This window comes from Caulobacter sp., assembly GCF_017744445.1.
In the GTDB taxonomy this organism is placed as follows: Bacteria; Pseudomonadota; Alphaproteobacteria; order Caulobacterales; family Caulobacteraceae; genus Caulobacter.
In genome coordinates this window covers 55,266-156,187 of record NZ_JAGIBH010000013.1, presented here as the reverse complement: position 1 = coordinate 156,187, position 100,922 = coordinate 55,266, and the positions used below count along the sequence as shown (strand labels likewise).

The window sequence follows — 100,922 nt, the reverse complement described above, 5'->3', positions numbered from 1 at the left end:
CCGCCCGTGGCCTGAGGGCCCGAGATCGTCAGGTCCACGGTCACGCCAGCCGTCGCGTTGGCATAGTAGGCGGTGTCGACGCCCCCGGCGCCGTCCAAGACATCATCGCCCGCGGTGCTGACCAGGGTGTCGTTGAAGGCCGTACCCGTCAGATTCGCCATATCGTGACCCCGAGCTTGGATCGCGGCGCAGGCTCAGAAAGTCACTAACGCCACCTAAAATTGAGCCCAGCTGTGCCCTAGAATTCGAGGCTTCGTCAATCACGCTGACGCAGGAACGCAAAAAGGGCGACGGCCTGCGCCGTCGCCCTTCATTCGAAGCCCGAAAGTTCGGCGCCCTAGCGCGCGAACTTCTGGAACTTGATGCGCTTGGGGATGAGGCTGTCGGCGCCCAGGCGGCGCTTCTTGTCCTCTTCGTACATTTCGAAGTTGCCCTCGAACCATTCGACGTGGCTGTCGCCTTCGAAGGCCAGGATGTGGGTCGCCAGACGGTCCAGGAACCAGCGATCGTGGCTGATGACCACGGCGCAGCCGGCGAACTCTTCCAGCGCCTCTTCCAGGGCCTGCAGGGTTTCGATGTCCAGGTCGTTGGTCGGTTCGTCGAGCAGGATCAGGTTGCCGCCGGTGGCCAGGGTCTTGGCCAGGTGGACGCGGTTGCGCTCACCGCCCGACAGCAGGCCGACCTTCTTCTGCTGGTCGCCGCCCTTGAAGTTGAACGAGCCGACGTAGGCGCGGCTGTTGATCTCGCGCTTGCCGACGATCATCACGTCGGTGCCGCCGCTGATCTCTTCCCAGATGGTCTTGTTCGGGTCGAGGGCGTCGCGCGACTGGTCGACGTACGACAGCTTGACGGTCTCGCCGACCTTGACCGTGCCCTGGTCGGGGGTCTCGCGGCCGGTGATCAGCTTGAACAGGGTCGACTTGCCGGCGCCGTTCGGGCCGATGACGCCGACGATGCCGTTCGGCGGCAGGCGGAACGACAGGTCCTTGAACAGCACCTTGTCGCCGTACTCCTTCTCCAGGCCGTTGACCTCGAGCACCAGGTTGCCCAGGCGCGGGCCGGGCGGGATCTGGATGTGGGCCTGGGTCTGCGCGGCGCGGGCGTTCTCCTGCGCGGCGACCATTTCCTCGTACGAGGCCAGACGGGCCTTCGACTTGGACTGACGGGCCTTGGGCGAGCTGCGGACCCATTCCAGTTCGCGGGTGAGCGCGCGCTGGCGGGCTTCGGATTCCGACTGCTCCTGGACGACGCGCTTCTGCTTCTGCTCCAGCCAGCCGGAGTAGTTGCCCTCGTAGGGCACGCCCTTGCCGCGGTCGAGTTCCAGGGTCCACTTGGTGACCTGATCCAGGAAGTAACGATCGTGGGTCACCAGGATGACGCAGCCCGGGAACTCTTCCAGGTGATGCTGCAGCCAGGCCACCGACTCGGCGTCCAAGTGGTTGGTCGGTTCGTCGAGCAGCAGCATGTCGGGCTTGCTGAGCAGCAGGCGGGCCAGCGCGATGCGGCGCTTTTCACCGCCCGACAGGGTCTCGATGTTGCTGTCGTTGGGCGGGCAGCGCAGGGCGTCGATGGCCATCTCGACCTTGGAATCGATGTCCCACAGGTCCTTGGCGTCGATGACCTCCTGCAGCTTGGTCATCTCTTCCATCAGCTCGTCGGTGTATTCCTCACCCAGCTGAGCCGCCAGCGCGTTGTAGCGGTCGAAGATCTTCTTGTCCTCGCAGTCGGCGATGACGTTGCCCCAGACGTCCAGGGTCGGGTCCAGCTGCGGCTCCTGCGGGAGGTAACCGCGCTTGATGCCGTCGGCGGCCTTGGCCTCGCCCGAGAATTCCTTGTCCAGGCCGGCCATGACCTTCAGCAGGGTCGACTTACCCGAGCCGTTGACGCCGACCACGCCGATCTTGGCGTCGGAATAGAACGACAGCCAGATGTTCTCGAAGACCTTCTTGCCGCCGGGATAGGCCTTGGTCAGGCCCTGCATCTGGAAAATGTATTGCTGCGCCATGAGGGCTCGCGTGCTCGCTGGACGAGGGTTTCGGGGATTGGCCGCTGAAATAGCGGTCCGGGCCGCTTCGCGCAATCTCGGCGGGGCCGGATCGACCTTTCCACGACAGCGCTACCGTCATGGTTTAGTCGCGCAACCGTCGGACAGCCGACACGCTTCCGTCGCCGCGCCGTCGTGGACCGCTGTTAGCCGAGCACCCCAGGTCGACGCCTCTTTCGCGTCGGCAAGGGGAAAAAGAACCTATGAAAAGCCACCTGATGCTGGGCGCCGCCATCAGCGCCCTCGTGTTCGCCGGCCACGCCTTCGCCGCCGAAACCGCCGCCGACGCCACGCCGGCCGCCGCCGCGCCGGCCGACAACACCCCCGCCGAGAACACCGATGTCGACGCCGTCATCATCATCGGCCAGGGCCAGAGCCGCCAGGTCCAGACGCTGAAGGACGACGCCATCGGCCTGGAAGCCGCCGGCACCAGCGCCCTGAAGGCCGTCGACAAGCTGCCGGGCGTCACCTTCCAGTCGGCCGACGCCTTCGGCGCCTACGAGTGGTCGGCCCGCATCTCGATCCGGGGCTTCAACCAGAACCAGCTGGGCTTCACCCTGGACGGCGTGCCGCTGGGCGACATGACCTATGGCAACCACAACGGCCTGCACATCAGCCGCGCCACCGCCACCGAGAACATGGGCCGCGTCGAGCTGGCCCAGGGCGCGGGCGCGCTCGGCACCGCCTCGACCTCGAACCTGGGCGGCACGCTGCAGTTCTTCTCGCGCGATCCGCAGGAGACGATGGGCGGCGAGATCGACGTCACGGGCGGCTCGGACAGCATGCACCGCGTGTTCGGCCGTTTCGAAACCGGCGCCATCGCGCAGCTGGGCGGCGTGCGCGGCTACCTGTCGGTCGCCGACCAGAAGGCCGACAAGTGGAAGGGCGGCGGCGAACAAAAGCAGCGCCAGTACGACCTGAAGGTCGTGATGCCCCTGGGCGAGCGCGGCGACCTGACCGGCTTCTACCACCGCTCGGAACGCCGTGAGCAGGACTACCAGGACCTGTCGTTCGACATGATCCGCCGCCTCGGCCGCAACTGGGACAACACCCAGCCGAACTGGGCCCTGGCCATCGCCGCCGCCCGCGCCTACCAGACCGGGACCGCCCTGCCCGCCCCGTTCGCCACCGTCGACGACGCCTACTACGCCGGCGCCGGCATCCGTGACGACGACCTGTTCGGCGCCAAGCTGAACCTGGACCTCACCGACCACGTCAAGCTGGACGTCACCGCCTACGAGCACAAGAACAAGGGCCAGGGCCTGTGGTACACGCCGTATACGGCCACGCCTGGCTTCGGCACGGCCGGCTCTGACGCCGCCCCGCTGTCGATCCGCACCACCGAGTACGACATCGACCGCGGCGGCATCACCGGCGGCCTGACGTTCGACATCGGCGCCCACCGCATCGGCGTCGGCGGCTGGCACGAGATCAACCACTTCAACCAGGCCCGCAGCTTCTACGGCGAGACGATCTCCAAGCCCTCGCGCGACGCGCTGGACTTCCAGGAGAACCCGTTCTTCACCCAGTGGCAGTACCGCTTCGAGACCAAGACCACCGTCGCCCACCTGGAAGACGAATGGTCGATCACCGACGCCTTCAAGATCAACTTCGGCTTCAAGTCGATGAAGGTGACCAACGCCGTGACCACCGTCGTCGGCAACCCGCTGTCGGGCCAGATCGAGAGCAAGGACAACTTCCTGCCGCAGGCCGGTTTCGTCTGGAAGGCCACGCCTGACTTCGAAATATTCGGCGGCTACACCGAGAACATGGGCGCCTATGTCTCGGCGGCCACCTCGGGTCCGTTCAGCTCGCTGGACCAGAAGAACGTCGACTACGTCGCCACCAAGCTGAAGCCGGAAAGCTCCAAGACCTTCGAAGGCGGCGCCCGCTATCGCACCGACCGCTTCCAGGGCGTGGCCGCCGTCTATCACGTGGCCTTCGACAACCGCATCCTGGCGGTGCAGCAGGGTTCGTCGATCCAGGGCAACGCCCCGGTGCTGTCGAACGTCGGCTCGGTCGAGACCAAGGGCGTCGAGCTGGCTGGTACGTACCGCATCACCGACGCCTGGAGCCTGTACGGCGCCTACACCTACAACGACTCCAAGTACGACAACGACGTCGTCTCGCTGGACGGCAAGGTCCAGGCCCGCACCAAGGGCAAGACCGTGGTCAACACGCCTAAGAACATCTTCAAGGGCGAGCTGGCCTTCGACCAGGCCGGCTTCTTCGGCAAGCTGGGCGTGGCCTATACCGACAAGCGCTACTACACCTACGAGAACATCGGCGGTGAGGTCCCCTCGACCACCGTGGCCGACCTGACGCTGGGCTATCGCTTCGCGGAAGACAGCTGGGGCAAGGGCTTCGAGATCCAGGCCAACGTCACCAACCTGACCGACAAGGACTACATCTCGACCATCGGCTCGGGCGGTTTCGTCAACAGCGACCCGAAGGGCGAAGCGATGACCGTGCTGCCGGCTCCGCCGCGTCAGTTCTACGTGTCGATCAAGAAGACGTTCTAAGGTCCGTTAGAACCGAAACGACGAAGGCCGGGAGGAAAACCTCCCGGCCTTTTTCATGTCCAGCGCTCAGCCCCTAAGCCGCCTGCGCCACCACCTTCAGCTTCGGCTTCCGGCGCTTGGGCACGCCCGTCGGGTTGCCCCAGAAGGTCACCACCGCCAGCGTGCCCAGCAGGGTTAGCGCCAAGCCCGAGACCGTCATCACCAGGCGGTACGGCAGCCCGCCGACCTTGGCCGCATGCAGCGGGAAATCCAGGTTGGCGATGCGCGAGCCCAGCGGCATCGCCTGGGCGTCGCGGCTGGCGACCATCTTGCCGGTGGCCGGATCGAACCAGGCCATGCTGCGGCCGTTGGGCAGCCACTCGGCCTGCTGGCGCAGGCGAATGCCGATCAGCCCGCCCGCCTTGGCCGGCAGACCGATGGTCCGCACCTCGGCGCCGGGGAAACGCGCCTGGGCCTGGGCGACCACCTTGGTCCAGTCCAGGTCCTTGGCCAGCTTGCCGCCCTTGATCTTGGGCGGAGCCGAGGCCTTTTCCATCACCGCCGGCGGCGAGAACGGCGCGCGCAGGGCTTGCGAGAACCACTTGAGATTCATCGCCGCCCCCGTGGTCAGCGACAGGATCAGCAGCGGCGCGATCAGCACACCGAGATCCCGGTGATGATGGACGATCGCCGCCCGCTTCATCATCCGGGGCCACAGGCGCAGGTGGAACATCCGCCGCGTCGGCCACCACAGGATCAGGCCGGTGATCACGAAACCCAGGCCCGCCAGGCCGGCGACGCCGCCGACGATCTCGCCCGCGTCACCGTTGAACAGGTGGTGGTGGAAGTCGAACAGCCACACCTCGGGCCGGGCCCAGTTGGAGGTCCACGCCTGGACGATGTTCCCGTCCTGGTCGGCGAAAGCCGCCTGCTGTTCCTTCTTGTAGGACAGCTTGTGCAGGCCCATGCGCTCGGTCGCCAGGACGATCGAGCGCGGCCGGTCCTTGGCGGCGAAGACCCTGGTCGCCATCGCCCCCAGGGTCGCCGCATCCTGCCTCTGGGCGTCGGCGGCGTGGGGCACGGTGGCGCGCAGAAAAGCGTCCTCGTGCACCAGCAGCGCGCCGGACAGGCCCATCAGCGCCAGCAGCAATCCGATCAGACCGCCGGTCCAGCGGTGCAGCAGGCGCAGGGTCTTCATCAGAAGCGGGCTTCCCAGCCGAGGGTCACGGTGCGGCCGCGACCGGCGTAGATCTTGTCCTTGGTCGGCAGGCTCGTGTCCGAATAGTAGGTCAGGTACTGCTTGTCGAAGAGGTTCTGGACGCCCAGCGACACCGCCCCGACGGGCAGCTCGTAGCGCACGAAGGCGTCGGCGACCGTGTAGCCCTCGAAGTCGTCCTTCACGAGCGCGGTCTGCATGTTGCGCGAGATGAACTTCTGCACCTGGGCGCGGAAGCCCCACTTGCCGGTCTGGTAATCGGCGGCCAGGTTCAGGCGGTCGGGCGAGATGTTCGCGCCGTCCAGATAGGTGTCCAGCGTGCCGTCGGCGTTGGTGTCGGTCTTGCCGCGCAGGCGTGCATAACCGGTTGAGACCTCCAGGCCCGGGACCGGGGTCCTGGCCTTGACGTTCACTTCCAGGCCCTCGATGGCGACCGGCTGGCGCTGGACGTCGAAGATGCCGCCGGCGTTCTTGACCAGCAGCTGGCCCAGCTTCGACTTGGACCAGAAATAGGCGACGCTGGCGTCGAACGGGCCGCGCTTGTACTCGGCGCCCAGCTCGCGGTTGTTCGACACGATCGGCTCGACGGCCAGGTAGGTGTCGACATCGACATTGGCCACGTTGATGGCGCGCAGGATGCGGCCGACGTCCGGTACGGTGTAGCCCTCGGCATAGCTGCCGTAGAAGCGGATGCCGTGGGCCGGTTCGAACACCACGCCGCCATTGGCCAGGGTCGCCTTGAAGTCGGGGTTGCCGCCGCCGACCTTGCGCGAGCCGTAGAAGGCAAGGGTGGTGAAGTCGTCGACCTTCAGCTGGACGTTCTCGAAGCGGACGCCGCCGGCCAGGCGCAGCTTGCCGTCGAACAGGGCGTAGTTGCCTTGCACGAACGGCGCGACGCTTTCGAACTTGGTCGGCGGCACCCAGGCGCGGCCGGTGGCGACCAGCAGCTGGGCAGTCGTGTCGGTCAGGGCGTCGACGCCGACGGTGGCCGTCAGGTCCTTGATGCCCGGCACGGTGCGCTCGTAGTTCACGCGCGCGCCCAGCTTGCGCGAGCGGTTCGAGGACTGGTCGAACAGCGTGCCGTTCGGGGCGATGCTGACGTCCTGGAAGGTGGCGTTCTTGTCGCCGCCGAAGGTGTCGCGCGAGCGGTTGAAGAACAGCTGGGCGGTGAAGTTGCCGCCATAGAGGTCGCTGGTCAGCTGGGCCGAGACGGTCTCGACGCGGTTGGCGGCCGGGATGCCGGGCACGACGCCGCGCATCGACGTGGTCGGCAGACGCGCGGCGCGATTGCCGTCGGTCGGCGCGACCGCCGTGCCGGTGACGGTCACATAGTCGCCGTCGCCCTTCAGCTCGAAGCGGTTGGCGACCAGGTCCAGGCGGGTGTTCTCGGCGATCTGCCAGCCGAAGCGGCCGAACACCGACAGGGTCTTGGAGTCCTGGACGTCGCCCTGGGTGTTGTCCATGCCGATGCGGCGGCCATGGGCGTCGTAGAAGGCGCCGCGCGCGTCATAGGCGACGCCGACGGTGGCGTCGAAGTCCCCCTCCCGCCAGCCGACCAGGCCGGCCAGCTTGCCGCCGACCGCGTCGCCCAACTTGTGGGCCAGGGTGGTCTGGGCCAGCACCTTGCCCGAGGCGCCGTCGCGCAGCGGCGGGCCGACCGTCACCTGGTTCACCACGCCGCCGGTGGCGCCGATCCCCTGCAGGGCGTTGGAGCCGTAGATCAGCTCGACGCGATCGATGAAGAACGGGTCGATCGTGTAGCCGTCGCGCGAGCCGTCGCGGATCGGGGTCGACTGCGGGATGCCGTTGATCGCGTACAGCGGCGAGCGGCCGCGCAGGCTCTCGCCCGAACCCGACAGCTTCTGGCGCGTGGGCGAGAACGACGGCGACAGGGTCGAAATGGCGTCGACGATCGAGCCGCCGATGGCGACCTGCTGGCCCAGGGTCTCGTTGTTGATCACGTCCACCGTCAGCGGCAGGGCGCTGGCCGGCAGGCTGGTGCGGGCGGCGGTGATCACCACCTGGTCGACGTCGGTCCCGCCCGATTGCGCGTGAGCGGCGGTGGCGCAGGCCAGGGTCAGCAGGGAGACGGCGGCGAGACGGGCGGCTTGAGACGACATGGGCGGATCCGGACAACGAAGGTCCGGCGGCGCGTATAACTTTTGCGATTGATTTGCAATATCGGACGTCGAAATGGCGACGCTTCGTTTCCATGACCTCTCGGGTCATGTCGCGCTGGCACGGCCTGCGCTACCCCAGTTCACAGACGTAACTCGGGGAGAGAACCATGACCTTTGGACGCCGAACCTTCCTCGCCGGCGCGGGCGCCCTGGCCGCTTCCACCGCCCTCGCCTCACCGACCAAGCCGCGCCGCATCATCGACGTGCACATGCACGCCTATCCGGCTGCGACGGTCTTCGACGACCCGATCGTCAATCCGATCACCGGCAAGAAGAGCCCGATCCGCACCGGCGCCGACCACATGGAGGCGTGCATCGCCGAGATGAAGCGCCGCAACGTGGTCATGGGCGTGGTCAGCGGCGGCGACGGCGACCGGCTGAAGGCGGCTGCCGACTGGCATGACCGCGACCCGGCCCGCTTCATCGCCGGCGCCGGCGTGCGCGGCTCGGACGATACGCCGCTGCCGCCGCTGGACGTCCTGCGCAAGGCCTTCGCCGACGGCAGCATCAAGGTGCTGGGCGAGGTCACCTCGCAATATGCCGGCCTGCCGCTGGGCGATCCCAAGTACGAGCCCTACCTGGCGCTGGCCGAAGAGTTCGACATTCCCGTGGCCCTGCACACCGGCTCGATGCCCGGCGGAACCACCTTCGACGCCTGCTGCCGCACGGCCCGCGCCCGACTGGGCAATCCGGAATATGTCGAGGAGGCGCTGAACCGGCATCCCAAGCTGCGTCTGAACCTGATGCACGGCGGCTGGCCCTATCTGGAGCAGACCATCGCCATCCTGATGCTGTATCCGAACGTCAATCTGGACACCGGCGCCCTGGCCTGGCTGCTGCCGCGTCCGGCCTTCCACGGCATCCTGCGCCAGCTGGTCGAGGCGGGGCACGGCAAGCGGATCATGTTCGGCTCGGACCACATGTTCTGGCCCGACGCCATTGGCCTGTCGATCGACGCGGTCGAGAGCGCAACCTTCCTCACCGAGGATCAGAAGCAGGACATCTTCTTCAACAACGCAGCCAGGTTCTACAGACTCCCGATCGCGTAATTTCGCCCCGTGCCACCGCTGACACGCAAAAGAAAAGCCCGGCCAAAACGACCGGGCTGAAAGTTTATAGGGAGGAAACGCCCAGGAAGGGCAGAGGCGCTCGGCGCCTCACGGGATCCTGATAGCGCTACCATCTGTGTGGATGCAAGCGATTCCTGCATTGGCGCGGCGACCTGCCGCACTTTGATCGCTCGCGACGCTTTACGAGGCGGCTGAGAGGTCATACCAATGTTACCGCTACCGACACCAAGTCGGAGCGGGAGAAAACGCCGATGAAGATGCTCGTGCGGCCTGCGTTGATCGCCGCTGGTCTGGCCTTTGTTCTGGCCCTGCCCGCCTCTGCCGAGACCCAGCGCTGGGTCGGCAGTTGGGCCAGCGCCCAGATGGCGCCGGACGCCAAGAACAGCCTCGCGCCCGAGGACTACCCCAACGCCACCCTGCGCCAGGTGGTCCGCCTGTCGATCGGCGGCGACAAGATCCGCGTGCGGCTGTCAAACGCCTTCGGGACCCAGCCCCTGACCATCAAGGCCGCGCGCGTGGCGGTCTCGGCCGCCCTGAACAGCGCCCGCATCGACCCGGCCACCGACCGCGCCCTGACCTTCTCGGGCCGGACCGAGGTGACCATCCCCGCCGGCGCCGACTACTGGTCCGATCCGGTGGCGCTGAAGGTCACGCCGCTGACCAGCCTGGCCATCAGCCTGCACTATCCGGCCGCCCCCAGCGTCCAGACCGGCCACCCCGGCTCGCGGGCGACCTCGTACATCCTAGCCGGCGACCACACGGCCGACGCCGACCTGCCGGGCGCCAAGACCGCCGACCGCTGGTTCCAGATCTCCAGCGTCGACGTCGTGTCGCAGAAGGCCGGCGCGATCGTCGCGTTCGGCGACAGCATCACCGACGGCTACGGCGTTCAGCCCAACACCAACCTGCGCTGGACCGACGGCCTGCTGGAGCGCCTCAAGGGTAAGAACCTGGGCATTCTCAATCTCGGCATCGGCGGCAACCGCGTGCTGCTGGATGGCCTGGGCCCCAACGCCCTGGCGCGGTTCGAGCGCGATGTCCTCAGCCAAGCGGGCGTCACCCACGTGATCCTGCTGGAAGGCGTCAACGACCTGGGGACCCTGACCCGCGAGGCGCCCGCCACGCCCGAGGCCCACAAGGCCCTGGTCGAGCAGGTCATCGCCGCCTATCGCCAGATGATCGAGCGCGCCCACGCCCGGGGGATCAAGGTGATCGGCGCGACCATCCTGCCCTATTCCGGCTCGGCCTATTACCACCCCGGCCCCGAAAGCGAGGCCGACCGTCAGGCGATCAACGCTTTCATCCGCGGGCCGGGAAACTTCGACGGCGTCATCGACTGGGACAAGGCCCTGCGCGATCCGGCCCGACCGACCTACCTGCTAAAGGCCTATGACAATGACGGCCTTCACCCCAATCTGGACGGCTACAAGGCCATGGCGGACGCGATTCCGCTGAGCCTGTTCGAGACGGCCAAGACCAAGAAATAATCCGATCTCCCCGGCGAAAGCCGGGGCCCAGATCCATCCGGGGAGTCAGACGTGTTCGCGCCCAAGACCTCAGCCAAATCCGCCCACGCTCCTGGCTCGACCTGGATCCCGGCTTTCGCCGGGAAAATCGGCGTTGGGTTGACCCTCGCCCTGGTCGCCACCACGGCTCACGCCGCCGACAAGCCCGTCATCGCCTTCACCTGGGACGACCTGCCCGCCCACGCGGCCATGCCGCCAGGCGCAACCCGCACCCAGATCGCCACCGACCTGCTGAAGGCATCGGCCGAGGCCAAGGCGCCGGCGTTCGGCTTCATCAACGGCGTCCAGACCGAGCGCGAGCCCGGCTCCGACGCGGCCCTGAAGCTGTGGCGCGAGGCCGGGCAGCCGCTGGGCAACCACGGCTGGTCGCACCAGAACCTGGCCAGCCTGACGCCCGAACAGTTCGCGGACGAGGCCGCCAAGAACGAGCCGATGCTCAAGGATCTGATGGCCGGCCAGGACTGGCGCTGGCTGCGCTTCCCGTTCCTGTCGGAAGGCGACACGCCCGAAAAGCGCCTGGCTGTCCGCGCCTGGCTGGCGGCCAACCAGTACAAGATCGCCAGCGTCACCATGAGCTTTAGCGACTGGGCCTTCAGCGATCCCTATGCCCGCTGCGTCGCCAAGAACGACCAGGCCGCCATCGCGCAACTCGAGAAGATCTATCTGGAAGGCGCGGCGGCCGTCGCCGATCGCTCGCGGGCCATGGCCAAGACCCTGTACGGCCAGGACATTCCCTACGTCCTGCTGATGCACGGCGGCGCCTTCGAGGCCCGCATGGCCACGCGCCTGTTCAAGCTCTATCAGGATAAGGGCTACGGCTTCACCACACTGGAAAAGGCCGAGAGCCACCCGTTCTACAAGACCGATGTCGATCCCAGCCTGCCGCCTCAGCCGACGACGCTGGAGGACGCCTTGAAGGCCAAGGGCCTGCCGGTTCCGGCCGATCCGATGGACCTGGCGACGGTGCAGGGGATGTGTCGCTAAGCCCGTTGCAGCGCTGAAACACATTCCCTGCTGACAACGGCGACGCTCCCGCATAGCGTCCCGCGCCATGAAAAGCCCCTCGCTCACGGCGCTCGCGGCCGTCCTCGCCCTGTCCACCCCGGCTATGGCGGAAAAACTGACCCCGGAACGGGTTTTCGCCGATCCCAGCCTGTCGGGTCCGACGGCCAAGGGCGTGGCCCTGTCGCCGGACGGCAAGCGCGTCACCTATCTGAAGGCCAAGCCCGAAGCGGCCAACGTCCAGGACCTGTGGGCCGCCGACGTGAAGGGCGGCGAGCCCTATCGCCTGATCGACAGCGCCGCCCTGTCCTCGGGCGCCAAGGAGCTGTCGGAAGCCGAGAAGGCCCGCCGCGAACGCGCCCGCGTCTCGGCCCGCGGCATCGTCGAATACAGCTGGGACAAACAGGGCCGCTTCATTCTCGTCCCGTTGGACGGCGACCTCTATCTGGACAGCGTCGCCGACGGCAAGGTCACCCGCCTGACGGAAACGCCGGGCGATGAGGTCGACGCCAAGGTCTCGCCCAAGGGCGGCTACGTCTCGTACGTTCGCGACCAGAACCTCTACATCAAGCCGCTCAACGGCGGGGCCGAAACGGCCCTGACCACCGAAGGCAAGGACACCCTGTCATTCGGCGTCGCCGAGTTCGTGGTGCAGGAAGAGCTGGACCGCTTCACCGGCTACTGGTGGAGCCCGGACGAGAGCCGCATCGTTTACACTCGCGTCGACGAGAGCACCGTCGACGTCGTGCCGCGCGCCGACATCGGTCCGGGCGGGGCCACCGTGGTCGAGCAGCGCTATCCGCGCGCCGGCCGTCCCAACGCCGTGGTCGAGCTCTTCGTCCGCGACCTCGCCTCGGGCCAGGTGCGCAAGCTGGATTTGGGCGCCAATAAGGACATCTACCTGGCCCGCGTCGACTGGTCGGCCGACGGCAAGACCGTCTACGCCCAGCGCCTGTCGCGCGACCAGAAGACCATCGACCTGATCGCCTTCGACGCCGCCACCGGCGCGGCCAAGACGCTCGTCACCGACACCGACGCCCACTGGGTCGAGGCCCGCGACGACTTCTACCCCTTGAAGGACGGCAGCTTCCTGTGGTCGTCGGAGAAGGACGGCAACACCCACCTCTATCGTTACGCCGCCGACGGCAAGCAGATCGCCCAGATCACCAAGGGCGACTGGCCGGTGGCCGGGCTGGAAGGCGTCGACGAAGCCCGCCAGGTGGCGATCTTCGCCGCCTCGATCGACACGCCGCTGGAGCGCCGCCTGTACGAGGTGTCCTACGCCAAGCCGGGCAAGCCCAAGGCCTTGACCTCGGCCGGCGGCTGGTGGTCGGCCAAGGTGGCCGCCAGCGGCGGCGCCTTCGCCGGCACCTACGAGGATCCCAAGACCCCGCCGCAAACCGCGCTCTACGACAACACCGGCAAGCGCGTGCGCTGGATCGAGGAAAACAAGCTGGCCGAGGGTCACCCCTACTGGCCCTACGCCTCGACCCTGCCGGTTCCGGAATACGGCTCGCTGAAGGCCGCCGACGGCGAGACCCTGTATTACGAGATCCTCAAGCCGCAGAACTTCGACGCCAGCAAGAAGTACCCGGCCCTGCTGGCGGTCTATGGCGGTCCACACGCCCAGCAGGTCAAGCGCACCTGGCAGAGCGTGTCCGAGCGCACCTATCTGGAAGCCGGCTATGTCGTCTTCCGCATCGACAACCGCGGCAGCGGCAGCCGCTCGGCCAAGTTCATGCGCGCCCTGGATCGCAACCTGGGCACGGTCGAGGTCGAGGACCAGCTGCTGGGGGCCAAGTTCCTGGCCGGCCTGCCTTATGTCGACGCCGACAAGATGGGCGTGATGGGGTGGTCGTACGGCGGCTTCATGACCCTGATGCTGCTGACCGCCGACAACACTCCGTTAAAGGCTGGCGCGGCGGGCGCCCCGCCGACCGAATGGGGCCTGTACGACACGGCCTACACCGAGCGCTACATGGGCAAGCCGGACGAGAACAAGGCCGGCTACGCCTATTCGGACGTCAACACCCGCATCGGCAAGCTGGCGCCCGGCAGCCTGCTGCTGCTGCACGGCATGGCCGACGACAACGTCATCTTCGAGAACAGCACCCGGCTGATGTCGGCCCTGCAGGCCAAGGCCATCCCGTTCGAGATGGCGCTCTACCCCGGCGAGCGTCACAGCGCGCCGCGCAGCAAGACCAAGGGCCTCAGCGTGCTGAAGAAGCACCTGGAGTTCTTCGATCGCAAACTGAAGGGCCAGTAGGCCTTTGCGCGCCGTCCGCGTCGTTCAGGACGCGGACGGCCTGCGACACCCTGCCCGCCCCCATTGACCTTATGTCGCAGGGTGCTCGGGCCGGGTACAGCTTATGGTTATCGGCGCTGGTTCAGGAAAAACGCGCCATGACCAAGACCACCGAAGCCGCCGTCGAATGGCTGATCGAGACTGTCAAGGTCGCGCTCGAGGAAGGGCGCGCCACCGAGACCGAGCTCGAAGAGTGGCTGCTGGCCGCCATCCTGCTGGAAGAAATGGCCATCGAAGAACAGCACGACGACCAGGAAGCCCGCACGTTCGGCGCCTGGTTCGCGACGGCTAGCGGGACGATCCACTAGGCGTCTCAGGTTCCCTCTCTCATAGAGGGAGGGAGGAACCCGCCGCCAAAGGCGGTGGGAGGGTGAGAGGTTTCACCGCTAGCCGGAAGACCCAAAGCCTCCCGCGACAGGGCAGCGGCCCCATTTGCTTCCATCAGAATTCCATCCTGAGAGACTGTAACCTCTCACCCTCCCACGCTGCGCGTGGGCCCCTCCCTCTCTCTATGAGAGAGGGCCCGCGAAGGTCGCTTGACTTCCGTAGCGAAAGAAAACGAACTTTCGCTACCATGACCCGCTACACCGAACTCGTCGCCGCCATCGCCGCCACCGACACCGGCTTTTCGGCCCATGTCTCCGACGACTGGAAGCAGGGCCGCACCACCTATGGCGGCCTCAGCGCGGCGCTGTGCGTCGAGGCCGCTCGGCGGGCGTTCCCCGAGGCGCCGCCGCTGCGCTCGGCCCAGTTCGCCTTCGTTGGTCCGGCGGCCGGCGAGCTGTCGATGCAGGTGCGGACGCTACGCCAGGGCAAGTCGACCCTGTTCGCCAGCGTCGACCTGATCGGCGAGCAGGGCGTGGCCACTCACGGGACCCTGACCTTCGGCGCGGGCCGCGAGTCGCACATTCCGGCCTATGCCGACGTCCCCTGCCCCGCCGTCGCGCCGCCGGACGCATGCGAGCCGTTCCACAAGGGCGACACCAGCCAGGCGCCCAGCTTCATCCGCCAGTTCGACTTCCGCGTCGCCGGCGGCGGACGGCCGGGCACCGGCGAGCCGCCGGAATATCTGCTGTGGATCCGTCACCGCGACGCGGCGGCGACCTCGCTGTCGGCCCTGATCGCCCTGGGCGACGCCCCGCCGCCGCCAGCCATGACGCTGTTCCAGAAGTTCGGCCCGATCTCGACCATGACCTGGGCCTTGGACATCGTGGGTCTGCCGGGGGAAGACGACGACGGCTGGCGCCTGCTGCGCAGCGAGTCCGAAACCATCGCCGAGGGGTATTCGACCCAGGAGATGCACCTGTGGGACAGCCGTGGCCGTCCGCTGATCCTGGCGCGGCAGAACGTGGCGATCTTCGTCTAGGCGCGCACGAACATGCTCGCCACCTCTTGGCGAGTGCGGAATTTTGCCCTCATCCTCCCTGCCGTTCGGCCGCCCCCAGAGTCGCGGCCGCGTTCGGGGAAACGCTTATGACCAAGATCGCCTGCCTGGCTGGCGCGGCCGCTATTGCACTGCTCGCCGCCGGGGCTGCTCATGCCCAAAGTTCGGAAGAGGCCACCAAGGCCTATCTGGCGGTCATCAAGGACAAGAACCCCGTCCTGAACGCGGTCATCGCCACCAATCCCAACGCCCTGGCCGACGCCAAGGCCCTGGACGCCGAGCGCAAGGCCGGCAAGCTCCGCTCCCCGCTGCACGGCGTGCCGATCCTCTTGAAAGATAATGTCGAAAGCGCCGATCCCCTGGCCACCACCGCCGGCTCGCTGGCGCTGAAAGACAATGTCACCGGCCGCGACGCGCCCATCGCCAAGCGCCTGCGCGACGCCGGCCTGGTCATGCTGGGCAAGGCCAACCTGTCGGAATGGGCCAATATCCGCTCGTCCAAGTCGATCAGCGGCTGGAGCGCGGTGGGCGGCACGGTGCGCAACCCCTACGTCCTGGACCGCAGCGCCTGCGGCTCGTCCAGCGGCTCGGGTTCGGCGGTGGCGGCGGGCCTGGCGCCCCTGGCCATCGGCACCGAGACCGACGGCTCGATCACCTGCCCCGCGGCGATCAACGGCCTGGTGGGCCTGAAACCGACCGTCGGCCTGGTCTCGCGCACCCACATCGTGCCGATCAGCCACAGCCAGGACACCGCCGGCCCGATGACCACCACGGTCGAGGACGCCGCCAAGGTGCTGACCGTCATCGCCGGCAGCGATCCCGCCGATCCCGCGACCAAGGAGGCCGACGCCCGCAAGACCGACTACGCCGCCGGCCTGTCCAAGGACACGCTGAAAGGCGTCAAGCTGGCCGTGGCGCGGTTCTACACCGGCTATTCGCCCAAGCTGGACGTGGTGTTCGAGAGGGCCCTGAAGGAGCTGCAGGCCCAGGGCGCGATCCTGGTCGACGTGAAGGACTTCGACGAGGGCCCGATCGGCAAGGCCGAGGGCACGGTGCTCTATACCGAGCTGAAGGCCGACATGGCCGCCTACCTGGCCTCGACCGACCCGAAGAAGGTGCCTAGCCGCACGCTGGCCGACCTGATCGCCTTTAACAAGGCCACGCCCAAGGAGTTCGAGTGGTTCGGCCAGGAGAGCTTCGAACGGGCCGAGAAGACCAAGGGCCTGACCGATCCCGACTACCTGAAGGCCCTGGCCGATTCCAAGCGGCTGGCGGGTCCGGAAGGGATCGACAAGATCCTGAAGGACACCGGCGCGGTCGCCATCGTCGCGCCGACCACCGGCCCGGCCTGGACCATCGATCCGCTGAACGGAGACAACTATGGCGGCTCGTCGACCACCCTGCCCGCCGTAGCCGGCTATCCGCACCTGACCGTGCCGATGGGCGACGTCACCGGCCTGCCGGTGGGCCTGTCCTTCATTGGTCCGGCCTGGAGCGAGAAGCTGCTGCTGAACCTGGGCTACGCCTATGAGCAGGCCACGCACCACCGCAAGCCGCCGAAGTTCCTGAAGACAATCGCGCCGTAGACGGTTTTCAACTCCCCACCCAAACACCGCCTTCCTCGCCCTTGTGGCGAGGACCCATGGTGGAGCCAGGTGCGGCGGTCTCCAGAGTGCTCCGCAGGCGTGAAGGATCGCCTGGTGCAAGGCGGCGGAACCATGGGCCCTGGGCACAAGGCCCAGGGAGGCGGATTTTGAGGGGGTGACAACCCTTCTCTTCTTGCCCAGCTTTCGTCATATTACGCTTGTAATTGACGAAGCATAACAGGTTAGGGAGATCGACCATGATCCGTCGCAGTCTTCGCTTCACCGGCGTCAGTATCCTGTCCCTGGCCATGGTCGGCGCGACGCCGGTCTCGGCTCTGCCCGCACCCGGCGACGGGGTGGTCACGCCGCAGGCCTGCGCGGCCCTGGGCTTCGCCGCCGCCCAGCCGCGTGAAGACGCCAGGGTTCCCAAATACGCCCCCAGTCGCGCGCTGACTCAGTTCGAGATGAGGGCCCAGGGCGCGCCACCTCCGCCGGCCCCGCCGCCTCCCCCGCCGCCGCTGCCGATCCCGCCAGTGCAGTCGAACTACGCCGCCGCGCCCGCCATCATCAGCGCCTCGCCGCATGTGCCTACGACGATGGACACCGAGCGCTACCCCGGCGCGGCCGCCAATCCGGTCAAGCGCGTCGCCGAGGAGCCGGTCTCGACCTTCTCGATCGATGTCGACACGGCCGCCTACGCCAACACCCGTCGCTTCCTGAACGACGGCAGCGCCCCGCCGCGCGACGCCATCCGGGTCGAGGAGCTGGTGAACTATTTCGACTACGGCTACGCCCGCCCGGCCAGCGCCGAGACGCCCTTCCGGGCCACCGTGGCCGTCGCGCCCTCACCGTGGTCGAAGGAGCGCCAGATCCTGCATATCGGCCTGCAAGGCTATGAGACGCCGCGCACCGACGCCCCGCCGCTGAACCTGGTGTTCCTGGTCGACACCTCCGGCTCCATGTGGGACCCCGACCGCCTGCCCCTGGCCCAGAAGGCGCTGAACGTGCTGATCGACCAGCTGCGACCGCAAGACCGGGTCTCGATGGTCGCCTATGCCGGCTCGGCCGGCGCGGTGCTGTCGCCCACCGACGGCCGCTCCAAGCTGAAGATGCGCTGCGCCCTGGGCGCGCTGCAGGCGGGCGGCTCCACGGCCGGCGGCCAGGGGCTGGAACTGGCCTACGCCCTGGCCAAGCAGAACTTCGCCAAGGGCTCGGTCAACCGGGTGATCCTGGTCACCGACGGCGACTTCAATGTCGGCATTTCCGACCCGACGCGGCTGAAGGACTTCGTCGCCGACCAGCGCAAGAGCGGCGTCTACCTGTCGGTCTACGGCTTTGGCCGGGGCAACTACAACGACACGATGATGCAGGCCCTGGCCCAGAACGGTAACGGCGTGGCGGCCTATGTCGACACCCTGAACGAGGCCCGCAAGCTGCTGCGCGACGACTTCCAGGCCAGCCTCTTCCCCATCGCCGACGACGTGAAGATCCAGGTCGAGTTCAATCCCGCCCGCGTCGCCGAATACCGCCTGATCGGCTACGAGACGCGCCTGCTGAACCGCGAGGACTTCAACAACGACCAGGTCGACGCCGGCGAGGTCGGCTCGGGGGCGTCGGTAACGGCGCTGTACGAGATCACCCCGGTCGGCGCTCGGCCGTCGTCGGATCCGCTGCGGTATGGCGAGCAGACGCCGGCGCCGGTCGCCAGCGGCGAACTGGCCTTCCTGAAGGTGCGTTACAAGCCGCCGGGCGGCACGGTGTCGAAGCTGATCGAGCGTCCGATCGGCAAGGCGGACAGCTATGCCAGCCTCTCGGCCGCGCCGGAGTCCACGCGGTTCGCGGTGGCGGTCGCCGCTTACGGCCAAAAGCTGCGCGGCGATCCGTGGGTGGCTGACGGCTTCGACTGGCCGGCCGTCACGGCGTTGGCCCGAGGCGCGCGCGGTGAAGACCCCGACGGCCTGCGGGCGGAGTTCGTGCAGCTGACCAAGGCGGCGCGGGACGTGAAGGCGCGATGATTCCTCATGCACTGCCCCCGCCAAGTGAACCCAACTTCGCTTTCCTAGGCCTTGTGCCTAGGACCCATGGGTCGGCTTGGTGGGGACGTTCCAGAGAGGCTCCGTCAGCGCAGGCGATCACCCGGCCGGCCCAAGGATCCCGGAACGATGGGTCCTAGGCACAAGGCCTAGGAAGGCAAACTGAGGAAAGCGGGTATCCGGCCTACGGAATCCGCGGCCGGATCGTGTCGATCGGCGGCGGGGGCGGCGTCACCTTGTTGGGGTTCGGCGCCGAGGGCGGCGGTGGGCCGATCGGGCCGTGATACGGCGGATAGGGCTGGGCGCAGGCCGCCAGGGCGACGGCGGCCAGGCTCAGGACCAGCAGCGGCCTCAGCATCGCGGATCGCGGCCAGGCGCACCACCGCCCAGGCCCAGACCCGAACGGAAGCAGCGGTTCTCGTAGCGCGGATCCCAGATCTCGGTGCGGCCGTCGCTGCGGGTGAACTGATAGCGCTCGCCACGATCGTCGCGACCCGACAGGCTGACCTGGCCCGGACGGTCCGAGGTGACGCTGTAGGACTCGCGGGTGATGCCATCGACCGCGCAGGACGAGACCAGGCCTGGACGGCTGAGATCGCCGGTCAGGCCCGCGGCCGAGCCGGTCTGGGCGTTGTAGGCCGCCACGTCCGTGCTACCGCCACGCCCGCCGCCGACGAACACCTGGGTGCCCGTGGTGCTGTCATAGGTCATGATGTCCGGCGCCTGGCCGGTGATCGGCGCGCCGCAGATGTCGCGGCGCTTGGGGCCGCCCTGCCCCGGCTGAGCCGAGGCGTGGGCCGCGACCAGGGTCGAGGCGAGGATGACGGCGGCGGTCAGGCCGCGAACCAGCTTGCTCATTTGGGGGCTCCCCCTTTCTGCAGCGTCTCGTACGGGCGCGGACCGCCGGCGAGGCCAGCCGCGGCGGCGTCGTCAGCCAGTTCCGGCGGCGGGTTGGATGCTGCCATCGGCGGCGCGGCGCCGATCGAGTCGGCGGGCCAATAGGTGTCGTAGTCCAGGCGGGCGCGGTCTCGCTGGGTGCGATAGAGCTCCGGCGCCTCGAACCACGGACGGCAGGTCAGCTCGCCATCGAAGAAGCCACTGACCAGGGCCTTGCAGCCTTCCGGACGGGCATAGATGCGGTTGTCGACAGCGCGGATCTGGCCGCCGGCGTCGGCATAGATGCCCGAGCGCATGACGCCGACGATCTTGTTGTGGCTGGCATAGGCGACGCCCGAGGCGACGTAGAGGCCGACATCGACCGCTTCCAGCTCGCCGTCATTGAGGCGCAGGTTGGCGTTCTCGACCGTCACGGCCCAGTCGCTGTCGCGGACCACGGGACGCAGCAGGGTCGTCTCGTCGCCGCCGCCGATATAGACGCCGCGCGAGAAGCCATCGACGTACAGGCTGTCGATGGTCACCAGCTGCTGGCGGTTCATGCCGCTGAGCACGAAGCCGGCCGAGTTGCGAGTGCGCGACGAGCCGGTCCAGTCGCCCAGGCGGACGATGCGGATGTCGCGCAGACGGCTGTCGCCCGCGGTCTCGAAGGCGCCGCCGATGGCGGTGGCGGCGATCTCGACGTTCGAGGCCATGATCGTGCCGGTGGCCTTGACCACCGCCGAGCGGGTGCGGCCGATGAACACGGCGTTGGACAGCTCGATCCGGCTGTCGCCGATGTCGAAGGCCGAGGCGTCGCCGTCATAGCGGACCGTGACATCCTTCAGGGCGATCTCGGTGGCGCGGCCGACGATGCACGAGGCCAAACCGCCGCGACGCGACTCGATGCCCAGGCCTTCCAGCACCACGAACTGCACGCCCGGCGCGATCTTGATGCAGGGCTGGTCGGCCGGGGCCACCAGGATCGGACGGCCCGGACCCGGCGTATAGTTGCGCACCACGATCGTCACCGACTGGGTGATGTTCAGCGACTCGACGCAGGCCCCGCCCTGGCTGGACGTCAGGGTGATGGTGTCGCCGTCATAGAGGCGCGCCAGCGTGTCCGACACCTGGCCCGGATAGGCGTAGTCGCAGTTGATCTCGCGCGAGACGTAACCGCCGCCGCCAGGACCATCGCCGCCGCCGTTGCTGATCGCACAGCGACCGCTGCGCGTGCGGTAGTACCCGCGCGGGCAAGGCTTGGGCTTGGCGTAGCGGACCTTGCAGCCGTGCGAGAGGTTCGGCTGGATCAGCAGGCCGAAGCACGGGCGGATCTGCTGGTCGATCTTGGCGTCGGGCGAGGCGAAGGCGGCCTCGGGGGCGGCGGCCGCCACGCCCAGGATCAGGGCGGCCCAAAGCGCCATCAGGCGGCTGAGGCGCAGCATCTAGAAGTCCCTTTCGCTGTACGGGCGACCACGATCGGCCGCGGGCCGGGGTGGACGCGAAACCTGGGCCAGCAGCTGTTGCAGGCGGTAGGCCGACGGCTTGAAGCCCGAGAGAGCCCCGTCCAGCTGGTAAACCACCGCCTTGGCGCGGTCCTGGTCGGCCACGCCCTGCAGGCCCAGGGAGAAGAAGGTCGACATGGCGTACTTGGCCTCGGCCGACCCCTGGCGCTCGGCTTCCGAGTACCAGTGATAGGCGCGAGCGTAGTCGCGCGGCACGCCCACGCCTTCGGAGTACATCACCGCCAAGACGAGCTGAGCCTTGGACGAGCCGTTGACCGCCGCGTACTGTATGGCCCGCACCTTCTCGATCGCGGCCAGGCGACCGGTGGCGGGACGGCCCAGCATGCTCTGCAGGGTCTGGGCGTCGTTCACGGTCAGCAGCTTCTCGTCCAGCATCGGCGCCGGGATGACCCGCAGATAGGTCAGGGCCTCGGCCACGTGAACGAAGGGCAGTTCGTTGATCCGGCTGAGGGCGGCCTCGCGGGCCTCGCCCGACAGGTCCGACTCGTCGGAATGCGGCACGCCCGAGTCGGGCGATTCCGGCGGATAGAACTCGTAGGTCGGGATCCAGCGCTTGGCCTTGGTCTCGACGAACGAGCCGTAGGACGCGCGCTGCGGCGAGGACCGCTCGAAGTCCTTCAGCATCACATAGGCCGACACGTCGCCGGTCTGCACCGCCAGGTAGTTGTAGAGATAGGCGTCGACGTCGTTGCGGCGGAACAGGTCCAGGGCCGCCGGCGCGCCGGGCTGGCTGGGCTTGCCGTAGGCCTCGATGGCCTGGAGGTTGTCCGAAGGCTCGCCATACGGGCCGAAATAGCCGTCGTGGATGCGCGCCAGGGTGCGGAAGCCGTCCGCGCCCTGCGCCGACAGCACGTAGATCACCCGGTTGCGGACCTTCTCGCGCTCTTCGGTCGACATGCGCGACAGCAGGCGGTCGAGCGCGCCATAGGCGCTGCGGCGCTCGAAGGCGCGGCAGTCGTCGAAGCGCGAGACGGCGCGTGATTCCTTGCCGCGACGCTCATAGGCCGCGATCGGCGCGTAGCCGCCCGAGTTGGACAGGGCCATGGCGTACCAGACGGCCGCCTCGACCGGGTCCTCCAGATTCTTGTCGACCGCGCGCTGGCCTTCGTAGCGACGCGCCAGCTCCAGCTGCGCGAAGAAGTCGCCGCGGAAGCCGCCCTGGCGCAGGGCGCGGATCTCTTGCTGCTGCTGATTGAACTGGCCCGAAACGCCTTGCGCCGCCTGCGGGCGCGGGCACGCGCTGGCGCGCTTGTGGAACCAGAAGCTCGGGCCTGTGTCGCAACCAACGAGGGGAATCACCACCGCCGCCACGATCGCGCCCACGGGGGCGCGACGCAGCCAGACGGAACGACTGGCGTAAGCACGCCCAGCCGCTTCGCGGAGCATCGCAAGGCGCGCAAAAGCGTCGCCGGCCTGCCGCATGAATCCCCCTTCAGCCCAGCCCGTTAACCATAAAACAACGATCTCTCATGTGCCCCGGAACGGGCACTGTCAAGGTCAGCTCAACCCAACCGGGGATGAAGTCATTGTCACGACAGTCGAGGTTCGCTCGACAGGCGAATTTCCGGAATTTCCCGTCATTTCGCAGACGTCGGAACATCTTGAGAGATGCGTCGAGAAGCCGACAGCTACACCAGGCAGCCGCCGGCTCGATCATAGCGGAGCTAGACGAAGATTCGACGAAATCAGGCCGACTAGCGACCGGTCGGCATGTCCTTGAACGGCACGTCCTTATCGACCCGCACATCGCCCGGCAGGCCCAGGACCCGCTCGGCGATGATGTTCTTGAGGATTTCGTCCGTGCCGCCGGCGATGCGCAGGCCCGGGGCCCACATCAGGCTCTGCTGGAACGCCGCCTCGGCGGGCGCCGTCTCGGGATCGGAGAGGATGCCGTACTGGTCCTCCATCTCGACAGCGGTGTTGGCCAGGTCCTGCAGCTGGTTGGCCGAGATGATCTTGCCGATCGAGCTCTCGGGTCCTGGCGTCTGCCCCCGCGACAGGGCGGTCATGGTGCGGAAGCGGGTGAACTTCAGCCCCTCGGACTGGACGTACCAGTCGGCCAGCTTCTCGCGGAACGCTTGGTCCTTCAGCGCCGGCCCCGTCGCGCCGCTGAGCTCACGCGCCAGCTTCATGATCTCGCGATAGTTCGGACCGGCCGAGCCACCCACGGCCAGGCGCTCGTTCATCAGGGTTACGAGGGCGACCTGCCACCCCTGCCCCACTTCACCCAGGCGCTGGCTGTCCTTGACCCGCAGGTCGGTGAAATAGACCTCGTTGAACTCGCGACCGCCCGACATCTGGTGGATCGGCCGGCACTCGACGGCGGCGTCGCGCATGTCGATCCAGAACATGGTGAGCCCTTTGTGCTTGGGCACATCGGGATCGGTCCGGGTCAGCAGGATGCCGTAGTCGCAATAGTGAGCGCCGGTGGTCCAGACCTTCTGGCCGTTGATCACCCACTCATCGCCGTCCTTCACGGCGCGCGTCCGCAAGGCCGCGACGTCCGAGCCGCCGGCCGGTTCGGAGAACAGCTGGCACCAGATCTCCTCGCCCTTCACGGCGGGCGAGACGAAGCGCTTCTTGGTGTCGCCGTCGGCGAAGGCCATGACCGTGGGCACGCACATGCCCAGCCCAATCGTGAAGTAGCCGTAGCCCAGACCCGCCTTGCCCTCTTCCTGGCCGAAGATCACCGACTGGATCGGCGTGCCGCCGCCCCCGCCGATGGCCGCGGGCCAGGTAATGCAGGCATAGCCGGCGGCGGCCTTGGTCGCCTGCCAGTCCTTGGCGGCGGCCATGTGCTCGGGCGTGTTGGGTTTGAGCTCACCGAACTTGGCGCGGTGCGCGGCGGCGTTTTCGGCGAGCCAGGCGCGGGCCTTTTCGCGGTAGGCGGCTTCTTCGGGGGAGTCGTTGAAATCCATCTCTGGTCTCCTTCCTTCTCCCCTTGCGGGAGAAGGTGTCGCCAACGGCGACGGATGAGGGGTTGAAAGGCCGGTCCGGAAAGGTCTGCGAGACCCCTCACCCGGCCCTTCGGGCCACACTCTCCCGCATGGGGAGAGGGAAACTAGGCCGCGTTCTTTCTCTCAAGCTCTCCGACCAGCCGCTCCTTCCAGACCTTGGGCGCGCCGGCGACCAGGCTGAGCTGCCGCGAACGGCGGTAGTAGAGATGGCAGTCGACGTCCCAGGTGAAGCCCATGCCGCCGTGCACCTGGATGCTTTCCTTGCTGGCGAACCAGAAGGCCTCCGAGGCCGCGATCCGCGCCGCCGAGGCCGCGATCGGCAGCTCGGGCGCGTCGTCGTTCAGCGCCCAGGCGCCGTAATAGGCATTGGAACGGGCGACCTCGTTCTTGACGTACATGTCGGCCAGCTTGTGCTTGATCGCCTGATAGCCGGCGATGACGCGACCGAACGCGTAGCGGCCCAGGGCGTATTCCTTGGCCATCTCCAGGCAGCGATCGGCGCCGCCCAGCTGTTCGAAGGCCAGCAGCACGGCCGCGCGATCCAGGATGGCCTGGACGATGTCGAAACCGGCGCCGGCCTCACCCACCCGCTCGGCGACCGCGCCGTCGAAGGTGAGCTTGGCCACGCCCCGCGTGGGATCCAGGCTCTTGAGCGTTTCGCGCTTCACGCCGGCCTGCTTCAGGTCGACCAGGAACAGCCCCGGCCGGCCGCCGTCGCTGGCCAGCACCAGGGCCACGTCGGCGACGTCGCCGTCCGTGACCGGGATCTTGGTCCCGGTGAGCTTGCCGCCCTCAACCCGGCTTTGCAGCGTGTTGGGGCCGACCACGCCCGGACCTTCCGAGGTCGCCAGGGCCCCGATCAGCTCGCCGGCGGCGATGCGCGGCAGGATCGCGGCCTTCTGGCCGTCGGTCCCGAAGGCCATGACGCCCTCGGCCAGGAAATAGACGGTGGAGGCGAACGGGATCGGCGCGACGGCCCGGCCCAACTCCTCGGCGATGGCGCACAGCTCGACGCGGCCCAGGCCCAGACCGCCATGCTCCTCGGGGATCGACGCCCCCAACCAGCCCTGCTCGGCCACGCCTTTCCAGAGCTTGTCGTCGAACGAGCGGTCGGCGTTGTCCAAGACGCCCCGCACGACGGCCACGTCGCAGTGGGCGGCGAGGAACTTGCGCGCCTCGTCCTTCAGGAACTTCTGGTCGTCGGAATAGTCGAAATCCACGGGCGTTCTCCCTGGATCAGGCTCTGGCGGCCGATCTCGGAGCTCACACTGAACGACGTTCACGCGAAGGGAAAGATTGACCCGGCGTCAAGAATTTCAGGTTCTTATGCTGGCCTTTAGCAAGCGTTCGGACGTTATCTCACGGCATGGCCAAGACCGTCTTCCAGAAGAACCAGAGGGTATGGGTCGAGAGCGTCGGCTGCTGGGCGACGGTCGACAAGATCGTGCCCATCTGGGCCAAGGGCTTCGACGAGCCGGTGCGGGTCACCTATGACGTCGGCCTGAACCGCGAATTCCAGGCCCACGAGCTGAAGGCCGAGGACAAGGTCGACCCGCAGGAAGGCGGCCAGACTTCGAACTGGCGCGTGCTGCGAGCCCGCAACAAGTGGCAGCAGGAGGGCGACTGCGCCCATCACCCCTACCCTGGCACCTATCCGGTGGTGGTCACCGACGCCCAGGACTGGGGCGGCTGGCGCACGCCGGGGGCCGAGTACGACCGCGACCCGCACAAGATGGAATACCAGGCCCGCCTGATCGCCAGCGCGCCGCGCCTGCACGCCATCGCCCGCGAGCTTCTGACCCTGGTCTCGGACAATCCCGAGGACGCCCCGCCGGCCCTGACCGGCCTGGCCCAGAAGATCGTGGCGATCGAGCGCTACCTGCAGGAAGCGCCAGCGGCCGGTCCCGCGGTCGACTAGAACCGTCGTCCGAAACCCACCGACGCCACCAGCGGGTCCAGCTTGACCTTGGACTTCAGCGCGCCGCCGTTGATGCTGGCGTCGGTGTCGAACCACACCTTCTTGACGTCGATGTTGAGGTTGTAGGCGGCATTGATCGGGATGTCGGCGCCAGCCTGCAGGGCGTAGCCAAAGCCGTTGTCCAGATCGACGGAGAAGCCGTTCTTGTCCCTGCCGCTATAAAACAGCATGTAGTTCAGCCCCGCCCCGACATAGGGGCTGAAGCGCGCGCCCGGCAGCGGGTGGTATTGCAGCGAGACGACCGGCGGCAGGACCCAGGTCTTGTGAACCGCGACGTCGGTCCCCGCCCCGACGGCCTTCACCGTGTGCTGGGTGGTCCCGGCGATCACCTCTACGGCCAGCTTGTCCGTCAGAAAGTAGCTGAGGCCGATGGTCGGTTTGATATCGTCCTTGACGTCGGCCTTCAGGCCCGTGGCCGCGCCGGCGGCGGTGACGATCGGGTCGCCGGCGTTCGGCGCGACGTCGGTGAGGCGCACGTTCAGGACGATGTCGCCCTTGGCCTTCGGCGTGATCTGCTGCGCCAGGGCGGGCGTCGCGCCCATACCGGCCACAACGGTCAGGGCCAGGAAAAGCTTGGTGGTCATCGGTATCCCCTTTCGACCTTTGCTGTCGAAAAGGGGTGTGCGCCTGTGCTCGGGCCCGCTCGTTGACCCGGCTCAAAAGACCACAATAATTTTGTGGCTACTGCGTCGCTACGTCCGGCTTGGCCTTGAAGTTCCCCTTCTTCCAGGCCTGCCAAAGCACCACCACCGCCGTCAGGGTGCCGACCACCATGGCCGGCAGCGAGGCCTCGGGACCGAAGGCGCCGCCGCTCAGGAACTCGGGCGCGCCGGGCTTGGGCTTGCTGACCAGCCAGCTCTCGATCACCGGGATGCCCGAGACCGAAGCGCCCCAGACCCAGCCTTGCGTGAAGTTCCAGGCCGCGTGGACGCCGATCGACATCCACAGGCGTCCGGTCAGCAGGTAGAAACCGGCCAGCATCAGGCCCGCCTCGATGGCGATGGCCGCCGCCGCGACTGGGCTGGCATTGGGATTGGCCAGGTGCAGCGCCCCGAACAGCGCCGCCTGCAGCACCAGGGCCGGCCAGATCCCGAACGCCCGCATCAGCAGGCGCAGGACGATGGCCCGCATCAGCAGTTCCTCCATCACCCCGGACTCGACCGCCATGGCGATCGTGCCCCAGGCCGAGGCCGGGCGCGGACCGCTGATCTCGTAGACGCCCAGCGCGTAAAGCCCGGCCACCGCCGCGCTCAGCATGGCGGCGCCGACCACGAGGCCGATGACCAGCTCGGCCGGCGCCTCGCGCAGGTTCAGCTCCTGCGGCCATCGCCCCTCGGCCAGCCAGACGACGACGCCGTAGAGCCCCATGCCCGCCACGCAGATCGCCGTGACCTCCAGCACTTCCAAGAGATGGCCGCCGTTCTTGAACAGCGGATTGCCGACGGCCTGCGCGCCCGCATAGACGAGGCTGAAGACGATGAAAAGCAGCACCATCCAGGCGCTCGCCCGCAGCCAGCGCAGCGGCCCAGGATGCAGGAACCGTCTGCGCCCCACTTCCAGCCCCAGCCCTGTTTCAAGCTCCGACATGCGCTGGCTCCCCCGCTGCTTCGGGCCGCAACCAGTCAATAATTCGACCTTGGCCGCAAGGTCCTCTCGCGAAGGTCGTCCCAGGGGACTAAGTAGGACGTATGCGCACCGACACGCCCCAGCCCGTCCGCCTGGCGGACTACCGCCCGTTCCCGTTCGCCATCGAGACCACCCGCCTGATCTTCGACCTGCACCCGTCGCAGACGCGAGTGAAGGCCGAGCTGGCCGTGCGTCGCAGCGGCGCGAAAGGCGAGCCCCTGGTGCTGGACGGCGAGCGTCTGAAGCTGCTGTCGATCGCCATCGACGGCCAGGCCCTGAGCGCCAACCAGTACACGACCGATCCCGAGCGGTTGACGATCCACGAGGTCCCCGACCAGTTCGTGCTGACCACCGAGGTCGAGATCGATCCGTCGGCCAACAAGGCGCTGATGGGTCTCTACATGTCGGGCGGCCGTTTCTGCACCCAGTGCGAGGCCGAGGGCTTCCGCACCATCACCTACTTCCCCGACCGCCCCGACGTGCTGAGCCGCTACAGCGTGCGCATCGAGGCCGACCGCAAGTTCACGCACCTGCTGAGCAACGGCAACCTGATCGACAGCGGCCCCGTGGGCGAGCGGTTCTACGCCGAGTGGGAGGACCCCTTCCCCAAGCCCTGCTACCTGTTCGCCCTGGTGGCCGGCCACCTGGACGTGCTGATCGACAAGTTCGTCACCGTGAGCGGCCGCGAGGTGACCCTGAAGGTCTTCGTCGACCCGGGCCAGGCCTCGCGCGCGGCCTATGCGCTGGACAGCCTGAAGCGGGCCATGAAGTGGGACGAGCAGGTGTTCGGCCGCGAATACGACCTCGATCTCTTCATGATCGTGGCCGTGCGCGACTTCAATTTCGGGGCCATGGAGAACAAGGGGCTGAACATCTTCAACAGCTCCCTGCTGCTGGCCGATCCGCAGACCGCCACCGACATGGACTACGAGCGCATCGAGGCGGTCGTGGCGCACGAGTACTTCCACAACTGGACCGGCAACCGCATCACCTGCCGTGACTGGTTCCAGCTGTGCCTGAAGGAAGGCTTCACGGTCTTCCGCGACCAGAGCTTCAGCGCCGACATGCGCGGCGCGGCAGTGCAGCGGATCAAGGACGTGCGCGCGCTGCGCGCCCGCCAGTTCGCCGAGGACGCCGGTCCCCTGGCCCATCCGGTGCGGCCGTCCAGCTATCTGAAGATCGACAACTTCTACACCGCGACGATCTACGAGAAGGGCTCGGAGATCATCCGGATGCTGAAGACCATCCTGGGCGCGGCGGCGTTCCGGAAGGGCAGCGACCTCTATTTCCAGCGCCACGACGGCCAGGCGACCACGGTCGAGGCCTTCATCGCCTGCTTCGCCGAAGCCTCGGGTCGCGACCTGTCGGACTTCTTCGGCTGGTACGAGCAGGCCGGCACGCCGTCGGTCACCATCGACACCGCCTATGACGCGGCCGCCAAGGCCCTGACCCTGACGATCGCCCAGTCCACCGCCCCGACGCCGGGCCAGCCGACCAAGAAACCGCTGCCGATCCCGATCGCCATCGGCCTGCTGTCGGCCGACGGCGCCGTGCTGCGCGACACCGAGGTCGTGCTGCTGGACAAGGCGACCATGACCGTCCGCTGGGACGGCGTGGACAGCACGCCCGTCCTGTCGGCGCTGCGCGGCTTCTCGGCCCCGGTGAACCTGTCGACCGACGCGCGGCCCTCCGACCGCTACGTGCTGTTCGGCGCCGATCCCGACCTCTTCAATCGTTGGGAAGCCGGCCAGACCCTGGCCCGCGACCTGATCCTGGCCCGCGCCGCCGGGACGCCCGACGAGGTCGGCGAGGAGCGCTACGCCGAGGCCCTGGGCCAGGCGCTGGTCGATGACGCCGCCGAGCCGGCCTTCAAGGCGCTGCTGCTGGCCCTGCCGTCCGAACCCGACCTGGCGCTGATGTCCGAGCCCGCCGATCCGGCCGCCCTGCACGAGGCCCGCAACCATCTGCGCGCGCGCATCGCCGTCCATCTGGGCGACCTGCTGCGCCGCCTGCATGGCGAGATGCAGAGCCAGGGCGAGTTCTCCGACAGCGCCCAGGCCGCCGGCCGCCGCGCCCTTCGCAACGCCTGCGCTGAAGCCTTGGCCGCCGATCCGCACGACGACAACCTGATGCGCCTGGTCGGCCACTTCGAGGCCGCCCGCAACATGACCGACATGATCGGCGGCCTGTATCCGCTGGTCGCCAGCGGCGGCGTGGCGCGCGACAAGGCCCTGGCCAGCTTCCACTACGCCTGGAACACCGAGCCGCTGGTGCTGGACAAGTGGTTCTCGGTGCAGGGCCGCGACCCGAATGCCGACGCCCTGGAGCGCATCGTCGGCCTGACCCAGCATCCGGACTTCGAGCCGACCAACCCCAACCGCCTGCGGGCCCTGGTCTCGACCTTCGCCAACTTCAACCCGGCGCGGTTCCACGATCCCAGCGGCGCGGGATACCGGTTCCTGGCCGACCAGGTCCTGGCAGTCGATGGCTTCAACCCGATGACCGCCGCGCGCCTCGTCGAGCCCCTGGGCGGCTGGCGTCGCTACGGTCCGGAGCTGGGCAAGCTGATGCGCGAGCAGCTGGAGCGGATCGCGGCCCATCCGGACCTGTCCAAGAACGTGCTGGAGCTGGCGACCAAGGCCTTGGCCTGAAACAGCTTTTCACGAGTCGCAGCCTCCAGGGTTGCGACCAATGGGCTCACAAGCACGGAATCCGCCTTTCCGGCGGTGACGCGGTCACGGCGCGTACGGTAGATTCACCATCTTGGCGAAGTGACTCGCCGCGTGAATCCAGGAGCCGGGCGGTTTGGACAGGGGCATGGCGAGACACGGAGGCCCGGCGGCTGCCGGACCAGCCGCGCCCGTGGCCGTGCGCGCCAAATCCGTCCAGGCGCCCTCCCAGGCCTTTGTACGCGTGGCCATCCTGGCCGCCCTGCTGCTGCTGGCCGTCTACACCGCCTTCGGCGTCAAGCGTCTGCAGAACGAGGCCTCGGCCCAGCCGGGCGGCGCGCCCCTCTCCGCGAAAGCGGGCCTGATCGCCGGCCGCGTCGAGGCCAACCTGGCCGCCCAGCGTGCGGGTCTGTCGGCCGCCTCCGACCTGCTCAAGCGCGATCCGGGCGCGACCATGGACGCCGCCGAGACCGCCCTGCGCGCCGCCGGCGGCGAGGCCGCGGCCGTCGCCGTCGTGTCGCCCACCGGCGTGGTCGCCGTCTCGGGCCGCGACGACGGCGCCGACTGGAAGTCCGCCGCCCAGGCCGCCGCCGCCTCCGGCCGCACCACCTGGACCGGTTCGGTCGGCGACACCGGCCGCCTCTATGTCGCCACCGCCACCACCCTGGACAAGACCCGCGCCTTCGTGATCGCCAGCGGCGACGCCGCGCGCCTGATCGAGGATCCCGCCAAGGGCGACAGCGGCGCCCTGGCCCTGCCCGGCGGCAAGCTGATCGCCGCCCGCGGCCAAGGCGCCCAGGGCGCGACCACCCTGCGCGAGGCCTTCGCCCTGTCGGTCGAGGACCTGGGCGATGGTCCGGCGGCCATGCGCGGCCAGGCCGTCGACGGCGCGGCCCTGGACCTGGCCGTCCGCCCGGTCGCCGAAGGCGCCCTGCTGGTCCTGGCCGCCTCGCCCACCCGCTCGGTCGCCAACCTGGACCGCCAGGTCATGGAAGGCGCCTTTACCCTGCTGGCGCCCCTGACCGTCGGCATCGCCCTGGCCCTGCTGCTGATGATCCAGAGCCGCCGGGCCGAGCGCGCCCACCGCGAATTCATCGACAGCGAGCAGCGCTTCCGCCTCGCCGTTGAGGCTGCCCGCTGCGGCATCTGGGAATGGGACCTGAACGCCGACCAGGTGTTCCTGTCCGATGTCACCGGCGCGATGTTCGGCTGGGGCGGCGGCGGCGTCGTCTCGGGCCAGGACTTGCTGGAGCGCATCTCGATCGACCACCGCGAGCGCGTGCGCCAGGCGCTGGCGAATGCCGCCATGTACGGGGCCTTCGACGTCTCGTTCCGCGTGCCGGCCGCCGAACAGGGCGGCCGCTCGCTGTGGATCGATGCGCGCGGCCAAGGCTTCGGCAAGCCCGGCGCCGACGGCTATGTCCGCATCATCGGCGTGGCCCTGGACGTCACAGAGGAGCGCATCGCCCAGGCCCGCGCCCAGGCCGCCGAGAACCGCCTGCGTGACGCCATCGAAAGCGTGTCGGAAGCCTTCGTCCTGTGGGACCGCCAGGGCCGGCTGCTGATGTGCAACCGCAACTACCGCAGCGTCTTCTCGCTGGAGCCCAAGATCCTGAAACCGGGCGCCGCCCGCGCCGAGGTCAATCGCTTCGCCGCCCTGGCCATCAAGCAGGACCACCCCGCGCCGGACGGCGCCAAGGGCGTGCGCGAGGCCGAGCTGATGGACGGCCGCTGGATCCAGATCAGCGAGCGCCGCACGGCCGAAGGCGGCCTCGTCATGACCGCCGCCGACATCACGGCTATCAAGACCCAGGAAGAAGCCCGCCGCCTCAACGAAGAGCAGCTGCAGAACGCCATCACCGGCCTGGAGCGCTCTCAGGAGCAGCTGGCCGAGCTGGCCCGCAAGTACGAGACCGAGAAGGTCAAGGCCGAGAGCGCAAACAAGGCCAAGAGCGAGTTCCTGGCCAACATGTCTCACGAGCTGCGCACGCCGCTGAACGCCATCAACGGCTTCTCCGAGATCATGATGAACGAGATGTTCGGCGAGCTCGGCGACAAGCGCTACAAGGGCTACAGCCAGGACATCCACTCGTCGGGCCAGCACCTTCTGGCGCTGATCAACGACATCCTCGACATGTCCAAGATCGAGGCCGGCAAGATGAACCTCAAGTTCGAGCCGATGCACCTGGAGGACGTGGCCGAGGACGCCGTCCGCCTGATCCGCAACCGCGCCGAGGCCGCCGGCCTGAAGCTCAATATCGAGTTCCCGCACCTGCCCGAGATCGAGGCCGACTACCGCGCGGTCAAGCAGGTGCTGCTGAACCTGCTGTCGAACGCCATCAAGTTCACGCCCCGCGCCGGCAGCGTCACCGTCCGCGCCGAGGTGCGCCGCGATCCGTTCGGCGACATGGTCAAGGTATCGGTCACCGACACCGGCATCGGCATCGCCAAGGAAGACCTGGCGCGCCTGGCCAAGCCGTTCGAGCAGGTCGAGAGCCAGTTCTCCAAGACCACGCAAGGCACCGGCCTGGGCCTGGCCCTGACCAAGTCGCTGATCACCATGCACGACGGCGTGCTGGAGATGCACAGCCAGCCCGGCGAGGGCACCACGGTCAGCTTCACGCTGCCGGTGCGGCAGAGCGATCACAAGGCCACGCGCGACTTCGTGGCGGCGTAGTCCAACAAGGTTTCGATGACCCTCGCCGTGTGGGTCATGGCCAGGAAGCGGCCGGCGTCCGCGACGCGTTCGAACCGGCTGTCGGGCAGCACTCTGCGCCAATAGCGATCGACATGGTCGGGGTCGTGCAGAGTGTCGTGCGCGCCGATGAACACGGACCATCGCACAAGGCCCGGCATCGGATCGGGCGGGCTCTCCCGAGCGATCGCCACCTGCTCGTTGACATAGCCCGCGATGCGACCCGTCGCGAACATGCGCACCGAACGCCAATAGTCCTCGGCGATGCGCGGATCCGCCATCGCGGCCTCGTCCGGCGGGCTGCCGTGCATCGATTGCCGGACCATGCCCAGCAGCCGCTCGCGCGTCAGGCTGCCGGCCAGCATGCGGGCGAATGCGCCGATCAGTTCGGGCCTACGCCAATAGGCCTCCTTGAACGCGCCCAGCGGGCCGCGTCTGAGGCTATCCGCGCCTGAAATCGGATCGGGGTTCACCAGCACCACGCGCCCGACTCGCTCCGGGGCCCGGCGCGCCAACGCCAGGACGGCCTGGGCCCCGCCCCGCGCGACGATGTCGATCGCGGGCAGCCGCAACGCATCCAGCAAGGCGATCAGGTCCCGCGCCGAGGCGTCGAACGGATCATGCTCTCCCGCGCGCAGACCCGGTACGGGATCGGTCATGCCAAACCCCGGCCGGTCGACGGCGATAGGTCGAAAGCCGCCCCGCTGCAGGGCCTCGACCAATCCCGACGGTGCGAGACGGCTGGTCATGCTGGAGTGCACGATCAGAACCGGGCGACCGCCGACCGGGCCGTAGTCGCTCCAGGCGATGCGCGTGCCGTCGGCGCGGGGCAACAGCCGCAGCGGCTCGACCCGAGGATCGGCGAAGCCCAGCTGTCCCCGGGTCGCGCCCAGCAAGGCGCCCAGCGCGCTCAAGGTCGACACGGTCCGCGCCAGTTCGCTGGCGGAGCTGACCCGCAAGGTGGCGAAGACCTGCTCCATCTCCTTACGCACCACCGCCACCGAAAGGCCAAGCGCCCGCGCCGCCTCCTCGCGAGACGCGCCGCCCGCCACGACCAGCGCGATGCTGGCCTGTTTTCGACTCAGCCCCCAGACATCGACCAGCAGTGGCGCATGGTCGGCCTCCGACGGCATCGCGCCGAAGGCCAGGCCCGACAGCAGCCCGACCAGCTCCGACACACGGCGCGTCCCGGTGCGACGATAGATCTCTGAAAGCGTCTCGCGCCCGGTGACGTGCGAGATGGCCAACATCTCCGACGCGCCCTTGATCGATCCGGCGCGAATGACCGCCTGGACGATGCGGGTCTGGGACGCCGTGAGGCCGAAGGCGGCGCAGGCCTGCTCGATCGGCCCGGCCCGCGCCGACAGGGTGGTCAGGACGACGACCTTGCCAGTCGGCGCTTCCTGGGCGAGCTCGGGCGGCAAGCGCCAGGCCGGAAAGGCCTCCCCCGCCGGCGCGTAGACGAAGATCACCGACTCCGGCCCGCCGCCGCTCTCGACCGCGACCGGGGCCACGACCGGCTTGCCCGAATGCAGCGCGCGGGCGACCAGGCCAGGATCGATGTAGCGCTCCCCCAGTTCCTCGGCGAACAGCCGAGACGCGGCGCGGACGCGACCCTTCGCGTCCAGCACGGCCGCGGCGATGCTCTGAGGGTTGAACAGCGGCGAAAAGCCGGCCTGGGCGGCCTCGGGTTCGATCAGGGCGTCCAGCGCATCCGGCGCATCGCGGGTCGCCGCCAGCACCGCGTCGGCGTCCTCCATCACCGCGCGCAGAAAGGTCGGCAGGCGCGGCTCATCGGTCAAATCGGCTTCCGTCACGCGGTGACTTTGAGGCGCGGCGAGCGACGCGTCCAGAGTTCAGGCTGGACACCCTACAAACGGCGATGCCCGCCGCCTGTGACCCGGATTAGGTGGCCAGGCCTTTTTGCGAGTCGCGACGGAGTACGATCCATGGCCGCCAAGTTTCAGACCCTGGACGTCACCCTCGCCCTGCGAACCGGCTTCACCAGCGCCTCGGCCCACGAGATCGCGGTCGCCGACTTCAACGGTGACGGCAAGCTGGACATCGCCCTGTCCTACTTCCTGTATCCGCTGGAAGACCGCGCGGTTCCGATCCGGGTCCTGACCGGCGACGGCGCCGGTAACTTCACCGACGCGACCACCGCGCTCTTCGCCGGCGCGCCGCCGGCCACCGTGCATGGCCGCCAGATCGTCGTGGCCGACTTCAACAAGGACGGCCGGGCCGACGCCTTCTTCGCCGATCACGGCTATGACGCCGCCCCCTTCCCCGGCGCCCGCAACGCGCTGTTCCTGTCGTCGGGCGCCACGGGCGTGGTCAACGCGACCTCGCGCCTGCCGACCCTGACCGACTTCAGCCACTCGGCTACAGCGGGTGACATCGATGGCGACGGCGACATCGACCTCTATGTCGGCAACTATAATGGCGGGACCGAAGAGGCGTCGTATTTCCTGATCAATGATGGCGCGGCCAACTTCACCCTGAACCGCGCGGGCCTGCCGGCCGACATCGTGGCGGGGCAGTATAACTCGCCCACCAGCCTGCTGTTCGACGCAGACGGCGACGGCGACCTTGATCTGCTGCTGACGCCCAACGAGACCCAGATCCAGAACGCCCGCCTGCTGAAGAACGACGGCAAGGGCAATTTCTCGGCCCTGTCCTCATTCGCCATGCCCAAGAACGGCGCCAGTGAGAGCGTGATCGACGCCAAGGCCGCCGACATCAATGGCGACGGCAAGCTGGACCTGGTGATGACCACGGTCGTGGACCTGTTCAAGCCAGGCACGACCCAGATCTGGATCAACGACGGCCAGGGCGGCTTCACGGACGAGACCGCCAGGCGCCTGCCGGTCCAGACGACCGAGGACTGGTATACCCGCACCCAGCTCGCGGACATCAACGGCGACGGCTATGTCGACCTGCTGGCCTCCAACAGCCACAAGCAGGCGGTGTTCCTGAACGATGGCGCAGGCCGCTTCGTGCAACTGCCCGAAGGCTGGCTGAACATCTCGCAGTACGACCGCCTGCAAGCCGCCGACGTCAACGGCGACGGCCGCATGGACATGATCGCCTGGCGCGGCATGTGGGACAATGCCGAGCATCTCACCATCCACCTGGCGACCGAGGACAGCGCCGCGGCCACGGGCGGCGCGAACGCCGACGCCCTGGTCGGCTACGCCCAGAACGACACCCTGAACGGTCAGGCCGGCGCGGATGTGATCTTCGGCGGCGGGGGCGCCGACACGCTGAGCGGCGGCGATGGCGCGGACATCCTGGTCGGCGGCGCGGGCGCCGACACTCTCGACGGCGGAGCCGGCCAGGACCAGGCCCGCTACGGCGGCGCGGCAGCCGACTACACGATCAGCGTCGGCGCTTCGGGCTGGGTGGTCACCGACAACCGCGCTGATCCGAAGGACGGCGTCGACACGCTGAAGAATGTCGAGAGCCTGGTCTTCGCGGACAAGACGGTAAGCTTGGGCGACGCCACGGTGGGTCTGGCGGTCGCCTCGCTGCTGCGGGTCAGCGCAGCGGCGGGCGCCGGCGGAGTTCTGACGGCCGATCTTTCGGCCAAGATCGCCGCCGGCGCCCTGACCTCGTCCGCCGCCATCGCCGAGGTCGTCAAGGCCGCCGACCAGACAACCTCGGTGGCGACGCTGAGCTATCTGTTCTTCACCGGCAAGATTCCAGGCCAGCCGGGCTACGACTACCTGATCTCGCCCACCGGCCCGAACGCCAACAATCTCAACAGCGCCTACTACCAGCTGTTCAATCTCGAGAACCGCTACATCAACTTCGCGGTCAATCTGGGCAAGGTGGGCGAAGGCGCCGCCAAGTTCACGGCCGACTACGGCGCGCTGTCGCTGTTCGAAGCCACCCGGAAGGCCTATGCGGCGATCTTCGGCGGCACGCCCAACGACGCCAAGGTCCATGCCCTGATCGACACCCGCGTCGACTACTTCGCCAGCTACGGCGGCGATGGCGCAAGCGGGATCGGCACGAAGGCGGCCATGGTCGGCTGGCTGCTGGCCGAGGCCGAGAAGGCCGATGTCGGCGTCATGGCCCGCAGCAACGCCGTATGGCTTACCGACCTTGCCGACGGAACCGCGCCGTTTGCCATCGATATCCTTGATCCCGCCAAGGGCTACTACAAGGCCGATTTCATCTTCGGAGCAGGCTGAGGCAATTCTAAATTTTTAGAAATATTACTTGCGTTTCATAGACTTAATTCGACGTCATGAAGCACTCGTAACGAGTATTAGGCCGACGACCAGACTACACCCTCTTTCAACGGATCGCCGCCGCGGGCGACCACAATGAAGACTAGAGGGACATTAGTCATGAGCAAGATCGTCAACCGTATCGCCGCCGTCGCCGCCCTGGCCCTGGCCGCCACTCCGATCATCGGCCTGACCGCCGCCCACGCCGCCGAACCGGCCCAGCCGGTCGCTCGCATCCTGGTTGGCGATCTGACCCTGTCGAACCCGGCCGACGCCCGCGAGTTCGAGCGCCGCGCCACCGTGGCCGGGGCCCGCGTCTGCGCCGGCAAGGGTCTGCGCGGCCTGACGGCTCGAGGCTGCCGCATGGACTTCGCCATCGACGTGAAGGACGCCATGACCGAGCAGCAGCTCGCCGACCTGAAGGCCGCCCAGCGCGCCGGCGCCCACACCACCTTCGCTTTGAACTGAGCTAGCCCCGACGCATCCACGCCGCGACCGCCCAGGCATGGGCGTCGTGGCGGAGGGCCACCACCGCGTCGCGCGGGTCCAGCCAAACCAGCTGGTGGTCGTCCTCGATCTTCAGGCCCGGCGCCTCGCCGGTGACCTTCACGACATAGATCCCGCCGTAATTGCGCACGGGTTCGCCGTCGGACTTCAGGAAATGCTGCGACACCGTCTCGATCAGGGACCCGGCCTGGACGACCAGGCCGGTCTCCTCGCCGAACTCGCGGGCGACGGCTTCCTGTTCGGATTCATCGCCATCCACCGCCCCGCCAGGCAGGTCGAAGTACGGCGCCTTGCCGGGCTTGGTGACCTGGGCCAGGGCGATCTGCCCCAGCCCGTTCTCGGCCACCCCGAAGGCGGCGCGGCGATCGCGATAGGTCAGCCCTTCCCCGGGCGTCCCGAAAGCCAGCATTCCCAAAATCAGTCCTTGCCGTAGAGGTCGAACCACGGATCGGCCTTGCCCGACGCGACGTCGGCAACGCTGATCTCGGGGCGGTAGCCGATCTTGCCATTGGCGCTTTCGCGCCAGGCGTCAGTCACCAGGTCGCGCAGAGCCGTGGCGCCGGCCGCGATGCGGGTGCGCACGAAGCTCTTGGCGCGGTCGTCGGTGGCGACCATGCCGCCGGCCTTTTCCAGCTGGTACAGCGGCTCGGTCTGTTTCCAGGTCTCGGTCAGGTAACCGACGACGCGGGTCTCGATCGAGCACTCGCAGGCCTTGTAGGCCGGCACCAGCGCCTTGACCGAAGCCTCGTCGCCCACAGCGGCGGCCAGCGGGCCTTCGAACGAACCGTGCGTCTGGCGCGAGTTGGTGTAGCCGTTGGGGTTCGGATAATCGCCCCAGCCATTGTAGTGCACCGACAGGTGCAGCGGCTGGCTGCCGTCGCCGACATAGTGGGCCCAAACGCCCAGGTCGCGCAGCAGCAGCGCCTCGCGGCGCTTCAGGTCGGCCTTGTAGTAGAGCAGCCGGGTCTTGTTCTTCTCGATCTTCACGGCGGCCGTCAGGATGCGCCAGTAGGTGAAGTCCTTCACCAGCTGCTGGTAGCCGTCGATGATCGCGTACGGCAGATAGCCGGCGTTCCAGCTGTTCACGCCGGCGGCCTGCAGGGCCTTTTCATAGTCGGCGCGCGTAGGCGGCAGGGTGGCCACGGTGAAGGCCGGGCCGCCGTACATCTTTCCCTGGTCGTCGATGTCCAGGAAGTGGGCGCTGTCGCGGTCGGTGTCGTGGATCTTGCCCGAGCCCTTCCAGCGGTCCGGCTCACGGGCATATTCGCCGATCGCGGCGACGGCGTCCGGCGTGCGCAGGAAGGCCGGCACGTCCGTGGGGAAGCTCTTGGCGCCGACGACGCCCACCACGCGGTGACCCGAAGCGCCCCAGGCAAAGGCCGAGGCGGCCGGCGCGGACAGGGCGGCGGCGAGGGTCAGGACTTTCAGGCTGGTCGAGAGGCGCAAAGAGAGAGCTCCGAAGGATCAGATAATGCCGAGCGCGGTCTCCATCCGCCCCACCCAGGCCTTCACGGCCGGATACTGCGAAAGGTCGAACCCGCCCTCGTGCGCCACGCGGGTGTAAGCCACCAGGGCGATGTCCGCCAGGGTGAGACGCTCGCCGACCAGAAAGGGCGTTTGTTTCAGCTGTGTTTCCAGGCGCGCCAGGGCCGCCTCGCCCCTTTCAATCAGCTTGGTCTCGAGGCTGTCACGCGCCTTGCCCAGATAGGCGACCTGGAAGCGCACCACCGCCACATAGGGCTCGTGGCTGTACTGCTCCCAGAACAGCCACTCGAACATCCTGGCGCGCTCATACGCGTCGGCCGGGATCAGCACCGAGCCCTCGGCCAGATGCAGCATGATGGCGTTGGACTGCGCCAGCGGCCGGCCGTCTTCCAGGATCACCATCGGGACCTGGCCGGCGGGGTTCAGGCTCATGAATTCCGCCGTCCGCGTCTCGGCCTTCAGCACGCTGGTCTCGATCCAGTCGAACGGCAGATGCAGGCGCTCGGCCGTCCACTTCACCTTCAGGCAATTGCCGGAAATCGAGTCGCCGTAGATGCGCAACGTCATGCCGGTTCCTCCTGTGAAGCTCTTCAAACGGAAAAAAGTGAGTCTTTACAGCGCAGTTTCAAGCCTCTGAATCCTTGCCGCTTTTTCGCGCATTGAGCGAGCTTGGCCGCGGGTGCGACGCCTGCCGGGGTTGTCACGGGTCCGTGATCGGGCTACCCAGACGCCGCCCGACAGATACGCCGATAAGAGGACCCCCTCGATGCGACGCAAGCTCGCCGGAATTTTGGCCACCGCGGTCATCTCCGCACTCGCCATTCCCGCCTTCGCAAATGCCGCTGAATCCACGCCTGCGACGGACGTGCGTTCCGACCCGCTGGGTGACCTCATCAGCACCGCCCTGGGCGGCGGCCTGCCGGGCTCGGTCGAGTTCAAGATGCGGGCGACGATGTATCACGCGGGCGCCAAGGGCATCCGCGCGTTCGACTCGCTGGGCTGCAAGGTCGCGGCCATGCGCACCGTCGCGGTCGATCCCAAGGTGATCCCGCGCCGCACCGTGATCTTCATCAAGGAAACCGTTGGTCTGGCTATGCCGGACGGCAGCAAGCACGATGGCTACTGGTACGCCTCCGATATCGGCGGCGCGGTGAAGGGCCTCAAGCTCGACCTGTTCAGCGGCTTCGGCGCCGCCTCGATGAAGGCCCTGGGCGGCGTGGACCTGTCCAGCCTGTCGGTCAGCAAGGTCGGCGAGTTCAAGGGCTGCCCGCCGCAGTAAACGCCCCTTATCCGCTCATCCCCGCGAAAGCGGGGACCCAGGCTGACGTTGGGCTTGTGGCGCGGACTGGAAATCCTCTTCAAACTCGGCTTGGATCCCCGCTTTCGCGGGGATGGTCGGTTTTGGGGGGCGTATGTATAAATTCTCGATGGCCTTGGTGTCGGCAGCTGTTCTTGCCGCAGCCGTCCCCGCCCACGCTGACGACCTGCCCCGCCTGAAGGCCCGCGCGGCCGCCGTCTCGATCACCCGCGACGACTGGGGCATCGCCCACATCCACGGCAAGACCGACGCCGACGCGGTGTTCGGCATGGCCTACGCCCAGGCCGAGGACGACTTCAACCGGGTCGAGACCAACTTCATGACCTCGCTGGGCCGCACGGCCGAGGCGGAGGGCGAGAAGGCGATCTGGGCCGACCTGCGCCAGAAGCTGTTCATCGATCCGGCCGTGCTGAAGGCCGACTACGCCAAGAGCCCGGCCTGGCTGAAGGCGCTGATGAACGGCTGGGCCGACGGGCTGAACTTCTACCTGGCTGCGCATCCGGACGTGAAGCCGCGCGTCATCAGCAAGTTCGAGCCCTGGATGGCGCTCAGCTTCTCGGAAGGCAGCATCGGCGGCGACATCGAGCGCGTGGCCCTGACCCAGCTGGAGGCCTTCTACGGTAAGCGGCAACTGGCCATGACCGCCGACGAGAAGGGCCTGCTGTTCAAGGAGCCCAAGGGCTCGAACGGCATGGCCATCGCGCCGAAGCTGACGCTGGAGGGCCACGCCCTGCTTCTGATCAACCCGCACACCAGCTTCTTCTTCCGGTCCGAGATGCAGGTCTCGTCCGACCAAGGCCTGAACGCCTATGGCGCGACGACCTGGGGCCAGTTCTTCATCTATCAGGGCTTCAACGCCAAGGCCGGCTGGATGCACACCTCCAGCGGCGTCGACGTGGTCGACGAGTTCGCCGAGACCATCGTCGAGAAGGACGGCCAGCGCTTCTACAAGTACGACAAAGAGCTGCGCCCGCTGAAGAGCGAGGTCATCGCCGTCCCCTATCGCGCCGCCGACGGATCGATGGCCGAGCGCAAGTTCACCGTCTTCAAGACCCACCACGGCCCGATCGTCCGCGAGGCCGACGGCAAGTGGATCAGCATCGCCCTGATGAACAAGCCGGTCGCGGCGCTGGAGCAGTCGTTCCTGCGCACCAAGGCGACCGATCTCGCCAGCTTCATGAAGGTGGCGCAGCTGAAGGCCAATTCGTCGAACAACACCCTGTTCGCCGACAGCAAGGGCGAGATCGCCTATCTGCACCCGCAGTTCATTCCGGTGCGCGACGACCGCTTCGACTACACCAAACCCGTCGACGGTTCGGATCCCGCCACCGACTGGAAGGGCCTGCACGCCCTGAAGGACGCGCCGCACGTGGTGAACCCGCCCAACGGCTGGACCTTCAACACCAACAACTGGCCTTACACCGCAGCCGGCCCCTACAGCCCCAAGAAGGCCGACTATCCGAAGTACATGGACACCTTCGGCGAGAACCCGCGCGGCATCCATGCCGACCTGGTGCTGAAGGATGCCAAGAACCTCACGCTCGGAGGCCTGATCGACAAGGCCTACGACCCGTACCTGACCGCCTTCGCCCGCTTGGTTCCGACGCTGGTCGCGGCTTATGACGCCGCGCCCGATCCCAAACTGGCCGAGCAGGTCGCGGCCCTGAAGGCCTGGGACTGCAAGTGGTCGGCCCGCTCGACCGAGACCTCGCTGGCGGTGTTCTGGGGCGAAGCCATGTGGGCCAAGGCCGCTCCGGCCGCCAAGGCGCAAGGGCTCAACACCTACGACTACATGGCCGACAAGCTGACGGGGCCTGAGAAGCTGGCGGCCCTGACCGAGGCGTCGGATCGCCTGACCGCCGACTTCGGCTCGTGGAAGACTCCGTGGGGCGACATCAACCGCTTCCAGCGCAACGACGCCGCCATCGTCCAGACCTTCGATGACGCCAAGCCCAGCATCCCGGTGGCCTTCACCTCGGCCCAGTGGGGCTCGCTGGCCTCGTTCGGGGCCAAGCGCTGGCCGGGAACCAAGAAGTACTACGGCACCCTGGGCAACAGCTTCGTGGCGGTCGTGCAGTTCGGCGACAAGGTCCGCGCCCGCGCCGTCTCGGCCGGCGGTGAAAGCGGCGATCCCGCCTCCCCGCATTTCAACGACCAGGCGCTGCGGTACTCGCTGGGGAATCTGCGGGACGTGTACTTCTATCCCGAGGACCTGAAGGCCCACGCGGTGAAGACGTACAAGCCGGGCCAATAGGCGGGGTTAGATATCCCCGCCCACGTTCGAGACCGCGCCCGGGGCGCGGGCGACATGGATGCCGCACTCGGTCTTTTCCTGGCCTTGCCAGCGACCCGAGCGACCGTCTTCCGACGGCTTGGTGCAGGGCCAGCAGCCGATCGAGGCATAACCCTGCTCCACCAGCGGGTGGGACGGCAGGTCGTGCTCGGCGACATAGGCGTCCAGCTCGGCCTTCGACCAGTTGGCCAGCGGATTGAACTTCAGCTTGCCCTCGGCCTCCTCGACCACGGGCAGGCTCAGGCGGTCGCCGCCGTGGAAGCGCTTGCGGCCGGTGATCCAGGCGTCGAAGCCGCCCAGGGCGCGGTCCAGCGGCAGCACCTTGCGGATGTGGCAGCAGCCGTCGACGCTGGTGCGCCACAGGTCCGAGTTGGGGTCCTGGGTCGCCAGGTCCGTAAAGGCCGGACGCAGGTCGCGCACGTCGGTCAGGCCGAACTTGGCGGCCAGGTTCTTGCGGTAGTCCAGGGTCTGGCCAAACAGCATGCCAGTGTCGAGGAACAGCACCGGAATGGTCGGCGACACCTGCGAGACCAGGTGCAGCAGCACGGCGGACTCGGCCCCGAAGGACGAGACCAGGGTCAGCCGGTCGCCGAAATGGGCATAGGCCGCCTTGAGGACGGTCAGGGGATGGGCGTCGCGCAGCTCGGCGCCCAGCCGGGCCGCGAGGCCTGCCGCGGTCCCGCCGATCTGGTCGTACGCCATCAGGAGGCCCTTTCCTCGAACGCGACGGTCCGGTCATCCGCGGCGCGCTGATAGACGTGGCGGAAACGGCTGGCGGCCTTGGTCCAGGCCTCGGGCGTCGCGCCATCGTTCGGCTCGAAGGCGTCGAAGCCGCAGCGGACCATGAAGCCGGCCTGCTCCTGCAGCACGTCGCCGACGGCGCGGATCTGGCCCTCGTACTTGAAGCGCTCGCGCAGTAGGCGGGCCGAGGTGTAGGCGCGGCCGTCGCGGTACTTCGGGAAGGCCAGGGCCACCACCGCGATGCGCGGCAGGTCGTAGGCCAGCACCTCGACCTCCTGGTCGGACTCGATGCGCACGCCGACGCGGCGGCTGTTGGACGACAGCAGGGCGTCGCCCTCGGCCTCGAAGCGGGCCAGGGACAGGATCACGTCGCCCGAGTCCGGGATGGCGTCCTCATCGGTGACGTTGACGAAGGCGTCCTCGGCCCAGCGGGCCTCGCCGTTAGCCAGCTCAATCAGCTTGGGCATAGACAGCCTCCTTGAAGGGCTCGAGGCCGACGCGGCGATAGGTGTCGAGGAAGCGCTCGCCGTCGGTGCGGACGGTGAGATAGGCGCCGACCAGCTGGTCGACAGCGGTCGCGACCTTGTCCGCCGGCAGCGCCGGGCCCAGGATCTTGCCGATCGAGGCGTCTTCCGCGCCCGAGCCGCCCAGCGACAGCTGGTAGAATTCCTCGCCCTTCTTATCGACGCCCAGCACGCCGATGTGGGCGACGTGGTGGTGACCGCAGGCGTTGATGCAGCCGCTGATCTTGATCTTCAGCTCACCCACATTCTCGGCGCGATCCAGGTCGGCGAACTGGCGGGCGATGTCCTGGGCGATCGGGATCGCGCGGGCGTTCGCAAGAGCGCAATAGTCCAGGCCCGGGCAGGCGATGATGTCGCTGATCAGGTCGATATTGGCCGTGGCCAGACCCTTGGCCTGCAGCGCCGCGAACACGGTCGGCAGGTCGTCCAGCTTGATGTGCGGCAAGACCAGGTTCTGGGCGTGGGTCACCCGAACGTCGTTGAAGCCATAACGCTCGGCCAGGTCTGCGACGACGTTCAGTTGCTCGGTCGTGGCGTCGCCCGGCGTCTGCTCCTGGGCCTTCAGCGAGATCTCGACGATCGCATAGCCCGGCTGCTTGTGGGCGCGGACGTTGTTGCGCACGAAGCGGGCGAAGGCGCTGTCCTTGGCCTTGGCCATTTCGAACGCTTCCGAACGGGCCGGCAGGGTCTCGAACGGGGTCTGGGCGAACGAGGCGCGGATGCGGGCCAGCTCGGCGGCGGGCAGGTCGGCGCGCTCGGCGTCGATCTTTTCCCACTCTTCCTGTACCTGCTTGGCGAACTCCTCGGCGCCCAGGGCGGCGACCAGGATCTTGATGCGGGCCTTGTAGATGTTGTCGCGGCGGCCGTGGCGATTGTAGACGCGCAGGATCGCTTCCAGGTAGCTCAGCAGCCGGTCGGTCGGCAGGAACTCCTTGATGGTCGGGCCGACATAGGGCGTACGCCCCTGCCCGCCGCCGACGATCACTTCGAAGCCCAGCTGGCCGTCACGGCCCTGGCGCATCAGCAGGCCAATGTCGTGCACCTTAGCCGCCGTGCGGTCCTTGGCCGAGGCGGTGATGGCGATCTTGAACTTGCGCGGCAGGAACGAGAATTCCGGGTGCAGGGTCGACCACTGGCGGATCACTTCCGACCACACGCGCGGATCGTCGACCTCTTCCGACGTCGCGCCGGCATACGGATCCGACGTGGTGTTGCGGATGCAGTTGCCGCTGGTCTGGATGGCGTGCAGGTCCACTTCCGCCAGCTTGTCCAGGATGTCGGGCGCATCCTTCAGCTTGATCCAGTTGAACTGGATGTTCTGGCGCGTTGTGAAGTGGCCATAGCCCTTGTCGTAGTCGCGGGCGATCTCGGCCAGGCGGCGCACCTGGGCCGGGTTCAGCGAACCGTACGGCACCGCCACCCGCAGCATGTAGGCGTGCAATTGCAGATAAAGGCCGTTCATCAGGCGCAGCGGCTTGAACTGGTCCTCGGTCAGCTCGCCGGCCAGACGGCGGGCGACCTGGCCGCGAAACTCGTTCGAGCGGTCCTGCAGGAACTCTTTGTCGATGATGTCGTACTGGTACATCGCTCTACTTCCTGCGGATCAGGTCGACGCGGCCGGTCGAGCGCGCCGCGCCCGAGGCGTGACGCAGGGCCTCGACGACGTCGCCGCCCTCGGCCTGCTTGCCATGCGTGAGTTCGTTGGTGGGGCCCAGCGCGCGGATGCGCTCGCGGTAGCTGACCGGCGCCCAGTGGCCTTCCGACGGGGTCAGGTCGATCGGATAGACGTCGACGACGACGGTCGACTGGCCCTTGCCCGTGGCGACGGCGGCTTCCAGCTCGGCCTCGGCGGCTTCGTCGAACAGCTGTGCGTCCCCGAAGCGCTCGACCCACTGGCCGGCCTTCCAGAACACGACGTCACCGTCGAGCAGGCGGTTGGCGACGATAGCTTTCATGAACGCGAGCTCCGCTCGAACAGGGCGGTTTGGGAAATCGGGTCGATCACCGGCACGGTGTCGGCCATGGCCATCGACTCGCCGACCATCAACAGCGCGGGGCCCTTAACGCCCTGCGCGGCTTCGGCCAAGCCCGACAGCGTGGTGAGGATGCGGCGCTCGTCGGCGCGGCTGGCGTTCTCGACGACCAGGGCCGGGGTCGAGCCCGCGCGGCCGGCAGCGGTCAGGCGCTCGGCGATCAGGCCGGCGGTCGAGACGCCCATATAGACGACGACGGTCTGGTTCGGACGGGCCAGCGAGACCCAGTCCAGGTCCGGCTCGCCATGCGCGGCGTGGCCGGTGACGAAGGTAACCGCTTGGGCCGCGCCGCGATGGGTCAGCGGCGCGCCGGCGCCGGCGCTGGCGGCTAGGGCGGCGGTGACGCCGGGCACCACGTGGCACTCGACGCCGGCTTCGCGGCAGGCGGCCAGCTCTTCGCCGCCACGGCCGAACAGGAACGGATCGCCGCCCTTCAGGCGCACCACGTTCAGGCCGTCCAGAGCCAGGGCCACGATCAGCTGGTTGATGTCGTCCTGTGGCAGGGTGTGGCGCGACTTGCGCTTGGCCACGTTGATGCGGCGGGCGCGGCTGGGCGCCAGATCCAGGATCTCGTCGGAGACCAGACCGTCATGCACCACCACGTCGGCGGCGCGCAGGGCGTTGAAGGCGCGGAAGGTCAGGAGGTCCGGATCGCCAGGACCGGCGCCCACGAGCCACACGGCGCCGAGCGCACGATTGGCCCGCGTCCCGCCAACAACGACGAGACCGGGCTTGCTGCTGCGACGGACCGGCTGGCGGGCCATGGGCTTTAAGAACCTCTATCAGGCCGCTTGGAATAAAACGGTAGAACGCAACGCGGGGTCGTCCCTATGAGACGACCCCGCAAGCGCCCGCCGACGAAAAGGGCCTATCCGTCAGCGAACGCTTGCAAAGTCGTCGCGAAGGGCTCAATTCGCAAACAAGGACTTCTGCCGGGGCGTTCAGTAAAACTCATGGAAAGACCCAACGAGCGCCGCCGCCTGCCGCCGCTGAACGCGCTGCGCGCTTTCGAGGCCGCCGCCCGCCACCTGAACTTCAGCCGCGCCGCCGACGAGCTGTCGGTGACGCCCGGCGCCGTCAGCCAGCAGATCCAGAATCTGGAGGACTATGTCGGCGCGGCCCTGTTCAAGCGCACGCCCAAGGGCCTGCTGCTGACCGACGCCGCCCAGACCGCCCTGCCCGCCCTGCGCGAGGCCTTCGACCGCCTGGCCGAGGCCGCCTCCCTGCTGACCGCCGCCGTCGACGGTCGCCGCCTGACCCTAACCGCCGCCCCCTCGTTCGCCGCCAAGTGGCTGGTGCCGCGCCTGGGCAAGTTCGAGCAGGCCCATCCGCAGGTCGATGTCTGGCTGTCGGCCGGCATGGAGGTCGTGGACTTCGCCACGGGCGAGGTCGACATGGCCATCCGCTACGGCTCGGGCCGGTATCCGGGCTTGGAGGTCATCCGGCTGATGCACGAGACCGTCGTGCCGGTCGCCAGCCCCGAGCTGCTGGAAGCCAACGCCCTGGAGCGCCCCGAGGACCTGGCCCACCATATCCTGCTGCACGACGGCTCGCCCGACGCCGACGACAGCTGCCCCGACTGGGCGATGTGGCTGGCCGCGCGCGGCATCAAGGGCGTCGACGGCGCGCGCGGCCCGCGCTTCAACCAGTCCAGCCTGGTCATCGAGGCCGCCGCCAACGGCCGCGGCATCGCGCTGGCCAAGCGCACCCTGGCCCAGGCAGACCTCGATTCCGGCCGCCTGGTGATCCCGTTCGAGGCCTCGACGGCGGTCGACTTCGCCTATTACGTCGTCCACCCCAAGGCCAAGGGGCGCCTGCCCCAGGTGAAGGCCTTCGTGACCTGGCTGCGCACAGAGGCCGAGGCGCACGAAGCCGCCCTGCTGACAATGGACAACGGGTCCGGGATTTAAGCTCCTACGGCTCTGGTTTCTGTCGCCGGAACCGGCTTAAAGGAGCCCATGAAAATCACGACTCTCACAGTCGACGAGCACCTCGCTCCCGCCGACTGCCAGACCATGGCCGATGTGCGCCAGGGCGTGGACGCCCTGGACCGGGCCCTGGTCCAGCTCCTGACCGAGCGTCAGGGCTTCATGGACGCCGCCGCCCGCATCAAGGCCGACCGCTCCAAGGTGTTCGACCGCGCGCGGATCGAGGACGTGGTGGAGAAGGTCAAAGCCTCCGCCCGCGCGTCCGGCCTGTCGGAAGCCATCGCCGAGCCGGTGTGGCGCACGCTGATCGACCGCTGCATCGCCTACGAATACGACAGCTGGGACAAGACCAAGGGCTAGAAGCCCTTCCCTCTCCCCTTGCGGGAGAGGGTGACCCGAAGGGTCGGGTGAGGGGTCGCGCCGCCCTATCGGACAAGCCTTTCAACCCCTCATCCGTCAGCTACGCTGACACCTTCTCCCGCAAGGGGAGAAGGAAACCGGCCTAGTTCCCGTCGATCATCCGACCCAGGCCGCCCAGGATCGAGCCTTCGCCCTGGTTGCCGCCCTGGTGCTGCGCGGCCTGCAACATGCGGCCGGCCAGGCGCGAGAACGGCAGCGACTGGATCCAGACCTTCCCCGGACCGCGCAGGCGGGCGAAGAACATCCCCTCGCCGCCGAACAGCACGTTCTTGACGCCGCCGGCCATGACCAGGTCGAAGTCGACGCCCGGCGTGTAGGCCGCCAGGCACCCCGTATCGATGTGCAGCTCCTCGCCCGGGGCCAGCTCGCGCTCGACCAGGGCGCCGCCCATCTGCACGAACACCCAGCCGTCGCCTTCCAGGCGCTGCATGATGAAACCCTCGCCGCCAAACAGGCCGGTCATCATCCGCTTCTGGAAGTGGATGCCGATCGACACCCCGCGGGCGGCGGCCAGGAAGCTGTCCTTCTGGCAGATCAGCGTCCCGCCCAGCTGGCCCAGGTTCAGCGGCAGGATCGAACCCGGCGTCGGCGAGGCGAAGGCCACGCGCGCCTTGCCCTGACCCTGGTGGGTGAAGACGGTGGTGAACAGGCTCTCGCCGGTAACCAGGCGCTTGCCGGCGCCCAGCAGCTTGCCCATGAAGCCGCCGCCCTGATCGGCCGAGCCGTCGCCGAACACGGTGGTCATCTGGACGCTGGCGTCCTTCCACACGAAGGCGCCGGCCTCGGCGACAGCGCTCTCGCCCGGATCCAGCTCGATCTCGACGAACTGCAGGTCATCGCCCTTGATCTCGAAGTCGATGTCGTCTGCGACGCTGGCGCTGCGGGTGTGGCTCCAGGGACTGTTGGGCATGGGGGAAGAACTCCTCGTGTCTAGAACACCGTTCTTAGCGAGCCCGCGCGACACCCGCCAATTACGCTTCCTTTAAATGCGCGCTCCCGTGCGCGGGCGCTTTGGGCGGCGGTCATGCCAGCCGAGCAATCTGGTCATACCATTGGTCGGACAAATGACCTTGTCTGACCACCCAGCTTGAGCACACCCGAAATGCGCACGGACGACCAAGTTTTTCCTGGGTTTCTCGCTTATCAAGTTATTTTACCACTGGATGCGCTTCCATCGCGCGGTCGGTACCCGCATCCTGAGGTTTGGCCTGACCAAGTGGTCGCCCCATTCTCACAAGTGGCATTACCAATTCTTGACAACGTCACGAACTGGTCGGATAAGTCTCCTCAAGGGCGCCATCTCAGTGCGCCGGGGGAGGCACTCTCATGATCCATGCACGCAATTCCTTTGCTCTTCGCGCGGCCCTGCTGGCCTCGTGCGCGGCCCTGGCCGTGGGTTCGGCCGCGCAGGCGCGCCAGGCCGCACCCGCTTCGAACGCGCAGCAGCCGGAAACGGAAACCGTCGACGCCGTTGTGGTAACCGGTTTCCGCCAAGCCTACGCCAACGCCATCGCGACCAAGCGCGAGACCCTGGAAATCTCGGACGGCATCTCGTCGGACGGCCTGGGCCGCTTCCCGGACCTGAACGTCGGTGAAGCCATCCAGCGGATCCCGGGCGTCCAGATCAACCGCGAAGCCGGCAGCCGTAACGCCACGATCAGCCTGCGCGGCCTGCCGGGCAGCTTTGCCCGCACTACGCTGAACGGCGGCGCGTTCGCCGACCCGATCCTGAACGGCTCGACCCCGCTGGGCGCGTTCAACTCCGACATTTTCACGGCCATCAACGTCATCAAGTCGCCGTCCGCTTCGAACCTGGCCGGCGGCCTGTCGGGCAATGTCGACCTGCGCATCAACCCGGCCCTGGCCCGCAAGGACGGCGGCTTCGCCAAGCTGTCCTACGAGTACAATGACCTGGGCAACCTGGGCAGCCCGCTGGCCTCGCTGGGCTACAACAAGCACCTGACCGACGACTTCGCGGTGTTCGGCGTCGTGGCGTGGAAGGACGAGAAGTTCCGCCGCGACTCGATCACCGTGAACTCGTGGGGCAACCGCATCGGCGGCATCCAGCTGGGCAACCAGGCCGCGGTCACGAGCACCACGGGCGGCGTGACCACCTATATCCCGGGCGCCAACCCGGCCTACGACGCCATGCAGGCCGCCCTGCCCGACAGCTACAAGGCGCTGTTCGCGCCCGGCCAGGCCCCCGTCTACTATCCCAGCCAGACCCGTCAGCTGGTGAAGTTCAACCGCGGCTCGACCCTGTCGGCGGCGACCGGCTTCGAATGGCGCATCAACGAAGAATGGAAGTTCGGCGCCAACGGCTTCATCACCAAGCGCAAGCTGGATGAGGCCACCAACAACCTGCTCTATATCGACGCCGGTCCGGGCAACAACACGTTCACCGGCCTGACCGCCACCTCGGCCGTCGCCAAGCTCAGCAACCTGGGCACGCCCTATATCGTCCAGACGCCGAACGGTCCGCGCGCCTACATCAACAGCTTCAAGGCCGAGAACATCAACACGTTCGACTCGGTCCGCTCCGAGCCGGCCGAGAACCAGACCTGGGCCATCAACCCCACCGTCGAGTTCAAGAACGACACCTGGAAGGCCAACGCCAACCTGACGGTCTCGCGCGCCAAGGCCTATGCCAACCAGATCGAGTTCGACGTCGTCCAGAACCCCTATCGCAACCTGGGTCCGGCCGGTCTGAACGGCATCGTGGCCACGGTTTACACGGGCGGCGCCAACCTCGGCGACTACACCGCGACCCTGGTTACCCCGCACACCACCCACCTGCCGACCGGCGGCTTCCTGATCCCGGCGACGAACACCGCCCCGACCCAGGCCGGCGCCGTGATGCCCGGCCAGGCCGCCACCGTCGCGGCCGACCGCTTCGGCGTCACCGGCACCAATGGCCAGGCCGACAACGTGCTGGACTCGTTCCAGCTCGACTTCGAGCGCTCGCTGGACGGCTTCGTGAACGCGTTCCAGTTCGGCGGCCGCGCCGAGCACAACAAGTTCACCTCGATCGGCTCGCGTAACACCGCCCTGGGCGCCCAGACCCAGAACATCACGCCGGACATGGCCTACCAGCTGTCGTACGCTAACGACTTCTTTGGGGGTAAGGCTGGCGGCGCGACCAGCAACTGGATGAACGTCGACGTCGATCGCGTGCTGAAGGCGATCACGCCGGTCAACACCAACCTGCGCACGACGCTGAACCCGAACGGCCTTCCCGACCAGTTCCTGCTGGGCGCGCCCGGCGTGTTCCTGACCCCGTACGGCGTGGTGAACAACTACACGGACGGCAACTACTGGAACAACAACTTCAGCAACCAGAACGACGTCTTCTCGGCCTATATCGCGGCCAAGTTCAAGGGCGACCTGTTCAATATCCCGGTCCGCGGCACCGTCGGTACGCGCTACGAATATACCGAGCAGAAGATCGTCGCGCTGAACTGTAAGAACTGCACCACGGCGCTGTCGAACCAGGCCGGCGCGATCAACCACTCGCTGTCGACCACCACGACCAAGAACAACTTCGACTACTGGCTGCCGTCGGCGATCATCATGGCCGATCTGCGCGACGACCTGGTCTTCCGCGCCGCCGCCTACCGCACCTACGTCCGCCCGCAACCGCGCGACAACGTGCCGACCACCTTCGTGCAGGTGCCGGTCGACGTGAACCCGCCGGTCGACCCGGTCTACACGGTCACCCTGGGCGCTACGGACATCAAGCCGTACACCTCGGACTCCTACGACATGTCGCTGGAGTGGTATAACCGTCCCGGCGGCCTGATCTCGCTGGCGGCCTACCGCAAGGAAGTGAAGGGCTATATCGGCCCGATCACCGACCAGTCGATCCTGTGCCCGGCCAACGGCAAGATCCCCGGCATCGACGTCGACCTGGGCACCCTGCGCATCGACAACTCGGCCGGCACCCCGCGCTGCGTCAGCTCGAACAAGTTCGTCGGCGCCGCCGGCGCGACGGCTCCGCTGGTCGAAGCCCGCGTCAATGTCAGCGGCAAGACCAACCAGTCGCCGATGACCGTCACCGGCGTCGAGTTCAACATCCAGCAGAACCTGGATTTCCTGCCGGGCTTCTGGAAGAACTTCGGCGGCGCGTTCAACTACTCGTATACGAAGATCGACGGCACCGACACGGCGGGCAACAAGATCACCCTGCCCAGCGTGTCGAAGAACAACATCAACGTCATCGGCTACTACGAAGCCAAGTGGGGCGGCGTCCGCCTGGTCTACAACTGGCGTGACAAGTACGACCTGGCCGCCGGCAACTCGTTCGTCGGCGACGCCCGCACCGTCAAGGCCCGCAGCCAGCTGGACGCCTCGGCCTCGTTCAACGTCACCGAAGACCTGTCGGTCTCGGTCGACGCGTTCAACCTGACCGACGCCCAGCGCGCCGAGTACGAGAACGACCCGACCCTGCCGCGCTTCATCGACTACGACGGCCGCACCTATCAGGTGACCATCCGCGCGAAGTTCTAAACCTCGCTACAGACTCACTCCTCCTGCGGGGGCCGAAGTTCGCTTCGGCCCCTTTTTCTTTTTTCGGTGGGCGCCAATCGCTCCCCCCACACGTTCGTCATTCCCGCCCTTGTGGCGGGAACCCCTGGTTCAGCCGCACGTGAGACAGATGCTGATCAACAGCGCTGCCACCTGCTCCGCACCTGCGGCGGACAGAGGGGTTCCCGCCACAAGGGCGGGAATGACGCTGGGGAGTGGTTGCGGCTGAGATCGCCCCCCTCAGCCCTTCAGCGACCGCAGGGCCTGCTCGTGGACGTAGGCGGCGATATCGAGCAGCGCGGCGTCCAGGGCCGTCTTGACCGCTTCCAGGCTCTCCTGGCCCGCCTCGCAGCGTTCGCAGACCTCGCCAAGCTGAGCAGCCCCTACCCCGCGCGCGGCGCCCTTCACCGTGTGGACCGCATCCCGCCAGCCAGGGTGGGTGGAATCCAGCATTGGGGTCCACAGCGCGGCCTGTTCGCGGAACAGCGCCAACACCTCTTCGACCACCCCGGAATCCCCTGCCGCGAACCCTTCCAGGTAAGCGAAATCAACGGCTCCGCTAATATCTCGTCTGGCCATGAAAAAAGCGCTTGCGCTCCCAAAATCATTGCGTATGTTCCGCGCCTCGCCGCCGGGGCTCGCAAGTGCTTCGGACCGTCGAATGGGTGTATAGCTCAGTTGGTAGAGCAGCTGACTCTTAATCAGCGGGTCGTAGGTTCGAATCCTACTACACCCACCATTCTCTCGAAAATTCAGTGATCTAGAAGAATTCCCCTTCGGGGAACCACCGCCTTTTCGTGCGGTCGATACGGGTCGCGAGTCCTCCGCCCAAGGTCGATTATGGCGACTTTCCGACGCCCAAGCGGAGCCATATCGCGGCGAGATCATTTCAGCTCTGAAAACCGGCGCACACGTTAGGCCTCTACGGATTCCAGACCGTCAGCTTTCTTGACGGTCTCCCTGAGGCGGCCCGTTGCGCCGCCCGCTCATGCCGCGCTGGTCGCGGCCGGCTCGAAGGCTGACGATGACTGACCTGCACGCCCCCCGTACGCCTCCGCGTCGTCGGACGTTGATCCTCGGCGGCCTGATCGCCGTGCTCGCCCTGGTCGGGGTCATCTGGCTGGCCTGGACCCTGCTGCACAGCGACAAGGGCGAAGGCGGCGGTCCGGGCGGCCCTGGCGGCGGCTTCGGCGGCGGCGGCGGTCGGCGCGGTCCGGCCAGCACCGTGGCGGTGGCCACGGCCAGCGCGACCGACCTGCCGATCATCATTGAGGCCCTGGGCACGGTGAAACCGGCTGCCACGGTCACCGTGCGTCCGCAGGTGGGCGGCACGATCACCCAGGTGATGTTCCGCGAAGGCCAGACGGTCTCGCGCGGTCAGGCGCTGGTCCAGATCGATCCCCGCCCCTACCAGATGGCGCTGCTGCAGGCGCAGGGGAACCAGACCCGCGACGAGGCCCAGCTGGCCGCCGCGCGCCTGACCCTGACCCGCTACCAGACCCTGCTGGCCCAGGACTCGATCGCCCGCCAGGAGGTCGATAACCAGGCCGCCACGGTCAAGCAGCTGGAAGGCACCGTGATGGCCGACCGCGCCGCCGTGGGCACGGCCCGCCTGAACCTCGGCTTCGCCCGCATCACCGCGCCGGTGAGCGGCCGCCTGGGCCTGCGCGTCGTGGATGTCGGCAACTATATCGGCGCGGGCGACGCCACGGGCGTCGCGGTGATCACCACGGTCTCGCCGATCGATGTCGAGTTCACCGTCCCGCAGGACGACGTGCCGCGCATCGCCGCCCGTCAGGGTCGCGCCAATGTGCCCGTCACGGCGCTGGACCGCACCCGTACCCAGACCCTGGACCGCGGGACCTTCTCGACCCTGGACAATCTGGTCGACACCGGTACCGGCACCGTGAAGGCCAAGGCCCGCTTCCCCAACAGCGGCGGCACGCTGTTCCCCAGCCAGTTCGTCAATGTCCGCATGGAGCTGGACACCATCAAGGGCGCGATCGTCGTGCCCGCTACGGCGGTGCGCCAGGGCAGCGACGGGTCGTTCGTGTGGCTGCTGAACGCCGACCGCACCGTGACCAAGACCCCGGTGAAGACCGGCCAGGCCACCGGTGTCCAGGTGCAGATCACGCAAGGCCTCAAGGCCGGCGACAAGGTCATCACCGAGGGCGGCGACCGCCTGCGCGACGGTGGCAAGGTCCAGTTGCCGGGCGCCCGTCCGCAAGGCCAGGGCAAGGGCGAAGGCCAGCGCGGCGAACGGCGCAAGCGTGAAGGCGGCCAGGGCCAAGGCGGCGAAGGTCGTCGTCAGCGTCCGGAATAAACCAGGCGATGAACCCCTCGCGTCCCTTCATCCAGCGGCCGGTCGCCACGGCCCTGTTCATGGCGGCCATCGTCCTGGCCGGCCTGGTCGGCTTCCGGCTGCTGCCGCTGTCGGCCCTGCCCCAGGTCGATTACCCCACCATCCAGGTCCAGACCCTGTATCCCGGGGCCAGCCCCGAGGTGATGAGCCAGACGGTCACCGCCCCGCTGGAACGCCAGTTGGGCGAGATGTCGGGCCTTGCCCGGATGAGCTCGGTCAGCACGGCTGGCGCATCGGTCATCACCCTGCAGTTCAACCTCGGTGAGACCCTCGACGTCGCCGAGCAGGAGGTGCAGGCCGCCATCAACGCCAGCGGCTCGCTGCTGCCCGCCGACCTGCCGGCCCCGCCGGTCTACGCCAAGGTCAATCCGGCCGATGCGCCGGTGCTGACCCTGGCCATCACCTCGGACACCCTGCCGCTGACCGAGGTGCAGAACCTCGTGAACACCCGCCTGGCCCAGAAGATCAGCCAGGTCTCGGGCGTGGGCCTCGTCAGCCTGTCGGGCGGCCAGCGCCCCGCCATGCGCATCCAGGCCGACACGCAAGCCATGGCCAGCTACGGCCTGACCCTGTCGGACGTGCAGACCGCCATCAGCGCCAGCAACGCCAACAGCGCCAAGGGTAGCTTCGACGGCCCCACGCGCAGCTACACGATCAACGCCAACGACCAGCTGCTGTCCGTCGACGACTACAAGAACCTGATCGTCAGCTACAAGGACGGCGCGCCGATCCGTCTGAGCGACATCGCCCAGGTCGTCGAGAGCGCCGAGAACACCCGCCTGGGCGCCTGGGCCGGCAAGACCCCGGCCATCATCGTCAACGTCCAGCGCCAGCCCGGCGCCAACGTCATCAAGACCGTCGACGCCATCAAGGCCAAGCTGCCCGAACTGCAAGCCGGGCTGCCCGCCACCCTGGACGTCCAGGTTCTGGCCGACCGCACCACCGGCATCCGCGCCTCGGTGCACCATGTCGAGATGGAGCTGCTGCTGGCCGTGGCTCTGGTGGTGCTGGTGATCTTCTTCTTCCTGCACAGCCTGCGCGCGACGGTCATCGCCAGCCTGGCCGTGCCGATCTCGCTGATCGGCTCGTGCGGGGTGATGTACCTGCTGGGTTTCTCGCTGAACAACCTCAGCCTGATGGCCCTGACCATCGCCACCGGCTTCGTCGTCGACGACGCCATCGTGATGATCGAGAACATCACCCGCCACCTCGAGAAGGGGGAAAAGCCGATGGCGGCGGCGCTGAAGGGCGCGCGCGAGATCGGCTTCACGATCATCTCGCTGACCATCTCGCTGATCGCGGTGCTGATTCCGCTGCTGTTCATGGGCGACGTCGTCGGCCGCCTGTTCCGCGAGTTCGCCATCAGCCTGGCCATCACCATCCTGATCTCGGCGGTCGTGTCGCTGACCCTCACCCCCATGCTGTCGGCCCGCTGGCTGAAGCCGCACGAGGGCGAGGACGCCAAGGGCATCAGCAAGAAGGCCCAAGACCTCTTCGAGAAGGTCGAGGTTCGCTACGAGAAGGCCCTGGTTTGGGTGCTGCAGCGCCAGACCGCGACCCTGGTCGTCGCCGTGCTGACCCTGGTGCTGACCGGCCTGCTCTACATGGTCATCCCCAAGGGCCTGTTCCCCACCCAGGACACCGGTCAGCTGCAAGCCCGCACCGAGATGGCCCAGTCGGTCAGCTACGACCGCATGGCGGCTCTGCAGCAGCAGGCGGCCGAGGCGATCATGGATGATCCGGCGGTCGAGAACGTCGCCTCGTTCATCGGCGTCGACGGCGCCAACAACGCCATGCTCCACACCGGCCAGATGCAGATCAACCTCAAGCCCGATCGCTCGGGCTCGCAGGAGAAGATCATGCAGCGGCTACGCCAGCGCGTGGCCGAGGTGCCGGGCGTGACCCTCTACCTGCAGCCGACCCAGGACCTGACCATCGACGCCGAGACGGGTCCAACCCAGTACCGCCTGTCACTGGAAGGCGCCGACACCGCCACGATCAAGGAATGGGCCGGCAAGCTGACCGCCGAACTGGCGCACGTGAAGGCCGTCCGTAACGTCTATAGCGACGCCTCGGCCACGGGCCAGGCGGCCTATGTCGACATCGACCGCGACACCGCCGCGCGCCTTTCCATTACGGCGTCGGATGTCGACGATGCGTTGTACAGCGCCTTCGGCCAGCGGATCGTCTCGACCATCTTCACCGAGACCAACCAGTACCGCGTGATCCTGGAAGCCAAGCCTGGCGTCCTCACCGACCCAACCACCCTGGGCAATCTGAACCTCAAGACCGGCGGCGGCGCCCCCGCTCCGCTGGCGGCGTTCTCGACGATCAAGACGCAAGCCTCGCCGCTGCAGGTCACCCACGTCGCCCAGTTCCCGGCCACCACGATCGGCTTCGACACCGCGCCGAGCGTCTCGCTGGGCCATGCGGTCGACGAGATCCGCAAGGCCATGAAGCGGATCGACATGCCGGTCGCCGTCACCCACACCTTCCTGGGCGCGGCGGGGGCCTATCAAAACTCCCTGTCCAACCAGCTGTGGCTGATCCTGGCGGCCGTGGTCTGCGTCTACATCGTGCTGGGCGTGCTCTATGAGAGCTACATCCACCCGCTGACCATCCTGTCGACCCTGCCCTCGGCCGGCGTCGGCGCGCTGCTGGCCCTGTGGATCACCGGCAACGACCTGGGCGTCATCGGGATCATCGGCATCATCCTGCTGATCGGCATCGTCAAGAAGAACGCGATCATGATGATCGACTTCGCCATCGACGCTGAGCGTGAGGAAGGCAAGAGCCCGCACGACGCCATCTTCCAGGCCGCCGTGCTGCGTTTCCGCCCGATCCTGATGACCACCCTGGCGGCCCTGTTCGCGGCCGTGCCGCTGATGCTGGGCTTCGGCGAAGGCGCCGAGCTGCGCCGCCCGCTGGGCATCGCCATCTTCGGCGGCCTGCTGCTCAGCCAGCTGCTGACGATCTTCACGACCCCGGTCGTCTACTTGGCCTTCGATCGCCTGGCCCCCACGGCCAAGCGCGAACGTCGCGATGACGGCCCGCACCCCGACCGCATCGACCCCGAGCCGATCCCGGGAGCGCCCTCGTGAACCTGTCCGGGCCCTTCATCCGGCGGCCGGTCGCCACCATCCTGCTGACCATCGGCGTGGCGCTGGCAGGCATCTTCGCCTTCTTCGTGCTGCCGGTCTCGCCCCTGCCGCAGGTGGATTTCCCGACCGTCTCGGTGTCGGCCAATCTGTCGGGGGCCAGCCCGCAGACCATGGCCTCCAGCGTCGCCACGCCGCTGGAGCGCCGGCTGGGCACGATCTCGGGCGTCAACGAAATGACCTCGCAGAGCTCCACCGGCTCGACGCGGATCACCTTGCAGTTCGACCTCAACCGCAAGATCGACGGCGCCGCGCGCGAGGTGCAGGCCGCGATCAACGCCGCCCGCGCCGACCTGCCGGCCACGCTGCGCAGCAACCCGACCTATCGCAAGGCCAACCCGTCCGACGCGCCGGTGATCATCCTGGCCCTGACCTCGGACAGCAAGACGCCCGGCCAGATCTATGACGCCGTCTCCAATGTCGTGGCCCAGCGCCTGGCCCAGGTGACCGGCGTCGGCGATGTCGAGATCGGCGGTGGCTCGCTGCCGGCCGTGCGCATCTCGGCCAACCCTTTCCTGCTGAACCAGTACGGCGTGGCCATGGAGGACGTCCGCGCAGCGATCCAATCGGCCAACGCCAACCGCCCCAAGGGCGCGCTGGAGGGCAACGGCCAGCGCTACCAAATCTACACCACCGGCGCGGGCCGCAAGGCCGCCGACTATGCCGGCCTGGTCGTCGCCTGGCGCGGCGGCGCCCCGATCCGCCTGTCCGACGTGGCCGAGGTCAAGGACAGCGTCGCCGACACCCGCACGCTGGGCCTGTTCAACGGCAAGCCGGCCATCATCGTCCTGATCACCGCCCAGCCCGGCGCCAACATCATCCAGACGGTCGACAGCGTCCGCGCCGCCCTGCCCGAGCTGCGCGCCCAGCTGCCCAGCGACATCACCGTCGATGTCGCCAGCGACCGCACCAACTCGATCCGCGCCTCGCTGCACGAGATCGAGGTCACACTGCTGATCTCGATCGTCCTGGTCATCGTGGTGGTCAGCGTCTTCCTCCGCAGCGCGCGGGCGACCTTCATCCCGGCGGCGGCGACCATCGTCTCGCTGCTGGGAACGTTCGGGGTGATGTACCTGCTGGGCTTCTCGCTCAACAACCTGTCCCTGATGGCCATCACGGTGGCGACCGGCTTCGTGGTCGACGACGCTATCGTGGTGCTGGAGAACACCGCCCGCCACATCGAGAAGGGCATGGACCGCTTCGCCGCCGCCCTGCTCGGCGCGCGCGAGGTGGGCTTCACCGTGCTGTCGATCAGCATCTCGCTGGTCGCCGTCTTCATCCCGCTACTGTTCATGGGCGGCCAGGTCGGGCGCCTCTTCCGCGAGTTCGCCGTCACCCTGTCGGCGGCGGTGCTGATCTCGCTGGTCATCTCGCTGACCACCACGCCGATGATGTGCGCCTACCTGCTGCGGCCCGAGAAGAAAGAGAAAGAAGGCCGCCTCGCCCGCTTCTTCGAGGCGGCGTTCAACCGTGTGCACAAGATGTACGAGCACTCCCTCGATTGGGCCCTGGCCGCCAAACCGCTGGTCATCGTGATCCTGGTCGCCGTCATCGCCATGACCGCCTGGCTCTATATCGCCGTGCCCAAGGGTTTCTTCCCGCAGCAGGACAGCGGCCAGCTGAACGCCGGCATCCGCGCCGACCAGTCCGTCTCGTCCCAGGCCATGCAGAAGAAGCTGCGCCAGGTGGTCGGCATCATTCACAAGGACCCCGCCGTCGACACGGTGGTCGGCTTCACCGGCGGCGGCCGGGCGGGCGGCGGCTTCCTGTTCGTGAACCTGAAACCGATCGGCGAGCGCAAGGAGAAGGGCTCCGAAGTCATCGCCCGCCTGCGGCCGCAGCTGCAGAAGGTGACCGGCCTCAACGTCTTCCTGAACCCGGTGCAGGACCTGCGCATGGGCGGCCGGCAGAGCAACTCGACCTACCAGTACACCCTGACCAGCGACTCGAGCGCTGCGCTGAAGGAGTGGGCCGGCAAGCTGGCCGAGGCGATGAAGGCGCATGACGACGTGCTGACCGACGTCGATTCCGACCAGCAGGAGAACGGCGTCGAGACCCTGGTGACCATCGACCGCGACAGCGCCTCGCGCCTGGGGATCACGCCACGCGCCGTCGACAACGCGCTGTACAACGCCTTCGGCCAGCGCCAGGTCGCGACCATCTATGAGGACGTCAACCAGTATGCCGTGATCCTGGAGTGGCAGCAGAAGTTCGCTCAGGGCCCCGAAGCGCTGAACGACGTCCACGTGCCGACCCGGCCCTCGGGAACGGCGACGGCGACCGGTCCCAGCGTCAATCCGGCCCTGCGCGACCAGTCCACGGGCTCGGCCCTGAACACCGCCGCCACCGCCATGACGCCGCTGGCGGCCATCGCCAGCGTCTCGCAGAACGCCACCCCGACCTCGGTCAACCACCAGAACGGCGAGCTGGCCACGACGGTCTCGTTCAACCTGGCCGAGGGCAAGACCCTGGCCGACGCCCAAGCCGCCGTCTCCGCCGCCGAGGCCGAGATCGGCATGCCGACCACCGTGCGCGGCAGCTTCCAGGGCCAGGCCCGCCAGGCCAACGACCAGATGAAGCAGCAGCCGCTGCTGATCCTGGCGGCGATCATCGCGATCTACATCGTGCTGGGCATTCTCTACGAGAGCTACGTCCACCCGATCACGGTGCTCAGCACCCTGCCCGCCGCCGGCGTCGGGGCCGTCATTGCCCTGCTGATCTTCAAGATGGAGTTCTCGATCATCGCCTTGATCGGCGTCTTCCTGCTCTTGGGCATCGTCAAGAAGAACGCCATCCTGATCATCGACTTCGCCCTTGACGCCCAGCGCAGCCGGGGCCTGACTGCGCAAGAGGCCGCTCGCGAGGCCAGCCTGCTGCGCTTCCGGCCCATCCTGATGACCACCCTGGCCGCCGCCCTAGGCGCCCTGCCCCTGGCCATCGGCTTTGGCGAAGGCGCCGAGCTGCGGCGTCCGCTAGGCGTGGCCATCATCGGCGGCCTGATCGCCAGCCAGCTCCTGACCCTGATCACCACCCCCGTGGTCTATGTCTATCTCGACCGTCTGCGCGGCAAGGCGCGCGACAAGGACGAGCGGCATCTGACCCACCACGCGCCGGAACCCGCATGATGCATCGTCTTTCACACCTCATCGGCGCCGTCTCGCTGCTCGCCCTTGGCGCCTGCTCGCTGACGCCGGCCTACGAGACCCCCACCCTGAAGTCCGCCCCGCCGGCCCAGTTCAAGGCCATGGAGGGCTGGAAGACCGCCACGCCGGCCGATCACCTGGATCGCGGCGACTGGTGGACCCTGCTGGGCGATCCGCAGCTCAATGCGTTGGCCGAGCGGGTGAAGGTGGACAACCAGACCATCGCCGCCGCCGAGGCCGCCTATCGCCAGGCCCGCGCACTTGTCCGCGAGCAGCGGGCCGGCCTGTTCCCGTCCATCGACCTGTCCGGCTCGGCCACCAAGTCGGGTGGCGGCGGCACGCGCAGCACGCCGGGCGCCGGCGGCAGCACCAACGCCGGCGACACCCAGCGCTATCAGGTCGGTATCGGCGCCAGCTGGGAGCCCGACGTCTGGGGCCGCATCCGCGCCGGCATCAGCGGCGCCAAGGCGTCGGCGGAAGCCAGTGAGGCCGACCTCGCCGCCGCCCGCCTCTCGGCCCAGGGCGAGCTGGCCACCAGCTATCTGGGCCTGCGCCGCGCCGACGCCGAGATCGCCATGGTCCAGGCCACGGTCGAGGGCTATCAGCGCGCCCTGCAGATCACCACCAACCGCTACAACGCCGCCATCGCGCCCAAATCCGACGTGCTGCAGGCCCAGAGCCAGCTCGCCAGCGCCCAGTCGACCCTGGAGGGCCTGATCCAGGACCGGACGGCCTTCGAGAACGCCATCGCCGTCCTGGTCGGCGAGCCGGCAAGCAGCTTCCGCCTGGGGGCCGACGCCAGCTGGAAGCCGGTCGTGCCAGAGATCCCGGTCGGCGTGCCCTCCACCCTGCTGGAGCGCCGCCCCGACGTCGCCGCCGCCGAGCGCCGCGTCGCCGCCGCCAATGCCGATATTGGCGTAGCCCGCGCCGCCTTCTTCCCGACCTTCAACCTCAGCGCCGATGGTCGCTCGACGGCCAGCAAGCTGGGCGACCTGTTCGCCACCTCAGCCAACACCTGGTCGCTGGGCCTGACGGCGGCCCAGACCCTGTTCGACGCCGGCGCGCGACGCGCCCAGGTGGCCCAGAGCCGCGCCGCCTATGACCAGATGGCCGCCAACTACCGCCAGACGGCGCTGCAGGCCTTCGAGGACGTCGAGAACCAGCTGACCGCCGCCCGCACCCTGGAACGGCAGTACGCCCTGCAACTGACCGCCTCCCAGGCCGCCGATCAGACCGAGCAGATGCTGCTGAACCAGTACAAGGCCGGCCAGGTCGCCTACACCGACGTGGTCGCGGCCCAGGCCTCGGCCCTGGCGGCGCGGCGCACCCTGGTGACGACAGCGGTGTCGCGCCAGACGACGGCTGTGGCGCTGGTCCAGGCCCTGGGCGGCGGCTGGCGCTGAAAACTTGTTGAGGCTCCGCCCGCGCGACTCTAACACTTGTTTGAGCGCACGATCGGAGCCTGAGCATGACCACCGCCTATCTCTGCGACGGGATCCGCACGCCGTTCGGCCGCTATGGCGGCGCGTTGTCCAAGGTGCGGGCCGACGACCTGGCGGCCATCCCCCTGAAGGCGCTGGCAGCGCGCAACCCCGGCCTCGACCTCTCGGCCATCGACGAGGTGGTCATGGGCTGCGCCAACCAGGCCGGCGAGGATAATCGCAATGTCGCGCGGATGGCGCTGCTGTTGGCGGGCTATCCCGTCAGCGTGCCGGGCGTAACGGTCAACCGCCTGTGCGCCTCGGGCCTCGAAGCCGTCGGCTACGCCGCCCGCGCCATCGCCTCGGGCCACAACGACCTCGTCATCGCCGGCGGCGTCGAGAGCATGAGCCGCGCGCCCTTCGTGATGGGCAAGGCCGACAGCGCCTTTTCGCGCAACGCCGAGATCTTCGACACCACCATCGGCTGGCGGTTTATCAACCCGGCCATGCGCAAGGCCCACGGCGTCGACTCCATGCCCGAGACCGCCGAGAACGTCGCCGCCGACTACGGCGTCAGTCGCGAGGACCAGGACGCCTTCGCCCTGCGCAGCCAGCAGCGGGCGGCGGCCGCTCAGGCCAACGGCTTCCTGGCCGCCGAGATCACGCCCGTCGAGATCCCCGGCAAGGCAGGCCCGACCCTCGTCGATCGCGACGAGCACCCGCGCGAGACCACCATCGAAGCGCTGACCAAGCTGAAGCCCGTCGTCCGCGAAGGCGGCACGGTGACGGCCGGCAACGCCTCGGGGGTCAATGACGGCGCTGTGGCCCTGATCGTCGCCTCCGAGGACGCGGTGAAGCGTCATGGCCTCATGCCGCGCGCCCGCATCACCGGCTATGCCACCGCCGGCGTCGCGCCGCGTGTCATGGGCATTGGCCCGGTACCGGCGGTGCAAAAGCTGCTCGCCAAGACCGGCCTCGCCGTCAGCGATTTCGACACCGTCGAACTGAACGAGGCCTTCGCCGCCCAAGGCCTCGCCGTCCTGCGCCAGCTGGGCCTGCCCGACGACAGCGCCCCCGTGAACCCGAACGGCGGGGCCATCGCACTCGGTCACCCGCTCGGCGCGTCCGGCGCGCGACTGGTGCTGACCGCCCTGCGCCAGCTGGAAGCCACTGGCGGCAAACGGGGTCTCGCAACGCTTTGCATCGGCGTCGGCCAGGGCGCCGCCCTCGCCTTTGAGCGCGTCTAGTGGCGGACGCCGAACTGATCGAGGCCCTGCGCCAGACGGTCCGCGCGCTGTGCCGTAACTTCCCGCCCGCCTACTGGCGCGCGCTGGATCGTGAGAAGGCCTATCCGACCGAGTTCGTGGCCGCTATGACCAAGGCCGGCCTGCTGGGCGTGCTGATCCCGGAGGAATACGGCGGCGGCGGCCTGGGCCTGACCGCGGCGGCGGCGATCTTGGAGGAAGTCCACGCCAGCGGCGGCAACGCCGCGGCCCTGCACGCCCAGATGTACACCATGGGCACGGTCCTGCGGCACGGCTCGCAGTCGCAGAAGGAGACCTGGCTGCCCCGGATCGTCGACGGCTCGATCCGCCTGCAGGCCTTCGGCGTCACCGAGCCCACGGCTGGCGCCGACACCACCTCGATCTCGACCTTCGCCAAGCGCGAGGGAGACACCTACGTCGTGAACGGCCAGAAAGTCTGGACCAGTCGCGCTAAGCATTCCGATCTGATGCTTTTGCTCGCCCGCACGACACCGAAGAGCCAAGTTCAAAAACGGACGGATGGCCTGTCGGTCTTCCTGGTCGACATGCGGCAGGCCAAGGGAAACGGCCTGACGATCAAGCCGATCGCCACCATGCTGAACCACGCCACGACCGAGGTGTTCTTCGACAACCTGGTGATCCCCAAGGGCAGCCTGATCGGTGAGGAAGGCAAGGGCTTCCGCTACATCCTGGACGGCATGAACGCCGAGCGCATCCTGATCGGGGCCGAGTGCCTGGGCGACGCCGCCTGGCTGATCGGCAAGGCGCGGGACTACGCCAATAGCCGCGTCGTGTTCGGCCGCCCGATCGGCCAGAACCAGGGCGTGCAGTTCCCGATCGCCCGCGCCTACGCCCAGACCCACGCCGCGCGGCTGACGATCTATGATGCGGCCACGCGCTACGACCGTGGGGAGCCCTGCGGCGAGCAGGCCAACATCGGCAAGATGCTGGCCTCCGAGGCCTCGTGGGCGGCGGCCGACATGTGCCTGCAGACCCACGGCGGCTTCGGCTTCGCCGAGGAGTACGACATCGAGCGCAAGTTCCGCGAGACGCGCCTCTACCAGGTGGCTCCGATCTCGACGAACCTGATCCTGGCCTATGTCGCCGAGCACGTGCTCGGTCTGCCGCGTTCGTACTGATGCACCGGCGACGCACGGCGGTCCTGGCGGCCTCGGACCTGGCAAGGCTGGCGGCGGTGCTGGGTCAGCCGACGCCGACCGACGGGGTCCCGCCGGCTTGGCACTGGGCGTGTCTCGCCGAGCCTCTCCCCCGCGCCGATCTGGGTCCCGATGGTCATCAACGGCGCGGCTTGTTCCTGCCCGCGATCGAAGCGCCTCGCCGGATGTTCGCGGCAGCGGAGATGACCTTCAATGGGCCTCTGTGCGCCGGCCAGGAAACCGAACTGGTCGAGACCGTCACCGGCGTCGACGAGAAGCCTGGCGCGAGCGGTCCGCTGACCTTCGTCACGGTCGATCGTACCTTCAGCCAGGCCGGCGCGCTCTGTGTCACCGAGCGCCAGACGATCGTCTACACCGCCGCTCCGCCCGCGCCCCGGACACCCGACGCCGGGCTCCCGCCCGCCGACTGGAGCCGCGAGACGCCGACCGATCCGGTGCTGCTTTTCGCCTTCTCGGCGGCGAGCTCGAACAGCCACCGCATCCACTACGACCAAGCCTATACGCGCGAGGTCGAAGGCTACCCGGACCTCGTCGTCCACGGCCCGCTGATCGCCTTGCTGCTGCTGGAGGCCATGCCGGCTCGCCCGATTTCGCGCTTTTCGTTCCGCGCCCTAAAGCCCGCCTTTGTCGGCGAGACGATCACCGCCCACGGCCGCATGATCGACGACGGCGCGGAGCTGTGGGCGACCGGCGGAGGCGCGGTGCTGATGAAGGCCCGCGCGAGCTTCTAGCGCCCCCTACTCCTCCAGCGTCGACGTATCGAAGCCGTGGTACAGCGACAGGAACCGGAACGGGTGCCCCGGCACATATTCCTTGAACATCACGTTGTTGATGTCGCTCTGGGTGTCGAAGGTCCCGACCTTGGCGCCGGGGACGTGCACCGCCAGGTGCGCGCGGGCCAGGTTCAGGGCGACCTGGTCGATCCAGCGGGTGACCACCGGCCGTGACAGCCGATCGTCCAGATAGGCCCGCAGCCAGCGCAGCAGCACCGACGTCGCGTCCGTCGGATGGGCCAGCACTAGGTTGGCCGTGATCCGCGAACCGGCCTGCATGTTACGTTCGTTCTCGTTGATCACGAGATCGGCGTCGTTCCAACGCTCCAGCAGGTCGGCGACGCCGCGCTGGAGCAGCAAGTCGATGTCCGACACGAACACCGGCCGTTGCAGCAGGTCCAGCAACGCTCCCAGCCGCTGGAAACGCACCGACTGGTAGTGGGCGACGGGGATCTCGATCAACCCCTTCGGCGGGGCCTCATAGCACTTGATGGTCACGCGGGAGGCGTCGAAGTCATCGCCCGTGAAGACGATGCGCGGATCGTCGATGCGCACCGTCGCGGCGGCCTGCGCCAGGCGCCCGGCCCCGCCGATCACGTGGATCACCACCAGGAACGGCACGTCGCCGTGCTTGATCACCGACAGGGCCAGCCAGCGCGCATAGAGCTCGACATACTTCTCGTCGGCCGCCGCGAAGAACACCACCTGGGCGCCCAGGGCGTCAGCGTGGGCCTTGAGCCCCTCGCCGTCCAGCGTCTTGCCATCTCCGGTCAGGAAGGTCTGCGGACCGTCATCCGGCGCGGACGGCGTCGGGCCGGCCAGATGCGCGCCGGTCATCGCGTCGACCACGGCGCTGTAGTGGTGGATCCAGTCGATCCACTCATCACCCGGCGAGTCCATGTTCATGGAGCCCGCCTCGGCCAGGATCAGTTCGAACAGCTCCAGCCGCTCGCGGGTCGGGTGCTCGCACAGGATCAGGCTGGCGGCGTCGTGGTAGTATTTCATCCGGCCCAACGGATGCAGTTTCGTGTGGTCGCGAGCCTGGGCCAGGGCCTGGGCCAGCTGCCCCTCGATATCGACCTTGGACGACTCCGGCGACGCCTGGGGCGCGGCGCTGGCCTCGACGCCTTCGAAGAAACGACCCAGCAGCGCCTTCATCTGGACGCGCGGCAGCAAGGCCTCGTCCCCGCCCAGGATCTCGAAGCGCAGCCCCCCGCGCCAGCCGATCTGCAGCTCGAAACGATCGGTCGCCTGCTCCCAGACGGCCTCGCCCGGGAACACCAGGTGCTCGATCTGCGGGGTCTTGGGGGCCAGGGCCAGGATGCCGTCGATGTGGTCGACGCCCCAGCGGTGGTGGGCGAAGCCGCGATGCGCGCCCTCGACCTTCAGCGCCTCCAGGTAGCGCGACGGGGTGGTGATCCAGCCGGCCTCGGCGAGCAGCGGCAGGCGCTCCAGCAAGACCCCGGGCCGCGCCAGCATCTGCACCACGTGCAGAGCGACGACATAGTCGAAGCGCCCCTCGCCAGCCACCTGGGCCAGGATCTGGCGATAGGTTTCCGGATCGGACAGGTCGCCGGGGAAGTCGGACTCGGGCCCGCCCAGGACCGCGTCACGCAGCTCAGACGGCCAACCCGGCGTACCGCCGCCGATCAGCAGGATGCGGAAGCCCGGATCCTGCGCCTTGCGCCGTCGCAGATAGTCCATGACGCCGTTGAGCGCGTTCAAGACCGTCAGGCGGCCCAACTGCGCGGGACGGGCCGATGTCGGCGCGAACAGCGCCGCCATCTCCGGCGTGACGTCGACCGAAGCCTGCGTCACGCCACGCCGCCGTTCCAGAGACGACCATCGGCGGGAATGGCCTTGACGCTGTGACGGCGGGCCAGCTCGGCACGGTAGAGTGCGTGCAGGTCGGCTTCGCCCTGCATCTCGCGATCGTCGCGGTCCAGCGCCAGGCCGATCTCGAAATAGGTCTTGAGGTTGGCCAGGTTCGGCTGCGGTCGGGCGCCGGCCTGATACTCGGCGATCATCTCGCCGTAGAGCTCTTCCAGCTTGCCGGCTAGCAGGTTCATGTCGAACAGCACGCAGGTGTCGCGGTTGGCTTCCAGCTGGGCCCGCATCGCGCGGGCCTTATCCGGGTTCGCGCCCAGCTCGACGGCCTTATCGACATAGGCCTGGGCGCTGTCGACGACCAGTTCGGGCAGGCCGGCGCTACGCACCAGGCTGCCACAGACGCGCGAGGCGAAGCTCTTGCCCGACCAGGTCAGCACCGGCACGGCCATCCACAGCGCGTCCGAGGCCGTGGTGTGAGCGCCGTACGGGGTGGTGTCCAGGAACAGGTCCGCCAGGCGATAGCGGGCCAGGTGGAAGGCGTTCTGCAGCTTCTGGGCGAAGACCAGGCGGGTGCGGTCAACGCCCCGCGCCTCGGCCGCGTCGCGCAGGCGGGCATTGGTCTCGGGATTGTTGTCCAGCAGCCAGAGCACGCTGCCGGGCGTGCGCTTGAGGATTTCCATCCAGCGGTCGAAGACGAAGGGTGTGATCTTCTGGGCGCCGTTGAAGCAGCAGAAGACGAAGCCGTCCTCGGGCAGGCCAACCTCGGTGCGGGTCGGCGTGGTCTCGTTGACCTTCCGGCGGCGATCGTTGGGCTGGTAGCAGGGGATCCGGCGGACGGCCTCGGAGTAGTACAGCTCCATCTCCGGCGGGATGATCCACGGATCGGCAACGATGTAGTGGTGGTAATCGCTGCCCATGGTGCCGGGATAGCCCAGCCAGTTGACGATGATCGGGGCCGGACGGCGGGCGAAAACGGCCGTACGGGCATCGCGGGTGTGGCCGTTGACGTCGACCAGGATGTCGATGCCGTCGTCGGCGATGCGCTGGGCGGCTTCCTCGTCCGACATTGGACGAATGTCGGTGAAGTGCTCGACCGACGCGCGGATGCGGGTGTTCAGGCCGTCGCTGGACTCGGGGCCGCAGTAATAGGCGAAGACCTCGACCTTGGACTTGTCGTGCACCTCGAACAGCTCGGCCATCAGATAGCCGACGGCGTGGTCGCGCAGATCCGACGAGATGTAGCCGATGCGCGGGCGACGGCCCTTGATGTCGATCGGGGCGTCGCGGCGGTCGCTGCGGATCTGCTCGGGCGCGACCTTCACTTCACGCTCGATGAAGTGATTGCCGGCGCTGAGCAGCAGCAGCGGGTCGTCGGTATAGGCCGAGGTCGACAACGGATTGACGCCGCGCAGCAGCGTCTCGCGCGGCAGGCGCTCGGTCGGTTGCAGGGCGGGCCACTTGCACTGGGCCAGACGGGTGGCGACCAGCTGGCCGATCACCTCCTCGGCGGTGGGATCCAGGTCGGCGGCGCGCATCAGAGCCAGTTCGGCGCGCGCGGGCTGCGAGATCTCGCCCAGCAGGCGGGCGATCTGCTTCAGGCAGGTGAAGGCGTAGCTGACGCCCATGCCGCTGGGCACGACGCTGCGATTGGCGCCGGTCTCCCAGGTGGCGATGGCCATCTCGTGCAGGCCGGCCCGCTCCTGCAGGCCGCCCAGATTAACATAGGCCGGCATGAAGTCGGCGTTCAGCGCGATCGCCTGCTCCAGAGAGGCCGCCGCGCCGGCGTTGTCGCCCAGGGCCGATTGGAGGATCGCCCGGTTGAACAGCGCCACGCTCAACTGCGGATGCTCGGCGTTGAACTTGATCCAGACCTTGTAGGCCTGGTCGGCCAGGGCCGGCTGCCCCCCTGCCCCCAGCTGCGCGGCTATGGTGATCACCTCGCCGAGCGGGCACCCCTCGGCGGTAAGCTTGCTGAGCAGATCCAGCGTATCGACGTCGGCCATTGTCTTCCTGGTACCGATAAGCGGCGAGAGACAGGCGCGCGCAAAAGCAGCGCGCGAGTCGGCGCAGCGTGATCATGGCATGGGGCTTGGGGCTCGACCAATGGCCGAGAGGCGGTTCGCCGCCCGCGCCGGTCAGCGCGAGCGGCGGCCACTATCAGGTCGCGTTCAGGTAGGCGACGATCTGCTCGTCGCTCAGGCTCTGGACCTGGCTTTGCGTCAGGGCGTTGGCCTGGGTCGTCGACATCGCTTCGATGTTGGTGGTCGACAGGAAGTCCAGCTGCGTCGCCGTCAGACCCGGCAGCTGGCTGACTTCCAGCTGACCGACCTGGGTGGTGGTCAGCGCGCTGATCACGGAGGTCGACAGCTGGGCCAGCTGGGTCGTGGCCAGCGAAGCCAGCTGCGTGCCCGCCAAGTCGGCCACGTCGGTCGCCGTAAGGCCCTTCAGCTGCGACGCCGTCAGACCCTTGATCTGCGTCGTGGTCAGCGATCCGGTCTGGGTGGCGTCCAGGGCGGAGATGTTGGTCGCCGACAGCGACGCCAACTGCTGGGTCGTCAGCGCGCTGATCTGGGTGCCGACGAACTGGCCGACGTCGGCCGCGCTGATGGCCGCCAGCTGGGTCGTCGTCAGGGCCTTGACCTGCGTCTCGTTCAGCGCCCCCACCTGGGTGTCGTTGAGGCTCGAGAACGTGGTCGCGGTCATCGCCGCGACCTGAGTCGTGGCCAGGGCGCCGATCTGGGTCTCCGACAGCTGACCCGCCTGGGTGGCGTTCAGCAGCACCACCTGGGCGGTGTTCAGAGCGCCGACCTGAGCCGCGGTCAGTTCGCCGATGTCGGTGGCCGTCAGGTTCTTCACCTGGTCACCGGTCAGGGCCTTGATGTGGGTCGTGGCCAGCGAGCCCATCTGGGTCGCGTCCAGCGCCGACAGGTTCGTCGTCGACAGCGCGACCAGCTGGCTGGTGGCCAGCGACTGGATGATCGTGGACGTAAGCTCGCCGATATCGGTCGCCGTCAGGTTCTTGATCTGATCGACGGTGATGCCCTTGACCTGCGTCGCGTTGAGCGCGGCCATCTGGGTGGCGTCCATGGCCGAGAAGGTCCCGGTCGTCATCGCGCCGATCTGCGCCGCCGACAGCGACTCGATCTGGGTGCTCGCCAGTTCGCCGATGTCGGTGACCGACAGCCCCTTCATGTGAGCGGTCGTCAGGCCCCTCAGCTGGGTCGCGTTCAGAACAGCCATCTGGGTGCTGTTCAGGTTCGAGAAGCCCGTGGCGCTCATGCCTGCCAGCTGGGTCGAGGTCAGCGACTGGACCTGGGTGTCGGCCATGGCGCCGATGGTGGTCGCGTTGAGGCCGCCCATCTGGCTGGTCGTCAGACCCTTGAGCTGATTAGCCCCGAGCGCACCGATCTGGGTGGCGTCGAGCAGGTTGATGTTGGTCGACGAGATCACCGAGACCTGGCTGGAGGTCAGGCCGCCGATCTGGGTGGCCGACAGTTCCTGCAGCTGGGTCGAGGCCAGGGCCCCGATCTGCAGGTTCGACAGCGCGCCGATCTGGGTCGACGACAGCTCGTCGATGTCGGTGACCGACAGGCCCTTCAGCTGCGTCGCCGAGAGCGCCTGGATCTGGGTGGTGGCCAGGACGGCGACCTGGGTGTCCGCCAGGGCCGAGACGCCGGCCGCCGACAGGTTCTTGATCTGGTCGGCGCCCAGGGCCTGGATCTGGGTCGTCGTGAACTCACCCACATCCGTCGCGTTCAGAGCCGCGATCTGGCTGGTGGTGATGCTCTTGATCTGGGTCACGGTGAGCGCCGCGACCTGCGTGGCGTTCAGGGCCGTGAAGCTGCCCGTCGTCATGGCCATCAGCTGCGTGGTCGTCAGGGCCTTGACCTGGGTGTCGGCCAGCTCGGCCACGTCGGTCGCCGACAGCGCCTTGATCTGGCTGGCGGTGAAGCCGCGGACCTGCGTCTCGTTGAGCGTCGCGATCTGGGTGCCGTCCAGGGCCGTGAAGGCCGTGACCGTCAGCGCCCCCAGTTGGGTGGCGCTCAGCGCGGCGACCTGAGTGTCGGCCAGTTCGGCGATCTCGGTGGTGCGCAGCGAGCCGACCTGAGCCGTCGTCAGGCCCTTCAGCTGGTTCGCCGTCAGCGAGCCCATCTGGGTGGCGTCCAGGGCCTGGAGGGCCGAGGTCGTCAGGGCTCCGACTTGCGTCGAGGCCAACGAACCCATCTGCGTCGTCGACAGCGCGGCCGACTGGGTGCCGGCCAGGGCGCCGACCTGACCCGTGCTCAGGGTCGCGATCTGGGTGTCGACCAGTTCGCCGATATCGGTCGTGTTCAGGCCTTGGATCTGGCTGTTCGTCAGACCCTTCACCTGGGTGACCGTCAGCGAAGCCATCTGGGTCGCATCGAGAGCCGACAGGTTGGCGGTCGACAGCGCGCCCATCTGGGCGGCGGTCAAGGCCTGGATCTGCGTGGTCGCCAGCTCACCGATGTCGGTGGCCGTCAGGTTCTTGATCTGATCGACCGAGATGCCCTTGATCTGGGTCGCGGTCAGCGAGCCCATCTGGGTGGCGTCCAGGGCCGAGAAGTTGGTCGTCGTCAGGGCGGCGATCTGCGAGGTCGACAGGGCCTGCAGCTGCGTCGTGGCCAGGTCGCCGACATCGGTCGCCGACATGTTCTTCAGCTGGGTCGTCGTGATGCCCTTGACCTGGTCGGCGGTGAGCGCCCCGACCTGGGTGGAGCTCAGAGCCGAGAACGAGGTCGTGCTCAGCGCGCCCAGTTGCGCCGTCGTCAGGGACTGCACCTGGGTGTCGGCCAGGGCGCTGACATTGGTGGCCGTCAGGGCGGCCGCCTGCAGCGTGGTCAGGCCCCTGACCTGGGTCGCGTTCAGGGCGCCGATCTGGGTGGCGTCCAGCAACTGCACGTTGGTGGTCGAAATCGCGCCCATCTGCGCGGCCGTGAGGCCGCCGATCTGGGTGGTCGACAGCTGCTGCACCTGGGTCCCGGCCAGCGAACCGATCTGCAGGGCCGACAGCGCGCCGACCTGAGCCGAGCTCAGTTCGCCGATGTCGGTGACCGTCAGACCCTTCAGCTGGGTGGTCGACAGCGCGCCGATCTGGGTGTTGGCCAGCGCCGCGACCTGGGTGTCGGCCAGCGCCGAGACGGCGGCCGCCGACAGGTTCTTGACCTGGTCGACGCTCAGGGCCTGGAGCTGGGTCGTGGCCAGTTCGCCGATGTCCGTCGCCGACAGATTCTTGATCTGGGTGGCCGTGACCGCCTTCATCTGGGTCACGGTCAGCGCCGCCACCTGGGTGGCGTTCAGGGCCGAGAAGGCCGTGTCGGTCAGCGCCCCGATCTGCAAGGTCGTCAGCTGGCCGATCTGGGTTTCGGTCAGTTCACCGACGTCGCCCGTCGTCATGCCCTTCAGCTGCGTAGCCGTCAGCGACTTGACCTGGGTAGCATCCAGGCCGGCCAATTGGGTCGAGGTCAGCGCCGAGAAGCCGGTCGCCGACAGGGCCGCCAGTTGGGTCGCGCCCAGGGCGGCGACCTGCGTATCGGCCAGTTCGCCAATGTCGGACGCGCTCAGCGCGTTGAGCTGGCTGGTCGTCAGACCCTTCATCTGGGTCGTGGCCAGCGCGCCAACCTGGGTGGCGTCCCAGGCCGCGAACTTGGTCGCGCCCAGCGCGCCGATCAGCGTGCTGCTGAGGCCCTGGATCTGGGTCGCGGTCAGGTCGCCGACGTTCAGGGCCGAGAGCTGGGCGGCCGACAGCGCGCCGATCTGGGTGTCGGCCAGGTCACCGATGTCGGTGGTCGTCAGGCCGCCCAGCTGAGCGGTCGTCAGGCCCTTCATCTGGGTGACCGTCAGGGCCGCCGTCTGGGTCGCATCCAGCGCCGACAGGTTCGTCGGGCTCAGGTTCTTGACCTGGTCGACGCTCAAGGCGCCGATCTGGGTCGTCGTCAGTTCGCCGACGTCGCTCGCCGACAGGTTCTTCACCTGATCCAGCGTGATGCCCTTCACCTGGGCGGCCGTCAGAGCGCTGAACTGCGTGGCGTCCAGAGCCGAGAAGCTGGTCGTCGTCAGAGCGCCGATCTGCGACGTCGTCAGCTGGCTGACCTGCGTCGACGACAGCTCACCGATGTCGGTGGCGTTCAGGCCCTTGATCTGGCTGGCCGTGAGCGCCTTGACCTGCGTCTCGTTCAGGGCCGCCACCTGGGTGGCGTTCAGGGCCGAGAAGCTGCCCGTCGACAGAGCGGCGACCTGGGTGCTCGCCAGCCCCTGGATCTGGGTGTCGGCCAGGGCGCTGACATTGGTGGCCGTCAGGGCGGCCGCCTGCTGGGTGGTCAGGCCCTTCAACTGGTTGGCCGTCAGCGAGCCCAACTGGGTCGCGTTCATCAGCGTCATGTTGGTCGACGTGAGCGCGCCCACTTGCGCCGTGGTCAGACCGCTGATCTGGGTAGCCGAAAGCTCCTGCACCTGGGTGCCGGCGAGACCGGTGATCTGGGCGTTCGTCAGCTGACCGATCTGGGTCGACGACAGCTCGTCGATGTCAGTGGTGGTCAGGCCCTTCAGCTGGGTGGCGTTCAGCGCCTGCAGCTGGGTGTTGACCAGCGCCGACACCTGGGTGGCGTCCAGGGCCGAGATGTTGGCGGCCGACAGGTTCTTCACCTGGTCGACGGTCAGAGCGCCGATCTGGGTCGAGGTGAACTCGCCCATGTCGGTGACCGAAAGGTTCTTTATCTGGGTGGCCGAGATGGCCTTGATCTGCGTCGTGTCCAGCGCCGCCACCTGGGTGGCGTTCAGCGCCGAGAAGCCGGTGTCGGTCAGCTGCGACAGTTGCGTGGTCGTCAGCGCCTTGACCTGCGTATCGGCCAGTTCGCCGATGTCGGTCGCCGACAGGGCGCGCAGCTGGCTGGTCGTCAGCGCCTTGACCTGAGTTTCGTTCAGGGCCGCCGTCTGGGTGGCGTCCAGAGCCGTGAAGGCCGTGGTCGTCAGGGCCGCGACCTGGGTGTTGGCCAGGGCCGCGATCTGGGTCGTGGCCAGCTCGGCGACGTCGGCCGCCTTCATGCCCTTAACCTGGTCGACGGTCAGGCCCTTGATCTGGGCTGCTGACAGCGCGCCGACCTGGGTCGCGTCCATCGCCGAGAAGTTGGTCGCCGAGAAGGCGCCCACCTGGGTGGCGCTGAGGGCCGTGATCTGGGTGGTCGACAGGGCCTGGACGCCGGTCTGGCTCAGGCCAGCCAGTTGGGCGTTCGACAGCGCCGCGACCTGGGTGTCGGCCAGTTCGCCGATATCCGTCGCGTTCAGCCCGTTCAGCTGAGTCGTCGTCAGGCCCTTGAGCTGGGCCGTCGTCAGGACCGCGACCTGGGTGTCGGCCAGGGCCGAGATGTTGGCCGCCGACAGGGTCTTGATCTGATCGGTGGTCAGCGCGCCGATCTGGGTCGTCGTCAGCTCGCCGATGTCGGTGGCGCTCAGCCCCTGCAGTTGGCTGGTGGTCAGGCCCTTGATCTGGGTCGTCGTCAGGGACGCCATCTGGGTGGCGTTCATGGCCGACAGGTTGCCCGTCGTCATGGCGGCCATCTGCGACGTCGACAGCGCGGAGATCTGGGTCGTGGACAGCTCACCGACGTCGGTGGCGTTCAAGCCCTTGATCTGGCTGGCGGTCAGGCCCTTGAGCTGGTCGGTCGTGATGGCCGCCATCTGCGTGCCGTTCAGCGCCGAGAAGCTGGTCGAATTGAGCGCGCCCAGCTGAGCGGTGGACAGCATGCCGACCTGGGTATCGGCCAGATTGCCGATATTGGTGGTCGTCAGGGCCGCCATCTGCTGGGACGTCATGCCCTTCAGCTGGGTGGTGTCCAGCGCGCCCATCTGGGTGGCGTCCAGCTGGACGATATTGGTCGTCGTGATCGCGCCGGCCTGGGCCGAGGTCAGGCCGCCGATCTGGGTCGCCGACAGCGCATTGACCTGGGTGCCGGCCAGGGCCGCGATATGCGAGGTCGTCAGGGCGCCGACTTGGGCGGCCGACAGCTCGCCCAGGTCCGTGGCGTTCAGCGCCTTCACCTGGGAGACCGTCAGGCCCGCCACCTGGGCGTTGGTCAGGGCGGTGACCTGAGTGGCGTTGAGGGCCGAGATGCTGCTGGTCGACAGGTTCTTGATCTGGTCGACGGTCAGGGCGGCGATCTGCGTGTCCGCCAGTTCACCGATGTCGGTCGTCGACAGGCCGGCCACCTGCTGGGTGGTCAGGCCCTTGATCTGGGTCACGTTCAGGCCGGCGACCTGGGTCGCGGTCAGCTGCGAGATGTTGCCGGTGCTGACATTGGCCAGCTGGGCCGTGCTCAGCGCGCCGATCTGGGTGGAGGCCAGTTCACCGATGTCGGTGGCGCTCAGCGCCTTCAGCTGGCTGGCGGTGATGCCCTTGACCTGATCGGTCGTGATAGCCGCCATCTGGGTGGCGTTCAGCGCGGAGAAGGCGGTGGCGGTGATCGCGCCCAGCTGGGTCGAGGTCAGAGCCGCGATCTGGGTGTCGGCCAGCTCGCCGATGTTGGCCGCGTCGAGCGAGGCCAGCTGGCTGGTGGTCAGCGCCTTGACCTGGGTGTCGGCCAGCGCGCCGACCTGCGTGGCGTCCAAGGCTTTCAGGGCCGAGGTCGTCAGCGCCGCGACCTGCGTGTTGGCCAGGGCCGCGACCTGCGTCGTCGCCAGGGCCGAAGCCTGGGTCGTGGCCAGCAGCGCAACCTGGGCGGTGCTCAGCGAACCGATTTGCGCCGTCGTGAACTCACCGATGTCGGTGGCGTTCAGCGCCTTGATCTGGTCGGTGGTGACGGCCTTGATCTGGGCCGCCGACAGGCCGCTCACCTGGGTGGCGTCCAGGGCCGAGAAGCTGGCGGGCTTCAGCGCCGAGATCTGGGCGGCCGTGAGGGCGCCCACCTGGGCGGCCGAGAGTTCGCCGACGTCGGTCGCGTTCAGGCCGTTGATCTGGCTGGTGGTCAGCGAAGCGATCTGGGTGTTGCTCAACGCCGAGATCTGGGTGCCATCCATCGCCGAGATGTTGGTCGCCGACAGGGCGGTAAGGCGGTCGGCCGCCAGATAGCTGATCTGCGTGCCCGACAGTTCGCCGATGTCGCCGGTCGAGAGCGCCTTAACCTGCGCGACCGTCAGACCCTTGATCTGGCTTTCGTTCAGGGCGCCTACCTGGGTGGCGTCCAGGCCCGAGAACTTGGTGGACAGCGCGCCGATCTGAACCGAGCTCAGGGCGGCGATGTGCGAGGTGTCGAGCGCCGCCAGCTGGGTCGAGGTGAGCGCGGAAACCTGGTTGGTCGAAAGCTGGGTCAGCTGGGTGACGTCGAAGGTCACCGAAGCGGCGAACTTCGGGATCTGCGTCGCGGTGAGCGCCTTGACCTGGGTCGTGGTGAGCGCGGCGACCTGGGTGTCGGCCAGCGCGCCAATGCCCGTCGCGCTGATAGCGGCGATCTGGGATCCGTTGAGGGACTGAATGTCCGTGGTCGACAGGCCCTGAATGGCCGTGATCGACAGCGCCGTAATCTGCGCGTTCGAGAGACTCGAGATCGCCATACATTCATCCTTGCTGATGAACGCGCCCCAGCGCGCGTCCGAAGCAATTTGAAGACGCCCCCCAACGCAAGCGCCTCAATCAAGCCACACTACGGCCCGACGGGCGTAACCTTATTTCCTTTCCAAGTCCTTTCAACGAGACATGCGGCCGCAGACCACAATCGTACGTCCGCGCGGCTCTAAACTCAGAAACCTCGGACATATGAAGTCCGAAAAATCCTTACAAGACAAGGGCGATCAGCAAAGCTGGCGAAAACAGCGCCTATGCCTGCCTCCCCACAAGATTCTCCTAATGGGCGACTAATGCAGAGGCGTTTTCGACGCTTTTCGGCCCAGCAGCGGCTCTTCCCGGCCGTCGACGACCCGACACGCGATTCGCGAGTCGCCCTCTACCCAACCGGGAGAAGCTCGAAACTGGCGACCAAACCGTCGACCGACGAGTTGGAAATCCAGACGTCGAATACTCCGGGTTCGGCGATCCAATAGTCGTTGTCGCCGACGAACATCAGGTGCTGTCGCTTCAGTTCGAACCTCACCTCCCGTTCGGCGCCCGGCGCCAGGGAGACGCGCTGGAAGCCCTTCAGCTCGCGCACCGGCCGGGTGCGGCTGGCGACACGGTCCCTGATGTACAGCTGAACGACATGGTCACCGTGAAGGTTGCCGCTGTTCTTGACCTTGGCGGTCACGTGCAGCGTGTCGTTCCAGGCCAGGCGCTGCGTCGACAGCTTCATGTCGGTGACGTCGAAGCGGGTGTAGCTGAGACCGAAGCCGAACGGATAGAGCGCATCGTTGCGGATCGAGCGCCAGCGGGCCTTGTATTCCTGGCCGTTCGGATCCGAAGGCGCCGGGCGGCCGGTGGTGCGGCCGTTGTAGAAGAACGGCTCCTGGCCGCTGTCGATCGGGAAACTGACCGGCAGCTTGCCCGAGGGATTCACCGCCCCGAACACCACGTCCGCGACAGCGTTGCCCATCTCGCTGCCCAGGAACCAGGTCGCCAGGATCGCCGGGGCGTCGCGGACCACGCCCTCCAGCTGGATGGCGCGGCCGTGGCGCAGCAGGACGATGATCGGCTTGCCCGTGGCGGCGATGGCTTCGGCCAGGCGCATCTGGACGGGCGGAATGCGGATGTCGGTGCGCGACTTGGCCTCGCCCGTCATGTCCTGGCTCTCGCCTACGGCCAGCAGCACGATGTCGGCGGCCTGGGCGGCGGCGACCGCGCGCTCGAAGCCGCCAGCGATGGTGGTCTCGACCTCGCAGCCGCGCTCGACGATCAGGCTATTGGGGTCTGCCATCTGGGCGCGCAGGCCGGTGGCCAAGTCGACGCTCAGGCGGCGGTCGGCGAAGAAGCCGCCCCAGGCGCCCAGCACGTTGTCGCGGTCGTCGGCGAACGGACCGATCAGCGCCAAGCGCTTGCCGGCGCGCGGCAGCGGCAGCAGCGCCCGATCATTCTTCAGGAGCACGATCGAGCGCGCGCCGGACTCGCGGCTCAGGGCCCGCATGGCCGGCGTGGCGGTGCGCTGGGCCTCGGCCTGCGGGTCCAGCGAGCGATAGGGATTGTCGAAGAGGCCGATCGCCTCCTTCAGCGCCAGCACCCGGCGCACCGAGGCGTCGACCACCGCCATCGGCACCGCGCCCGAGGACACCAGCTCGGGCAGGTAGCGGATGTAGAGGCCGCTCTGCATGCTCATGTCGACCCCGGCCAGGATCGCCAGGCGCGCGGCGTCACGGTCGTCGGCGGCGAAGCCGTGGGCCACCAGCTCCTGGTCGGCCGTGTAGTCCGAGATGACGACGCCCTTGAAGCCCCACTCCCCGCGCAGGATGTCGGTCAGCAGCATCTTGTTGGCCGTGGCCGGGATGCCGTTCACGTCGTTGAAGGCCGACATGGTCATCAGGGCGCCGGCCGCGAAGGCGGCCTGGAACGGCGGCAGGTGCACCTCGCGCAGGGTGGCGTCCGACAGCTCGACCGAGTTGTACTCCAGGCCCGCCGTCACCGCGCCATAGGCAGCGAAGTGCTTGGGCGTGGCCAGCATGCTGTCGTCGGCCTTCAGGTCCTTGCCCTGGAAGCCGCGCACGCGGGCGGCGGCCAGCACCTCGCCCAGGAACACGTCCTCGCCCGAACCCTCGGCCACCCGACCCCAGCGTTGGTCGCGGGCCACGTCGACCATCGGTGCGAAGGTCCAGTGCAGACCGGCGGCCGTGGCCTCCAGCGCCGTGGCGCGGGCGGTTCGCTCGGCCAGGTGCGGGTCAAAGCTGGCGGCCTCGGCCAGCGGGATCGGGAACACGGTCCGGAAGCCGTGGATCACGTCGGCGGCGAACAGCAGCGGGATCTTCAGGCGCGAGCCTTCGATGGCCGCCTTCTGGGTGTCGCGCGCGGCCTGGGCGCCGACGCCGTTGAACAGCGCGCCGATGCGGCCGGCCTTGACCTCGGCGGTCAGGGTCTGGGCGTTGCGGATATTGACCAGCGGATTCATGTCGCCGATCGGCGGACGGATCATGTCGGCGAAGACCGACAGCTGGCCGGCCTTCTCCTCGAGGGTCATCTGGGCCAGCAGGCCCTCGACGCGGTCGGAGGCGCGGGCGAAGGCCTTGGGGGCGGTGACGGCCAAGCCCGCCAGGGCGGCCGCGCCAGACAGGAAGGCGCGTCGGTTCGGCCCGGCGGGGCCGCCGTTCGTCGTCTTCAAAGCCATGGAATCCCCCGGGGACGCTTCAACAGGCCGGCAAAATTGCCGCTAAAGCGCCACGGCGCAACCGCGCTCGCCTATTCGGCGGGATGCAGCTCGGCCTCGGCTGGAACGCGAGCGGCGTTGTAGACTTCCAGGTCCAGGATTCCTTCCCGCTTGGCCACGATCGTCGGGACCAGCGCCTGGCCGGCGACGTTCACGGCGGTGCGGCCCATGTCCAGGATCGGGTCGATGGCCAGCAGCAGGCCCGCGCCTTCCAGCGGCAGGCCCAGGGTCGACAGCGTCAGGGTCAGCATCACCGTGGCGCCGGTCAGGCCGGCCGTGGCGGCCGAGCCGATCACCGACACGAAAACGATCAGGAAGTAGTCCGACCAGGCCAGGTGCACGCCGAAGAACTGGGCCACGAAGATCGCGGCGATCGCCGGATAGATGGCCGCGCAGCCGTCCATCTTGGTGGTCGAGCCGAACGGCACGGCAAAGGCGGCATAGGCGCGCGGCACGCCCAGGCTGGTCTCGGTCACGGCCTCGGTCACCGGCAGGGTGCCGACCGACGAGCGCGAGACGAAACCCAGCTGGATCGCCGGCCAGGCGCCCTGGAAGAACTTCACGGGGTTCAGGCCATTCAGCGCCAGGATCGTCGGGTAGACGACCAGCAGCACCAGCGCGAGGCCGATATAGATCGCGCCGGTGAACGCGCCCAGCTGACCCAGGGTGGTCCAGCCGTACTGGGCCACGGCGTTGCCGAACAGGCCGATGGTGCCGATCGGCGTCAGGCGGATCACCCACCACAGCACCTTGCGCACGATCGCCAGGGCCGAGGCGTTGAACTTCAGGAAGGCCTCGCCCGCCTCGCCGACTTTCAGGGCGGCGACGCCGGTGACCAGCGAGATGACCACGATCTGCAGGACGTTGAACGACAGGCCCGTTGTGGCCGCGCCGTCGGTGATCTTGGTCGAGGCGGCTAGACCCAGGATGTTGCTGGGCACCAGGCCGGTCAGGAAGTCCAGCCACGAGCCATGGGTCTTGGGCGCTTTGGCGGCGGCGGCCTCGACCGTGGTGTGCAGGCCAGGTTGAAGGATCAGGCCCAGGGCGATACCGATCAATACCGCGATCAAAGCCGTCACGGCGAACCAGAACAGGGTGCGCCAGACCAGACGGGCGGCGTTCTGCAGCTGGGCGATGTTGGCGATCGAGGCGACGATGGCCGTGAACACCAGCGGCGGCACCAGCACGCGCAGCAGCTGGACGAAGATCGAACCGACCTGGTGCAGGGTCTCGGCCAGGGCGTAGCCCGCCTGCCCTTCCGCCGGACCCAGGTTGCGCGCCAGCAGGCCCAGGCCCAGGCCCACCGCCATGGCGGCCAGCACCTGGACTCCGAACCCGCTGATGAAGCGGCTGCTCTTGGCTGCGGCCATGGGAGATCCTCGACGAAATAACTCGGCCATAAATGTCGTGCGGCGGAGTGGGAATTACGAGCGAGGTTTTTCGGAAGGCCCTGAGAGGAAAACTGATCTGCCTAAAGAGGCGGCAGCAACTTCTCGTGATGCCTGCCTCGTCCTCTCGACAGGACTCAGCCGCAAGTCGCAACTGCCAGCGCGGCAACGGGGGCAAACATGCGGGTGACGGACTATGCGAGCGCGGCAAGCGTCGAAGCGCCCGCGTCAGGGTCCAAGCGCGCTGTCGGACCGGACCTGCTGCGTGCTCTCGCCGTGCTGATGGTCATGCTGTGGCACCTGCCCCGGCCCGCGCGGGTCGGCGTGCTGCCCGACGTCTGGCACTGGGGTTGGCTGGGCGTGGACGTATTTTTCGTGCTGTCGGGCTACCTGATCGGCGGCCAGCTGATGGCGCGGATCGCCAAGGGCCAGGGCGTCGACTTCGCCGACTTCTACCTGCGCCGCGCCTTCAGGATCCTGCCGGCGTTCCTGGTGGTGCTAACCCTGTACCTGCTGGTCCCGACCATGCGCGAGGGCAAGGACATGCTGCCGGCCTGGCGGTTCCTCACCTTCAGCATGAACTGGAACCTGGACGGCAAGGCCGCCGGCACGTTCAGCTCGGCCTGGTCGCTGTGCGTGGAGGAGTACTTCTATCTGCTGGCGCCACTGGTCCTGCTGGCGCTGCGCGGCCGCGCCCGGTGGGTCGGACTGGCCGTGGCCGGCGCGATCCTGGTCGGCGGCATGGCGCTGCGGGCGAAGCTCTATCTCGATGCGCCGGACCTGCCTTGGAACGTCTACATGGCGCGGCTCTACTATCCGACCTGGGTGCGGCTGGACGGCCTGCTGCTGGGCGTGCTGCTGGCGGCCGGACGCACTTTCCGGCCGAAGGCGATGGCCCGATGGCTGCCGGCCTGGGCGGCGCTGCTGGGCGGGCTCGTGATCCTGGCCGGCGCGCTGCTGGTGATCAAGGACCAGGGGCCGGCGCTGGACTTCGCCGGCGCGACCTTCGGCTATCCGCTGTTCTCGCTGGCCGTAGCGCTCTTGCTGTCGGCCTCGCTGGACGCCGAACCGTGGCTGCGGAGAGTCCCCCTGCCCGGCGTCGCGGCCCTGGCGACGCTGTCCTACAGCCTCTACCTTGTGCACAAGCCGGTCTACACCCTCGACAAGGCCTGGCTGGGCTCGGAGGCCCTGGCCGGTTGGCCAGCCTTCGCGCTCTACAGCTGCACGGCGCTGGTCGCGGCGCTTGCCCTGCACCACCTCGTCGAGCGGCCGTTCCTGGCGCTGCGCGACCGGGTCCTGAAGCGCTAGCCCTTCAGGCGCACTTTCACCGTCGTCGACAGGCCCGGCCGCAGACGCGCGACCTGCGCCTGGCCCGGATCGATGCGGATGCGCACCGGTACGCGCTGGACGATCTTGGTGAAATTGCCCGTGCCCGGCTCGAACGGCAGCAGCGAGAACTGCGAGCCCGAGCCCGGCGCGAAGCTGTCGACATGGCCCTTCAGCGTCTTGCCGCCCAAAGCGTCGACCTTGATCGTCGCTTCCTGGCCCGGAAGCATCCGATCGACCTGGGTCTCCTTGAAGTTGGCGACGACATACAGCGCCCGCGTCGGGACGATGGTCATCAGCCGCGTGCCCGGCTGGACATAGTCACCGGGCTCGGCCTGGCGGTCGCCGACCACGCCGTCGATCGGCGAGACGATCACCGTGTGAGTCTGGTCCTGGCGAGCCAGGATCAAAGCAGCCTGGGCGCGGGCCACGGCGGCCTCGGCCTGGGCCAGGTTAGCCGACAGGGTGGCGCGCTTGGCGGCGGTGACGGCGGCCTGGTCCTGGCTCACGGAAAGCTGAGCGCGGCTGCGATCGGCGGCCGACTGGGCCCCGACGGCGGCGGCCCGGAAGCGCTCGACGTCGCGCCGGGCCACCGCCCCGCTGTCGGCCAGGTCCTCGTAGCGCTTGCGGTCGGCCTGGGCGCGGACGTTCTCGGCGTCGGCGGCGGCGATGGCGGTCTGGGCGGCGCGGATGTTTGAGCCGGCCAGGCGCTGCTCGGCGTCCAGCGAGATCAGGGCGGCTCGGGCGCTGGCGGCGGCCGCCTCGGCATTGCCGACATCGGCCTGGGCCGACACGACACGGGCGTCGAACTCTTCCGGATCGATGCGGACCAGCGGCTGGCCGCGCTTGACCGTCTGGTTGTGGGCGACCAGCACCTCGGCAACCAGCCCTCGCACCCGCGGCGCGACGCTGGAGCTGTCGGCCTGCAGATAGGCCGCGTCGGTCGAGACCGAGCTCTTGGGCATGGCGATCAGCGCCGCGCCGCCGGCCGCCACGGCGATCGCGCCGCCCACGGCCAGCACGGTCTTGCGCGAGAACGGCGCCTTCCTGGCCTTGGCGGCGGGGGCCTCGACGAGACCCTCCTTGAACGTGGCGTCGGTCATTGGGCGGCCTCCAGGCCAAGGCGGCGCTTCAGGTGCGTCCGCGAGCGTTCGAGAATGGCGTCGGAGCGATCGGCGTCGGGTTCGGCGCGCGCCAGGGTCAGGGCGCCGACCAGCTCGGCCAGGGCCGAGCTGGCCTCGTCCTCGGCATGGTCGCGGCCCAGGGCGGCCAGGTGCGTGGCGATGATCCCCGTCAGGTGGGCCACGCCCTTGGCGTAGCGTTCGCGCGAGGCTTCCGACAGGCGCGGCGCATCCACCGCCAGGTACGGCAGCGGACAGCCGCCCGAGCGCGAGTCCCGGTGCCGGGCCGACAGGTAGAAATCGATATAGCCGGTCAGGGCCTCGCGCGGCGGCGCGCCCTTGACCTTCTCCAGCATCGCCGTCGGCCCGCCCTCGAACATGTGGGCGATGGCGTCGGCGATGAAGGCCTCCTTCGACGGAAAGTGGGCGTAGAAGCCGCCATGCGTCAGGCCCGCGCGGGCCATGACCCCGGCCACGCCCAGGCGGTGCGGCCCTTCCTCGCGGATGGCCTTGGCGGCTTCGTCCAGCACCTTCTGGCGGGTGCGCGCCTTGTGTTCGCTGTCGTAGCGCATCTTGCGGCCTCGATTACATGACGCATATAATATTATGATCATCATACTTTTCAAGGGGCGCTCCATGGCCGCCGCGAACCTGCCGCCGATCGACCCCGGCGCCCTGCCCACCCGGACCAAGTTCCTGATCTTCGCGGTCATGGCGTTCGGCCAGTTCATGGCCCTGATCGACATCCAGATCGTCGCCGCCTCGCTGAACGACGTACAAGCTGGCCTCTCGGCTGGCCCCGATGAGATCAGCTGGGTGCAGACCGGCTACCTGATGGCCGAGCTGGTGATGATCCCGTTCGCGGCCTTCCTGGCGCAGAGCCTGTCGACGCGCTGGCTGTTCGCCCTGTCGGCTGGCCTCTTCACCCTGTCATCGGCCCTGTGCGGCATGGCCTGGGACATCGACTCGATGATCCTGTTCCGGATCCTGCAGGGCTTCACCGGCGGGGCCATGGTGCCGACCGTTTTCGCCACGGGTTTCGCGATGTTCTCCGGGCCGCAGCGGGCGATGATCCCGGCGATCCTGGGCATGGTCTCGGTGCTGGCCCCGACCCTGGGCCCCACGGTCGGCGGCTGGCTGACCGACGCCATCGGCTGGCGCTCGATCTTCTATATCAACATCGTGCCCGGGGCCCTGGTCACCATCCTGGCCATCAATGTCATCAAGGTGGACCGGCCCAAGCTGTCGATGCTGAAGACCATCGACTACTCGCACCTGGCCGCCATGGCCGTGTTCCTGGGCGGCTTGGAATATGTGCTGGAGGAAGGCCCGCGGAAGCAGTGGTTCGAGGATGCCGGCATCGCCATCGCCGCCTGGGTGACGGTCGTGGCCTTCGCCCTGTTCGTCGAGCGCTCGTTCCGCTCCGGCGGACCGGTCGTGAAGCTGTCGCCGTTCCGCAAGCCGACCTTCGCCTTCGCCTGTCTGTTCAACCTGGTGATCGGCTTCGGGCTCTATTCGTCGACCTATCTGATCCCGGTCTTCCTGGGCCGCGTGCGGGGTTATGACAGCCTGGAGATCGGCACCACGGTCTTCGTCACCGGCATCGCCCAGATCCTGTCGACGGTGATCGCCGCGCGGCTGTCGACCAGGGTCGATCCGCGCATCACCGTCAGCGTTGGCCTGACCCTGTTCGCCGCCGCCCTGTGGCTGACCTCGCACATGACCAGCGAGTGGGGTTTCATGGCCTTGCTGGCGCCGCAGGCCCTGCGCGGCTTCGCCATCATGCTGTGCATCGTGCCCAGCGTGACCCTGGCCCTGGGCGGGTTCGAGATGGCCGAGCTGCGGTACGCCTCCGGCCTGTTCAACCTGATGCGCAATCTGGGCGGCGCGATCGGCATCGCGGTCGTCAACACCTGGCTGGGGGACAATGCCCGCATCCACGTGGCCCGCGTCGGCGAGGCCCTGGGCGAGGCTGGTCGCTCCGGCACAGACGCCCTCGGGAGCCTGGCCGCCCGCATCGCCGAGCGCACGCCCGACGCAGCCCAGGCCGCACTGATCCTGCAAGGCGAGCTGGCCAAGGTGGTCGGCCGCGAGGCCCTGACCCTGGCCTTCAACGACGTCTTCCGGGTGATGGCGGTGCTGTTCCTGGCGGCCCTGGTCATGGCCCCATTCTGCAAGCCCCCGCCCCTGGCCGGCGCCAAGCCGCCGCCCGATGCGCACTGACAAAAAAATCCCCCGGGAAGACGTGCCTCCCGGGGGTGCTTGCAGGTAGTTCTTTGAAGTCCTTCGAGAGGCTTAGTGGCCGCCGGCCACGCCTTCCTCGATCTCGTGGGTCGGGGCCTTCTTGGCCACGATCGCGAACCACAGGACGTAGACGTAGCAGACCAGCGGGGCGATGAAGCCCATCGAGATCGAGCCGGTCAGCTCCTCGATCTTGGCGAAGGCCAGCGGCAGGAAGGCGCCGCCGACGATGGCCATGCACAGCAGGCCCGAGGTCGCCGAGGTCGGGGCCGACGAACGCTGCAGGGTCAGGGTGAAGATCGTCGGGAACATGATCGAGTTGAACAGGCCGACCAGCAGGGCCGCGAAGGCCGGGATCAGGCCGCTGGTCACCGGCGCCGAGGCCAGCAGCAGGTTCACCGTGCCGGCGTGGGCGCTGGGGGTCATGTCCTTGGTCAGGATGACGACCAGGCACAGGGCGATGGCGCCGACGGCCACGGCGGTCAGCAGGGCGTAGTCCTTGATCTTCCGCAGCAGGGCCGAGCCGGCGAAGCGGCCGATCATGGCGAAGACCATGTAGAAGGTGGTCAGCTTGCCGGCTTGCTCGGACGGGATGTCCAGGATGCGCGACTGCTCCAGGAACAGCAGCAGGTGCAGCGAGATCGCGACTTCCGCGCCGACGTACAGGAAGATGCCGATCGCGCCCAGGTTCGCCCACTTCGAGGTCAGGGCCGTGAACGGGTTGACCAGGTGGCCAGTCTTCGGGGCGGCGTCGGTGATCTTCTGGCGGACCAGGAAGATCAGCAGGATGAACAGGGCCAGGCCCACGCCGATGGCCAGATAGACGTTCGAGACGAAGCCCAGAGCCTGCTCGCGCATGGCCTGGGTGATCACGACGTCCTTGGTGAAGATCTCGCCCTTGAGCAGGAAGTTGGCGCCGAACCACAGGCCGCAGGCCGCGCCCAGCGAGTTGAACGCTTGCGACAGGTTCAAGCGGAACGACGACTCTTCGGGCTTGCCCATCGAGGCGATCAGCGGGTTGGCGGCCACCTGCAGCAGGGTCACGCCCGAGGCCATGACGAACAGGCCGACCAGGAAGATGCCGAAGGTATGCAGCTTGGCCGCGGCGATGGCGATGAAGCAGCCGGCGACGATGCCGCCCAGGCCGACCATCACCGACTTGGCGTAGCCCAGCTTGGAGAGGAACGCCGCCGACGGCAGCGACATGATCCCGTAGGCGATGAAGAAGGCAAAGCCCGTCAGGCTGGCCTCGACAGGGGTCAGGGTGAAGACGGTCTTGAAGGTCTTCAGCAGCGGGTCGAGCAGGTTGGTGACCAGCGCCCAGATGAAGAACAGGCAGGTCACATATATGACGGCCAGCTTGACGCCGTTGCCTTTTGTCGTGGTCTTCGCGATCGCGGCGTCGGTCATCGGACGGCGCCCTCGAGGCTGTATTTCACCGCAATCACTCCACCACTCCCTAAGCGACGATGTTGTTGAGTCCGTCTTTTCGCGGACGCGCCATTCACCGGAAGCGTGACAACGTTGTCAACCATAGTCGTGGTTTTTCCACGATTGTTAGCGGTACCATTGGAACCTGTTTGCCCCATCCCCGCTGTCCTCAGCGGGATAGGAGCAAAACATGTCCGTCGTGGTGATCCTGCTGATGACCAGCCTGTTCGTGCTGGCGGCCATGGTCGGCCTGGCCGACGCGCTGGTGCACTTCGTGTGCTGGAGCTTCGGGCGTCTGACCGAAGGCAAGGACGCGGCCGAGGCGCCTCAGGCCCCCGTGCATGGAATCACGGCCTAGTTTTAGGCCGCGACCTTCTCGGCAACCGGCCGCAGGCTCCCCAGGGCTTCACGCACGCCCGAGACGCCGGCCTCGTCGCTGACCTCCCACACATCGTGGATAGCCTCGCCAGCGACGATGTTCTCGGCCGTCAGGACGCCTGTCATCATGGCGTGGTCCTGGTTATTGTACTTGTGCATGCCGTTGCGGCCCACCAGGTGCAGACCCGGGAAGTGCATCTTCAGATCCAGGCGGATCATCTTGATGTGCTCGGCATAAGCGTCGTCATAGACGGGATAGGCCTTGTGCTGGCGCACCACGCAGGCGTCCCTGACATCGGCCGGATCCATCAGGCCGATCTTGCCGATCTCGCGCTTGGCTATGGCGACCAGGTCCTCGTCCGAGGTGACCCACAGGCCATCGCCCTCGAAGCAGAAATACTCCAGGCCAAGGCACGTCGAGGTCTCGTCAGGGATCATCTCCGAGGACCACGCGCGGAAGTTCTGCACCCGCCCGGCCTTCACCGACGGATCGTGGATGTAGATCGAGCTGTCCGACAGCGCCTTCTTGGGCTTGCCGATCAGCGCTACGGTGATGAAGTCGCGATACATCAGCTCGCCAGCGTGGAAGACGCTGATCGGCGTGGGCGACACCGACTGCATCAGCTCGCGGATCGGGGCCGAGGAAACCACGTCGTTGGCGGTCCAGATCTCTTTCTTGCCGTCGGCGCAGGTGACGCTGACGGTCCAGATCTTGGCCAGCTTGTCGTAGTGCAGCCCGTCGACCTTGCGGCCCAGGCGGACTTCGCCGCCCAGGGCGGTGATCTTGTCGGCGCAGGCGTCCCACATCATGCCGGGACCCTTGCGGGGATAGCGGAAGCTTTCGGTCGGGGCCTTGGGCGAACGCTTGAGCCCGTCGAGGATCGCCGCGCCCAGGTGCAGGCCCTTGATGCGCTGGCCAGCCCAGTCGGCCGAGATCTCGTCGCAGCTCATGCCCCACACCTTCTCGGCGTAGGTCTTGAAGAAGATCGAGAACAGCGTCTCGCCGAACTGGTTGCGCACCCACTGGTGGAAGGTGGTCGGCGCGGTGATCGGGTTCAGCTTGGCCCAGCCGAACGAGGCCGTGCACTTGGCCGCAGTCCAGACGCCCAGATTGGCCAGGGCCTCGAAGGCCTTCAGCGGATAGGCGTAGAACTTCTCGCGATAATAGATGCGCGACAGAGCGGGGCGGTCGACCAGGCCATCGGGCAGGATCTCGTTCCAGAGGTCGACGATCTCCTGGCTCTTCGACGCAAAGCGATGGCCGCCGATGTCGACCTTGAAGCCCTTGTAGTCGACCGTGCGGCTGATGCCGCCGACATAGGTCGGATCCATCTCCAGCACGGTCACGCCGCGGCCGGCCTTGGCCAGGGTATAGGCGGTCGTCAGCCCGGCCGGACCACCGCCGATCACCAGGGTTTCCACGTGCTTTGCCATCCGCCCCTCCAGTCCCATTCCAGTCCACGATGGCGCGACATGGTTAAGGCCAGGTCCCCAGGCTTGGTGAATCCGGCTTAATCGTGAATCCGAGACGATAGGTCGCGGCTTAGCTCACCAGCGCTGAGGCCCACTTGGCGAAGGCCAGCCACAGCGGGTTTTGCCAGACGAACAGGATGCCGACGGTCGCGCCCAGGACCACCACCCCGCCCGCCAACGTCGCGCGATGCGGTCGCCGATCGCTAACCACGTCCCAGGCCAGCAGCGCCACCGTGTAGATGTTGGGCAGGAAGAACGCCCCGATCAGGAACGGGATGAACGGCATGCGAGCGAAGGCCGCGCCGATCATGGCGGCCATGCCCAGGATCATCAGCCGCTTGTGGGCGCCAGGCGTGCGCCGCAGGGCCAGGGCGCTCAGGAACAGGCCCGAACAGCCGACCATGGAGATCAGCGGCAGCGCCATCATCATGAACGGATCAAACGGCATGCCCGCCAGCCGCTTGGAGAGGTTCAGGCCGGTCAGGGTCCCGACCACGATCATGGCCAGCACGGTGGGCAGGCCGACCAGGCCCAGCTTCATATGCAGGTCGCGCCGCCCCGCCGCCACGAAGCCGACCTGGACCATGAATAGCACGATCCAGGCGCTGAACAGCGCGGCATGAACATGCACCAGGGCGGAGGGCGGCAGCACCGCCGGCTGCGGCGGCAGGAAGGCGCGGAAGTAGTAGGTGCGGCCAAAGCCGATCAGCACGGCCAGCAGCATGCTGGCGGCCAGGGCGGTGAAGAACACCCGCTCGCCGGAAAGCTTCCGCTCGGAGGCCGTCCTCGGGGAAATGGCGATATCGATGGGCATGTCGTCTGGTCTCCTGGCCGCCTTGGCTGTTGGCGGTCGGGATCGCAGCGAGGTCGCCTGATGGACAGGACGGCGAACCGATGATTGCCTGATGAAACGCCGACCAAGACGCGGTAAGGCGAAGCTCGACGATGTGCTCGGGGAACGCGCGTTGGGAGACGACCAAAAGCCGATCGATCTGGCGCGCGCGCCCGACTTCGTGGTCGGCGACGTTTCGGTGCGCCCTTCCCTGCGCCAGGTCATCGAGGCTGACGGCCACGAGACCATGCTGGAGCCTCGCGTCATGCAGGTGCTGGTCGCCCTGGCCGACGCCAAGGGCGCGATCGTCAGTCGTGACGACCTGACCGTCCGCTGCTGGTCGGGCCGCATCGTCGGCGAGGACGCCATCAACCGGGTGATCTCGCGCCTGCGCCGCCTGGCTGACGAAACCGGCGCCTTCCGCATCGAGACCATCACCAAGGTCGGATATCGGCTGTTGGTCGAGGGCCAGGCCGAAACGGCCGCAAAGGCCCGTGCCCGCCCCGACCGTCGCCTGCTGCTCGCCGGCGGCGCGGCCAGCGTCGTCGCGATCGGCGCCGGCGCGCTGCTGGGCCGCCGCTGGCTCAAGCCCGCCAAGCCCGACGTCATGCCGCTGATCGTCCAGGCCACCACCGCCCTGGAACAGGGCACGGCCGAGAGCAACGACCAGGCCATCGGCCTGCTCAAGCGCGCCGTTGAGCTCAGTCCCGAGGACGAGATCGCCTGGGGCGTGCTAGCCTTTGTCTACGCCGCCGCTGTTCAGCGCCGTTCGCCCCAGATGCAGGCCGACCTGACCGCCCGGGCCCGCGAAGCCGCGCGAAGGGCCGAAGCGCTCCATCCCGGCGATCCGAACGCGCGGGCGGCGCTCATCCTGCTGGAGCCAGGCCTGCGCCGCTGGGCCTGGGCCGAGCAATCCTTACGCGATCTGATCAAGGACCATCCCGAAAACCTCCCCGCCCGCATGATGTTGGCCGAGGTGCTGGGCGCGGTCGGACGCTGGCGCGAGAGCGCTGCGATCCACGACAAGGTCGACAACGCCAACAACCCCACGCCCGGCCGCGTGCAGCGCCAGGTCCAGGCCCTGTGGTCGGCGGGACGGTTGCAGGAGGCCGACCGGGCGATCGAGCGGGCCGTGTCGATGTACCCCACCCACTTCGCGGTGTGGTTCACCCACTTCCACCTCCTGCTCTACACCGGCCGCGCCCGCGAGGCCCTGGCCAAGGTCGACAATCTGGAAGGTCGTCCCGAGACCGTCGAGGAGAGCAACTTCCAGCTCATCCGCCAGGTCGCCAAGGGTATGGTCAGCGGCGCCCCGGCTGACATTGATGAGGCCGTCGAGCGCATCCGAGCTTCGGCCCGCGCCGGCGCGGGTCATGCCGAGAACGCCGTCCAGTTCGCTTCCGCGCTGGGGCGGACCGAGACGGCCTTCGAGATCGCCCAGGCCTACTTCTTTGGGCAAGGCTTCGTGGTGCCCGACATCCGGTTCGAGATGCGCCAGAAAACCTTCACGCCGCTGGCCGATCGCCGGACCAACTTCCTGTTCTTCCCGTCCACGGCGGGGATGCGCGACGATGCCCGCTTCGCCCAGTTGACCGAGGCGCTGGGCCTGGCCGCCTACTGGCGCGAGACCAGGACCCGGCCCGACTACCAAGTCGCCTAGACGACAGTTCTGCATCCTTCTGCCGACGAGACGCGTTGAGAGCCCCGAGGGACCTTAACCGGCGAGGATCACATGCCCCGTCTCATCATTATCAGCCTGGCCGTCGGCGCCATGGCCCTGCCCGCCATGATGGCGCCCACCGACGCGAACGCCGCGTCCTGCCGCAGCCGCAAGGCCACCGGCACCGTCATCGGCGGCCTGGGCGGCGCCCTGGTCGGCAACGCGATCTCCAAGGGCGGCGGCGGTCTGCTGATCGGCGGCGTCGGCGGCGCACTGGTCGGCCGCGAGATCGGCAAGAGCGGCTGCCATCGCACCCGCACGGCCTATTACAGCTCCAGCCCGCGCGGCGCGTCGTACCAGCCGGCTCAACCCGCGCCCGTCCGTCAGGTCTACTACGACCACATGGGCAATCCGGTCGCCAGCGGCACGGTCCAGAACGGGACCTTCCAGCAGGTGTCGAACACCACGCCGTCCGGCGGTTCGTGCCGCGACGCGACGATCTCCTACTATGACGACCGCGGCCGCCTCAGCTCGCGCGCCGTCCAGATCTGCCCCCGCTAAGAACCAACGGAAATCCAGACGATGATCCGCAAGCCCGTGATGGCCGCCCTGGCCCTCGCCACCCTCGGCCTCGCCGCGTGCGAGAACGGCCACGACACGATGGCCAACCCCAAGATCTGCGCCGACTTCAAGACCGCGCCGGGCGCCACAGCCGCGGCCGATCCGTCGATGCCGGTCGAGGAGTGCACGCGCCGCTGGGCCTACAGCCTGGCCGGTTCGCGCGATAGCGCCGAGGTCGTGGCCGACGCCGTGGTCGCCGCCTGCGCCGCGCAGCTCAGCAAGTGGAACCAGGCCTCGCTGGGCCAGTCCGCCGCCGGCAGCGGTGAGCAAGCGCTGAGCCTGACCACCGGCCAGCCCACCAACCCGCTGGCCGAGCACAGCGCCTTCGCCCAGGGCCGCGCCCTGCTGTACGTGGTCCAAGCCCGCGCCGGCCGCTGCAAGGCCCCGCCGATCGAGAACGGCGCGCCGACAGGGCTCTAGACCGGTCTAGTCCTCAAGGTCTCCCTGTGGCAGATGTGGCGGCGGACACCGCTCCACATCGGGCATGCGCACCGCCGCCCCTGCCCCGTCCCTCAGGGAGACCGCGAGCGATGACCTCATCGACCTCGAACATCACGTTCGGCCGCCTGGCCGCGTCAGCCTTCACGCGTGACATCCAGGCCGCGTATGCCTTCTACCGAGACGTCCTGGGCTTCTCGAAGACATTCGAAAACGGCTCGCCGGTCGGCTTCATGATCCTGGAGAAGGACGGCGCCGAGCTGCATCTGAGCTTGGTCAAGGACCACAGGCCCTCGACGGCCAACATCGCCCATCTGATCGTCGACGACGTCGACGCGCTGCACGGCCACCTGGTCGCGGCCGGCGTGCGGATCATCAAGTCGCTAACCGACAAGGACTATGGCCTGCGGGCCTTCGTCTTCGCCGACCTGGACGGCAACCGCATTGATGTCGGCCAGCCGATCTAGCCGGCCACGCGCCGCTAGGCTTTTGCGGCGCGCTCCCACTCCAGGAACTCGGGGGTCTGCAGCAAGCGATCGGCATAGGCCTGGGCCGCGCCGGCGTCGCCGTAGTCCGCCAGCTGGATCTGGTAGGTGCGGAAGCGCGTCGCCACCGGCGTCCAGAAGGCGTCGGCGATCGACCACTCGCCCAGCAGGAACGGCCCGCCCGAACGCGTCAGCAGCTGGTTCCAGCGCTCGACGATCTTGCGCACGTCCTTCTGGGTGGCTTCGGAGATGTCCAGCTTGTGCGGCGCGACGTCCAGCGCCATCGCGCACTCACCGCGCAGGGCCTGGAAACCCGAGTGCATCTCGGCCGCCGTCGAGCGGGCCAGGGCGCGCAAGGCAGGATCGGCCGGCCACAGTTTCGCTTCCGGGAACTTCTCGGCCAGGTACTCGCAGATCGCCAGCGAGTCCCAGATCACCAGGTCGCCGTCTTTCAGGGCCGGGGCCAGCTTGCTGGGCGAGATCTTGCCGATCTCGGCGGTCGTCACCTCGCCCTGGCGCAGCGTGACCTCGATCTCGCTGAACGCCGCGCCGGTGCGCTTGAGCGCCAGCCACGGGCGCAGCGACCAGCTGGACCAGGCCTTGGTGCCGATGACGAGTTCCATGGCGCGCGCTCCCCTACTGCAAATGCCGGATGGCGTTCCGCCTTACCTTGCGTCTAAGGTCGCCTCAACGATTAGAACAAATGTTTGAGGGAGAGAGAGTCCATGGCGGAACCCGCCACGCCGTCGCCCGTGATCGCGCCCGTATCTGCGGGCTACCGACGATACGCCCTCTGGGTGCTGTTGATCATTTACACCCTGAACTTCTTGGACCGGCAGGTGGTCAATATCCTGGCCGAGCCGATCAAGCGCGACCTTGGCCTGGCAGACTGGCAGCTGGGCATGATGACGGGCCTGGCCTTCGCCATTTTCTACACCGTGCTGGGCATCCCGATCGCCCGCCTCGCCGAGACCCGCAACCGCCCCTACATCATCGGCGCCTCGGTGGCCGCCTGGAGCGCCTTCACGGTGCTGTGCGGCTTCACCCAGAACTTCTGGCAGCTGATCCTGGCCCGCATCGGCGTGGGCGTCGGCGAGGCCGGCTGCACGCCGCCCGCTCACTCGCTGATCACCGACTATGTGCCCAAGGAGAAGCGGGCCAGCGCCATCGCCTTCTATTCGATCGGCACGCCGCTGGGCACGCTGGCCGGCATGGCCATGGGCGGGCTGATCGCCGACGCCTATGGCTGGCGGGTGGCCTTCATGGTTGCCGGCGCGCCGGGCGTGCTGTTCGCCCTGATCGCCGCTTTTACTCTGGTGGAGCCGCGCAAGAAGCTGGCCGCCGAGATGGCCGCCCGCGCCAGCTCGCAGATCAGCTTCGCCGCCGCTCTCGCGGTGCTGGCCACCAAGAAGACCTTCTGGCTGGTGGCCCTGGCCGCCTCGATCAAGGCCTTCATCGGCTATGGCCACGCGCCGTTCACGGCCTCGTTCTTCTTCCGCAACCATGGCGCGGAACTGACCGAGCTAGCCGCGAGCGTCGGCCTGAAACCGGCCGGGTTTCTGGGCCTGGCGCTGGGCCTGATCGGCGGCACGGCCGGCGTCATCGGGGCCTGGCTGGGCGGCGTCTTCGCCGACCGCCTGGGGGCCAAGGACCTGCGGGCCTACGTCACCGTGCCGGCGGTGGCCTCACTGATCACCATCCCGATCTACATCACCGCCGTCAGCCTGGACGCGCCGATGACCGCCATCGGCCTGCTGGCCATCAACGCCCTGCTGGGAACGCTGTGGTACGGCCCGGTCTACGCCACCGCCCAGAGCATCGTTGACCCCGCTCTGCGCGCCACAGCCTCGGCCGTACTGCTGCTGATCATCAACCTGATCGGCCTGGGCCTCGGCCCCGTCGCGGTGGGCCTGCTCAGCGACGTGCTGGCCGGCCACATGGGCTTGGGCGAGGCGCAGGGCGTGCGCTGGGCGCTGATCGTTTCAGCAACGCTGGGCCTGGCCGCATTCGGCCTGTTCTGGGCGGCGAGGAACAGCATCCGGGAAGAGATGGTCGCCTAGCGAGTATCCCTCTCCCCTTGCGGGAGAGGGTGGCCGCCGCAGGCGGTCGGGTGAGGGGTCGCGCGGGCCTTTTCGACAGGGCTTTCAACCCCTCATCTGTCGGCTTCGCCGACACCTTCTCCCGCAAGGGGAGAAGGGTGAATTTCCCCTCTGGCGCTTTGCCTTCCGCTCCGTCACAGTCCCCCTCAAAGATTAGAACAAATGTTTGAAGGGAGAGAGTCAGTATGGCCGACGCGCGTGCGTCCGGCGGCGATCGGCCGCTTTATTCCAATGGCTACAAAGCCGCTGTGCTGGGGCTTCTCCTAGCCACCTACACCTTCAACTTCATCGACCGGACGATCATCGCCACTATCGGTCAGGCCATCAAGGTCGACCTGAAGCTGACCGACACCCAGCTGGGCCTGCTGGGCGGCCTCTACTTCGCCCTGCTCTACACGATCCTGGGCATTCCGATCGCCCGCCTGGCCGAGCGCTGGAACCGGGTGACGATCATCTCGGTGTCGCTGGTCATCTGGTCGGGCTTCACAGCCCTGTGCGGCGCGGCCGCCAACTTCGCCCAGCTGGCCCTGTTCCGCTTCGGCGTTGGGGTCGGCGAGGCCGGCTGCTCGCCGCCCAGCCACTCGCTGATCAGCGACTACTACGAACCCAAGAAGCGCGCCTCGGCCCTGTCGATCTATTCGTTCGGCATCCCGCTGGGCACCATGTTCGGCGCGGTGGCCGGCGGCTGGCTGGCCCAGGAGTTCAGCTGGCGGGTGGCCTTCGTTATCGTCGGCCTGCCCGGCGTGATCCTGGCCCTGATCGTCAAGCTGGTGATCAAGGAGCCCCCGCGCGGCCATTCCGAGATCGTCGAGCGCCCGCTGGAAGCCGAAAACCTGGTCGTCGAGCCGGCGCCCAAGCCCGCCTTCTCCCTGGCCAACGAGTTCTCCGAGATGTGGGCCGTGGCCAAGGTGCTGTTCGGCAAGTGGCCCGTGCTGCACATGGTGCTGGGCGTGACCATCGCCTCGTTCGGCTCGTACGGCTCGGGCGCGTTCGTGCCGCCCTATTTCGTGCGCACCTACGGCCTGGGCCTGGCGCAGGTGGGCCTGATCGTCGGCCTGATCGGAGGCTTCTCGGCGGGCCTGGGCACCCTGGTCGGCGGCTTCCTGACCGACTGGGCCGGCAAGAAGAGCGTCAAGTGGTACGCCCTGACCCCGGCCATCGGCCTGATCGTCTGCACGCCGATCTACATCGCCGCCTATCTGCAGACGAGCTGGCAGGCCACGGCCCTGATCCTGCTGGTCCCGGGCATCTTCCACTACACCTACCTGGCCCCGACCTTCGCCGTCGTGCAGAACTCGGTAGAGCCGCGCCGCCGGGCCACCGCCACGGCCCTGCTGTTCTTCTTCCTGAACCTGATCGCCCTGGGCGGCGGGCCGGTGTTCACCGGCTGGCTGATCGACCACATGGCGCAGTTCAACTTCAACAACCCCGGCACGACCGGCATGCTGCACGCCTTGGCCGGTTCGTTCGGTGACACGGGCGCCCAGAGCTTCGCGGCCTCCTGCCCCGGCGGCCTCGCGCCCAAGGGCTCCGCGCCCGAACTGGCCAAGGCCTGCGCCGGCGCCATGGCCCGGTCGACCCAGCAGGGCATCATCGTCTCGCTATGCTTCTACGCCTGGGCCGGCGTGCACTACGGCCTGGCCAGCATCGGGCTGGTCAAGCACATGAAGGAGCGCGCGGCGGCTTAAGTAATAAGCCTCTTCCCTTGACTCCGAGGGCGGGCGGGCCGAAACGCCCGCCCATGATCAGCCGCTACGCCCGCCCCGAAGCCGCCGCCATCTGGTCCAGCCAGACCAAGTACAAGATCTGGTTCGAGATCGAGGCCCACGCCGCCGACGCCATGGCCGAGATCGGGACCATCCCGAAGCTTGCCGCCGAGGCGATCTGGGAAAAGGGCCGCGACGCGGTCTGGGACAGCGATCGCATCGATGAGATCGAACGCGTCACCAAGCACGACGTCATCGCCTTTCTGACCCACGTGTCGGAGATCGTCGGTCCGGAAGCCCGCTTCCTGCACCAGGGCATGACCAGCTCGGACGTGCTGGACACCTGCTTCGCCGTGCAGCTGTCGCGCGCCACCGACCTCCTGCTGGAAGACGTCGACCTGGTCCTGGCCGCCCTGAAGCGCCGGGCCATGGAACACAAGATGACGGTCTGCGTCGGTCGCAGCCACGGCATCCATGCTGAACCGATCACCTTCGGCCTGAAGCTGGCCGGCTACTACGCCGAGTTCCAGCGCGCCAAGGAGCGCCTGGCCATGGCCAAGTTCGAGATCGCCACCTGCGCGATTTCGGGCGCCGTCGGCACCTTCGCCAATGTCGACCCACGCGTCGAACAGCACGTGGCCGACAAGATGGGCTTGGCCGTCGAGCCGGTCTCGACCCAGGTGATCCCGCGCGATCGTCACGCGGCCTATTTCGCGGCCCTGGGCGTCGTGGCCTCATCAGTCGAGCGCCTGGCCACCGAGATCCGCCACCTGCAGCGCACCGAGGTTCTGGAAGCCGAAGAGCCGTTTGATCCGGGCCAGAAGGGCTCGTCGGCCATGCCGCACAAGCGCAACCCGATCCTGACCGAGAACCTCACCGGCCTGGCCCGTCTGGTCCGCTCGGCCGTGGTGCCAGCGATGGAGAACGTCGCCCTCTGGCACGAGCGCGACATCAGCCACTCGTCGGTAGAGCGCGGCATCGGCCCCGACGCCACCATCCACCTCGACTTCGCCCTGCGCCGCCTGGCCGGCGTTATCGAGCGCTTCAACATCTATCCCGACAACATGGCCAAGAACCTGGACAAGCTGGGTGGCCTGGTCTTCTCGCAGCGGGTCATGCTGGCCCTGACGCAAGAGGGCGTGTCGCGCGAGGACGCCTACGCCGCCGTCCAGGGCAACGCCATGAAGGTCTGGCGCGGCGAAGGCCGATTCATCGACTTCCTGAAGGCCGATCCGGTGGTGTCCAAGGCGCTGTCGGACAGCGTGCTCGAAGAGCTGTTCGACTATGGCTACCACACCAAGAACGTCGACGTGATCTTCAAGCGCGTCTTCGGCGAGCAAGCCTAGCGTCTTGCGCAAGGCAGGCTTCCCGGCGGTCGTTGACGCGAATACCCGCGTCCTGATCCTGGGCAGCCTGCCGGGCGAGGCCTCGCTGGCGGTCTCGCAGTACTACGGCAATCCCAGGAACGCCTTCTGGCGACTGATGGAGGGCGTGCTCGATACGCCCCTGATCCCGCTGGCCTACGAGGCGCGGCTGACGGCGTTGCTGGCCCACGGCGTCGGCCTATGGGACGTCATCGCCGAAGCCGAGCGGCCGGGCAGCCTGGACGCGGCGATCAAGGACCCGGCCGCCAATGACCTGCTGGCGCTGATCGACGCCCTCCCCAACCTGCAAGCCGTCGCCTTCAACGGCGGCACGGCGGCCAAGCTGGGCGGCCGGCTGATCGGCGAGCGCATCAAGACAATCGCCCTGCCCTCCTCGTCACCGGCCCATGCGGCGATGACATTCGCGGAGAAGGCCGAAGCGTGGAGCGCGCTCAAGACCCCTCTCTCTTAGAGAGAGGGATTTTAGGGCGCCCGGCTCTTCCAGTTGATCACGTGATAGACCGCGTCCGTGGTTCCCACGTTCTTCAGGGCATGCGGGCTGTTCGACGCATTGAACACCACCCCGCCCGGGCCGACCTTCTTCCAGACGCCGCCCGACAGCACCTCGACCTCGCCTTCGCGGATGATCACCAGCTCCTCGTTGGGATGGGTGTGCGGCGCGTGGGAGCTGAGGCCCGGCTTCAGGGTCGTGACGTGCATCTCCAGCTCATCCAGCGTCGCGGTCGGGCCGCGCGTGATCTGGGCGTAGGCGCCGACGTCGGTGGGATGGGACTTGATCTCGTCCCAGCGCCAGACCGACGGGCCCAGCAGCGCGGGCTTGGGCGCCTGCGCCACGGCGACGCCGGCCAGGGTCAGCACCACCGCGCCAACGGCGATGGCGAGGTCTCGTTTGGTGATCATGAGCATCGTCCTAGAAGGTGTACGGCTTGCGCTGCGGGCGGCTGAGCAGGGCGTTGGCGGCGTCGTCGCCGATGAAGCGCTCGGCCTTGGGGTCCCACTTCAAGTGGCGGCCGGTCTTCATCGCCGCGTGGTGCAGCAGGCAGGTCGAGCACGAGCGGTGACCGACCTCGGCGGTGGCCGATGGCGGTTGACGGCTCTTGATCGAGGTCAGCCAGTCGCCGTGCTGCTCCTCGGACTTGCGCAGGTGGATCTCATTGGGGCCGATCACGCTGTCCAGGATCTTTGGATTGCTGGCGGCCAGAGCCGGCATCGGCTTCTGGCCGAAGCTGGGGTCACTGGAGGTCACGGCCGCGTCGCGGGCCACGAAGATCCAGCCCTCGGTCCCGATGAACTTCACCCCGTTGGGGAAGTCGCCCGAGATGTCCATGGTCACGCCGTTGGCGTAGCGGGCGTGGGTCAGGAACTTGCCATGCACGTTCCACAGGCCGCTGGTCGGGAACTCGGCCGAGCCCCAGACCTCAACCGGGCCGGAGTGCTCCATGTCCATGCCCCAGTGGGCGGTGTCGACATGGTGCGCGCCCCAGCCGGTGATCATGCCCGCGCCGAACTGCTCGCAGCGCAGCCAGCCGGGCCGGCCGAAGTCGGCCTGCGGATGGACACGCATCTCGGTATAGTAGGCCTCGGGCGTCGAACCCAGCCAGGCGTCGTAGTTGAGGTTGGCCGGGATCGGCTGCTGCGGCGCCTCGGGGCCAGCGGGGTCGCCCGGCAGGCCGACCTCGACATGCTTGAGCTGGCCGATGCGGCCGTTGCGGACCAGTTCGCAGGCGCGGCGGAACTGC

General features: G+C 67.9%; 70 protein-coding genes, 1 tRNA gene and 3 pseudogenes (1 of these 74 only partly in view). 38 read left to right on the top strand and 36 right to left on the bottom strand.

Features of this window, described 5'->3' with window-relative positions; genetic code table 11:
- Window positions 1-161, bottom strand: a 161-nt coding sequence (locus J7528_RS25600) for a hypothetical protein (protein WP_363270166.1), incomplete at its 3' end; no start/stop codon positions are given.
- Window positions 162-337: 176 nt separating this feature from the next.
- A complete protein-coding gene (gene ettA, locus J7528_RS18795) occupies window positions 338-2,005 on the bottom strand; it encodes an energy-dependent translational throttle protein EttA (RefSeq protein WP_291877519.1) in 1,668 nt (555 codons plus the stop codon).
- 242 nt (window positions 2,006-2,247) lie between these two features.
- On the opposite strand from ettA, the gene J7528_RS18790 reads away from it, so the two are divergent.
- On the top strand, window positions 2,248-4,566 hold the full coding sequence (locus J7528_RS18790) for a TonB-dependent receptor (RefSeq protein WP_291877516.1): 2,319 nt from the start codon (window positions 2,248-2,250) through the stop codon (window positions 4,564-4,566).
- Between the two features lie 73 nt (window positions 4,567-4,639).
- On the opposite strand, the gene J7528_RS18785 is transcribed toward J7528_RS18790, so the two are convergent.
- Window positions 4,640-5,743 carry a PepSY domain-containing protein gene (locus J7528_RS18785; RefSeq protein WP_291877513.1) on the bottom strand — a complete coding sequence of 368 codons (1,104 nt, stop codon included), beginning with the start codon at window positions 5,741-5,743 and terminating at the stop codon, window positions 4,640-4,642.
- Complete coding sequence (locus J7528_RS18780; protein WP_291877511.1) at window positions 5,743-7,881, bottom strand: TonB-dependent receptor; 2,139 nt, start codon at window positions 7,879-7,881, stop codon at window positions 5,743-5,745. The genes J7528_RS18785 and J7528_RS18780 overlap by 1 nt, the downstream gene beginning before the upstream one ends.
- 167 nt (window positions 7,882-8,048) lie before the next feature.
- Between J7528_RS18780 and J7528_RS18775 the strand changes: the two genes are divergently transcribed.
- From J7528_RS18775 to J7528_RS18740, 8 genes and pseudogenes are all read left to right on the top strand, one after another.
- Window positions 8,049-8,990 carry an amidohydrolase family protein gene (locus J7528_RS18775; RefSeq protein ID WP_291877510.1) on the top strand — a complete coding sequence of 314 codons (942 nt, stop codon included), beginning with the start codon at window positions 8,049-8,051 and terminating at the stop codon, window positions 8,988-8,990.
- A 272-nt stretch (window positions 8,991-9,262) separates the two neighbouring features.
- Window positions 9,263-10,498: an SGNH/GDSL hydrolase family protein gene (locus J7528_RS18770; RefSeq protein ID WP_291877508.1), complete on the top strand. Its 1,236-nt coding sequence runs from the start codon at window positions 9,263-9,265 to the stop codon at window positions 10,496-10,498.
- 138 nt (window positions 10,499-10,636) lie between these two features.
- The gene (locus J7528_RS18765; RefSeq protein WP_291877506.1) at window positions 10,637-11,521 is read left to right on the top strand and encodes a polysaccharide deacetylase family protein; all 885 of its coding nucleotides are present in this window, start codon (window positions 10,637-10,639) and stop codon (window positions 11,519-11,521) included.
- 67 nt (window positions 11,522-11,588) lie between these two features.
- Complete coding sequence (locus J7528_RS18760; protein WP_291877503.1) at window positions 11,589-13,805, top strand: S9 family peptidase; 2,217 nt, start codon at window positions 11,589-11,591, stop codon at window positions 13,803-13,805.
- A 137-nt stretch (window positions 13,806-13,942) separates the two neighbouring features.
- A complete protein-coding gene (locus J7528_RS18755; protein WP_291877500.1) occupies window positions 13,943-14,152 on the top strand; it encodes a hypothetical protein in 210 nt (69 codons plus the stop codon).
- 266 nt (window positions 14,153-14,418) lie between these two features.
- On the top strand, window positions 14,419-15,210 hold the full coding sequence (locus tag J7528_RS18750; protein ID WP_291877497.1) for a thioesterase family protein: 792 nt from the start codon (window positions 14,419-14,421) through the stop codon (window positions 15,208-15,210).
- A gap of 12 nt (window positions 15,211-15,222) precedes the next feature.
- Window positions 15,223-16,814: pseudogene (locus tag J7528_RS18745) on the top strand (amidase).
- A gap of 257 nt (window positions 16,815-17,071) precedes the next feature.
- Window positions 17,072-18,829: a VWA domain-containing protein gene (locus J7528_RS18740; protein WP_291877494.1), complete on the top strand. Its 1,758-nt coding sequence runs from the start codon at window positions 17,072-17,074 to the stop codon at window positions 18,827-18,829.
- A gap of 202 nt (window positions 18,830-19,031) precedes the next feature.
- On the opposite strand, the gene J7528_RS18735 is transcribed toward J7528_RS18740, so the two are convergent.
- The 6 genes and pseudogenes from J7528_RS18735 to J7528_RS18710 all read right to left on the bottom strand — a co-directional run bounded on the left by J7528_RS18735 (window position 19,032) and on the right by J7528_RS18710 (window position 25,423).
- Entirely contained in the window at window positions 19,032-19,205 is a 174-nt protein-coding gene (locus J7528_RS18735) for a hypothetical protein (protein WP_291877492.1), read from the bottom strand.
- Complete coding sequence (locus J7528_RS18730) at window positions 19,199-19,705, bottom strand: hypothetical protein (RefSeq protein WP_291877490.1); 507 nt, start codon at window positions 19,703-19,705, stop codon at window positions 19,199-19,201. Before J7528_RS18730 ends, J7528_RS18735 begins: the two co-directional genes overlap by 7 nt.
- Window positions 19,706-19,827: 122 nt before the next feature.
- A pseudogene (locus J7528_RS18725) lies at window positions 19,828-21,165 on the bottom strand (hypothetical protein); the annotation flags it as partial.
- Window positions 21,166-22,668: a tetratricopeptide repeat protein gene (locus tag J7528_RS18720; protein WP_291877488.1), complete on the bottom strand. Its 1,503-nt coding sequence runs from the start codon at window positions 22,666-22,668 to the stop codon at window positions 21,166-21,168.
- 272 nt (window positions 22,669-22,940) lie between these two features.
- Window positions 22,941-24,164, bottom strand: coding sequence for an acyl-CoA dehydrogenase family protein (locus tag J7528_RS18715; RefSeq protein ID WP_291877486.1), 1,224 nt, complete (start codon window positions 24,162-24,164; stop codon window positions 22,941-22,943).
- 143 nt (window positions 24,165-24,307) lie between these two features.
- Window positions 24,308-25,423, bottom strand: coding sequence for an acyl-CoA dehydrogenase family protein (locus tag J7528_RS18710; protein ID WP_291877484.1), 1,116 nt, complete (start codon window positions 25,421-25,423; stop codon window positions 24,308-24,310).
- Window positions 25,424-25,569: 146 nt separating this feature from the next.
- Here J7528_RS18710 and J7528_RS18705 point away from each other — a divergent pair, with 146 nt between their 5' ends.
- Window positions 25,570-26,121, top strand: a complete 552-nt coding sequence (locus J7528_RS18705; RefSeq protein ID WP_291877483.1) for a hypothetical protein — start codon at window positions 25,570-25,572, stop codon at window positions 26,119-26,121.
- On the opposite strand, the gene J7528_RS18700 is transcribed toward J7528_RS18705, so the two are convergent.
- Window positions 26,118-26,765, bottom strand: coding sequence for an OmpW family outer membrane protein (locus tag J7528_RS18700; protein WP_291877480.1), 648 nt, complete (start codon window positions 26,763-26,765; stop codon window positions 26,118-26,120). The two genes, J7528_RS18705 and J7528_RS18700, sit on opposite strands and share 4 nt — an antisense overlap.
- 97 nt (window positions 26,766-26,862) lie before the next feature.
- On the bottom strand, window positions 26,863-27,768 hold the full coding sequence (locus J7528_RS18695; RefSeq protein WP_291877477.1) for a type II CAAX endopeptidase family protein: 906 nt from the start codon (window positions 27,766-27,768) through the stop codon (window positions 26,863-26,865).
- Between the two features lie 101 nt (window positions 27,769-27,869).
- Here J7528_RS18695 and pepN point away from each other — a divergent pair, with 101 nt between their 5' ends.
- Window positions 27,870-30,458: an aminopeptidase N gene (gene pepN, locus J7528_RS18690; RefSeq protein WP_291877475.1), complete on the top strand. Its 2,589-nt coding sequence runs from the start codon at window positions 27,870-27,872 to the stop codon at window positions 30,456-30,458.
- 166 nt (window positions 30,459-30,624) lie between these two features.
- Window positions 30,625-33,153, top strand: coding sequence for a PAS domain-containing sensor histidine kinase (locus J7528_RS18685; protein WP_291877472.1), 2,529 nt, complete (start codon window positions 30,625-30,627; stop codon window positions 33,151-33,153).
- On the opposite strand, the gene J7528_RS18680 is transcribed toward J7528_RS18685, so the two are convergent.
- A complete protein-coding gene (locus J7528_RS18680) occupies window positions 33,120-34,973 on the bottom strand; it encodes an alpha/beta fold hydrolase (protein ID WP_291877469.1) in 1,854 nt (617 codons plus the stop codon). The genes J7528_RS18685 and J7528_RS18680 overlap by 34 nt on opposite strands.
- A gap of 147 nt (window positions 34,974-35,120) precedes the next feature.
- Between J7528_RS18680 and J7528_RS18675 the strand changes: the two genes are divergently transcribed.
- Window positions 35,121-37,367, top strand: a complete 2,247-nt coding sequence (locus tag J7528_RS18675; protein WP_291877466.1) for an FG-GAP-like repeat-containing protein — start codon at window positions 35,121-35,123, stop codon at window positions 37,365-37,367.
- 159 nt (window positions 37,368-37,526) lie between these two features.
- Window positions 37,527-37,874: a UrcA family protein gene (locus J7528_RS18670; protein ID WP_291877463.1), complete on the top strand. Its 348-nt coding sequence runs from the start codon at window positions 37,527-37,529 to the stop codon at window positions 37,872-37,874.
- Between the two features lies 1 nt (window position 37,875).
- Here the strand turns inward: J7528_RS18670 and J7528_RS18665 are convergent, their stop codons facing one another.
- Genes J7528_RS18665 through J7528_RS18655 form a run of 3 tightly spaced genes read right to left on the bottom strand, consistent with a single transcriptional unit; the run spans window position 37,876 to window position 39,965 of the window.
- A complete protein-coding gene (locus J7528_RS18665) occupies window positions 37,876-38,322 on the bottom strand; it encodes an NUDIX domain-containing protein (protein WP_291877461.1) in 447 nt (148 codons plus the stop codon).
- Window positions 38,323-38,330: 8 nt separating this feature from the next.
- On the bottom strand, window positions 38,331-39,359 hold the full coding sequence (locus tag J7528_RS18660) for a S1/P1 Nuclease (protein ID WP_291877458.1): 1,029 nt from the start codon (window positions 39,357-39,359) through the stop codon (window positions 38,331-38,333).
- A gap of 18 nt (window positions 39,360-39,377) precedes the next feature.
- Window positions 39,378-39,965 (bottom strand): glutathione S-transferase family protein, encoded by a 588-nt coding sequence (locus tag J7528_RS18655; RefSeq protein ID WP_291877456.1) that lies wholly within the window; start codon window positions 39,963-39,965, stop codon window positions 39,378-39,380.
- Between the two features lie 199 nt (window positions 39,966-40,164).
- Here J7528_RS18655 and J7528_RS18650 point away from each other — a divergent pair, with 199 nt between their 5' ends.
- Together J7528_RS18650 and J7528_RS18645 are read left to right on the top strand one after the other, a co-directional pair.
- Window positions 40,165-40,677 (top strand): 3D domain-containing protein, encoded by a 513-nt coding sequence (locus J7528_RS18650; RefSeq protein WP_291877453.1) that lies wholly within the window; start codon window positions 40,165-40,167, stop codon window positions 40,675-40,677.
- 148 nt (window positions 40,678-40,825) lie between these two features.
- Window positions 40,826-42,970 carry a penicillin acylase family protein gene (locus J7528_RS18645; protein WP_291877449.1) on the top strand — a complete coding sequence of 715 codons (2,145 nt, stop codon included), beginning with the start codon at window positions 40,826-40,828 and terminating at the stop codon, window positions 42,968-42,970.
- 6 nt (window positions 42,971-42,976) lie between these two features.
- Here J7528_RS18645 and J7528_RS18640 read toward each other — a convergent pair whose 3' ends face one another.
- The 5 genes and pseudogenes from J7528_RS18640 to cobA all read right to left on the bottom strand — a co-directional run.
- Complete coding sequence (locus J7528_RS18640; RefSeq protein ID WP_291877446.1) at window positions 42,977-43,711, bottom strand: phosphoadenylyl-sulfate reductase; 735 nt, start codon at window positions 43,709-43,711, stop codon at window positions 42,977-42,979.
- Window positions 43,711-44,217, bottom strand: a complete 507-nt coding sequence (locus J7528_RS18635) for a DUF934 domain-containing protein (RefSeq protein WP_291877443.1) — start codon at window positions 44,215-44,217, stop codon at window positions 43,711-43,713. The genes J7528_RS18640 and J7528_RS18635 overlap by 1 nt, the downstream gene beginning before the upstream one ends.
- Window positions 44,201-45,859, bottom strand: coding sequence for a nitrite/sulfite reductase (locus J7528_RS18630; protein ID WP_291877439.1), 1,659 nt, complete (start codon window positions 45,857-45,859; stop codon window positions 44,201-44,203). The genes J7528_RS18635 and J7528_RS18630 overlap by 17 nt, the downstream gene beginning before the upstream one ends.
- A gap of 4 nt (window positions 45,860-45,863) precedes the next feature.
- Window positions 45,864-46,229: a DUF2849 domain-containing protein gene (locus J7528_RS18625; protein WP_291877436.1), complete on the bottom strand. Its 366-nt coding sequence runs from the start codon at window positions 46,227-46,229 to the stop codon at window positions 45,864-45,866.
- 59 nt (window positions 46,230-46,288) lie between these two features.
- Window positions 46,289-47,071, bottom strand: a pseudogene (cobA, locus tag J7528_RS18620) (uroporphyrinogen-III C-methyltransferase); the annotation flags it as partial.
- 189 nt (window positions 47,072-47,260) lie between these two features.
- On the opposite strand from cobA, the gene gcvA reads away from it, so the two are divergent.
- Window positions 47,261-48,217 carry a transcriptional regulator GcvA gene (gene gcvA / locus J7528_RS18615; RefSeq protein WP_291877434.1) on the top strand — a complete coding sequence of 319 codons (957 nt, stop codon included), beginning with the start codon at window positions 47,261-47,263 and terminating at the stop codon, window positions 48,215-48,217.
- 48 nt (window positions 48,218-48,265) lie between these two features.
- A complete protein-coding gene (locus tag J7528_RS18610; RefSeq protein ID WP_291877431.1) occupies window positions 48,266-48,595 on the top strand; it encodes a chorismate mutase in 330 nt (109 codons plus the stop codon).
- A gap of 142 nt (window positions 48,596-48,737) precedes the next feature.
- Here J7528_RS18610 and J7528_RS18605 read toward each other — a convergent pair whose 3' ends face one another.
- Window positions 48,738-49,565: a TIGR00266 family protein gene (locus J7528_RS18605; RefSeq protein WP_291877429.1), complete on the bottom strand. Its 828-nt coding sequence runs from the start codon at window positions 49,563-49,565 to the stop codon at window positions 48,738-48,740.
- Between the two features lie 416 nt (window positions 49,566-49,981).
- Here J7528_RS18605 and J7528_RS18600 point away from each other — a divergent pair, with 416 nt between their 5' ends.
- Complete coding sequence (locus tag J7528_RS18600) at window positions 49,982-53,161, top strand: TonB-dependent receptor (protein WP_291877427.1); 3,180 nt, start codon at window positions 49,982-49,984, stop codon at window positions 53,159-53,161.
- Window positions 53,162-53,419: 258 nt separating this feature from the next.
- Here the strand turns inward: J7528_RS18600 and J7528_RS18595 are convergent, their stop codons facing one another.
- On the bottom strand, window positions 53,420-53,758 hold the full coding sequence (locus J7528_RS18595; protein WP_291877425.1) for an Hpt domain-containing protein: 339 nt from the start codon (window positions 53,756-53,758) through the stop codon (window positions 53,420-53,422).
- An 84-nt stretch (window positions 53,759-53,842) separates the two neighbouring features.
- On the opposite strand from J7528_RS18595, the gene J7528_RS18590 reads away from it, so the two are divergent.
- From J7528_RS18590 to J7528_RS18555, 8 genes are all read left to right on the top strand, one after another.
- Window positions 53,843-53,918, top strand: a tRNA-Lys gene (locus tag J7528_RS18590).
- Window positions 53,919-54,203: 285 nt separating this feature from the next.
- A complete protein-coding gene (locus tag J7528_RS18585) occupies window positions 54,204-55,502 on the top strand; it encodes an MdtA/MuxA family multidrug efflux RND transporter periplasmic adaptor subunit (RefSeq protein WP_291877423.1) in 1,299 nt (432 codons plus the stop codon).
- Window positions 55,503-55,510: 8 nt separating this feature from the next.
- Window positions 55,511-58,642 (top strand): multidrug efflux RND transporter permease subunit, encoded by a 3,132-nt coding sequence (locus tag J7528_RS18580; protein WP_291877420.1) that lies wholly within the window; start codon window positions 55,511-55,513, stop codon window positions 58,640-58,642.
- On the top strand, window positions 58,639-61,824 hold the full coding sequence (locus J7528_RS18575; protein WP_291877417.1) for an efflux RND transporter permease subunit: 3,186 nt from the start codon (window positions 58,639-58,641) through the stop codon (window positions 61,822-61,824). The genes J7528_RS18580 and J7528_RS18575 overlap by 4 nt, the downstream gene beginning before the upstream one ends.
- Complete coding sequence (locus J7528_RS18570) at window positions 61,824-63,245, top strand: efflux transporter outer membrane subunit (protein WP_291877414.1); 1,422 nt, start codon at window positions 61,824-61,826, stop codon at window positions 63,243-63,245. Before J7528_RS18575 ends, J7528_RS18570 begins: the two co-directional genes overlap by 1 nt.
- A gap of 65 nt (window positions 63,246-63,310) precedes the next feature.
- Window positions 63,311-64,510 carry a 3-oxoadipyl-CoA thiolase gene (pcaF, locus tag J7528_RS18565; RefSeq protein WP_291877411.1) on the top strand — a complete coding sequence of 400 codons (1,200 nt, stop codon included), beginning with the start codon at window positions 63,311-63,313 and terminating at the stop codon, window positions 64,508-64,510.
- On the top strand, window positions 64,510-65,667 hold the full coding sequence (locus J7528_RS18560) for an acyl-CoA dehydrogenase family protein (protein WP_291877409.1): 1,158 nt from the start codon (window positions 64,510-64,512) through the stop codon (window positions 65,665-65,667). The genes pcaF and J7528_RS18560 overlap by 1 nt, the downstream gene beginning before the upstream one ends.
- On the top strand, window positions 65,667-66,437 hold the full coding sequence (locus J7528_RS18555; protein ID WP_291877407.1) for a MaoC family dehydratase N-terminal domain-containing protein: 771 nt from the start codon (window positions 65,667-65,669) through the stop codon (window positions 66,435-66,437). The genes J7528_RS18560 and J7528_RS18555 overlap by 1 nt, the downstream gene beginning before the upstream one ends.
- Window positions 66,438-66,443: 6 nt before the next feature.
- Here J7528_RS18555 and J7528_RS18550 read toward each other — a convergent pair whose 3' ends face one another.
- From J7528_RS18550 to J7528_RS18530, 5 genes are all read right to left on the bottom strand, one after another.
- Window positions 66,444-68,297: an FkbM family methyltransferase gene (locus J7528_RS18550; protein WP_291877405.1), complete on the bottom strand. Its 1,854-nt coding sequence runs from the start codon at window positions 68,295-68,297 to the stop codon at window positions 66,444-66,446.
- The gene (locus J7528_RS18545) at window positions 68,294-70,312 is read right to left on the bottom strand and encodes an N-acetylglucosamine transferase (protein ID WP_291877403.1); all 2,019 of its coding nucleotides are present in this window, start codon (window positions 70,310-70,312) and stop codon (window positions 68,294-68,296) included. The genes J7528_RS18550 and J7528_RS18545 overlap by 4 nt, the downstream gene beginning before the upstream one ends.
- Window positions 70,313-70,466: 154 nt before the next feature.
- Window positions 70,467-77,873 carry an ice nucleation protein gene (locus tag J7528_RS18540; RefSeq protein WP_291877400.1) on the bottom strand — a complete coding sequence of 2,469 codons (7,407 nt, stop codon included), beginning with the start codon at window positions 77,871-77,873 and terminating at the stop codon, window positions 70,467-70,469.
- Between the two features lie 389 nt (window positions 77,874-78,262).
- The gene (locus J7528_RS18535; protein ID WP_291877398.1) at window positions 78,263-80,560 is read right to left on the bottom strand and encodes a glycoside hydrolase family 3 N-terminal domain-containing protein; all 2,298 of its coding nucleotides are present in this window, start codon (window positions 80,558-80,560) and stop codon (window positions 78,263-78,265) included.
- A 71-nt stretch (window positions 80,561-80,631) separates the two neighbouring features.
- Window positions 80,632-81,969, bottom strand: coding sequence for a dicarboxylate/amino acid:cation symporter (locus tag J7528_RS18530; RefSeq protein WP_291877396.1), 1,338 nt, complete (start codon window positions 81,967-81,969; stop codon window positions 80,632-80,634).
- A gap of 198 nt (window positions 81,970-82,167) precedes the next feature.
- Between J7528_RS18530 and J7528_RS18525 the strand changes: the two genes are divergently transcribed.
- A complete protein-coding gene (locus tag J7528_RS18525) occupies window positions 82,168-83,295 on the top strand; it encodes an acyltransferase (protein WP_291877393.1) in 1,128 nt (375 codons plus the stop codon).
- On the opposite strand, the gene J7528_RS18520 is transcribed toward J7528_RS18525, so the two are convergent.
- Together J7528_RS18520 and J7528_RS18515 are read right to left on the bottom strand one after the other, a co-directional pair.
- The gene (locus tag J7528_RS18520; RefSeq protein WP_291877390.1) at window positions 83,292-84,416 is read right to left on the bottom strand and encodes an HlyD family secretion protein; all 1,125 of its coding nucleotides are present in this window, start codon (window positions 84,414-84,416) and stop codon (window positions 83,292-83,294) included. The two genes, J7528_RS18525 and J7528_RS18520, sit on opposite strands and share 4 nt — an antisense overlap.
- On the bottom strand, window positions 84,413-85,006 hold the full coding sequence (locus J7528_RS18515; RefSeq protein ID WP_291877386.1) for a TetR/AcrR family transcriptional regulator: 594 nt from the start codon (window positions 85,004-85,006) through the stop codon (window positions 84,413-84,415). Before J7528_RS18515 ends, J7528_RS18520 begins: the two co-directional genes overlap by 4 nt.
- A 64-nt stretch (window positions 85,007-85,070) precedes the next feature.
- Here J7528_RS18515 and J7528_RS18510 point away from each other — a divergent pair, with 64 nt between their 5' ends.
- On the top strand, window positions 85,071-86,657 hold the full coding sequence (locus J7528_RS18510) for a DHA2 family efflux MFS transporter permease subunit (protein ID WP_291877383.1): 1,587 nt from the start codon (window positions 85,071-85,073) through the stop codon (window positions 86,655-86,657).
- A gap of 72 nt (window positions 86,658-86,729) precedes the next feature.
- Here J7528_RS18510 and J7528_RS18505 read toward each other — a convergent pair whose 3' ends face one another.
- Complete coding sequence (locus tag J7528_RS18505) at window positions 86,730-88,085, bottom strand: sugar MFS transporter (RefSeq protein WP_291877380.1); 1,356 nt, start codon at window positions 88,083-88,085, stop codon at window positions 86,730-86,732.
- Between the two features lie 211 nt (window positions 88,086-88,296).
- On the opposite strand from J7528_RS18505, the gene J7528_RS18500 reads away from it, so the two are divergent.
- On the top strand, window positions 88,297-88,464 hold the full coding sequence (locus J7528_RS18500; protein WP_291877377.1) for a hypothetical protein: 168 nt from the start codon (window positions 88,297-88,299) through the stop codon (window positions 88,462-88,464).
- Window positions 88,465-88,466: 2 nt separating this feature from the next.
- Here J7528_RS18500 and J7528_RS18495 read toward each other — a convergent pair whose 3' ends face one another.
- On the bottom strand, window positions 88,467-89,918 hold the full coding sequence (locus J7528_RS18495; RefSeq protein ID WP_291877374.1) for an NAD(P)/FAD-dependent oxidoreductase: 1,452 nt from the start codon (window positions 89,916-89,918) through the stop codon (window positions 88,467-88,469).
- A 109-nt stretch (window positions 89,919-90,027) separates the two neighbouring features.
- The gene (locus tag J7528_RS18490; RefSeq protein WP_291877371.1) at window positions 90,028-90,771 is read right to left on the bottom strand and encodes a hypothetical protein; all 744 of its coding nucleotides are present in this window, start codon (window positions 90,769-90,771) and stop codon (window positions 90,028-90,030) included.
- 151 nt (window positions 90,772-90,922) lie between these two features.
- Here J7528_RS18490 and J7528_RS18485 point away from each other — a divergent pair, with 151 nt between their 5' ends.
- From J7528_RS18485 to J7528_RS18470, 4 genes are all read left to right on the top strand, one after another.
- A complete protein-coding gene (locus tag J7528_RS18485) occupies window positions 90,923-92,449 on the top strand; it encodes a winged helix-turn-helix domain-containing protein (RefSeq protein WP_291877367.1) in 1,527 nt (508 codons plus the stop codon).
- A gap of 72 nt (window positions 92,450-92,521) precedes the next feature.
- Window positions 92,522-93,010: a hypothetical protein gene (locus tag J7528_RS18480; RefSeq protein WP_291877364.1), complete on the top strand. Its 489-nt coding sequence runs from the start codon at window positions 92,522-92,524 to the stop codon at window positions 93,008-93,010.
- 21 nt (window positions 93,011-93,031) lie between these two features.
- Window positions 93,032-93,490, top strand: a complete 459-nt coding sequence (locus tag J7528_RS18475; protein ID WP_291877362.1) for a hypothetical protein — start codon at window positions 93,032-93,034, stop codon at window positions 93,488-93,490.
- A 110-nt stretch (window positions 93,491-93,600) separates the two neighbouring features.
- Entirely contained in the window at window positions 93,601-93,975 is a 375-nt protein-coding gene (locus J7528_RS18470) for a VOC family protein (RefSeq protein ID WP_291877359.1), read from the top strand.
- Window positions 93,976-93,989: 14 nt separating this feature from the next.
- Here J7528_RS18470 and J7528_RS18465 read toward each other — a convergent pair whose 3' ends face one another.
- Window positions 93,990-94,616 carry a glutathione S-transferase family protein gene (locus J7528_RS18465; RefSeq protein WP_291877357.1) on the bottom strand — a complete coding sequence of 209 codons (627 nt, stop codon included), beginning with the start codon at window positions 94,614-94,616 and terminating at the stop codon, window positions 93,990-93,992.
- 102 nt (window positions 94,617-94,718) lie between these two features.
- Between J7528_RS18465 and J7528_RS18460 the strand changes: the two genes are divergently transcribed.
- The 4 genes from J7528_RS18460 (at window position 94,719) to J7528_RS18445 (ending at window position 99,634) form a co-directional block, all read left to right on the top strand.
- Window positions 94,719-96,053 (top strand): MFS transporter, encoded by a 1,335-nt coding sequence (locus J7528_RS18460; RefSeq protein WP_291877355.1) that lies wholly within the window; start codon window positions 94,719-94,721, stop codon window positions 96,051-96,053.
- Between the two features lie 224 nt (window positions 96,054-96,277).
- The gene (locus J7528_RS18455; protein WP_291877353.1) at window positions 96,278-97,780 is read left to right on the top strand and encodes an MFS transporter; all 1,503 of its coding nucleotides are present in this window, start codon (window positions 96,278-96,280) and stop codon (window positions 97,778-97,780) included.
- Between the two features lie 53 nt (window positions 97,781-97,833).
- A complete protein-coding gene (gene purB / locus J7528_RS18450) occupies window positions 97,834-99,144 on the top strand; it encodes an adenylosuccinate lyase (RefSeq protein ID WP_291877351.1) in 1,311 nt (436 codons plus the stop codon).
- A gap of 4 nt (window positions 99,145-99,148) precedes the next feature.
- Entirely contained in the window at window positions 99,149-99,634 is a 486-nt protein-coding gene (locus J7528_RS18445; protein ID WP_291877348.1) for a DNA-deoxyinosine glycosylase, read from the top strand.
- An 11-nt stretch (window positions 99,635-99,645) separates the two neighbouring features.
- Here J7528_RS18445 and J7528_RS18440 read toward each other — a convergent pair whose 3' ends face one another.
- Together J7528_RS18440 and J7528_RS18435 are read right to left on the bottom strand one after the other, a co-directional pair.
- Window positions 99,646-100,083 (bottom strand): cupin domain-containing protein, encoded by a 438-nt coding sequence (locus J7528_RS18440; RefSeq protein ID WP_291877347.1) that lies wholly within the window; start codon window positions 100,081-100,083, stop codon window positions 99,646-99,648.
- Window positions 100,084-100,093: 10 nt separating this feature from the next.
- On the bottom strand, window positions 100,094-100,922 hold the 3' portion of the coding sequence (locus J7528_RS18435) for a Gfo/Idh/MocA family oxidoreductase (RefSeq protein WP_291877345.1). It continues 524 nt past the right edge of the window; only the last 829 of its 1,353 coding nucleotides appear in the window; the start codon falls outside the window, past its right edge — the gene reads right to left on this strand; its stop codon occupies window positions 100,094-100,096.

What these genes read in the sequence shown, in the direction of transcription:
- J7528_RS18490 (WP_291877371.1), bottom strand. Translation starts at nt 90,771, where the DNA reads ATGCCCATCGATATCGCCATTTCCCCGAGGACGGCCTCCGAGCGGAAG.
- ettA (WP_291877519.1), bottom strand. Translation starts at nt 2,005, where the DNA reads ATGGCGCAGCAATACATTTTCCAGATGCAGGGCCTGACCAAGGCCTAT.
- J7528_RS18545 (WP_291877403.1), bottom strand. Translation starts at nt 70,312, where the DNA reads ATGGCCGACGTCGATACGCTGGATCTGCTCAGCAAGCTTACCGCCGAG.
- J7528_RS18785 (WP_291877513.1), bottom strand. Translation starts at nt 5,743, where the DNA reads ATGAAGACCCTGCGCCTGCTGCACCGCTGGACCGGCGGTCTGATCGGA.
- J7528_RS18500 (WP_291877377.1), top strand. Translation starts at nt 88,297, where the DNA reads ATGTCCGTCGTGGTGATCCTGCTGATGACCAGCCTGTTCGTGCTGGCG.
- pepN (WP_291877475.1), top strand. Translation starts at nt 27,870, where the DNA reads ATGCGCACCGACACGCCCCAGCCCGTCCGCCTGGCGGACTACCGCCCG.
- J7528_RS18695 (WP_291877477.1), bottom strand. Translation starts at nt 27,768, where the DNA reads ATGTCGGAGCTTGAAACAGGGCTGGGGCTGGAAGTGGGGCGCAGACGG.
- J7528_RS18790 (WP_291877516.1), top strand. Translation starts at nt 2,248, where the DNA reads ATGAAAAGCCACCTGATGCTGGGCGCCGCCATCAGCGCCCTCGTGTTC.
- J7528_RS18555 (WP_291877407.1), top strand. Translation starts at nt 65,667, where the DNA reads ATGCACCGGCGACGCACGGCGGTCCTGGCGGCCTCGGACCTGGCAAGG.
- J7528_RS18770 (WP_291877508.1), top strand. Translation starts at nt 9,263, where the DNA reads ATGAAGATGCTCGTGCGGCCTGCGTTGATCGCCGCTGGTCTGGCCTTT.
- J7528_RS18750 (WP_291877497.1), top strand. Translation starts at nt 14,419, where the DNA reads ATGACCCGCTACACCGAACTCGTCGCCGCCATCGCCGCCACCGACACC.
- J7528_RS18605 (WP_291877429.1), bottom strand. Translation starts at nt 49,565, where the DNA reads ATGCCCAACAGTCCCTGGAGCCACACCCGCAGCGCCAGCGTCGCAGAC.
- J7528_RS18460 (WP_291877355.1), top strand. Translation starts at nt 94,719, where the DNA reads ATGGCGGAACCCGCCACGCCGTCGCCCGTGATCGCGCCCGTATCTGCG.
- J7528_RS18675 (WP_291877466.1), top strand. Translation starts at nt 35,121, where the DNA reads ATGGCCGCCAAGTTTCAGACCCTGGACGTCACCCTCGCCCTGCGAACC.
- J7528_RS18645 (WP_291877449.1), top strand. Translation starts at nt 40,826, where the DNA reads ATGGCCTTGGTGTCGGCAGCTGTTCTTGCCGCAGCCGTCCCCGCCCAC.
- J7528_RS18665 (WP_291877461.1), bottom strand. Translation starts at nt 38,322, where the DNA reads ATGCTGGCTTTCGGGACGCCCGGGGAAGGGCTGACCTATCGCGATCGC.
- J7528_RS18475 (WP_291877362.1), top strand. Translation starts at nt 93,032, where the DNA reads ATGATCCGCAAGCCCGTGATGGCCGCCCTGGCCCTCGCCACCCTCGGC.
- J7528_RS18480 (WP_291877364.1), top strand. Translation starts at nt 92,522, where the DNA reads ATGCCCCGTCTCATCATTATCAGCCTGGCCGTCGGCGCCATGGCCCTG.
- J7528_RS18515 (WP_291877386.1), bottom strand. Translation starts at nt 85,006, where the DNA reads ATGCGCTACGACAGCGAACACAAGGCGCGCACCCGCCAGAAGGTGCTG.
- J7528_RS18705 (WP_291877483.1), top strand. Translation starts at nt 25,570, where the DNA reads ATGGCCAAGACCGTCTTCCAGAAGAACCAGAGGGTATGGGTCGAGAGC.
- J7528_RS18580 (WP_291877420.1), top strand. Translation starts at nt 55,511, where the DNA reads ATGAACCCCTCGCGTCCCTTCATCCAGCGGCCGGTCGCCACGGCCCTG.
- J7528_RS18520 (WP_291877390.1), bottom strand. Translation starts at nt 84,416, where the DNA reads ATGACCGACGCCACGTTCAAGGAGGGTCTCGTCGAGGCCCCCGCCGCC.
- J7528_RS18595 (WP_291877425.1), bottom strand. Translation starts at nt 53,758, where the DNA reads ATGGCCAGACGAGATATTAGCGGAGCCGTTGATTTCGCTTACCTGGAA.
- J7528_RS18700 (WP_291877480.1), bottom strand. Translation starts at nt 26,765, where the DNA reads ATGACCACCAAGCTTTTCCTGGCCCTGACCGTTGTGGCCGGTATGGGC.
- J7528_RS18720 (WP_291877488.1), bottom strand. Translation starts at nt 22,668, where the DNA reads ATGCGGCAGGCCGGCGACGCTTTTGCGCGCCTTGCGATGCTCCGCGAA.
- J7528_RS18740 (WP_291877494.1), top strand. Translation starts at nt 17,072, where the DNA reads ATGATCCGTCGCAGTCTTCGCTTCACCGGCGTCAGTATCCTGTCCCTG.
- J7528_RS18505 (WP_291877380.1), bottom strand. Translation starts at nt 88,085, where the DNA reads ATGACCGACGCCGCGATCGCGAAGACCACGACAAAAGGCAACGGCGTC.
- J7528_RS18610 (WP_291877431.1), top strand. Translation starts at nt 48,266, where the DNA reads ATGAAAATCACGACTCTCACAGTCGACGAGCACCTCGCTCCCGCCGAC.
- J7528_RS18440 (WP_291877347.1), bottom strand. Translation starts at nt 100,083, where the DNA reads ATGATCACCAAACGAGACCTCGCCATCGCCGTTGGCGCGGTGGTGCTG.
- J7528_RS18495 (WP_291877374.1), bottom strand. Translation starts at nt 89,918, where the DNA reads ATGGCAAAGCACGTGGAAACCCTGGTGATCGGCGGTGGTCCGGCCGGG.
- J7528_RS18650 (WP_291877453.1), top strand. Translation starts at nt 40,165, where the DNA reads ATGCGACGCAAGCTCGCCGGAATTTTGGCCACCGCGGTCATCTCCGCA.
- J7528_RS18730 (WP_291877490.1), bottom strand. Translation starts at nt 19,705, where the DNA reads ATGAGCAAGCTGGTTCGCGGCCTGACCGCCGCCGTCATCCTCGCCTCG.
- J7528_RS18715 (WP_291877486.1), bottom strand. Translation starts at nt 24,164, where the DNA reads ATGGATTTCAACGACTCCCCCGAAGAAGCCGCCTACCGCGAAAAGGCC.
- J7528_RS18600 (WP_291877427.1), top strand. Translation starts at nt 49,982, where the DNA reads ATGATCCATGCACGCAATTCCTTTGCTCTTCGCGCGGCCCTGCTGGCC.
- J7528_RS18535 (WP_291877398.1), bottom strand. Translation starts at nt 80,560, where the DNA reads ATGGCTTTGAAGACGACGAACGGCGGCCCCGCCGGGCCGAACCGACGC.
- J7528_RS18540 (WP_291877400.1), bottom strand. Translation starts at nt 77,873, where the DNA reads ATGGCGATCTCGAGTCTCTCGAACGCGCAGATTACGGCGCTGTCGATC.
- J7528_RS18530 (WP_291877396.1), bottom strand. Translation starts at nt 81,969, where the DNA reads ATGGCCGCAGCCAAGAGCAGCCGCTTCATCAGCGGGTTCGGAGTCCAG.
- J7528_RS18455 (WP_291877353.1), top strand. Translation starts at nt 96,278, where the DNA reads ATGGCCGACGCGCGTGCGTCCGGCGGCGATCGGCCGCTTTATTCCAAT.
- J7528_RS18685 (WP_291877472.1), top strand. Translation starts at nt 30,625, where the DNA reads ATGGCGAGACACGGAGGCCCGGCGGCTGCCGGACCAGCCGCGCCCGTG.
- J7528_RS18760 (WP_291877503.1), top strand. Translation starts at nt 11,589, where the DNA reads ATGAAAAGCCCCTCGCTCACGGCGCTCGCGGCCGTCCTCGCCCTGTCC.
- J7528_RS18755 (WP_291877500.1), top strand. Translation starts at nt 13,943, where the DNA reads ATGACCAAGACCACCGAAGCCGCCGTCGAATGGCTGATCGAGACTGTC.
- J7528_RS18510 (WP_291877383.1), top strand. Translation starts at nt 85,071, where the DNA reads ATGGCCGCCGCGAACCTGCCGCCGATCGACCCCGGCGCCCTGCCCACC.
- J7528_RS18780 (WP_291877511.1), bottom strand. Translation starts at nt 7,881, where the DNA reads ATGTCGTCTCAAGCCGCCCGTCTCGCCGCCGTCTCCCTGCTGACCCTG.
- J7528_RS18570 (WP_291877414.1), top strand. Translation starts at nt 61,824, where the DNA reads ATGCATCGTCTTTCACACCTCATCGGCGCCGTCTCGCTGCTCGCCCTT.
- J7528_RS18630 (WP_291877439.1), bottom strand. Translation starts at nt 45,859, where the DNA reads ATGTACCAGTACGACATCATCGACAAAGAGTTCCTGCAGGACCGCTCG.
- J7528_RS18470 (WP_291877359.1), top strand. Translation starts at nt 93,601, where the DNA reads ATGACCTCATCGACCTCGAACATCACGTTCGGCCGCCTGGCCGCGTCA.
- J7528_RS18775 (WP_291877510.1), top strand. Translation starts at nt 8,049, where the DNA reads ATGACCTTTGGACGCCGAACCTTCCTCGCCGGCGCGGGCGCCCTGGCC.
- J7528_RS18525 (WP_291877393.1), top strand. Translation starts at nt 82,168, where the DNA reads ATGCGGGTGACGGACTATGCGAGCGCGGCAAGCGTCGAAGCGCCCGCG.
- J7528_RS18640 (WP_291877446.1), bottom strand. Translation starts at nt 43,711, where the DNA reads ATGGCGTACGACCAGATCGGCGGGACCGCGGCAGGCCTCGCGGCCCGG.
- J7528_RS18735 (WP_291877492.1), bottom strand. Translation starts at nt 19,205, where the DNA reads ATGCTGAGGCCGCTGCTGGTCCTGAGCCTGGCCGCCGTCGCCCTGGCG.
- purB (WP_291877351.1), top strand. Translation starts at nt 97,834, where the DNA reads ATGATCAGCCGCTACGCCCGCCCCGAAGCCGCCGCCATCTGGTCCAGC.
- J7528_RS18670 (WP_291877463.1), top strand. Translation starts at nt 37,527, where the DNA reads ATGAGCAAGATCGTCAACCGTATCGCCGCCGTCGCCGCCCTGGCCCTG.
- J7528_RS18655 (WP_291877456.1), bottom strand. Translation starts at nt 39,965, where the DNA reads ATGACGTTGCGCATCTACGGCGACTCGATTTCCGGCAATTGCCTGAAG.
- J7528_RS18635 (WP_291877443.1), bottom strand. Translation starts at nt 44,217, where the DNA reads ATGCCCAAGCTGATTGAGCTGGCTAACGGCGAGGCCCGCTGGGCCGAG.
- J7528_RS18625 (WP_291877436.1), bottom strand. Translation starts at nt 46,229, where the DNA reads ATGAAAGCTATCGTCGCCAACCGCCTGCTCGACGGTGACGTCGTGTTC.
- gcvA (WP_291877434.1), top strand. Translation starts at nt 47,261, where the DNA reads ATGGAAAGACCCAACGAGCGCCGCCGCCTGCCGCCGCTGAACGCGCTG.
- J7528_RS18465 (WP_291877357.1), bottom strand. Translation starts at nt 94,616, where the DNA reads ATGGAACTCGTCATCGGCACCAAGGCCTGGTCCAGCTGGTCGCTGCGC.
- J7528_RS18585 (WP_291877423.1), top strand. Translation starts at nt 54,204, where the DNA reads ATGACTGACCTGCACGCCCCCCGTACGCCTCCGCGTCGTCGGACGTTG.
- pcaF (WP_291877411.1), top strand. Translation starts at nt 63,311, where the DNA reads ATGACCACCGCCTATCTCTGCGACGGGATCCGCACGCCGTTCGGCCGC.